This window comes from Oceanobacillus timonensis (assembly GCF_900166635.1).
GTDB classification, from domain to species: domain Bacteria; phylum Bacillota; class Bacilli; order Bacillales; family Amphibacillaceae; genus Oceanobacillus; species Oceanobacillus timonensis.
This window is the reverse complement of sequence record NZ_LT800497.1, coordinates 1-115,343: the sequence shown is the minus strand read 5'-3', so window position 1 is coordinate 115,343 and position 115,343 is coordinate 1. Positions and strand designations below refer to the sequence as shown.

The 115,343-nt window shown below is 40.0% G+C and carries 106 protein-coding genes, 3 tRNA genes, 1 rRNA gene, 1 other RNA gene and 2 other annotated features (1 of these 113 running past the window's edge); of the genes, 85 read left to right on the top strand and 26 right to left on the bottom strand.

Going from position 1 to position 115,343, the window contains the following annotated elements:
* The 4 genes from lpdA to B7E05_RS01020 form a co-directional block, all read left to right on the top strand.
* Nucleotides 1-168, top strand: partial view of a dihydrolipoyl dehydrogenase gene (gene lpdA, locus B7E05_RS01035; RefSeq protein WP_080871894.1) — the end only. It extends 1,179 nt beyond the left edge of the window; only the last 168 of its 1,347 coding nucleotides appear in the window; its start codon lies beyond the left edge, outside the window; the stop codon is at nt 166-168.
* A 104-nt stretch (nt 169-272) separates the two neighbouring features.
* Nucleotides 273-1,220, top strand: coding sequence for a thiamine pyrophosphate-dependent dehydrogenase E1 component subunit alpha (locus B7E05_RS01030; RefSeq protein WP_080871893.1), 948 nt, complete (start codon nt 273-275; stop codon nt 1,218-1,220).
* A gap of 33 nt (nt 1,221-1,253) precedes the next feature.
* A complete protein-coding gene (locus tag B7E05_RS01025; protein ID WP_080871892.1) occupies nt 1,254-2,294 on the top strand; it encodes an alpha-ketoacid dehydrogenase subunit beta in 1,041 nt (346 codons plus the stop codon).
* 16 nt (nt 2,295-2,310) lie between these two features.
* Nucleotides 2,311-3,576 carry a dihydrolipoamide acetyltransferase family protein gene (locus B7E05_RS01020; protein ID WP_080871891.1) on the top strand — a complete coding sequence of 422 codons (1,266 nt, stop codon included), beginning with the start codon at nt 2,311-2,313 and terminating at the stop codon, nt 3,574-3,576.
* A 191-nt stretch (nt 3,577-3,767) separates the two neighbouring features.
* Here the strand turns inward: B7E05_RS01020 and B7E05_RS01015 are convergent, their stop codons facing one another.
* From B7E05_RS01015 to rpmH, 14 genes are all read right to left on the bottom strand, one after another.
* On the bottom strand, nt 3,768-4,655 hold the full coding sequence (locus B7E05_RS01015; protein WP_080871890.1) for a metal ABC transporter permease: 888 nt from the start codon (nt 4,653-4,655) through the stop codon (nt 3,768-3,770).
* Nucleotides 4,652-5,572: a metal ABC transporter permease gene (locus B7E05_RS01010; RefSeq protein WP_080871889.1), complete on the bottom strand. Its 921-nt coding sequence runs from the start codon at nt 5,570-5,572 to the stop codon at nt 4,652-4,654. The genes B7E05_RS01015 and B7E05_RS01010 overlap by 4 nt, the downstream gene beginning before the upstream one ends.
* Entirely contained in the window at nt 5,547-6,320 is a 774-nt protein-coding gene (locus B7E05_RS01005; protein WP_080871888.1) for a metal ABC transporter ATP-binding protein, read from the bottom strand. The genes B7E05_RS01010 and B7E05_RS01005 overlap by 26 nt, the downstream gene beginning before the upstream one ends.
* Entirely contained in the window at nt 6,313-7,284 is a 972-nt protein-coding gene (locus tag B7E05_RS01000; protein WP_080871887.1) for a metal ABC transporter solute-binding protein, Zn/Mn family, read from the bottom strand. Before B7E05_RS01000 ends, B7E05_RS01005 begins: the two co-directional genes overlap by 8 nt.
* Before the next feature lie 266 nt (nt 7,285-7,550).
* On the bottom strand, nt 7,551-8,390 hold the full coding sequence (locus B7E05_RS00995) for a ParB/RepB/Spo0J family partition protein (protein ID WP_080871886.1): 840 nt from the start codon (nt 8,388-8,390) through the stop codon (nt 7,551-7,553).
* Nucleotides 8,371-9,144, bottom strand: coding sequence for a ParA family protein (locus B7E05_RS00990; RefSeq protein WP_080871885.1), 774 nt, complete (start codon nt 9,142-9,144; stop codon nt 8,371-8,373). The genes B7E05_RS00995 and B7E05_RS00990 overlap by 20 nt, the downstream gene beginning before the upstream one ends.
* A 273-nt stretch (nt 9,145-9,417) precedes the next feature.
* Nucleotides 9,418-10,275: a nucleoid occlusion protein gene (noc, locus tag B7E05_RS00985; RefSeq protein ID WP_080871884.1), complete on the bottom strand. Its 858-nt coding sequence runs from the start codon at nt 10,273-10,275 to the stop codon at nt 9,418-9,420.
* A gap of 420 nt (nt 10,276-10,695) precedes the next feature.
* A complete protein-coding gene (gene rsmG / locus B7E05_RS00980) occupies nt 10,696-11,412 on the bottom strand; it encodes a 16S rRNA (guanine(527)-N(7))-methyltransferase RsmG (protein WP_080871883.1) in 717 nt (238 codons plus the stop codon).
* A gap of 118 nt (nt 11,413-11,530) precedes the next feature.
* Nucleotides 11,531-13,414, bottom strand: a complete 1,884-nt coding sequence (gene mnmG / locus B7E05_RS00975; RefSeq protein ID WP_080871882.1) for a tRNA uridine-5-carboxymethylaminomethyl(34) synthesis enzyme MnmG — start codon at nt 13,412-13,414, stop codon at nt 11,531-11,533.
* A gap of 75 nt (nt 13,415-13,489) precedes the next feature.
* Complete coding sequence (gene mnmE, locus B7E05_RS00970; protein ID WP_080876173.1) at nt 13,490-14,866, bottom strand: tRNA uridine-5-carboxymethylaminomethyl(34) synthesis GTPase MnmE; 1,377 nt, start codon at nt 14,864-14,866, stop codon at nt 13,490-13,492.
* A 366-nt stretch (nt 14,867-15,232) separates the two neighbouring features.
* Entirely contained in the window at nt 15,233-15,844 is a 612-nt protein-coding gene (gene jag, locus B7E05_RS00965) for an RNA-binding cell elongation regulator Jag/EloR (protein ID WP_080871881.1), read from the bottom strand.
* A gap of 93 nt (nt 15,845-15,937) precedes the next feature.
* Nucleotides 15,938-16,696: a membrane protein insertase YidC gene (gene yidC, locus B7E05_RS00960; protein WP_080871880.1), complete on the bottom strand. Its 759-nt coding sequence runs from the start codon at nt 16,694-16,696 to the stop codon at nt 15,938-15,940.
* Between the two features lie 109 nt (nt 16,697-16,805).
* The gene (rnpA, locus tag B7E05_RS00955; protein ID WP_080871879.1) at nt 16,806-17,153 is read right to left on the bottom strand and encodes a ribonuclease P protein component; all 348 of its coding nucleotides are present in this window, start codon (nt 17,151-17,153) and stop codon (nt 16,806-16,808) included.
* A gap of 186 nt (nt 17,154-17,339) precedes the next feature.
* The gene (rpmH, locus tag B7E05_RS00950) at nt 17,340-17,474 is read right to left on the bottom strand and encodes a 50S ribosomal protein L34 (protein ID WP_080871878.1); all 135 of its coding nucleotides are present in this window, start codon (nt 17,472-17,474) and stop codon (nt 17,340-17,342) included.
* Between the two features lie 987 nt (nt 17,475-18,461).
* On the opposite strand from rpmH, the gene dnaA reads away from it, so the two are divergent.
* The 7 genes from dnaA (at nt 18,462) to gyrA (ending at nt 28,110) form a co-directional block, all read left to right on the top strand.
* A complete protein-coding gene (dnaA, locus tag B7E05_RS00945) occupies nt 18,462-19,805 on the top strand; it encodes a chromosomal replication initiator protein DnaA (RefSeq protein ID WP_080871877.1) in 1,344 nt (447 codons plus the stop codon).
* A 295-nt stretch (nt 19,806-20,100) separates the two neighbouring features.
* Complete coding sequence (dnaN, locus tag B7E05_RS00940; RefSeq protein ID WP_080871876.1) at nt 20,101-21,237, top strand: DNA polymerase III subunit beta; 1,137 nt, start codon at nt 20,101-20,103, stop codon at nt 21,235-21,237.
* 430 nt (nt 21,238-21,667) lie between these two features.
* Complete coding sequence (locus B7E05_RS00930) at nt 21,668-21,889, top strand: RNA-binding S4 domain-containing protein (RefSeq protein ID WP_080871874.1); 222 nt, start codon at nt 21,668-21,670, stop codon at nt 21,887-21,889.
* A gap of 3 nt (nt 21,890-21,892) precedes the next feature.
* On the top strand, nt 21,893-23,017 hold the full coding sequence (recF, locus tag B7E05_RS00925) for a DNA replication/repair protein RecF (RefSeq protein ID WP_080871873.1): 1,125 nt from the start codon (nt 21,893-21,895) through the stop codon (nt 23,015-23,017).
* Between the two features lie 68 nt (nt 23,018-23,085).
* Nucleotides 23,086-23,358 carry an extracellular matrix regulator RemB gene (gene remB / locus B7E05_RS00920; protein ID WP_080871872.1) on the top strand — a complete coding sequence of 91 codons (273 nt, stop codon included), beginning with the start codon at nt 23,086-23,088 and terminating at the stop codon, nt 23,356-23,358.
* Between the two features lie 101 nt (nt 23,359-23,459).
* Nucleotides 23,460-25,385, top strand: a complete 1,926-nt coding sequence (gyrB, locus tag B7E05_RS00915; RefSeq protein WP_080871871.1) for a DNA topoisomerase (ATP-hydrolyzing) subunit B — start codon at nt 23,460-23,462, stop codon at nt 25,383-25,385.
* Nucleotides 25,386-25,608: 223 nt separating this feature from the next.
* Nucleotides 25,609-28,110: a DNA gyrase subunit A gene (gyrA, locus tag B7E05_RS00910; RefSeq protein WP_080871870.1), complete on the top strand. Its 2,502-nt coding sequence runs from the start codon at nt 25,609-25,611 to the stop codon at nt 28,108-28,110.
* A 115-nt stretch (nt 28,111-28,225) separates the two neighbouring features.
* Here gyrA and B7E05_RS00905 read toward each other — a convergent pair whose 3' ends face one another.
* Nucleotides 28,226-29,026: a VLRF1 family aeRF1-type release factor gene (locus B7E05_RS00905; RefSeq protein ID WP_080871869.1), complete on the bottom strand. Its 801-nt coding sequence runs from the start codon at nt 29,024-29,026 to the stop codon at nt 28,226-28,228.
* Between the two features lie 327 nt (nt 29,027-29,353).
* Here B7E05_RS00905 and B7E05_RS00900 point away from each other — a divergent pair, with 327 nt between their 5' ends.
* Nucleotides 29,354-30,676: a DUF2254 domain-containing protein gene (locus B7E05_RS00900; protein ID WP_080871868.1), complete on the top strand. Its 1,323-nt coding sequence runs from the start codon at nt 29,354-29,356 to the stop codon at nt 30,674-30,676.
* 198 nt (nt 30,677-30,874) lie between these two features.
* Here B7E05_RS00900 and B7E05_RS00895 read toward each other — a convergent pair whose 3' ends face one another.
* A complete protein-coding gene (locus tag B7E05_RS00895; protein WP_080871867.1) occupies nt 30,875-31,825 on the bottom strand; it encodes a YaaC family protein in 951 nt (316 codons plus the stop codon).
* Between the two features lie 252 nt (nt 31,826-32,077).
* Between B7E05_RS00895 and guaB the strand changes: the two genes are divergently transcribed.
* From guaB to B7E05_RS00875, 4 genes are all read left to right on the top strand, one after another.
* Nucleotides 32,078-33,550, top strand: coding sequence for an IMP dehydrogenase (gene guaB, locus B7E05_RS00890; RefSeq protein ID WP_080871866.1), 1,473 nt, complete (start codon nt 32,078-32,080; stop codon nt 33,548-33,550).
* Between the two features lie 225 nt (nt 33,551-33,775).
* A complete protein-coding gene (locus tag B7E05_RS00885; protein ID WP_080871865.1) occupies nt 33,776-35,116 on the top strand; it encodes a D-alanyl-D-alanine carboxypeptidase family protein in 1,341 nt (446 codons plus the stop codon).
* A 58-nt stretch (nt 35,117-35,174) separates the two neighbouring features.
* Nucleotides 35,175-35,409: a binding site (T-box leader), on the top strand.
* A gap of 55 nt (nt 35,410-35,464) precedes the next feature.
* Nucleotides 35,465-36,742, top strand: a complete 1,278-nt coding sequence (gene serS, locus B7E05_RS00880) for a serine--tRNA ligase (RefSeq protein ID WP_080871864.1) — start codon at nt 35,465-35,467, stop codon at nt 36,740-36,742.
* A gap of 277 nt (nt 36,743-37,019) precedes the next feature.
* Nucleotides 37,020-37,112 (top strand) — tRNA-Ser (locus tag B7E05_RS00875).
* Between the two features lie 74 nt (nt 37,113-37,186).
* Here the strand turns inward: B7E05_RS00875 and B7E05_RS00870 are convergent.
* On the bottom strand, nt 37,187-37,933 hold the full coding sequence (locus B7E05_RS00870) for a GTP pyrophosphokinase (RefSeq protein WP_080871863.1): 747 nt from the start codon (nt 37,931-37,933) through the stop codon (nt 37,187-37,189).
* A 145-nt stretch (nt 37,934-38,078) separates the two neighbouring features.
* Nucleotides 38,079-38,287: a binding site (T-box leader), on the top strand.
* A 137-nt stretch (nt 38,288-38,424) separates the two neighbouring features.
* Here B7E05_RS00870 and proC point away from each other — a divergent pair.
* From proC to B7E05_RS00840, 5 genes are all read left to right on the top strand, one after another.
* Entirely contained in the window at nt 38,425-39,243 is an 819-nt protein-coding gene (gene proC, locus B7E05_RS00865; RefSeq protein ID WP_080871862.1) for a pyrroline-5-carboxylate reductase, read from the top strand.
* A gap of 26 nt (nt 39,244-39,269) precedes the next feature.
* Nucleotides 39,270-39,557 carry a TIGR04104 family putative zinc finger protein gene (locus tag B7E05_RS00860; RefSeq protein ID WP_080871861.1) on the top strand — a complete coding sequence of 96 codons (288 nt, stop codon included), beginning with the start codon at nt 39,270-39,272 and terminating at the stop codon, nt 39,555-39,557.
* A 120-nt stretch (nt 39,558-39,677) separates the two neighbouring features.
* Nucleotides 39,678-39,750, top strand: a tRNA-Arg gene (locus tag B7E05_RS00855).
* Nucleotides 39,751-40,544: 794 nt separating this feature from the next.
* Nucleotides 40,545-41,594 (top strand): DUF5105 domain-containing protein, encoded by a 1,050-nt coding sequence (locus B7E05_RS00845; protein WP_080871859.1) that lies wholly within the window; start codon nt 40,545-40,547, stop codon nt 41,592-41,594.
* Between the two features lie 18 nt (nt 41,595-41,612).
* Nucleotides 41,613-42,740: a TcaA second domain-containing protein gene (locus B7E05_RS00840; RefSeq protein ID WP_080871858.1), complete on the top strand. Its 1,128-nt coding sequence runs from the start codon at nt 41,613-41,615 to the stop codon at nt 42,738-42,740.
* Nucleotides 42,741-43,065: 325 nt separating this feature from the next.
* On the opposite strand, the gene pflA is transcribed toward B7E05_RS00840, so the two are convergent.
* Together pflA and pflB are read right to left on the bottom strand one after the other, a co-directional pair.
* Nucleotides 43,066-43,812, bottom strand: a complete 747-nt coding sequence (gene pflA / locus B7E05_RS00835) for a pyruvate formate-lyase-activating protein (RefSeq protein ID WP_080871857.1) — start codon at nt 43,810-43,812, stop codon at nt 43,066-43,068.
* 95 nt (nt 43,813-43,907) lie between these two features.
* A complete protein-coding gene (pflB, locus tag B7E05_RS00830; RefSeq protein WP_143833149.1) occupies nt 43,908-46,163 on the bottom strand; it encodes a formate C-acetyltransferase in 2,256 nt (751 codons plus the stop codon).
* A gap of 236 nt (nt 46,164-46,399) precedes the next feature.
* Between pflB and B7E05_RS00825 the strand changes: the two genes are divergently transcribed.
* Nucleotides 46,400-47,317 carry a DMT family transporter gene (locus B7E05_RS00825; RefSeq protein ID WP_143833148.1) on the top strand — a complete coding sequence of 306 codons (918 nt, stop codon included), beginning with the start codon at nt 46,400-46,402 and terminating at the stop codon, nt 47,315-47,317.
* A gap of 42 nt (nt 47,318-47,359) precedes the next feature.
* Here B7E05_RS00825 and B7E05_RS00820 read toward each other — a convergent pair whose 3' ends face one another.
* Both B7E05_RS00820 and B7E05_RS22490 read right to left on the bottom strand, forming a co-directional pair.
* Nucleotides 47,360-47,827: an ImmA/IrrE family metallo-endopeptidase gene (locus B7E05_RS00820; protein ID WP_080871856.1), complete on the bottom strand. Its 468-nt coding sequence runs from the start codon at nt 47,825-47,827 to the stop codon at nt 47,360-47,362.
* A gap of 110 nt (nt 47,828-47,937) precedes the next feature.
* Entirely contained in the window at nt 47,938-48,309 is a 372-nt protein-coding gene (locus tag B7E05_RS22490) for a helix-turn-helix domain-containing protein (RefSeq protein WP_080871855.1), read from the bottom strand.
* Nucleotides 48,310-48,460: 151 nt separating this feature from the next.
* On the opposite strand from B7E05_RS22490, the gene B7E05_RS00810 reads away from it, so the two are divergent.
* The 4 genes from B7E05_RS00810 to B7E05_RS00795 all read left to right on the top strand — a co-directional run bounded on the left by B7E05_RS00810 (nt 48,461) and on the right by B7E05_RS00795 (nt 53,123).
* Nucleotides 48,461-48,694, top strand: coding sequence for a helix-turn-helix domain-containing protein (locus B7E05_RS00810; RefSeq protein WP_080871854.1), 234 nt, complete (start codon nt 48,461-48,463; stop codon nt 48,692-48,694).
* A 518-nt stretch (nt 48,695-49,212) separates the two neighbouring features.
* On the top strand, nt 49,213-50,451 hold the full coding sequence (locus tag B7E05_RS00805; protein WP_080871853.1) for a dicarboxylate/amino acid:cation symporter: 1,239 nt from the start codon (nt 49,213-49,215) through the stop codon (nt 50,449-50,451).
* Nucleotides 50,452-50,750: 299 nt separating this feature from the next.
* Nucleotides 50,751-52,466, top strand: a complete 1,716-nt coding sequence (gene acsA, locus B7E05_RS00800; protein ID WP_080871852.1) for an acetate--CoA ligase — start codon at nt 50,751-50,753, stop codon at nt 52,464-52,466.
* Nucleotides 52,467-52,607: 141 nt separating this feature from the next.
* Entirely contained in the window at nt 52,608-53,123 is a 516-nt protein-coding gene (locus B7E05_RS00795) for a type 1 glutamine amidotransferase domain-containing protein (protein ID WP_080871851.1), read from the top strand.
* Between the two features lie 86 nt (nt 53,124-53,209).
* Here B7E05_RS00795 and B7E05_RS00790 read toward each other — a convergent pair whose 3' ends face one another.
* Both B7E05_RS00790 and B7E05_RS00785 read right to left on the bottom strand, forming a co-directional pair.
* The gene (locus tag B7E05_RS00790; protein ID WP_080871850.1) at nt 53,210-54,502 is read right to left on the bottom strand and encodes a glycoside hydrolase family 18 protein; all 1,293 of its coding nucleotides are present in this window, start codon (nt 54,500-54,502) and stop codon (nt 53,210-53,212) included.
* 67 nt (nt 54,503-54,569) lie between these two features.
* Nucleotides 54,570-55,097 carry a cysteine hydrolase family protein gene (locus tag B7E05_RS00785; protein WP_245833217.1) on the bottom strand — a complete coding sequence of 176 codons (528 nt, stop codon included), beginning with the start codon at nt 55,095-55,097 and terminating at the stop codon, nt 54,570-54,572.
* Nucleotides 55,098-55,189: 92 nt separating this feature from the next.
* On the opposite strand from B7E05_RS00785, the gene tadA reads away from it, so the two are divergent.
* The 3 genes from tadA (at nt 55,190) to B7E05_RS00770 (ending at nt 57,343) form a co-directional block, all read left to right on the top strand.
* The gene (gene tadA / locus B7E05_RS00780; RefSeq protein ID WP_080871848.1) at nt 55,190-55,693 is read left to right on the top strand and encodes a tRNA adenosine(34) deaminase TadA; all 504 of its coding nucleotides are present in this window, start codon (nt 55,190-55,192) and stop codon (nt 55,691-55,693) included.
* Nucleotides 55,694-55,758: 65 nt separating this feature from the next.
* Nucleotides 55,759-56,024: signal recognition particle sRNA large type (ffs, locus tag B7E05_RS00775), an RNA gene on the top strand.
* Between the two features lie 290 nt (nt 56,025-56,314).
* Entirely contained in the window at nt 56,315-57,343 is a 1,029-nt protein-coding gene (locus tag B7E05_RS00770) for an NADH:flavin oxidoreductase/NADH oxidase (RefSeq protein WP_080871847.1), read from the top strand.
* A 237-nt stretch (nt 57,344-57,580) separates the two neighbouring features.
* Here B7E05_RS00770 and B7E05_RS22315 read toward each other — a convergent pair whose 3' ends face one another.
* Complete coding sequence (locus B7E05_RS22315) at nt 57,581-57,670, bottom strand: putative holin-like toxin (protein WP_245832902.1); 90 nt, start codon at nt 57,668-57,670, stop codon at nt 57,581-57,583.
* 462 nt (nt 57,671-58,132) lie between these two features.
* Here B7E05_RS22315 and dnaX point away from each other — a divergent pair, with 462 nt between their 5' ends.
* From dnaX to rsmI, 17 genes are all read left to right on the top strand, one after another.
* Nucleotides 58,133-59,845, top strand: coding sequence for a DNA polymerase III subunit gamma/tau (gene dnaX / locus B7E05_RS00765; protein ID WP_080871846.1), 1,713 nt, complete (start codon nt 58,133-58,135; stop codon nt 59,843-59,845).
* Between the two features lie 27 nt (nt 59,846-59,872).
* A complete protein-coding gene (locus tag B7E05_RS00760) occupies nt 59,873-60,187 on the top strand; it encodes a YbaB/EbfC family nucleoid-associated protein (protein WP_080871845.1) in 315 nt (104 codons plus the stop codon).
* Nucleotides 60,188-60,285: 98 nt separating this feature from the next.
* Nucleotides 60,286-60,882, top strand: a complete 597-nt coding sequence (gene recR / locus B7E05_RS00755) for a recombination mediator RecR (protein WP_080871844.1) — start codon at nt 60,286-60,288, stop codon at nt 60,880-60,882.
* 64 nt (nt 60,883-60,946) lie between these two features.
* Nucleotides 60,947-61,159 (top strand): YaaL family protein, encoded by a 213-nt coding sequence (locus tag B7E05_RS00750; protein ID WP_080871843.1) that lies wholly within the window; start codon nt 60,947-60,949, stop codon nt 61,157-61,159.
* A 90-nt stretch (nt 61,160-61,249) separates the two neighbouring features.
* Nucleotides 61,250-61,768, top strand: coding sequence for a DUF1648 domain-containing protein (locus B7E05_RS00745; protein ID WP_179134425.1), 519 nt, complete (start codon nt 61,250-61,252; stop codon nt 61,766-61,768).
* A 101-nt stretch (nt 61,769-61,869) separates the two neighbouring features.
* Complete coding sequence (locus tag B7E05_RS00740; protein WP_080871841.1) at nt 61,870-62,133, top strand: pro-sigmaK processing inhibitor BofA family protein; 264 nt, start codon at nt 61,870-61,872, stop codon at nt 62,131-62,133.
* A gap of 82 nt (nt 62,134-62,215) precedes the next feature.
* The gene (locus B7E05_RS00735; RefSeq protein ID WP_080871840.1) at nt 62,216-62,410 is read left to right on the top strand and encodes a sigma factor G inhibitor Gin; all 195 of its coding nucleotides are present in this window, start codon (nt 62,216-62,218) and stop codon (nt 62,408-62,410) included.
* A 269-nt stretch (nt 62,411-62,679) separates the two neighbouring features.
* On the top strand, nt 62,680-64,104 hold the full coding sequence (locus B7E05_RS00730; protein WP_080871839.1) for an aminotransferase class I/II-fold pyridoxal phosphate-dependent enzyme: 1,425 nt from the start codon (nt 62,680-62,682) through the stop codon (nt 64,102-64,104).
* Nucleotides 64,101-64,733 carry a dTMP kinase gene (gene tmk / locus B7E05_RS00725; RefSeq protein ID WP_080871838.1) on the top strand — a complete coding sequence of 211 codons (633 nt, stop codon included), beginning with the start codon at nt 64,101-64,103 and terminating at the stop codon, nt 64,731-64,733. Before B7E05_RS00730 ends, tmk begins: the two co-directional genes overlap by 4 nt.
* A 21-nt stretch (nt 64,734-64,754) precedes the next feature.
* A complete protein-coding gene (locus B7E05_RS00720) occupies nt 64,755-65,084 on the top strand; it encodes a cyclic-di-AMP receptor (RefSeq protein WP_040977662.1) in 330 nt (109 codons plus the stop codon).
* Between the two features lie 49 nt (nt 65,085-65,133).
* Nucleotides 65,134-65,568: a YaaR family protein gene (locus B7E05_RS00715; RefSeq protein ID WP_080871837.1), complete on the top strand. Its 435-nt coding sequence runs from the start codon at nt 65,134-65,136 to the stop codon at nt 65,566-65,568.
* A gap of 86 nt (nt 65,569-65,654) precedes the next feature.
* Nucleotides 65,655-66,644, top strand: a complete 990-nt coding sequence (gene holB, locus B7E05_RS00710; protein WP_080871836.1) for a DNA polymerase III subunit delta' — start codon at nt 65,655-65,657, stop codon at nt 66,642-66,644.
* A 4-nt stretch (nt 66,645-66,648) separates the two neighbouring features.
* The gene (locus B7E05_RS00705) at nt 66,649-67,473 is read left to right on the top strand and encodes a PSP1 domain-containing protein (protein WP_080871835.1); all 825 of its coding nucleotides are present in this window, start codon (nt 66,649-66,651) and stop codon (nt 67,471-67,473) included.
* Between the two features lie 12 nt (nt 67,474-67,485).
* A complete protein-coding gene (yabA, locus tag B7E05_RS00700; RefSeq protein WP_080871834.1) occupies nt 67,486-67,845 on the top strand; it encodes a DNA replication initiation control protein YabA in 360 nt (119 codons plus the stop codon).
* Nucleotides 67,846-67,934: 89 nt separating this feature from the next.
* Nucleotides 67,935-68,675 (top strand): tRNA1(Val) (adenine(37)-N6)-methyltransferase, encoded by a 741-nt coding sequence (locus B7E05_RS00695; RefSeq protein WP_080871833.1) that lies wholly within the window; start codon nt 67,935-67,937, stop codon nt 68,673-68,675.
* Nucleotides 68,668-68,943, top strand: a complete 276-nt coding sequence (locus B7E05_RS00690; protein WP_080871832.1) for a GIY-YIG nuclease family protein — start codon at nt 68,668-68,670, stop codon at nt 68,941-68,943. The genes B7E05_RS00695 and B7E05_RS00690 overlap by 8 nt, the downstream gene beginning before the upstream one ends.
* A complete protein-coding gene (gene rsmI / locus B7E05_RS00685; RefSeq protein ID WP_080871831.1) occupies nt 68,940-69,821 on the top strand; it encodes a 16S rRNA (cytidine(1402)-2'-O)-methyltransferase in 882 nt (293 codons plus the stop codon). The genes B7E05_RS00690 and rsmI overlap by 4 nt, the downstream gene beginning before the upstream one ends.
* Nucleotides 69,822-69,915: 94 nt before the next feature.
* Here rsmI and B7E05_RS00680 read toward each other — a convergent pair whose 3' ends face one another.
* On the bottom strand, nt 69,916-70,191 hold the full coding sequence (locus B7E05_RS00680; protein WP_080871830.1) for a transition state genes transcriptional regulator AbrB: 276 nt from the start codon (nt 70,189-70,191) through the stop codon (nt 69,916-69,918).
* Between the two features lie 547 nt (nt 70,192-70,738).
* On the opposite strand from B7E05_RS00680, the gene metG reads away from it, so the two are divergent.
* The 25 genes from metG (at nt 70,739) to B7E05_RS00550 (ending at nt 97,325) form a co-directional block, all read left to right on the top strand.
* Nucleotides 70,739-72,754: a methionine--tRNA ligase gene (gene metG, locus B7E05_RS00675; protein WP_080871829.1), complete on the top strand. Its 2,016-nt coding sequence runs from the start codon at nt 70,739-70,741 to the stop codon at nt 72,752-72,754.
* Between the two features lie 429 nt (nt 72,755-73,183).
* The gene (locus tag B7E05_RS00670) at nt 73,184-73,951 is read left to right on the top strand and encodes a TatD family hydrolase (protein WP_080871828.1); all 768 of its coding nucleotides are present in this window, start codon (nt 73,184-73,186) and stop codon (nt 73,949-73,951) included.
* Nucleotides 73,952-73,988: 37 nt separating this feature from the next.
* Nucleotides 73,989-74,555, top strand: coding sequence for a ribonuclease M5 (gene rnmV / locus B7E05_RS00665; protein WP_080871827.1), 567 nt, complete (start codon nt 73,989-73,991; stop codon nt 74,553-74,555).
* Nucleotides 74,548-75,456 (top strand): 16S rRNA (adenine(1518)-N(6)/adenine(1519)-N(6))-dimethyltransferase RsmA, encoded by a 909-nt coding sequence (gene rsmA, locus B7E05_RS00660; RefSeq protein WP_080871826.1) that lies wholly within the window; start codon nt 74,548-74,550, stop codon nt 75,454-75,456. The genes rnmV and rsmA overlap by 8 nt, the downstream gene beginning before the upstream one ends.
* Nucleotides 75,457-75,963: 507 nt before the next feature.
* Nucleotides 75,964-77,868: an OmpA family protein gene (locus B7E05_RS00650; protein ID WP_080871824.1), complete on the top strand. Its 1,905-nt coding sequence runs from the start codon at nt 75,964-75,966 to the stop codon at nt 77,866-77,868.
* Between the two features lie 369 nt (nt 77,869-78,237).
* A complete protein-coding gene (gene yabG / locus B7E05_RS00645; RefSeq protein WP_080871823.1) occupies nt 78,238-79,113 on the top strand; it encodes a sporulation peptidase YabG in 876 nt (291 codons plus the stop codon).
* A 292-nt stretch (nt 79,114-79,405) separates the two neighbouring features.
* Nucleotides 79,406-79,669, top strand: a complete 264-nt coding sequence (gene veg, locus B7E05_RS00640; RefSeq protein ID WP_080871822.1) for a biofilm formation stimulator Veg — start codon at nt 79,406-79,408, stop codon at nt 79,667-79,669.
* Nucleotides 79,670-79,879: 210 nt separating this feature from the next.
* The gene (locus B7E05_RS00635; protein WP_080871821.1) at nt 79,880-80,056 is read left to right on the top strand and encodes a small, acid-soluble spore protein, alpha/beta type; all 177 of its coding nucleotides are present in this window, start codon (nt 79,880-79,882) and stop codon (nt 80,054-80,056) included.
* Nucleotides 80,057-80,281: 225 nt separating this feature from the next.
* Nucleotides 80,282-81,133, top strand: coding sequence for a 4-(cytidine 5'-diphospho)-2-C-methyl-D-erythritol kinase (ispE, locus tag B7E05_RS00630; RefSeq protein ID WP_080871820.1), 852 nt, complete (start codon nt 80,282-80,284; stop codon nt 81,131-81,133).
* A gap of 65 nt (nt 81,134-81,198) precedes the next feature.
* Nucleotides 81,199-82,017 (top strand): pur operon repressor, encoded by an 819-nt coding sequence (purR, locus tag B7E05_RS00625; RefSeq protein WP_080871819.1) that lies wholly within the window; start codon nt 81,199-81,201, stop codon nt 82,015-82,017.
* Between the two features lie 258 nt (nt 82,018-82,275).
* Entirely contained in the window at nt 82,276-82,575 is a 300-nt protein-coding gene (gene spoVG, locus B7E05_RS00620) for a septation regulator SpoVG (protein WP_080871818.1), read from the top strand.
* A 307-nt stretch (nt 82,576-82,882) separates the two neighbouring features.
* Nucleotides 82,883-84,250 (top strand): bifunctional UDP-N-acetylglucosamine diphosphorylase/glucosamine-1-phosphate N-acetyltransferase GlmU, encoded by a 1,368-nt coding sequence (glmU, locus tag B7E05_RS00615; protein WP_080871817.1) that lies wholly within the window; start codon nt 82,883-82,885, stop codon nt 84,248-84,250.
* 29 nt (nt 84,251-84,279) lie between these two features.
* Complete coding sequence (locus B7E05_RS00610) at nt 84,280-85,233, top strand: ribose-phosphate diphosphokinase (RefSeq protein WP_080871816.1); 954 nt, start codon at nt 84,280-84,282, stop codon at nt 85,231-85,233.
* A 186-nt stretch (nt 85,234-85,419) separates the two neighbouring features.
* Nucleotides 85,420-86,052 (top strand): 50S ribosomal protein L25/general stress protein Ctc, encoded by a 633-nt coding sequence (locus B7E05_RS00605; protein ID WP_080871815.1) that lies wholly within the window; start codon nt 85,420-85,422, stop codon nt 86,050-86,052.
* A 232-nt stretch (nt 86,053-86,284) separates the two neighbouring features.
* The gene (gene pth, locus B7E05_RS00600; RefSeq protein ID WP_080871814.1) at nt 86,285-86,848 is read left to right on the top strand and encodes an aminoacyl-tRNA hydrolase; all 564 of its coding nucleotides are present in this window, start codon (nt 86,285-86,287) and stop codon (nt 86,846-86,848) included.
* A 150-nt stretch (nt 86,849-86,998) separates the two neighbouring features.
* On the top strand, nt 86,999-87,229 hold the full coding sequence (fin, locus tag B7E05_RS00595) for an anti-sigma-F factor Fin (RefSeq protein WP_080871813.1): 231 nt from the start codon (nt 86,999-87,001) through the stop codon (nt 87,227-87,229).
* 96 nt (nt 87,230-87,325) lie between these two features.
* On the top strand, nt 87,326-90,844 hold the full coding sequence (gene mfd / locus B7E05_RS00590; RefSeq protein ID WP_080871812.1) for a transcription-repair coupling factor: 3,519 nt from the start codon (nt 87,326-87,328) through the stop codon (nt 90,842-90,844).
* A gap of 574 nt (nt 90,845-91,418) precedes the next feature.
* Entirely contained in the window at nt 91,419-91,952 is a 534-nt protein-coding gene (gene spoVT, locus B7E05_RS00585; RefSeq protein ID WP_080871811.1) for a stage V sporulation protein T, read from the top strand.
* Nucleotides 91,953-92,133: 181 nt separating this feature from the next.
* Nucleotides 92,134-93,744 (top strand): putative polysaccharide biosynthesis protein, encoded by a 1,611-nt coding sequence (locus B7E05_RS00580; RefSeq protein WP_080871810.1) that lies wholly within the window; start codon nt 92,134-92,136, stop codon nt 93,742-93,744.
* A complete protein-coding gene (yabN, locus tag B7E05_RS00575) occupies nt 93,741-95,195 on the top strand; it encodes a bifunctional methyltransferase/pyrophosphohydrolase YabN (RefSeq protein ID WP_080871809.1) in 1,455 nt (484 codons plus the stop codon). The genes B7E05_RS00580 and yabN overlap by 4 nt, the downstream gene beginning before the upstream one ends.
* A 13-nt stretch (nt 95,196-95,208) precedes the next feature.
* Nucleotides 95,209-95,469: an RNA-binding S4 domain-containing protein gene (locus B7E05_RS00570; protein WP_080871808.1), complete on the top strand. Its 261-nt coding sequence runs from the start codon at nt 95,209-95,211 to the stop codon at nt 95,467-95,469.
* A 61-nt stretch (nt 95,470-95,530) separates the two neighbouring features.
* The gene (gene yabP / locus B7E05_RS00565) at nt 95,531-95,833 is read left to right on the top strand and encodes a sporulation protein YabP (RefSeq protein WP_040977629.1); all 303 of its coding nucleotides are present in this window, start codon (nt 95,531-95,533) and stop codon (nt 95,831-95,833) included.
* Nucleotides 95,830-96,420, top strand: a complete 591-nt coding sequence (yabQ, locus tag B7E05_RS00560) for a spore cortex biosynthesis protein YabQ (RefSeq protein WP_080871807.1) — start codon at nt 95,830-95,832, stop codon at nt 96,418-96,420. Before yabP ends, yabQ begins: the two co-directional genes overlap by 4 nt.
* Before the next feature lie 67 nt (nt 96,421-96,487).
* The gene (locus B7E05_RS00555) at nt 96,488-96,868 is read left to right on the top strand and encodes an FtsB family cell division protein (protein WP_080871806.1); all 381 of its coding nucleotides are present in this window, start codon (nt 96,488-96,490) and stop codon (nt 96,866-96,868) included.
* Between the two features lie 70 nt (nt 96,869-96,938).
* A complete protein-coding gene (locus tag B7E05_RS00550) occupies nt 96,939-97,325 on the top strand; it encodes a S1 domain-containing RNA-binding protein (RefSeq protein ID WP_080871805.1) in 387 nt (128 codons plus the stop codon).
* Nucleotides 97,326-97,454: 129 nt separating this feature from the next.
* Here B7E05_RS00550 and B7E05_RS00545 read toward each other — a convergent pair.
* Nucleotides 97,455-97,528: transfer RNA gene (locus tag B7E05_RS00545), tRNA-Met, on the bottom strand.
* Nucleotides 97,529-97,950: 422 nt separating this feature from the next.
* Here B7E05_RS00545 and spoIIE point away from each other — a divergent pair.
* The 14 genes from spoIIE to B7E05_RS00470 all read left to right on the top strand — a co-directional run bounded on the left by spoIIE (nt 97,951) and on the right by B7E05_RS00470 (nt 115,335).
* Nucleotides 97,951-100,413 carry a stage II sporulation protein E gene (spoIIE, locus tag B7E05_RS00540; RefSeq protein ID WP_080871804.1) on the top strand — a complete coding sequence of 821 codons (2,463 nt, stop codon included), beginning with the start codon at nt 97,951-97,953 and terminating at the stop codon, nt 100,411-100,413.
* A gap of 122 nt (nt 100,414-100,535) precedes the next feature.
* Nucleotides 100,536-101,273, top strand: a complete 738-nt coding sequence (locus B7E05_RS00535; RefSeq protein WP_080871803.1) for a vWA domain-containing protein — start codon at nt 100,536-100,538, stop codon at nt 101,271-101,273.
* A complete protein-coding gene (locus tag B7E05_RS00530; RefSeq protein ID WP_080871802.1) occupies nt 101,236-102,177 on the top strand; it encodes a serine/threonine protein kinase in 942 nt (313 codons plus the stop codon). The genes B7E05_RS00535 and B7E05_RS00530 overlap by 38 nt, the downstream gene beginning before the upstream one ends.
* 146 nt (nt 102,178-102,323) lie before the next feature.
* Nucleotides 102,324-103,712, top strand: coding sequence for a tRNA lysidine(34) synthetase TilS (gene tilS, locus B7E05_RS00525; RefSeq protein ID WP_080871801.1), 1,389 nt, complete (start codon nt 102,324-102,326; stop codon nt 103,710-103,712).
* A gap of 11 nt (nt 103,713-103,723) precedes the next feature.
* On the top strand, nt 103,724-104,278 hold the full coding sequence (gene hpt / locus B7E05_RS00520; protein WP_080871800.1) for a hypoxanthine phosphoribosyltransferase: 555 nt from the start codon (nt 103,724-103,726) through the stop codon (nt 104,276-104,278).
* Nucleotides 104,279-104,585: 307 nt separating this feature from the next.
* On the top strand, nt 104,586-106,649 hold the full coding sequence (gene ftsH, locus B7E05_RS00515; protein WP_080871799.1) for an ATP-dependent zinc metalloprotease FtsH: 2,064 nt from the start codon (nt 104,586-104,588) through the stop codon (nt 106,647-106,649).
* A gap of 358 nt (nt 106,650-107,007) precedes the next feature.
* Nucleotides 107,008-107,778, top strand: a complete 771-nt coding sequence (locus B7E05_RS00505) for a type III pantothenate kinase (protein ID WP_080871797.1) — start codon at nt 107,008-107,010, stop codon at nt 107,776-107,778.
* A 55-nt stretch (nt 107,779-107,833) separates the two neighbouring features.
* On the top strand, nt 107,834-108,706 hold the full coding sequence (gene hslO, locus B7E05_RS00500) for an Hsp33 family molecular chaperone HslO (protein ID WP_080876170.1): 873 nt from the start codon (nt 107,834-107,836) through the stop codon (nt 108,704-108,706).
* Nucleotides 108,707-108,912: 206 nt separating this feature from the next.
* Nucleotides 108,913-109,842 (top strand): cysteine synthase A, encoded by a 930-nt coding sequence (gene cysK / locus B7E05_RS00495; protein WP_080871796.1) that lies wholly within the window; start codon nt 108,913-108,915, stop codon nt 109,840-109,842.
* 144 nt (nt 109,843-109,986) lie between these two features.
* Nucleotides 109,987-110,799 carry a dihydropteroate synthase gene (gene folP, locus B7E05_RS00490; protein ID WP_080876169.1) on the top strand — a complete coding sequence of 271 codons (813 nt, stop codon included), beginning with the start codon at nt 109,987-109,989 and terminating at the stop codon, nt 110,797-110,799.
* A 50-nt stretch (nt 110,800-110,849) separates the two neighbouring features.
* Nucleotides 110,850-111,215, top strand: coding sequence for a dihydroneopterin aldolase (gene folB, locus B7E05_RS00485; protein ID WP_080871795.1), 366 nt, complete (start codon nt 110,850-110,852; stop codon nt 111,213-111,215).
* Entirely contained in the window at nt 111,212-111,712 is a 501-nt protein-coding gene (folK, locus tag B7E05_RS00480; RefSeq protein WP_080871794.1) for a 2-amino-4-hydroxy-6-hydroxymethyldihydropteridine diphosphokinase, read from the top strand. The genes folB and folK overlap by 4 nt, the downstream gene beginning before the upstream one ends.
* Nucleotides 111,713-111,812: 100 nt before the next feature.
* A complete protein-coding gene (gene lysS / locus B7E05_RS00475; RefSeq protein ID WP_080871793.1) occupies nt 111,813-113,294 on the top strand; it encodes a lysine--tRNA ligase in 1,482 nt (493 codons plus the stop codon).
* A gap of 476 nt (nt 113,295-113,770) precedes the next feature.
* A 16S ribosomal RNA gene (locus tag B7E05_RS00470) occupies nt 113,771-115,335 on the top strand.
* The last annotated feature ends 8 nt before the right edge of the window (nt 115,336-115,343 follow it).

The window sequence follows — 115,343 nt, the reverse complement described above, 5'->3', positions numbered from 1 at the left end:
TTTATCGTTGGACCAAACGCTACAGAGTTAATCGGAGAATTATTAGGCGTGAAAGCATCTGAAGGAACCATGCATGAACTTGCCGATATTGTGCAGCCCCACCCTGCCCTATCCGAAGTTATCGGAGAAAGTGCGCATGCATTATTTGAGCGGGCTGTTCATATGTGATTTTAAAAAACTTGGTTGTTACCAAACCTTTGGACAACCATCGTAACACTTATGCAGTAAGAAAGGTTACTTTCAAAGCTGCCAAATAAAAGGAGGAACGCGTCATGGAAAAACAAGATGCACGCTGGATTTATCAGACAATGAATGAAATCCGTGCTTTTGAAGATGAAGTCCACCGGATTTTCGGTACAGGAAAGATTCCCGGATTTGTTCACTTGTACGCAGGAGAAGAGGCAATCGCTTCTGGGGTAATGGCTCAACTTGAAGATGACGACTATATTACCAGTACACATCGCGGGCATGGTCACGCCATTGCAAAAGGGTGTGATATGAACCGGATGATGGCAGAAATCATGGGTAGAAAAGATGGGCTTGGCCGCGGTAAGGGCGGCTCCATGCATGTAGCTGATGTGGAAAAAGGAATGCTCGGAGCAAATGGTATTGTCGGCGGTGGTTTTGGTTTAGCAAATGGTGCTGGAATTTCTATTCGCAATATGGGGAAAGAGAATGTTGCTGTTTGTTTCTTCGGTGATGGTGCTGCCAATGAAGGTACTTTCCACGAAGGGCTGAACCTCGCTTCCATTCTTAATTTACCGGTTGTTTTTGTTTGTGAAAACAACCAATTTGGTGAAGGAACCGCCCATAAATACGCCAGTGCATCCGAAACCATCGCAGAACGTGCCTCTGCCTATAATATGCCTGGTGAATTTGTAGACGGTGCAGATGTGAAAGCTGTCTATAAAACTTTTAAAAAAGCGATGCAGCGTGCCAAATCCGGAGAAGGCCCTACATTGATTGAATGCAGTACGTACCGGAATTACGGTCATTTTGAAGGGGATGAACAAAAATATAAATCACCCGATGATGTAAATACAGGCCGAGATCCTATCCCCGAATTCCGGGAAAAAGCATTGGAAAAAGAATGGCTGACAGAAAAAGAAGCTGACCAAATGGAAGCAGATGCAAAACAAAAAGTAAAAGAAGCGGTGGAATTTGCGGAAAACAGTCCACTGCCTGATATTGACTCATTATATGAAGATGTTTTTGCTTAAAGAGAAGGTTTAAATCAACAAGGAGGGATTAAGATGGGTAACAAACGAACAATGACATTTATGGGAGCGATCCAAGAAGCGATGGACATGTCCTTGGAAAATGATGATAATGTCATTTTGATTGGAACGGATGTAGCAGGCGGAGCGGAAGTGGATCATTTACAGAATGATGAATCATTTGGCGGTGTTTTCGGTGTATCCAAGGGACTCGCAGCCAAATATGGGCGAAATCGTATTATTGACACGCCGATTGCAGAACACGGATACTTCAGTGCAGCTGTTGGTGCTGCAGCTACCGGGCTTCGTCCCATCGCAGAATTAATGTTTAATGATTTTATCGGATTTGCCCTCGACCCTATCCTGAACCAGGGAGCGAAAATGCGTTATATGTTCGGCGGCTATGCAAAAATTCCTTTGACCGTCCGGACTGTTCACGGAGCCGGAGCAGGCGCCGCTGCACAACATTCGCAGACACTTTATGGCATGTTCGGCGCTATTCCCGGTGTCAAAGTTGTCGTACCATCCAACCCTTATGATGCAAAAGGGCTGTTTCTCGCAGCAATGGAAGATGATAACCTCGTTGTTTTCTCTGAGGATAAGACATCATATGGGATGGAAGGAGAGGTTCCTGAAGATTATTATACCGTTGATATTGGAAAGGCAAACGTCGTAAGAGAAGGTTCGGATTTAACAATTGTTGCTATTGGTAAAATGGTGCAGGTGGTGGAAGAAGTAGCCGAGCAGCTTGATGCGTCCCATGTTTCAACAGAAGTAATCGATCTTCGGACAATTTCCCCGTGGGATGAAGAAACGGTACTGGAATCCGTCAAAAAGACTGGCAGACTGGTTGTTGTAGATGAATCCAACCCGCATAACAATACAGCTACCGATGTTGCCTCGGTCATCAGTGATATCGGTTTTGATTATTTGGATGGGCCGATTAAAACGGTTTGTGCACCGGATACGCCGGTTCCTTTTGCTCATAATCTGGAACAAGCTTATATACCGGATGCAGATAAAGTGCTGCGTGTAGCAGATGAATTAGTTGCAGATTTAAAAGCAGTCAAAGCATGAACAGGAGGTGAAAACAATGAGTGAAAATATTGTCATGCCAAAATTGGGAATGACCATGAAGCAAGGCACCATTGAAGAATGGCATAAACAAGTCGGAGACACGGTGGAAGAAGGAGAAAGCCTTGCAACCATCAGTTCTGAAAAGCTGACGCAGGATATTGAAGCACTGTCCGGCGGCGAACTGCTGGAAATCAAAATAGAGGCAGGCGGAACAGCCAAAGTAGGTGACGTGCTTGGCATACTTGGTTCTCCTGGAGAGAAAACGTCCAAGGAAGATGACTCTTCTCAAGGAGAAGCGGACCAAAATGAATCTGAAACAGCTGTCAATGAACAAAAACAAGCGAAGGAACAAACAACAGCAGTAAGTCGCGATCACAGTACAAAACAAGATTCCGGAGAGCGTATATTCATCTCCCCTCTCGCAAGAAAATTAGCAAAAGAACATGACTTACCGATCGAACAAATTAACGGTACCGGTGGAAATGGCAGAATTACTAGATTAGACATTAACCGTGTGCTGGAACATGGACTGGATGAAGCGGGTGAAATACAATACAGCTCCGATGAAGCAGCAGTGACACTGGAGCAGGAAGCTATTGGAGAGGGTCTGGATTCCATGCGAAAAGCAATTGCTCAAAACATGCGACAAAGCTTGCAGCAGACTGCCCAGCTCACATTACACCGCAAGGCAAATGCGGATAAACTCATTGCTTTTCAGAAAACGCTGCGCAACGAAGCGGAAGCAGCTGATAGGCATGTGAAACTCAGCTTAACTGCATTGATTGCCAGGGCAGTTGTCCTTGCACTAAAAGATTACCAAAAGATGAATGCACGCTATGACAACCAAGAATTATCCGAATTTGATGAAGTCCATTTAGGTATCGCTACTTCCTTAGATAACGGCTTGGTTGTACCTGTCGTTAAAAATGCCGAACAAAAAACCATCGGCAGCTTAGCGAAGGACATTAGGGACGTTTCCACGAAAGCCCGTGATGGTGAAGCAGATGAATCCATTTTATCCGGTTCTACATTTACCATTACGAATATGGGCGGAAGCGGTGTCGAGTACTTTACGCCTATTTTGAACCTCCATGAAGCAGGTATACTCGGTGTTGGTGCATTACAGGATGAACTCGCACTGGAAAACGGCGAAGTCATACAGATTCAAAAATTGCCGTTCAGTTTAACATTTGACCATCAGATTCTAGACGGTGCCGATGCGGGAGAATTTTTCTCCATTCTTGTAAATTATATTGAAAATCCTTATTTGCTGGTACTGTAGAGGCTAAAGTCCCTAAATTAATAAGGGGGCAGAAAATACCTTTTATCAGATAGAAAGAAGAAAAACGATGGATTCGTTGGAGGATAAATGAACCCGTCGTTTTTCTTATAGTCCGTACTTTAGAATGTTTACAGTGCAAAAAAGAAATTTCATATCTTACTGCAGATACAAAATTCCTTTTTAAAAAATCTTTATGCTTCTTGCTCTTCTCTGACCTCTGCTGGTCGAATCCACCTTGAAACCAACCCATGCTTCGGAGATAATAAAAAGCTTATAAAAAAGATACAACCTGTCATAAGCGCCATGGATCCGGAAATAGAAGTATTCAGCCATGTTGCTACCCAATATCCTGCAACAGCAGAAACAACGCCGAAACCACCGCTGAGAAACAGCATGATAATTAACTTATCTGTCCATAAATAAGCTGCGGCCGCTGGTGTAATCAGCATAGCCACCACAAGTATCGCACCGACTGCATCGAACGAAGCAACCGTAGTAACAGATACAAGGGTCATAAATAAGTAGTGAAAGAACATTACCGGAATACCGATGCTTGCTGCCAACGCCGGGTCAAATGAAGTAATTTTCCATTCTTTATAAAAAGCAATGATAAAGAAAATGACTACTACCAAGACAAGCGCAAGCAATGCAGTCGCTGTTGGAACTGATCCAACTATTGGGAAATCCGTTGTTGCAAACGGAACAAACGTAATCTCTCCCATCAATGCGTGCTGCACATCCAAATGCACATTCCCGACCGAGGTAGATATCAAAATAACACCAATGGCAAACAATGTAGTGAAAACAATTCCCAACGAAGCATCATGCTGCACTTTTAAGTTATTAAGCGATTGAACAAGAAATGCTGTTAGAATACCAGCAAAAATACCGCCTACAAGCATCGCTGTCCCTGATACCTGTTGGGTTACCATATACGCCAACACAATCCCGAGCAACACCGTATGACTAATTGCATCCGCCATCATTGCCTGTTTTTTCAGGATAAGATAAACACCGATTAAGCCGCAGGAAAGACCCACAAGAGATGCCGTTAAAATAATCCACATCGTATAAGTCATTGTGATCCTCCTTTTTCAGCTGCTAATGGATGCTTTTTTTGAGACGCTCGCTGTTGCATTTTAAACTGGACGAAATTGATAACAATTCCTTTTTCCTTTCCAAACAATAAGGAAATGATAAAAACAGCAGAGGAAGTCAGGACGATAAATGGCCCCGTCGGCAATCCGCTTCCTGTGGAGCTTACCCATGTACCAAATGCACCAGCTAAGCCTCCTATCGCAGAAGAAAGCAAAATCATCATTTTAAAGGAATGCGTCCAGTACCTTGCACTTACAGCCGGGATAATTAACATGGCAGCCATTAAAATAACACCAACTGCTTGAATGCCAATAACAATGGTTGTCACCAGCACGAGGGTATACAGCACGTTCATACCGCGGATAGACATTCCGACGCCTTTTGCAAAATGAGGATCGAATAAAAATAGTTTCCATTCCTTAAAAGCAACGAATATAATCAAAATAACAATCGATGCCAGTACTATCATCGTAATAACATCGGAACGAACCATTGCCGCTGCCTGCCCATATATAAAGTTATTTAATCCGCTCTGATTACCTCCAGGAGCACGGTTAGCAATTGCCAAAAGCATAATACCTACACCGTAAAAAACGGATAATGTCATTCCCATAGCTGTATCTTCCGTAATTCGTGAGGCATTTGTAAACCATTGAATGAAAAATGCTCCTAAAAGCGCACTCAGTGCTGCACCAATGACAAGCAGCAGCAAGTTTTTTTCCTGTATAACCAAGAAAGCTACAACAACTCCAGGAAGCGCTGCATGGGATAAAGCGTCACTCATCAGATTTTGTCTTTTCCAATAAGCCAAGCATCCGATTCCGCCTGCAGCAATGCCTAAAATCATGGTACTTGCCATCACCCATACCGTATTAATGTGAAGTAGATTGGATAACATATTGATCTCCCTTTCCAACCCATTGCATATCTCCACCATACGTTGTTGCTATATTGTCTGTTGTGAACACTTCTTCTGTTTGTCCATGAGCGTATACCGTTTTATTTAAAAATAAGACATGATCAAAATATTCAGGGACGGTTTGCAGGTCATGATGGACGACCAACACCGTCTTCCCCTTGCTTTTTAACTCTTTCAAAATCGTCATAATCGCTTTTTCCGTAGATGCATCTACTCCTGCCAATGGTTCATCCATAAAGTATAGTTCAGCATCTTGAGCAAGCGCACGCGCTAAGAATACACGCTGTTGCTGTCCTCCTGATAGCTGACTGATTTGACGATGCGCGTAAGCCTCCATGCCCATTTTCGTTAAAGCATCCATCGCTTTTTGTTTATCTTTTTTAGAAGGAATTCGAAACCAGCCAATCTTTCCATACAGCCCCATCGTTACTACATCCAGTGCATCCGTTGGGAAATCCCAATCAACCGATCCCCGTTGAGGGACATAACCGATTTTTTTCTTTGCCGTTTTAAAAGGACTGCCCCAAAAGCTGACATTTCCTGTCAGCTGGGGGTGAAGTCCTAACATGGTCTTAATTAATGTCGATTTACCGGCACCGTTCGGACCGACAATCGCTGTAATCGTACCTTCATTCACTTCAAAACTTACATCATTCAATACTTTATTTTTTTGGTAAGAAGCTGATAAATCATCTACGCGTATTACAGATGATGTCACCTTACTCATCTCCTCCAGTTAATGCTTCATAGATTGTGTCTATATTATGCTTATACATGCCAATGTATGTGCCTTCTTCTGTACCTTCTTCACCCATTGCATCAGAGAACAATTCTCCGCCGATTTCTACTTCCATTCCGTTATCGGCAGCACCTTCAATAACCGCGTTAATCGTGTCCTGATTCACACTGCTTTCCACAAATATAGCCGGAACTTCATGTTCTTCAATGATAGAAATCGTATCATTCACATCAGACACGCCAGCTTCACTTTCTGTACTGATTCCCTGCAAACCAACTACTTCCATATTGTGTAACTGACCAAAATAATTAAATGCGTCATGCGCTGTTACAAGCACGCGCTGCTCCTCAGGGATATCTTGTAATTTCGATGCTTCTTCATCCAATTCTTCTAACTGTGCAAAATACTCCTGTTTCCCTTCTTCCAATTCATCTGCATGTTCCGGAGCATACTCTTTTAATTCTTCTACTGCAGCATCTAATGCATCCTGCCATAAATTATAGTCAAACCATATGTGTGGATCTGGAGCTCCCGGCTCTTCTTCATCTTCTAAAAGAGCATCCTCAGGCAAGGTTTCTCCAATGGCTAATACAGGCTTTTCTGAGCTGATTGATTCCAGCGGCTCTTCCATATTTGCTTCCAAATGCAATCCAGAATATAGAACGACATCCGCCTCATCCAACGTAGCAATATCGCCTTGTGTCGGATCATATAAATGCGGGTCCACAGATGGCCCCATTAATGTTTCCACATTGACAAGATCACCGCCGATTTCAGATATCGGCTCTCCGATTTGTGCAATTGTTGTGACAATTTCAATTGGCTCATCGGCTTCTGCGCCTTCCTCGTCTCCGTTTTCATTTCCTTCCTCATTACTTGAGCCGCAAGCTGCTAAAAATAGTACTCCCATTAGTATAGCAAAACCCAGTATTTTCTTCCAAGCTTTCTCCATTTTTCTTCCTCCCTTGTTTTTTGCATAAGGCAAACTTTTTATCTATTCCCTACTTTATGCACTACTTTTCATTTTGTCAAGTAAATTTTAGAAAGTCTATTATTTTTCCTTGAGGAAACTTTTATACATTTATTCTACGTAATCGCTTACAACATTTATGTATAAACGTTTTGTAGTCATACTAAAACAGCAAGCAGGCAGGCATTTTTTTCATAAAAAAACCGATGTATTCTATGAAAAATCATCAAGAATACATCGGCTTATGGTTATTTTTCCAGATATTCGAGGATACGATTTAAATCTTCATCATTGTAAAATTCAATCTCAATCTTCCCTTTTCGTTTCCCTTTATTGATATGAACGGCTGTTCCAAGTGTATCCCGAAGTACTGTTTCTCTTTCCTGGATAAAAACATCTTTCTTCGGTGATTTCTTTGGTTTTTTTGTTTGCTTTTCGTTCATTTCAATAATCAGTTTTTCCACTTGCCTCACATTTAGCTTTTCTTTTTGTATTTTATCCGCTAACGCAAGGATGGTATCATGATCCTTCAGGCTGAGAAGCGCCCGGCCATGCCCCATGGACAAATCGCCACGATTGATATACGCCATGACATCATCAGGTAACGATAATAAACGAATCGTATTGGCAATGTGCGAGCGGCTTTTTCCTAACCTTTCAGATAATATATGCTGCGTAATATTCAGCTTTTCCATTAGATTTGCGTAGGCTTGTGCTTCTTCAATCGGAGTCAGGTTCTCACGTTGTAAGTTCTCTAATAATGCAACTTCCATCATGCGTTCATCTGTTAATTCACGAATAATCGCAGGAATTGTCTCCAGCCCTGCTTCTTTTGCTGCACGGTATCTTCTTTCACCGACAACAATTTCATAACCTTTGAGACTTTTTCGTATAATAATTGGCTGAATAACACCATATTCTTTAATGGAATCCTTCAGCTCTTCAATCGAATCGGCTTGAAAGCTCTTCCTTGGCTGATAAGGATTGGGACGGCAATCAGATAATTTCACCTCTTGTATATTATCTTTACTGTCCTTTTCTGCTTCTGGAAATAGCGCATTAATACCTTTACCTAACCCTCTCGCCATTTGTCATCACTTCCTTCGCTAAATCAAGATATACTTCTGCACCGCGGGATTTGGGGTCATAAGCAATAATTGGTTTGCCGTGACTTGGTGCTTCCCCTAAGCGGACATTTCTTGGAATAATGGTTTCAAATACTTTATCCTGAAAATACTTTTTCACTTCTTCAATCACTTGAATTCCAAGATTCGTACGCGCATCAAGCATTGTCAGCAAAACACCTTCTATCATTAATTCCGTGTTTAAATGCTTTTGCACTAATCGTATGGTATTCAGCAATTGACTCAAACCCTCAAGTGCATAATACTCACATTGCACCGGAATCATAACCGTATCCGATGCAGTGAGAGCATTAATGGTCAGTAAACCTAGCGACGGCGGACAATCAATCACAATGTAATCGTATTGATCTTTTATCTCGCTTAATGCCGCTTTTAAACGAATTTCTCTTGATATAATGGGAACAAGTTCAATTTCCGATCCTGCCAGCTGAATCGTTGCAGGAATAATATCTAAGTTCTCTAAACTGGAGGAGACAATGACATCTGCTGCTGGAGTATCCTCTACCAATATATTGTAAATACATTGACTGACATCTGCTTTATTTACGCCAACCCCGCTTGTTGCATTCCCTTGAGGATCTGTATCAACAAGTAATACCTTATTTCCCAACGATGCTAAACAAGCGCAGACATTCACAGATGATGTTGTTTTTCCAACGCCTCCTTTTTGATTTGCGATGGATATAATTTTTCCCATGTTGTTGACACCTACCTTACTCGGAGGTTGTTCAAATCTTTTCTGATTCAATCAATACTTTTTGTTCTTTTATCAAAAAAATTTGAGCAATCACATCTCTATTAACTATCATAGCATTTATTTTTTATTTACGAAGGATTCTAGCATATTGTAATTTTATTTTAATATAGAATCGCTTAAAGTACCAGCCTGTTATTTCTTTTCAAATGAAATACCCATCTCATAAAAGATGGGCAAATAAACGCTCTGTAAAAGGATAAAGCAATCATTTTATTATTTCTGTTTAGGTATTTTTATCGTTATTTGATAGTAATCATCGAGTTCTTGTTCATCTGATTCTACATCAACGCCCGTATCGGATACCATATTGAGTGACTGTCTGATTGTGTTCATCGCAATCCGGACATCTTTATTAACCCCTTTTAATTTAGGCTTTGGTTTCTTTTTTTCTTCTTTCGGGGCATTCATTTTCGTAATTCGTTCTTCTGTTTGTTTCACGTTTAATTCTTTCTCAAGAATTTCTTTTAATAATTGAAGCTGCTGCTCCTCTTCCTTTACCTTAATCAAGGCGCGAGCATGTCTTTCAGTAATTAATTTATCTAACACAGCATCCTGAACCTCTTGCGGCAGTTTTAACAACCGCAGTTTATTTGCTATAGTAGACTGGTTTTTACCAAGACGTTGTGCTAATGCTTCCTGTGTCAAATCATGCAATTCAAGCAGCTTATTATACGCAATCGCTTCTTCAATAACCGTCAATTCTTCACGCTGGAGATTTTCAATCAGGGCTACAGAAGCTGTTTCTGTATCATTCATTTCCCGGATGATGGCAGCTACTTGTTTCCATCCCAAATGCTGAACCGCTCTCCATCTTCTCTCCCCAGCTATTAATTCAAAGGAATCATCATCTAATTTACGAACGACAATTGGCTGAATCATTCCATGTGTGTGTATGGTTTGCGCTAATTCTTTTATCTTTTCTTCCTGAAAAATCGTTCGTGGCTGGTAGCGATTGGCCTGAATTTTATCGATATCGATTTGAACCACTTCATCGGAAGAATAGGTAACTTTCTCCGTATCAATTGGTTCCTTATCGCTTTTTCCAAATATACGATTAAAAGGACTCACCACTTGCTGACACCACCTTCTAAAATTAACAAACTATTCATTATCAAATCTATCAACATAAAAGCTCAAAGGCTGTATAGGTTCCAACAGGATATATTTACTTCTATTTCCGTCTCGCTGTCACGGACGATATGAAGGAGAAGTTTCTTGTCCTGGTAGATAATTATATCTTTACTTCTTCATGAAAAGATAATGTTTCACGTGAAACATTATTTCCAATTCATCTTTTGTATAACTGCTTATCCACGTGCATAACATTCATATATTAGCATCTATAGTTTATAAAATACAACAACAATCCGCCGATATGTACAGTTATTATTTTACCATACCTGCCGCTGAAAAAATATAAAATGCTTTTAAATTATATAAAGGATATCATTTTTCCCTCATGAAAAACTTTTTCGATTACTTGAAAAACTACTATTCAATCGGTTCTTTATTCGGTAATCCTGCTTTTCTGGGGTATTTTTTTGGTGTCTTCCGCTTCTTGGCAATTTGGACAATCGAACGTTCTCCTGCCTCTTCGGAAAGTGTAAACGTATCTATGGATTCTACCTCTCCCCCAAGTAATGCAACCGCTGCTTCTCCTGCTTTGAGTTCTGTTTCTGCTTGTGAACCTTTCATCGCAACAAAATAACCGCCTATTTTTACAAATGGAAGACATAATTCACTTAGTACGGACATTCTGGCAACAGCTCTGGCCGTTACTAAATCAAACTGTTCGCGAAAATCTTCTTTTTTGCCTGCATTTTCCGCACGATCATGATAAAAAGCCACATCTGTCAGTTCCAGTTTATTTGCTAAATGGTTCAAGAACGAAATTCGCTTCTTCAATGAATCAATAATCGTTACTTTTAAATGGGGAAAGCATATTTTTAATGGAATACTTGGAAAACCTGCCCCTGCCCCAATATCACAAATAGATAATTCCTGTGTCATGTCTGTATAAAAAGCTGCTGTAATGCAGTCATAGAAGTGTTTTTCGTATACCTCTTCTTCTTCTGTAATCGCTGTTAAATTAATTTTTTCATTCCATTCGACAAGCTCTTTGAAATAAATAGCAAAAGCTTGCTGTTGAGATTCATTTAATGTGATCCCTTTCTCTGCCAATGCTTGCACAAATTGTTCCGGTTTCATAATCGGCTCCTTTCAAATTATAGTTTGGTGTTGGCCTTCTATTTTATGTAATGATCGCTCTTCAAAAACGATTATTTAGAAAAATAGCGACGTATCCATCACGTCGCTATTTTTTTATTTAATTTGCTACTCGGGCAATGTTTCCTTGTTCAATATAAACGAGCAAGATAGAAATGTCAGCCGGATTGACTCCGGAAATTCTGGATGCTTGGCCGACAGATAACGGACGCACTTTTTTCAATCGGTCAATTGCTTCTGTAGCAATGCCGTTAATGGCGTTATAATCAATATCTGCTGGTATTTTCTTATCTTCCATTTTCAGCATTTTTTCAACCTGCTCTGTTGCTTTTTTGATATAGCCCTCGTATTTAATTTGAATGGCTACCTGCTCTTTAACCTCTTCACTAAGGTCTGCTTTACCAATCATTTTTTCGACATAATCATACGTCAGTTCTGGACGTTTTAATAAATCATATGCTTTGACCGCTTCTTTCATCGGTACACCGCCGGCAGATTTCATGACATTTTGTACTTCTTCTGTCGGTTTTACAACGATTTTATTTAAACGTTTTTTCTCTGCTTCCACCTGTTCTTTCTTCGCAGAAAAAACAGCATATCTTTCCTCGGAAATTAAACCATAATCATAGCCAATCTCTGTCAGACGCATATCGGCATTATCGTGACGCAGCAACAAACGGTATTCCGCACGGGATGTAAGTAAACGGTAAGGTTCACTTGTTCCTTTTGTTACTAAGTCATCGATCATCACACCGATATAGGCTTGCGAACGGTCTAAGATAATGGGTTCTTTTCCGGTTACTTTTGCTGCTGCATTCATTCCAGCCATCAAGCCTTGTCCTGCTGCTTCTTCATAACCGGATGTGCCATTAATTTGACCGGCAGTAAATAATCCTGGTAACCGTTTGGTTTCTAATGTCGGCCAAAGCTGTGTCGGTACAACCGCATCGTATTCAATCGCATAACCGGCACGCATAATCTCTGCATTTTCCAGACCTGGAACAGACTTTACCATTTCATGCTGAACGGATTCCGGCAACGACGTGGACAATCCCTGTACATAAACTTCTTCTGTATTTCTTCCCTCTGGCTCCAGGAAAATCTGATGACGCGGTTTATCATTAAAACGGACAATTTTATCTTCAATAGATGGGCAATATCTTGGACCTGTGCCCCGCTTCATCCCGGAATACATCGCAGATAATGTCAGGTTCTCATTAATTACTTCATGTGTGAACTCATTCGTATAGGTTAACCAGCATGGAATTTGATCGGTAATCACTTCCGTTGTTTCATAAGAGAAGCTTTTCGGATTTTCGTCTCCCGGCTGGATTTCTGTTTGGGAATAGTCAATCGTATGACTGTTCACACGAGGCGGTGTTCCCGTTTTAAAACGGGTTAATTTAAAACCTAATTCTTCCAGATTCTCGGATAACTTAACCGATACACGCTGGTTATTTGGGCCGCTTTCGTATTCCAAATCACCCATCAGCACTTTTCCGCGCATAAATGTTCCGGTAGTTACAATAACGGATTCAGCATAATAGGCTGCTTTGCTCTCCGTGATAACACCTTTACAGATGCCATCCTCTACAATCAGCGAATTGACCATTCCCTGCCGAACAGTCAAGTTTTCTTCATTTTCGACCATACTTTTTACTTCCTGCATATATACCGGTTTATCAGCTTGTGCACGCAATGCTTGTACAGCTGGACCTTTTCTCGTATTCAACATCCGCATTTGTATATAGCTTTTATCAATAATTTTGCCCATGATACCGCCAAGTGCATCAACTTCGCGTACAACAATTCCTTTTGCAGGTCCGCCGATAGACGGATTACAAGGCATAAATGCAATCATATCTAAATTCAATGTCAGCATTAATGTTTTTGCGCCCATCCGTGCAGAAGCATACGCTGCTTCTACCCCGGCATGACCAGCTCCAACAACAATGACATCATAATTTCCTGCATTGTAAGTCATTTTTTTCTTCCTTTCCTTTATCTAAAGTGAAACTTCCATCGCTTTGAATTTTACAGTCTACTTTACTGCAATCCATTATTTCCCTAAGCAGAACTGAGAAAATAATTGGTCAATCAAGCCATCACTTGCTGTGTCCCCAATGATTTCTCCCATAAACTCCCACGATCGTGTCACATCAATTTGTACAATATCCATTGGCATACCAAGTTCAATGGCTTTACTGGCATCATCCAATGCCTGTTTTGCCTGCTTGAGCAGCTGAATATGACGAACATTGGATACATACGTTAAATCTGCTGTATCTACTTCGCCGGAAAAAAAGGTATTGGCAATGGCCTGCTCCAACTGATCAACGCCCTGCTCTTCAATTAAAGATGTTGTGACAACAGGTTTTCCATCAGCCAGTGCCCGTACCTCTTCTAAATCTAATTGCTGCTCTAAGTCTGTCTTATTGATGATAACAATATACTCTAAACCTTGAACGGCTTCAAATAATTTTTTATCTTCTTCGCTCAACGCTTCATTATAGTTTAATATAAATAAGATTAAATCTGATTCCTTCAATACTTGTCTGGAACGATCGACACCGATTCGTTCCACAATATCTTCTGTTTCCCGGATGCCTGCTGTATCGACTAATCGTAAAGGAACACCACGCACATTCACGTATTCTTCAATCACATCTCTTGTTGTACCGGGAACTTCTGTCACAATAGCTTTATTTTCCTGTACCAGCGTATTCATTAAGGAAGACTTACCAACATTCGGGCGGCCGATAATTGCCGTTGACAAACCTTCACGCAGAATTTTCCCTTGTCCGGCAACTTCCAGCAGTTTGTTTATTTCTGCTCCTACCTCTTCCGTCTTTTCCTTCATTAAGGTATGCGACATTTCTTCTACATCATCATACTCCGGATAATCGATATTCACTTCCACATGGGCTACCGTCTCTAACAGTTCCTGTCTTAACGTCCGAATAAGCTTGGACAGACGCCCGTCCATTTGCTTTAATGCCACATTCATTGCTTTATCTGTCTTTGCACGAATTAAATCCATCACTGCTTCCGCCTGTGATAAATCAATGCGGCCGTTTAAAAAGGCACGTTTTGTAAATTCACCTGGTTCAGCCAGACGTGCTCCTTTTGCCAGCACAATCTCTAACACACGATTTACAGAAACGAGCCCGCCATGACAGTTAATCTCAACAATATCTTCACGCGTAAATGTTTTTGGCGCACGCATGACAGAAACCATGACTTCTTCCGCCAGCTCTTCCGTTGCCGGATCAATCACTTTCCCATAATGCATTGTATGGGAATGAATATCTTGCAATTGCTTCCCTTCAAACACATCGGCTGCTAATTGTATTGCTTCTGGCCCGCTCAGTCGCACAATGGCAATAGCCCCCTCGCCAACTGGCGTAGATATCGCTGCAATTGTATCTGTGTCCATCTTATTCACCTGCCTTTCCTTCCTTTATATATCTATCATAAATGGCAAATTATTTTATTGTCACTAACAATCAAGAATAGCACAGATTTCGAAAAAAAGAAACTTATCCACACGAATGATTTAGACAAATGATGTTATATATTATCCACATGTGCATAACATTTTCTTTTCCCCTATCTTTTCTTATCCTTTTCAAACGTGTGGAAAATAAATCTGTGAAAACGATAGAGCTTCCATAAGCAATAAAAAATGTGTACGCACAAAATAATGTTTTGCGAACACACACTTTTTAATTCTTCCTGACGCCTATGTACCTCTCTCTAAGACAAATAAAACCCGGGAAGAATAGCTTCCCGGGTTTTATTTCTATGGCTTAATCACAACATGACGATGGGGTTCGTTACCGTCCGAATAAGTAGAAACTTGCTTATTCTGCAGGACACTGTGAATAATTTTACGTTCAAATGCCGGCATCGGATCCAGCACAACTTTTTTCTTTGTTTTCTGCGCTTTATCTCCCATTTTTAATGCAAGAGACTCCAACGTTTCTTTTCTCCGAGCACGGTATCCTTCCGCATCCAGTGTTACCGTATAATACGTATCATTATGTTTATTCAAGACCAAGTGAACTAAATATTGCAGCGCATTTAACGTTTGCCCGCGTTTGCCGATTAACTTTGCAATATTTTCATGGTGCATCGTATAGGTTACATGGTTTTCATTTACCTCTGTATCAACCTTTACAGAGAGATTCATGTTTCCGGTAACTTCTTTGATAAATGCAGCTGTTTCTTCAATCGGGTTCTTAGCGACAGTTACTTTAACATAAGCACGCTTGGATCCAAAGATGCCAAATACACCTTTTTTACCTTCATCAATAACCTCTACATCCACTTGATTCTCTTCTGTTCCAAGTTGCTCCAGAGCGGATTGGATTGCTTCTTCAACGGTTTGACCACTTGCAGTTACTTCTCTCAAAAGTCTCCCCTCCATTTTTCATAAAAATGTAAACTGTTTTACTATTTTTCTTATGAAATATGGGGGAAGTACTTCCCCCATAAATGATACATATTAATTTTTTGCCATCATCGGCTTATTAATAAGAAGTGTTTGGAATACCATAAAGATATTACCTGTCACCCAGTACAATGCTAATGCTGATGGGAAGAAGAATGCCATAACACCAATCATGATCGGCATCACATATAGCATAATCTGCAATTGTAAACGCATTTGCGGATTGCTGTTTGCAGATGAGTTTGTTGACATCATTAATTTCTGCTGTAAGAAAGTAAATAATGCTGTCAGAATCGGTAAAATATAATCCGGTGTTCCTAGCTGGAACCAAAGAAAATCATGCGTTGCAATTGCTTCCGTACGTCTAATCGCATGATACATCGCAATAAAAATCGGCATCTGCACCAGAATCGGTAAACAGCCCGCTAATGGATTAACTCCGTTCTTTTGGAATAATTCCATCGTTTCCTGCTGTAATTTCTGCTGTGTATTTGCATCTTTAGATGAATACTTTTGTTGAATTTCCTGTAATTTCGGCTGAACTTCCTGCATTGCTCTTGTACTTTTAATTTGTTTTACGTTCAACGGCACTAACAGTAAACGGATAACTACCGTTACTAAAATAATAGCCAAACCATAGTTTTCATTCAAAAATTCCGCAATCTTAGTGATAATCCAAGATAATGGATAAACAAAGATTGTATTCCAAAACCCTTCACTTTCGGGTGTAATCGGTTCATCAACTTGGGTACAACCCGCTAAAAAAACCGCTAACACGAGAAAAGTGATTAAAATCCCGTATTTTTTGCGCAAAGTGTTTCCTCCTTAATATTCCCAATGCTTCTACTAGCTATTTTAGCTTATTTATATCGTGAATTCTATCTTAAACTTGCCAGATAAAAAAGTATACATATTTTGTTTTTTATTTGGAATACTTCAATAACTTTTCTTTATACAATAAATGCGAGAGGCTTTTTTTCATCATTGTGTAATCCATCGTCTTTGCCGGATTTCTAGCAATGATGACAATATCATAACAAGGTTTGATATCTTGTTCCAATGCTTGAAAAGACGCACGCAATAATCTTTTTATTCGATTTCTGACAACGGCATTTCCTATTTTCTTTCCGACAGATAAACCAATCCGGAAATGATCCTGTTCTTCTTTCTTCCTATAATAAATAACCAGCTGTCTATTTGCGAATGATTTTCCTTGCTTAAAAACAGCTTGGAATTCTTCATTTTTTTTAATTCGAAATTGTTTTTTCACCGTTATCACCTTTTTGCGCTGTAACGCTCACTGCATGAAGTTATGCTTCTATTTAGCCCATATCCAATTCCTTAATTCCTTCTATTCACCATGTCATTAAAAGCTTGTCCATTTTTCATGTGCTTTAAAATATGTAATCGTCATTGTAAAGAATACAGAAAAAAACCACTGATAGTTGTCAGTGGCTTATGCAGATAAAACTTTACGTCCTTTACGACGACGACGAGCCAATACATGACGTCCATTTTTTGTGCTCATGCGCGCGCGAAAGCCGTGAACTTTTTTACGTTTGCGATTATTTGGTTGAAATGTTCTTTTCATGATTTTGCACCTCCCTGGAAAAACCCAGTTTCATATTTAAACTAAAATAGCTTATAACTAATCCTTTAGACAGTCCTTGATATTATACGAAAAAAAACGCCACTTTGTCAACCAGCTATCAAATAAAATTCCAATTTGGTTTCTTTCTCACACATTTTCGGAGGATTATTTTGTTGTAAATCCTGTTTCTTCATTCATTTCTAACAAAAATATTTCTGCCTCTTTTCACTTCCTTGCTATTATCCATCGTCCTTTTGCATATCCTATTCCTTACCCAATCTTTTTTTGCATTTCAGCTATGCGCTCAAAAAAATATACTTTCTATTTTTAATAATAATCCGACCGGCTAATCCCTGGCAGCTTTTCACCAGATTTCTTATCACCAAAATAGTACAGCCATTGATACAGATAAGCAGGAATTTCTGTTTTAGAAATCGCGTTTCATTATCCACAGACGTTATCTGGGTATTTTCACTTCTTTTTTTCTATCCACACAAAATAATAAACAAGTTAAGCACAAAATACAGCCTTGTTTATAAGCAAAACACACAAGCTGTAGAATATGTGGATAACTAGTTGAAAGTCATTGATTTCTTCCGTTTTATTTGGTATTATATTTATGTTTTAGTTTGTGGAAATGAGCTATGGGAATAAAACTTATTCACAGATTGTGGATATGTTGTGGATATTCTTTCCACTGGTTTTTGATAAAGTTTTCTACAGATCTGTGGATAGCGTTTATAGATTCTTTATTTCTTTATATTTATCTTTTCTTATTCCCTATTCCTTCATCTTTTTAATTATCCACAGTCTTTTTTTAATTTGATACGTTCGCCTTTCCATCTATAACCATTTGCGATAGATTGAGAGAGGCTTTTTTCTTCTGATGAAATTTTCATAAAAAAAGAATCTATGCTGTCAGCACCTTTTTATATGATTTGCGATTATCTTCAGCCACAAAATGATTCGAAAGGAGTGAAAGTAACTTTGGAAAATATCGAAGAACTGTGGGACGCAACACTGGATATTATTAAGGAAAAATTGAGTAAACCCAGTTTTGACACTTGGCTAAAAAATACAAAAGCTCTTCACTTAGAGAAAAATACAATGGTTATCTCGGCTCCGAATGAATTTACAAAGGACTGGTTAGAAACACAGTATACGGACCTGATCACACAAACTTTAGAAAAAGTGACAGGAACAAATTTACAAGCCAAATTTATTATTCCAGATTCTGTAGAAGAACCATCCGACCAAAAACCAATGCCAAAACCGAATATGGATGCCAAGGCAGCAGACTCCCCCAAATCAATGCTCAATGATAAATATACATTTGATACATTTGTTATCGGTGCGGGAAACCGCTTTGCACACGCAGCTTCCTTAGCTGTTGCCGAAGCTCCTGCAAAAGCCTATAATCCGCTATTTATCTATGGTGGCGTTGGGTTAGGAAAAACACATTTAATGCATGCGATTGGCCATTATGTAAGAGAACATGATAAAGATGCAAAAGTCGTTTATCTCACTTCCGAGAAGTTTACGAACGAATTTATCAATGCCATTATGGAAAACAAATCCAATCATTTTCGTAATAAATACCGCAATATCGATGTTCTTCTTATTGATGATATTCAATTTATTGCTGGAAAAGAATCAACACAGGAAGAATTTTTCCATACATTTAATGCACTGCATGAGGAAAGTAAGCAAATTATTATTTCCAGTGATCGGCCGCCGAAAGAAATTCCTACATTGGAGGATCGTTTACGTTCCCGTTTTGAATGGGGATTGATTACGGATATTACACCTCCTGATTTGGAAACAAGAATTGCTATTTTAAATAAAAAAGCAAAAGCAGAAGGATTAGATATTCCGAATGAGGTTATGTTATATATCGCTAACCAAATTAATACAAATATCCGCGAGCTGGAAGGCGCATTAATACGTGTTGTTGCTTATTCTTCTTTAGTCAATCAGGATATTGATGCTTCTTTGGCAGCAAATGCATTAAAGGATATTATTCCTAGCAATAAACCAAAAGAAATTACGATTCCTGCTATACAAGAAGTCGTTGCAGACCGGTATCATATCCGTCTGGAAGATTTTCCTGCCAAAAAACGTACTAAATCCATTGCTTTCCCGCGGCAGATTGCCATGTATCTATCAAGGGAGATGACTGATGCATCGCTGCCTAAAATTGGCCAGGAATTTGGCGGCAGAGACCATACAACCGTTATTCACGCACATGAAAAAATCTCAAAAATGCTTGAAACGGATACAGAACTGGATCGGGATATTGAAGAATTAAAAGAAAAGCTAAAATCATTATAAAAAAATATGCGAGAGAACCAAGCTGATAAAACATCCGCTTTAATTTTTCTTTATATATATAAATAAGGGCTTGTGTACGATGTGAAAAAAGCAAACCACATATAAACAGGTTATACACATGTGGAAAACTTTGATTTTTTGACTTTGAATTCACTTATCCACAGTAACCACAGCCCTTATTACTGTTATTACTGTTTTTTATATTATAATTAATAAATATATAGAACCGTTTTTATAAATTTAAGGGAAAAAGTTTGCAGCCAAATGAACTTTTTACATGAAGGAGGATATACAAATGCGTTTTACCATACAAAGGGATAAACTCATTACTGGTGTACAAGACGTAATGAAAGCTATCTCTTCCAAAACGGTTGTACCAATATTAACTGGAATGAAAATGGAAGTAAGACAACATGGCGTAACGCTTACCGGCAGTGATTCTGATATTTCAATTGAATCTTATATTCCGGCAGAAGATGAAGGGAAAGTAAATGTTGAAAATATTGAAGAAGGAACGATTGTATTACAGGCTAAATATTTCCCTGAAATCGTTCGTAAACTCCCTGAATCGCAAGTAGACATTGTCGTTGATGAACAGTTTAATGTGAAAATTACTTCTGGCAAATCAGAGTTTAATTTAAATGGGCAAAATGCGGATGAGTATCCATTACTTCCGCAAGTAGAAACCGAAAACAGTTTTGAAATGCCGATTGATTTATTAAAAAATATGATTAAGCAGACCGTTTTTGCAGTATCCACAATGGAAACCAGACCAATTTTAACCGGGGTAAATATTAAATTAGAAAATCAAAAACTGATATTTACAGCGACGGACAGCCATCGCCTGGCAAAAAGAGAAATTCCGGTATCGGATGCGAATATGACCATTGAGCAAGTTGTTGTTCCGGGAAAAAGTTTAAGTGAACTCTCTAAAATTTTAAATGACTCAGAGGAAACAGTTGAAATTAGTGTTACGAATAACCAAATTCTTTTCCGAACGAAACATTTGAATTTCCTGTCACGGTTATTGGATGGCAATTATCCGGAAACATCAAGATTAATTCCTGAGCACAGCAAAACAACGATTCAAATTAAAACGACACCACTTTTAAGATCGATTGAACGTGCTTCTTTATTAGCGAAAGAAGAAAGAAATAATGTCGTTAAATTTACTAATAATGATAATGGATTAATTGAGATTTCAAGTAATTCTCCAGAGATCGGAAACGTAGAGGAAGAAGTAACAGCAGATAAAGTGGACGGAGAGAATTTAAAAATATCCTTCAGTTCAAAGTATATGATCGACGCCTTAAAAGCAATTGAGTATGATGAAGTTATTATTGAATTCACAGGAGCAATGCGTCCATTTATCATTCGTCCGATAGAAGATGACTCGATTTTACAATTGATTCTGCCGGTAAGAACCTATTGATTTTAATGCGTAACGCTTTAAAAATTACCGGGGATAAGTAAAAGTTATACCAAGAGAAACGAAAGTCCTTTCTTAACGGAATAGGGCTTTTTCGTTTCTTTGAAAGAAAAATCTATGTGGTAAAAAATCGACAAAAATGGACACGAGGAAATGGAATTCCCTTAATCGCTTCATCGCTTCCTTGTCTTTTTGAGCTTTTCTTTTAGAAAACAACAGAAAATACGTTATAAGAAGAGAATAGGAAAAGAAGAATTCCCCCATTCAAAAAGCCCCTAAAACGCTGTAACGTATCTTTTTGTATTTATTTGAGGCCTATTCTTCCTTTTTTAATCAATCTTTAGTAAAATGGGTAATAGACGAAAACATAAACGTGTCTCCTTTAGAAAAAATGAAGGCAAATAAAACAAGTAGAAAGTATTTGGTGATAGCCATGCATGAGCAGATAAAAATAGATACGGAATATATTACGCTTGGACAATGTGTCAAGCTGCTTAATTTTTTGGAGTCTGGTGGAATGGTCAAAGCATATATCCAAGATATAGGAGCAGTGGTAAATGGGGAACGTGAACATCGCCGCGGCAGGAAACTATATCCGGAAGATGTCCTTGAAATTGATGAGATAGGATCATTTATCATTCTTAAAGAGGAATAAAGCATGCATATTGAACAGTTAAAATTAACCAATTACCGCAATTATGAAACGTTGGATATTACATTTGATGATAAGGTGAACGTCATCATCGGTGAAAATGCCCAGGGGAAAACCAATTTGATGGAAGCTATTTATGTGCTCTCTTTTACCCGTTCGCATCGGACAATGCGGGAAAAAGAGCTCATACGCTGGGATTCAGATTATGCTATAATAGAGGGAAGGATTACAAGAAGAAATCAATCTGTACCTCTGCAGGTCTCCATTTCATCCAAAGGAAAAAAAGCAAAAATCAATCATTTAGAACAGCATCGACTGAGTGACTATATTGGTACGGTGAATGTTGTGATGTTTGCACCGGAGGATTTAACCATTGTAAAAGGATCTCCGCAGATTCGCCGCCGTTTTATGGATATGGAGCTGGGGCAAATCCAGCCGACCTATATATACCATTTATCTCAATATCAAAAAATACTGAAGCAAAGAAACCATTTATTAAAACAGCTGCAACGCAGAAGCAGTGTGGACGAAACGATGTTGGATGTATTAACAGACCAACTGGTTGAGCATGCTTCTTTTTTGTTGGAGAGGCGGTTTGTTTATCTGGATTTGCTGCGGAAATGGGCAGGGCCTATTCATGAAGGTATCAGCCGTCAACTGGAAAACCTAGAAATTCAATATGATGCGACAATAAAGGTATCAGAAGAGGCAGATAAGGAGAAAATAACTAGTATCTACCAGGATTCCTTTAAGGATGTGCGCGGGAAAGAAATCGATCGCGGTACAACGTTGGTTGGTCCGCACCGGGATGACCTTCTTTTTTTTGTTAACGGCAAAAATGTACAAACGTATGGCTCACAAGGACAGCAGCGGACTACGGCATTGTCCATTAAGCTGGCTGAAATTGAATTAATTTATCAAGAAGTGGGGGAATATCCCATCCTCTTACTGGATGATGTGTTAAGTGAACTGGATGACTATCGTCAGTCCCACTTATTGAACACGATTCAAGGAAAGGTACAGACATTTGTTTCCACAACAAATATTGATGGCATTCACCATGAAACACTGAAAAATGCCGAGTTGTTTTATGTCAGCCAGGGAGTCGCGACGAATTCAGAAGAGCAATAAAGCAACCCTTCTTTACTATTTGCGAAAAGAAAAGAGTCTGGTTGCACGAAGAAAGGAAGCGGTGGATTATGTTCATTCATATTGGCAATGACAATGTTATCCGGTCCCGGGAAGTCATTTCGATTATTAATTATGATTTATATACAAATACATCAGGAATGTATCAATTGATACAGGAATGGAAGAAGAAAAATAAAGTTTCCGGACCTGAAGAAGAAGCAAAATCCATTATGATTACAGAAGATCATATTTATTTCAGTTCCTTATCTGTAGCAACCTTAAGAAAGCGTACAGGTATATTAACAACCATCAGTAATTTAGAAGATTATTATGAAGAATAATTCTGAACAAAATCAAGAGGTTGCTGCTCAGAAATAAGCAGCAATTCTCTTTTAAATATAGATTGATGTATTGTAATTCATATAGAAATGAGTGTGAGAAGATGTCGATGGAAGACAAAGTTACAGAAAACCAGGCCTATGATGCTGATCAGATACAAGTTCTTGAAGGTCTTGAAGCCGTTCGTAAGAGACCGGGAATGTACATTGGTTCTACCAGTGAAAAAGGATTGCACCATCTTGTATGGGAAATTGTCGATAACAGTATCGATGAAGCGTTGGCAGGTTATTGTGACCATATTGAAATCGCAATTGAAGAAGATAACAGTATTACCGTGACGGATAATGGACGCGGGATTCCTGTTGATATACAAAAGAAAACAGGACGTCCGGCTCTTGAGGTTATTATGACCGTACTTCATGCCGGCGGTAAATTCGGCGGTGGCGGATACAAGGTTTCCGGTGGACTTCATGGTGTGGGTGCATCCGTTGTTAACGCGCTTTCCAGCAGCTTAGAGGTTTATGTTCACCGCGATGGGAAAATTTATTATCTTTCGTTTAAAAAAGGGGTTCCTCAAGGGGAAATAACGGTTATCGGTGATACGGATATCACAGGAACCGTAACCCACTTTATTCCAGATAATGAAATTTTCACAGAAACGGTCGAATATAATTACGATACATTGGAACAGCGCTTAAGAGAGCTTGCTTTTCTAAACAAAGGATTACGTATTTCCATTGAAGATAAGCGCTCTGATAAAGAGACAGCAACCTATTATTATGAGGGCGGCATCAGCTCTTATGTTGAATTTATTAATAAAAATAAAGAGGTATTGCATGAACCGTTTTTTGCAGAAGGTGAAGACCAGGGAATCGCTGTAGAGGTCGCTATCCAGTATAACGACGGTTTTACAACCAATTTATATTCCTTTGCCAATAATATTCACACGTATGAGGGCGGTACACATGAAGTTGGATTTCGTTCCGGCCTGACACGTGCTATCAATGATTATGCGAAAAAGAACAGTTTGTTAAAAGACAGTGAATCCAATTTATCCGGGGAAGATGTCCGGGAAGGATTAACAGCTATTGTTTCCATCAAGCATCCAGACCCGCAATTTGAGGGACAGACAAAAACAAAGTTAGGAAACACAGAAGTACGTACCATTACAGACGGTGTATTTTCAGAGTCCTTCTCTAAATTCCTTTATGAAAATCCAACCACTGCAAAAATTATTGTGGAAAAAGGATTAATGGCCTCCAGAGCACGTTTGGCTGCTAAAAAGGCCAGAGAACTGACACGTCGTAAAAGTGCATTAGATGTAACCAGTCTGCCTGGGAAGTTAGCTGACTGTTCTTCCAAAGATGCCTCTAAAAGTGAGTTGTACATTGTAGAGGGAGACTCTGCCGGAGGTTCTGCCAAATCTGGAAGAGACCGTCATTATCAGGCCATTCTTCCTTTACGCGGAAAAATCTTAAATGTCGAAAAAGCACGCTTGGACCGGATTTTATCGAATAATGAAGTACGGGCTATGATTACAGCATTAGGAACAGGTATCGGCGAAGAGTTTGATATTACCAAGGCACGGTATCATAAAGTTGTTATCATGACAGATGCCGACGTTGATGGAGCGCATATCAGAACATTATTATTAACCTTTTTCTACCGGTATATGCGTCCGCTACTGGAATATGGCTATATTTATATTGCGCAGCCGCCGCTTTACCAGATTAAGCAGGGCAAGGCAGTGCATTACGTTTATTCCGATAAAGAACTGGATGCCCTTTTAGAAGAGATTCCAAAGGCACCAAAACCAGGTATCCAACGATACAAAGGACTTGGAGAAATGAACGCAGACCAGCTTTGGGATACAACGATGAATCCGGAATCACGTACCCTGCTGCAAGTAGAGCTGAGCGATGCTATTGATGCGGATCTGGTTTTTGATATGTTAATGGGAGATAAAGTAGAGCCACGCCGCAACTTTATCGAGGAAAATGCCCAATACGTTCAAAACCTGGATATTTAACATTATATTTTATTGATAAAAAGCGGATAGAAAACCTCTATCCCTTTCTTGTCAGGTTCTAGAACAGCAATAGCTGTATAAGTTGGATGATTCTGTCTGTTCGCAAACAAGCATGGCAGCAGCTGAGCGTGCATTTAAAAGCACCAGTGTAATTATTCACTTTATCCAAAAGAAAGATTCAAGGAAATCACTGACATTATAGTGATTGGGAGGTTATCAGACTATGGCAGAGGAAAATCGTCCGAGTGTCCAAGAAATAAATATTAGTAAGGAGATGCGTACATCCTTCTTAGATTATGCAATGAGTGTTATTGTATCCCGGGCATTACCTGATGTGCGGGATGGCATGAAGCCTGTACATCGTCGAATTCTATATGCAATGAATGATTTGGGAATGCACTCAGACAAAGCATTTAAAAAATCAGCACGTATTGTAGGAGAGGTTATCGGGAAATACCATCCGCATGGCGATTCAGCTGTGTATGAAACCATGGTAAGAATGGCACAGGATTTCAGTTATCGCTATATGCTCGTAGACGGGCATGGAAACTTTGGATCTGTCGACGGTGATTCTGCAGCAGCAATGCGTTATACAGAAGCACGTATGTCCAAGATTTCCATGGAGCTTCTGCGTGATATTAACAAAGATACAATAGATTATCAGGATAACTATGACGGCGCCGAGCGGGAACCAATCGTATTCCCGGCCCGTTTCCCTAACCTTCTTGTGAATGGGACATCAGGGATTGCTGTCGGGATGGCGACCAATATCCCGCCGCATCATTTAGGTGAAACAATTGATGCTGTATTAGCAGTAAGTAAAAATCCGGATATCACCATAGATGAGATTATGGAGAACCATCTCCCTGGTCCTGACTTTCCTACTGCAGGACAGATATTGGGAAGAAGCGGCATTCGTAAAGCGTATGAAACGGGGAAAGGTTCTATTACCGTTCGTGCCAAACTTGATATCGAGCAAGGGAAAAATGATAAAGAAACCATTATAGTAACAGAGCTTCCTTATCAGGTGAACAAAGCCAGATTGATTGAAAAAATAGCGGAACTTGTCCGCGACAAAAAAATTGATGGCATCACAGACCTTCGTGATGAAACAGATCGTAACGGTATGCGGGTTGTGATTGAACTGAGAAGGGATGCCAATGCAAATGTTGTTTTAAATAATCTATATAAACATACGGCTTTGCAAACAACATTTGGTATCAATATGCTTGCATTGGTGGATGGACGTCCCCAAGTATTAACCGTGAAACAGTGTCTGGAGTATTATTTAGAACATCAAAAAGTCATTATCAAGCGCCGGACAGCCTTTGAATTAAAGAAAGCGGAAGCACGGGCGCATATTCTGGAAGGTTTGCGCGTTGCACTGGATCATTTGGACGAGGTTATTTCCTTAATCCGTAACTCCAAAACAGCAGATATAGCCAGAGATGGATTAATCGAACGCTTCGAACTATCGGAGAAACAGGCACAAGCTATTCTGGATATGCGTCTCCAGCGTTTAACAGGTTTAGAGCGTGAAAAGATTGAAGAAGAATATAAAGAGCTTCAAGAATTAATTGCTGAATTAAAAGCCATTTTAGCGGATGAAGAAAAAGTATTGGAAATCATCCGGGAAGAACTTACAGAGATTAAAGAGAAGTTTCATGATGAACGCCGTACAGAAATTGTTGCCGGCGGGGCTGGTTTCCTTGAGGATGAAGACTTGATTCCAGAAGAAAATATTGTGATTACCCTGACGCACCAAGGTTACATTAAACGATTACCAGCGTCTACGTACCGTACACAACGCCGTGGCGGAAGAGGTATTCAAGGTATGGGGACCAATGAAAATGACTTTGTGGAACATCTTGTGTCCACCTCAACGCATGATACGGTTCTTTTCTTTACAAACAAAGGGAAGGTATATAAAACAAAAGGATATGAGGTTCCGGAGTTTAACCGTACGGCAAAAGGTATTCCAATGATTAACCTGCTGCAGGTGGAAAAAGGAGAATGGGTCAATGCTGTCATCTCTGTATCTGAATTTGATGAGGATTACTACCTGTTCTTTACAACCAAGCACGGTATTGCGAAGCGTACGCCTCTTGAGAAATTTAAAAACATCCGTAAAGGCGGTCTGATTGCTGTTAACTTGCGGGAAGAGGATGAATTAATTTCTGTCCGCATGACCAATGGTGAAAAAGAAATGATGATTGCTACGAGAAACGGTTACTTAATCCGTTTTGAAGAAGAACAAATGCGGCCAATGGGAAGAACAGCGGCAGGCGTCAAAGGTATTTCTTTACGTGAGGACGATGAGGTTATTTCCATGGAAATACTGGAAGAAGGTTCTAAAATACTTCATGTAACCAGTAAAGGTTTTGGGAAGCAGACACCGGAAAATGAATATCGTCGTATTAACCGGGGCGGTAAAGGAGTATTCACTTGTAAACTGGATGACAAGACAGGACATGTTGTGGATGTCAAGGCAATTCAGGGTGATGAAGATTTAATGCTTATCACGATTGCTGGCGTTCTGATTCGCATCCAAGTATCCGATATTTCACAAACAGGCAGAAACACCAAAGGGGTACACCTGATTCGCCTGCAGGATGAAGAAGAAGTGGCAACAGTCGCACGGATTGAGAAAGAAGAAGAGGAAGAAATAGAAGAAGTTTCTGAATCTGAAGCGGATAACAAAACAGACGATAACAACGAAGAATAAATATGTGTTAACATGGCTCTGTTACTAGAAGACGTTATATAAATAGAAGAACCTCCTGTACACTTGTCTCCAGACAAATGTACAGGAGGTTTTTCATTAGGATGTGCACTTCAGATTAGTCATCCAGTACATCAGCCAAAATTTTATCTGCATCACTGTTTAACAAGTTACGGGGAACGGTTTTATCGATGTTTTTATTAAAGTAAGATTTCAATGGTTCGACTTCATTTTTTTCACCGACAAGATAAATTTGTTCCCAGTCTCTTTGACCGGCTCTTTTTTCTAACTTCGCAACGAGTGCTTTGAACCAGCGTTGTTGATGTTCTTTTACGCGTTCTTTGAATTCATCTTTTTTCGCCCCGCCTTGTCTAACATCATTACCTTGGGGACCTTCGTGTTGGCGCCAGTCATTGGTATTTAAGTCCAAAGTATAATGGGACTGGTCTACCAGTGTTCCCAATTCTGTTTCCAGAACAGTAACCTCGTCTTGTTGAATGACAATGACGCCGGTATAAGGGTATTCTTTTTCTAATTGTTTCAATTGGTCGAGAACCGGCTCAGTTTCCCAATGAAATTCCGTTTTAACAGGGACGTGCAGGGCTTGTGAAAACCACAGATCCTCATCTGCTGTACCGAAGAGAACTAAACCTCTGTATAAACCTTTTTCCGCTTCTCTTTCGTTGACTTCATTCTCTACCTTTTGACGAATTGTCTTGGATTGATTTTTTTCTTCATGAGAGCTGCTTTCCTGGGTTGCATCCGCCAGTTCTTTCAGCCCATTTTTTAATTCAATTCTCCATGCTCCGCCCTGTTGTTCAGGATCACGGTGGTCTGTGTTCAGATACATGGAAAGCACCTTTTGCGGTTCCTCATAACTGATTTGTTTCAATCTCTTGATTTTATCTTGTAAGAGCATACGTGTCACTCTCCTTCTTCAATATTTTTAATCGTATGATTGTTTTCTTTCTTTGTTCGCAGAGCATTACCAGCCAAAAGTCTTCTTCATGGAAAGAAGACTTGCTTAACTGTTTTCCCCTCTGACTGTAAGATTTAAACATGAAAGGAAGACCCTATTTCTGTGATAAAAACAAGGAATGGTTTGTATTTTATCCAGTTGGGGAATTTAAAATAAAATCAAAGGTTGTTACTTAAGTAACGATTTATATCTTTGAAAAAGAAAAGACCCTGGACAGTTTTTTAGATATATCATCAGGTTTTTAACGGCTTAGAAAAGAGGGTTAGAATGAATAAAACGAAATTCCGGATATCCGTTCGTGACAGCTTCTGGTTTCTCCCGATTGTATACGGTTTATGCTCAATGGGAGCAGCAGGGGCTGTGACAGCATTGGATGTTTGGCTGGTCCCCAGCGTATCCAGCAGCATACCGGATATTTTTCTTACCGGTCAAAGTATAGCAAAACAGCTTTATGCTGCCTTGATTACAGCAATGCTGACAATGACAACGGTAAGTTTCTCAACAATTATGGTGATGCTGACAACATATTCTTCCCAGTTTTCCCCTCGCGCTTTGGAAGACTTTATGCAGAGTAAAATCACCCAACACGTTTTAGGTGTCTATACATTTGGTTTTATTTTTGTAGTGATTAATTTATGGTTATTGACAGAAACAAACCAACAAGATTTGTTGAGTCCTTTCTTCACTGTGATTATAACGATTATTACGCTTGCATTTTTTATTTTGTTTATCCATTTTTCCGCACGTTGGGCACAAGTGAATTTTCTGATCGGCGTCATACGAAACAAAACGTTGGAATTAATAAAAGAAACCTTTGCAGAAAGAACATATGGACAACATCAGCATTGGGATCATTCACAAGTTCAAAACATTAGAGAAAAGGATAGGAAGACGATTCATGCGAGGCATTCTGGCTACGTGCAGCAAGTGAATTATAACTATCTGATCAAATGGGCCAGCGCTAATAATATGGTGTTAGAAGCAACGTTTCAAGTTGGCGATTATGTCCCTGAAGGATTACCGGTTTTTTATTTTTGGGATGTAGGGGACAGAAAAGATAATGTAGCGAAACACGACGATTTTTTAGTTATCGGCGGGGAACGGACTGATCTTCAAGATATTGGATTTTCCATTCAAAAATTAGTGGAGATAGCCGTGAAAGCTCTGTCCACTGGTATGAACGATCCGAACACAGCAATTAATTGTATACACCGCATTGGCAGTTTACTGTCGGAGTTAGCAGGTAATTATTATCCTGTTACCTATTTTTCAGATAATCATGGCGATTTGCGGTTAATGATGGAACAAAAGAATTTTCGGGATTACTTATTTAAAAGTTTTTACCAGATTAAACATTATGGAAAAGATGATATCTCCGTTATATATAGCATTATAGACACGTTATATAAGGTTACTGTCGTTAGTGAGGCGTCGATTCAAAAAGAAGTATGGAATTTCGCAAAATATATTTTAGAAGCGGTAGATATAGAAAATCTGTCGTCACTGGATTATCAGCATCTGAAAAGTATAACAGAAAAATTTGCTGATTTTTGCGGAGAAGAATTAGATTGGGAATATTCGAAAGGATGATAGCCTGACATCGACATCTTATGCTTTGTAGGCGAAGCAGTGTAATGGAGCTGTTTGACAGCAGGGAATCCAAAAGGGATTTTAACAGCAATCCTTATAAGCTTGGATAGCACGTTATAAGTTATAAGCAGGAACCACCGGAAAACGATGATAAGGATAACCGGTGGTTCCTTTTTTTCACAGAGAAGCGTCCGTTATTTATTGCTTGAAATCAATGTTTTCCAATAAACGCTCTCCAATCAGCGCCGGCGTTTTTTTACGGGTTATTTTTAAAAAACGCTCGATAAAAGGATATTCTTTATCCGTCTTCATTTGTATCAGTTCCCCCCACCACTCTGTTTCATAACGGCAAATCATGCTTAGGTGAAACAAAAGAAGATAATGGGCCAGAATTTCCGAATAAGGAAAATAGTTTGCTCGATTAGCTGGAAAATACAACAATTCATTATCCAGGTGATATCGGAAAGGGCCGTTCCAATCCTGGATTGGTTCTGTCAGATAAATCTGCAATGATTTGTTAGTTTGTTGAATAGCCTTAATTGGAGGCAAAAATAAACGGATCCGCTCGACAAAGGTTTCTTCTTTTAAATGAAAACCATCTAGAATCCGGTTCGGAAAACAAAGCTGGCTACTGTTTTTTTCTCCGACTACGACCATGGATTCTTCCTGGTGGAGCTGCCATAGATTGCTTAATTCCGGGATAGAACAGAATAATAGTCGCATGGAAACACGGTTTAACGGGAAAGGATGAAGGGAAAATAAATAACGAGTGACATACGGAAACAATCCTTTTTGCTGCATTTTGACTTCATCCTCCATAAAACGGTAATCTTTCCGTTTTCTTTTTCGGGCAGTCAGGCCATGCGCAAGGACTGCTGTTGTTTCAGGGTAATCCGGTCGTTTGGTCAGGAGCCATCCTTTTAAAAAGTGCGTCATCCCATAAAATGACAGGACTGGCTGTACCAGAATATTGCTCTGTCTGCTTGATTCCATAAAAATCATACCGTTATTGATATAATGCATAAAAGCAGCACTGTTTTGATAGCTTTTTGTTGCAGCTTCATCTAAAAATGAATAGCTTTTTTTTAGATAACGTTGTGCATTTTCTTCTGCAGTTAAAAAAGAAAATACCTCTTCATGATGAATCATTACCCCAGCTCCGTTACTATTGAAATATTTTGAATCTATCCTCTTTTTTCTCATCTATATTGAGTGCTTGAAAAAGCAAACAAGATAGAGTAATGTAAATAAAAATAGATATTTGCTACTACTTTTACGAGGTTGGTACTTTTTAGCAGTTTTGCCGTTATTATATACGGATATACTTGAAAAACGGTATCTTAAAGAGCCAAATGAAGTGAAAGTATATAATCAATTCAATGATTGGAGGATGAGCTAGCAATGAGAGAAGACAAATTTGCAAAAGAAGGTTTAACATTTGATGATGTATTACTTCTTCCGGCAGAATCGGAGGTTTTACCCAACCAGGTGGATTTAAGTGTAGATTTAACGTCAAACTTAAAATTAAAATCACCATTTATCAGTGCTGGAATGGATACCGTAACAGAAGCGGAAATGGCAATTTCCATGGCGCGTCAAGGCGGTTTTGGAGTAATTCATAAAAATATGTCCATCGAACAGCAAGCTGAAGAAGTAGATCGTGTAAAACGCTCTGAAAGTGGTGTTATCACAAACCCGTTCTTCTTAACTCCTGAGCATCAGGTATATGACGCAGAACATTTAATGGGAAAATATCGCATTTCAGGAGTTCCAATTGTCAATAATACCCTCGAACAACAGCTCGTCGGTATTTTAACCAATCGTGATTTACGTTTTATCGAGGATTATTCGATTCTGATTTCTGAAGTGATGACAACAGAGGAACTGGTAACAGCACCGGTGGGAACCACGTTGGACGAAGCGGAAAAACTGCTACAGAAATATAAAATTGAAAAGCTGCCGCTTGTGGACGATCAAAGGGTTTTAAAAGGATTAATTACGATTAAAGATATCGAAAAGGTCATTGAATTTCCTAACGCAGCAAAAGACGGGCAAGGACGGTTGATTGCAGCAGCTGCAGTCGGTGTGACAGGCGATGCAATGACACGGATTGAAAAATTAGTGGAGGCCGGTGTCGATGCAATTGTAATTGATACAGCACATGGTCATTCTAAAGGCGTTCTGGAACAACTTAAACGGATTCGCGAGGCTTATCCTGATTTGGTGATTATTGCAGGGAATGTAGCTACAGAAGAAGGAACAAGAGCTTTAATTGAAGCAGGTGCATCAGTTGTAAAGGTCGGTATTGGACCAGGATCCATCTGTACAACGCGCGTGGTTTCCGGTGTGGGCGTACCGCAGATCACAGCAGTTTATGATTGTGCATTGGCAGCGAAAGAATACGGGGTACCTGTTATTGCGGACGGCGGAGTAAAATATTCCGGCGACATTGTGAAAGCTTTAGCATCAGGTGCTCACGCTGTCATGCTGGGAAGTATTTTTGCAGGTACAACGGAAAGCCCTGGAGATACAGAAATTTTCCAAGGGCGCCAATATAAAGTATATCGCGGCATGGGGTCGGTCGGAGCAATGCAAGCGGGCTCCAAAGATCGTTATTTCCAAAGTGAATCAGATAACAAAAAACTTGTTCCTGAGGGAATTGAAGGGCGTATTGCTTATAAAGGATCATTAGAAGATACTTTCCATCAGCTGGTAGGCGGTTTACGTTCCGGTATGGGTTATTGCGGAACTAAAAACTTAGAAAGCTTACGAAATGATGCCCGGTTCATCCGCATTACAGGGGCCGGATTAAGAGAAAGCCATCCGCATGATGTGCAAATTACGAAAGAATCACCGAACTATTTTATGCAATAATTTCGTAGCCTTCAAGTCGGATTTCGGCGATTTTTAATGGTTTTTGTGAGCGTGTAATCAGGCAGTTTATATTGATGACAAAATTGTGTCATACGGTCATAAAAAATTTAGATGGAGCATGTTGCTTCATCTATTTTTTTATAAATTTTTATGGTAAAATGTGAATCATGCTTAGCAGAATACATATATGCAGACGGCTATATTATTAAACGGAGGTACGAAATTGTGAGAAAGTCTATAAACAAATTATTTCTTTTGATGGTTGCAGCAGCGCTTGTTTTTACATCTTTTGTTATACCATCCATGTCTGTTCACGCAGAAGAATTGGATCTTGAGGCAGAATCGGCTATTTTAGTGGATGCAGAAACGGGGAAAGTTTTATATGCGAAAGACCCGGATGTGGCTTTACCTCCTGCTAGCATGACGAAAATAATGACAGAATACCTTGTTTGGGAAGCAGTTGAAAACGGAGATATTTCGTGGGATACAACAACTCAAATCAGTGACTATGCATATGAAATATCTAGTAATGTTGACTCTTCGGGAATTGGATTAACCCAGCAGCAGGATTACACTGTAGAAGATTTATATGCAGCAATGGCGATTAATTCAGATAACGGGGCAACCATTGCCTTGGCAGAGTTAATTGCAGGGTCTGAAGGCGAATTTGTTGAGATGATGAATGCAAAGGGAGAAGAATTAGGTCTTCCCGAATATAAATTTGTGAATGCAACAGGATTGGATAACGAGAGTTTAGGGGATAACTATCCTGAAGGAACAAGCCAGAATGACACGAACCTGTTATCAGCACGTTCCTCAGCTATGTTAGGAGCGGCTCTGGTAAATGATTATCCGGAAGCGTTGGAAATCTCCAGTATGCCAAGTACGGAATTTGACGGCAAAACCGTTGAGAACTGGAATTATATGCTTGATCATGATTCCGTGAATTTGGATCAATACTTTTATGAGGGCGTGGATGGCTTGAAAACTGGCCATACCGAGCTTGCCGGTTTTGCCTTCACTGGGACAGCAGAACGTGATGGACAACGTCTTATTACCGTTGTGATGAAAACCGATAGTATTGAAAAGCGCTTTGAAGAAACAGCAAAACTGTTAGATTATGGTTTTGATGAATTTGATACACAAGAATTATTTCCTGCAGGATATCAGGAAGAAGGAGAAGAAACAGCTCCTGTAGCAAGAGGAAAAGAGAGAGAAGTAAATATTGGTATTAATGAAGCAATTCATGTCCCTGTAAAATCAGGGGAGGAAGAGTTATATCATTTAGAGTATGTCATAGATGAAGACAGACTGAATGACGATGGCGAGTTAGAAGCCCCTGTTGAAGCAGACGAAGTAATTGGTACAGTTAACGTTGTCTATGACGGGGACGCAGAAGATTATGGCTATATTTCGGATGAAACAAGCCAGGAAAGCTACGATTTAGTAGCAATGGATGATGTGGAACAATCAAATTGGTTTATGCTGACGTTACAATCGATTGGTGACTTTTTTGTTAATATGTTCCAAGGTGCTTTTAATTGGGTGAAAGGGCTTTTTAGCTAATTTCTATAAGAACTCTTGCAACCTGAAGGAAAATAGCTTATGATTATTTACAATCATGAATGATGTGTTGATAGGAACTAGTAACTGACTAATTCTATTTGGCAGAGAGCTGATGGTTGGTGCAAATCAGCGTTAGAATGCAGTGAATCCATCCTGGAGCATGCTTATAGAAGTGGGCGGACGCTCATGAAATAAGCACGGAGATACGACGTTATTCGTATGTAAAGCCGGAAGAATCCATGTTGATTCTTTAATCAGGGTGGCAACGCGGGAAATACACTCTCGTCCCTTTCTATATAAGGGACGGGAGTTTTTTAATGGTAAAAAAATACAGGAGGTAATGTAGTTATGTTAGATATGAAATATGTTCGCAATAACTTTGAAGAAGTTAAGAGAAAACTTGCACATCGCGGGGAAGACCTGGGCGAATTAGATCGTTTTGGCGAACTGGATGTGAAAAGACGGGAGTTAATTGCAGAAACGGAGAAATTAAAAGCCAAGCGTAATGAGGTATCCAAAGAGATTTCCGTTTTAAAACGAGAGAAGAAAGATGCGGAAGAAGCGATTGCCTCTATGCGTAAAGTTGGCGACCAGATAGCAAATTTTGATAAAGAATTAAAAGAAATTGAGGAAAACTTAGAGCAAATTATGCTTTCTATTCCTAATTTGCCACATGAAAGTGTGCCTGTCGGAGAAGATGAAGATGATAACGTGGAAGCACGCAGCTGGGGTACGGTGCCGGAATTTTCATTTGAAGCACAGCCGCACTGGGATGTTGCGACTTATTTAGATATTTTGGATTTTGAACGGGCAGCAAAAGTGACAGGAAGCCGTTTTGTTTTCTATAAAGGGTTAGGTGCAAGACTCGAGCGTGCATTATTAAACTTTATGATGGATCTGCATGCAGATAAGCATAGCTATCAGGAAATGCTTCCTCCTTATATTGTGAACCGGATGAGCATGACAGGTACAGGACAGCTTCCTAAATTTGAAGAGGACGCCTTTAAGCTGGAAGACTGGGATTATTTTCTGGTGCCGACAGCAGAAGTTCCTGTAACCAACTATCACCGTGATGAAATTTTAACAATTGCTGATTTACCGAAGAAATATGTTGCCTTCAGTGCCAGTTTCCGTTCTGAAGCTGGATCTGCCGGAAGGGATACACGCGGTTTGATTCGCCAGCATCAATTTAATAAAGTGGAGCTTGTGAATTTTGTGAAACCGGAAGATTCTTATGAAAGACTGGAAGAACTGACTAATGAAGCGGAAACGGTGTTGCAGTTGTTAGAACTTCCTTATCGTGTCATGAGCATGTGTACAGGCGATCTAGGTTTCACAGCAGCGAAAAAATACGATATTGAAGTTTGGATTCCAAGCCAGAATACGTATCGTGAAATTTCTTCTTGTTCTAACTTTGAAGATTTCCAAGCCCGTCGTGCCGGAATTCGTTTTCGCCGCGAAGCAAATGGAAAACCGGAGTTTGTTCATACGCTAAACGGTTCTGGTCTAGCCTTGGGACGTACCGTAGCAGCTATTTTGGAGAATTGCCAACAGGAGGACGGCAGTGTCGTTGTACCGGAAGTATTGCGTCCGTACATGGGCGGCGTAGAGGTGATTGACAAGTAATATGGAGCATAAGAGGCTTTCCTTTTTTGGAGGGTCTCTTCTTTTTTTTACACTTTAAGAAAGTATAAAGAATTCAAGGAATAAAGTATAAGTGCAATGATTTTCCATGAGGCGAGTAATTGCAAATGTCTCCGGTGGGACGCGTAAGCGCAGTCCCAGTCCCAACGAAGGCATTGGCGAATGCTAAGTTTTCTTTATAAAATATGTTGACAAGCCATATTCCTGGATGGTATAGTATATTTTGTTCGCTAAAGAGAGAGAACTTTTATCAGTACACGGAGGTATACCCAAGTCTGGCTGAAGGGGTCGGTCTTGAAAACCGAGAGGCGGGTCAAACCGCGCGGGGGTTCGAATCCCTCTACCTCCTCCATTTAAAACAATCCTAATGATGAATAGATAAAACCCGCAGTTATTGAACTGCGGGTTTTTTAATACCTTTTATACTTATTCTTTATCTCTTTTTTCCATTAACGATTCCAACAACTGCTTTGGCAGCGGGAAGCGTTTATTATCCAATGGCAGAAAATCAAGATCGCTATCTGCATGTTTATCGGTTTTTTCTCCGTTGACTTCTGTATGAAGGAACTCCATTTTCTCATCTAATTGATTGGCAATATTGGCGCTGGTAGTCAACTCTTCGACAAGATGCGCCGGTACTTCGCCATCATATTTATAATAAATTTTATGCTCCAGGCTTGCCCAGAAATCCATAGCAACCGTGCGAATTTGAATTTCGATAAACACTTCCTCCTGACGATCCGAGAAAAAGACAGGAATCGCTAAAATCAAATGCAGGCTTTTATAGCCATTTGGTTTTGGATTTTTAATATAATCTTTGATTTCTATCACTTTGATATCCTGCTGTCCTTGAATGATTTCACTGATTTTATAAATATCAGAGATGAAAGAGCAGACAATTCGGATTCCAGCAATATCCTTGATATAGTCCTTGATAGATTCTTGTGTAATCGATATATTTTTACGCTGGCATTTTCGTAAAATACTTTCCGGTGATTTCATACGGGATTTTAAATGTTCAATTGGATTATAGTCATGAATATGCTCAAATTCTTCCTGAAGGATGTTTAGCTTTGTGTTGATTTCATCCAGTCCGAATTTATAGCTGAGCATAAAACGCGTCAGCTCTTGTCGTACCATTTTTAACTGGTTTAATTGTTTTGATTCATCCATTGATAAAATTCCTTTCTGACATGCATTCATGTACAATAATAAGTATAGCAAAGATTATTTTATATGGCAGATATAAAAGCGCTGGAATCATACTGCCTTGACAAAAGTGTGGCAAGGTTTTATAGTACAATGCAATATAGGAATAAAAAATACGTAGAACGGACCAGTAATTGATGTGTATTTACCGAAGAGAGGAAATCCGGCGGCTGTGAGATTTCTGTAAATACCTTAATGAACCTATCCGGGAGTAAGTCAGCATCAGCTGACTGCAGTACGGCTGCATTATCAATAAGAGTGGATATACTTTGATCAAAAAAGGTGGTACCGCGGAACAATGCTGATTCCGTCCTTTGCATAGGATGTGTAATCAGTTTTTTTTATGGTTATTGAAAATGCTGCTGGAGAAATAAAACGAAACTTCGCTCAGTGGAAGTTTTACGGGCAGTTCTCCGTAATAATAAGGGAAAAGAAGAAAAACAGGAGGAAAATACATGGATAAGACAATTGCATTTTTTGGTGCAGGAAATTTAGCAGAGGCGATTATTGCCGGAATTACACGAAAGCATGTCGTTACCAAAGAGCAGGTGCTGGTAACCAATCGCAGTGATCAAGCACGATTAGATTTGATTGCCGAAAAATATGGTGTGATATGCAACCGGAATAAAGAAGAAATGATTCAGGAAGCAGATATTATTATCTTAGCAATGAAACCTAAGGATGCAGGAGACTATTTAAACTGGCTTAAAGAGCATATAAAGCCGTATCACATGGTTATTTCTGTGATTGCAGGGTTATCAATCGAACAGATGGAAAAAACGCTGGGAGAGGGCGTTCCTGTCATTCGGACCATGCCCAATACATCGGCATTGATCGGCCAATCCGCTACAGCTATTTCGAAAGGAACCAATGTCGAGCTGAGTCAGCTTTATTTTGCAGAGGAACTATTCCAGACAGTAGGTACAACCAAAATTGTCGATGAAGAGCAGATGCATACCATTACAGCCATTGCTGGAAGCGGCCCGGCGTTTTTCTATTATATGGTGGAATCGATGGAAAAAGCGGCTATCGAAGCAGGACTGGACCGGGATACAGCATTGGAACTGTTAACGCAGACCGTCATCGGCGCAGGGAAAATGCTGGAATCTTCCGGGGAAGATCCGGAACAACTTCGCGTTAATATTACCAGTCCATCCGGAACAACAGAGGCCGGCTTAAATCAATTAATGGCGGGTGGATTCGATGAAATCATCAAAGCATGTATAGATGGTGCCAGAGAAAGGTCTATCAACATTACAAAAGCACAGAAATAACTTTCAAAAAGAAGAGGGGGAAGCAGATGCATACACCGGACTGCAGCTATTGCGGGAAGAGATGGAGCTACGGACAGACTTTTAAACAGGTATTTAAGATTAAAATGATTTGTCCGCACTGTGGGAAAGAAAATTATTATCAAGCCAGTAAAAAAAACGCCTGGATTCCGTTATTAGCCATCCCTGTTTTTTTAGTGCTGGTTCTTCTACTCAAGCTGTCCTCCATGGGAATTATTCTGCTTGGATGTCTGTTAATGGTTCTACACGTTTTCACGATTCCTTATCGGACAAGATTACAAAAAGCAGGATCATAAAGTGAAACACGATGCTTTGCAAAATGGGTCAGTTTTAGTATAATACGATTGTTCGCTTGTTTTTCAAAAGGCGGATAATGAAATATAGTGAAGCGTATATTACTGCTTCATTATGTTCGAGCCCCCGTAGCTCAGGGGATAGAGCATCGGTTTCCTAAACCGTGTGCCGCAGGTTCGAATCCTGCCGGGGGCGTAAATAGCCGTTAAGTTGACTGTTTCAAGGCTTTTTAGTCTTACTGTTGCTTAACAAGGATACACGGTTTAAAACTCAATTTTAAGGTAGACCAAAGGAACACTTCTTACGTTTTTCTTGTCTGTATCGGATAAGAAAATGTAAGAAGTGTTTTTAATGTTTTTCTTTTTGTTTATTAATAGAGCTTATTCAACTTTCGCACCTAAGAATAAGCATATAAATCTTGCTGCTCCAGGATGAACATGATCGCTATATCATGCTTGCTTTTCGTTCAATCATCCTTCTATTTTTGAACAGGATAGGCTGTATAGCAACCGCTCCGGCCAACCACTCCGCTTTCCGACGTACAAATGTTTTCGATGGGACGAGTAAGCGCAAAAGCTCTTCGGTGGGGCGAGTAATCGCAGCCCCAGTCCCAACCCCAGGAGTCACGGTTTTAGCCTGCAAACCTCTTAGGAGTCTGCGTGGTTGGCCTACGCTCTAATAGAATTCTACAGCACATGGAAGAAATAACATTCTGATGAAGAGAGATGAAAAAAACGCTTATCTGCTTTTTTACCAAGATGGTAGATAAATCATGAGTGGATATTTACTCACAGTATTAGGTATAATAACCTATTACTAATCTCGGTTTATTCAAAGGCCATACGACAATTTTACCGAAAATAAAGAAAACAATCCACAAGATATTGACGAAGGGTTTTTAATTGGCTATTATTTAATGGCGAGAAGAGAACATGGGTTTAAAATGAAGATGAGATTGGATTTAGCAGTCTTGTAGATGGAGGGAAAACATGGGGAAAAAATATGGAATTATTTCTTTGTTCTTACTTTTATTTTTAGGATTACTTGGATGTAGCTCAGACGATAGTTCTAGCGGTGGTGAAAAGGGAGATGTCGCTGTTGAAATTGAAAATGCATCCTATATTTTAGCAGACGAGGGCGGGACTGCCAGTAACGAGGATACAGGCATGCTTGCTGTTGAATTTGCAGTCACCAATAATAATGAATATCCTATTACTATCTCACCGTTTGATGGCGTAAAATTAGATGACGAAGGGGAACAAAAAAACCCGCAAACGGATTTGATTAATCCAAAAGTTGATCTGGAAAGCACGTTTACAGGAGATATTGGAGCTGAAAAAATGGCAAAAATAACTTCTATTTTTTATGTTGAAAAAGATAAAGCGTATGAAGTTAGAATAAGTCCTTTTTCAACCAATGCTGATGCTGATATTGAAGATGTAACAGTTGCATTAGATACAGCAGAGTACTCTGACAGTTTTGATACGCTTCAAGAACCAGAAGAGGCATTGTTAGCATATATCGATACAATCTATCTAGATCAGGAAAACGATGATTATGAAAGGTTAGTTTCAGCAGATAAAGAAGCTTTACAAGATGAAGCAAAAAATTTATTTGCAGATAAAATGGAATCAGCGTTTACAAATAGTGTACCAGAAGAGGAAATTGACAAAAATTACGAAACATATAAATCATTGCTGACGGATGAAGTAGAAATCACAGCAGAGACTATTGCCAATGCAAACAATAAAGCAATTGTCAATGTAGACTATTCAACACTTCCATTGGACTTATATGAACCAGTAAGTGATTACTCGGATGAATATAGAGAAAATGCAGATGATTTCGATTACGATAGAGAGGCGATGGAAGAATATGCTTTATCGAAGTTTGATAAAATTTTAAATGATATTGAACCAAAATCAGGACGTGAAACACTGGAGATTTTAATGGTTAAAGAAGACGGTAAATGGTCTGTTGATACATCTGACTGGAATAGTGAGCGATTAGCTGAAGCTTTTTCAGAAGGATCCTTATAATAGGGAGATGATGAGATAGTGAAGAGAAAATGGCTGTATATTCTAATTGCTTCGCTAGCTTGCGTTGTTATAGCTATCCTTATTACTCTCCAACAACTTAGTAAGCCTGATAAAGTCGTTCAAGCACTAGATGAAGCGATTGCGGAGGAAAACGCTGAATCGTTAGATGGTTTGCTTGTTGCAGATGATCATGATGCAGAAGTCAGTAACGGTTCCATTCAGCCCTTGCTTGCATATCTTAAGAAAAATAATAATAGCTATCAAGTGATTCAAGATGGGTTAAATGAACAAATTGAAAAAGATGATTTTTCTGCAACAAGTCAACAAATCAGTTTAGTAGAGGACGGAAAAAAATGGGGTATTTATCCCGATTATAAATTATATGTAAATACGGCGTTTATTAAAGTAAGTGGACAAAATGACAACGATGAGGTAAATCTTCAAATAGAAGGTCTGGAACATGCAGTTGAGGAAAATGATGATGGCGTTTATGGACCGTTTTTACCAGGTGACTATCAGATTGCTCTTACGATTCAGAATAATTTAGGGACCATTAAAGATGAGCGTCAAATGGATATTTGGGGAAATGATCAAGTCAGTTTAATTATTGATACAGATAAACTGGTGAAGGAAAATGAAACGGTACAGCGAGATGTTATGGAGGCTCTTGATACATTTAATAGTGATATGTCAAAATGGATGACATCCGAATTTGATTTATCGACATTTACAAATGTAGAGGGAATGATTGGAAGCGAGCAAATGCTGGTGGACAACGAATTTGATACGATTAGGGAGCATATCGATGAAATTCAGTCACAGTATGAGGGTGCCATTGTAAACTTAGATGATTTTGATATCAGCCATTTTAATGGTGATTGGAGTGCGGAAGTAACTGCATTTGTATCCTATAATGAAAAAATAAAGTTGATAGAAGAAGATACGGTTGAAGACGCTTCTTTTCACTCTGTTCGTTTTTACAAATTGACGTATGATGAAGATGAAAAGGAATGGCTTATTTCAGATTTCGAGGATACGCTGGCAACGGATAAGGAACATCAAGATTGGGAAAATACACAGGATATGATGATAGAAGACCCACCCGTATTAAAATGGAATCGAACAGATAAAGGCACTACTATCTGATTATAGCGTCACTAAATGAAGATGTTTATAACATAGTGGTACGATGAAATAAAAATATCCCCTTATTATATGCATGGTGTATAAGGGGATATTTTTAATGGAAGAAGTAACAGGTTGCTACATAATAAATGAATGAGAGCTACGGTAACAGCGCTTGAATATAACGAATGCATTCGAATTTAGAAAAACTATAAATCTCTTTGATCAGATTATTCATATGGTAGACTGCAATCATTTATGAAAAAGTAGCTACAATAAGAGCCGCTCCCAGAAAAGAAGCGGCTCTTTACATATATATAAAGGATAGTACATACCAATCGATTTCCTATTGATATATCACTTTCACCCGATTCAAAATATCCTCTGCATTCTTCACCCGATCCTCAGTAGGTGGTTCCACACCTGCGAGCGGATAGTCCAAACCGAGATTTTCCCATTTATAGACGCCTAATTTATGATAAGGCAAGACTTCTATTTTTTCGACATGATGCAACGTCGCAATAAAGTCGGAGAGCTGCTGCAAGTATACATCATTATCACTGCCGCCGGGAACGAGCACATGCCGGATCCAGACAGGCACCTGTTTTTCATCTAAATAGCGGGCCATATCGATAATGTGTTCATTGGAGAGTCCGGTGAGCTCCTTATGCTCGCTGGGATTAATATGCTTTAAATCCAGTAATACCAAATCCGCTAATTCCAATACTTTATCCAAATGTTTTATAAAGTGAGGAGAGCGGTTAAAGCATCCGGCAGAAGTATCGATAGTGGTGTGTACGCCCAGTTTTTTCAACTCGGTAAATAAATCGAGTAAAAATTCTACCTGAAGCAGAGGCTCTCCACCGCTGACAGTTACGCCTCCATTCGTAGACTGAAAGAATGGAAGATAATCTTTAATGTCTTTCACCAGTTCTTGGACAGACATTTTCTTTCCTGCTCCCATATCCCATGTATCAGGATTGTGACAAAATTTGCAACGTAATAGACAACCCTGGGTAAAGATAACATAACGCAGCCCGGGTCCGTCGACGGTTCCACATGTTTCAATGGAATGAATTCTTCCTTCTTTCATGATGCTCTCCCCCTTATTTCCGATGCTGAAAATCATTTAGCAGCAAGCGCCCAGATGATTTGTTGAGCGCCTGCTATTGTCTTCGCTCACGAACCTTACAGGCTTTCGTGGAAGGTCCGGTTAATCACGTCTATTTGCTGTTCCCTTGTCAGTTTAATAAAATTGACCGCATATCCAGAGACTCGGATTGTCAGCTGCGGATATTCTTCCGGATGTTCCATCGCGTCTAATAAGGTATCACGGTCGAGCACATTGATATTCAAATGATGCCCGTGTTTGGCAGTATAACCATCCAGTATGCCCGCTAAGTTGCTTGTTCTGGTATCTTCATCTTTCCCCAGCGCTTTCGGTACGATGGAGAAAGTATTGGAAATGCCATCCAATGCGTATTGATATGGCAGCTTGGCAACGGAACTTAAAGAAGCCAGGGAGCCGTTTTTATCGCGGCCGTGCAATGGGTTTGCCCCTGGAGCAAATGGCTCTCCTGCTTTACGTCCATCCGGGGTATTCCCTGTTTTCTTTCCGTAAACAACATTCGAAGTAATCGTCAAAATAGACTGTGTTGGTATGGCATCGCGATACATCGGATGTTTCTTGATTTTATTCATAAAGTCTTTGACGAGATTGACAGCAATCTCATCTGCACGATCATCGTTATTACCGTATTTCGGATAGTCGCCTTCGATGTCATAATCAACGACTAGCCCATCTTCATCGCGTATTGTTTTTACTTTCGCATATTTAATAGCACTTAAAGAATCGACAATGACGGATAATCCTGCTACACCACAAGCCATGGTCCGTAATACATCACGATCATGCAGCGCCATCTCCAGACGCTCATAGCTGTATTTATCATGCATATAATGGATAATGTTTAGTGCATTGACATATAATCCGGATAACCAATCCAAGAGGTTATCATATTTTTCGACCACTTCGTCGTAATCCAGATATTCTGACGTAATCGGCGCATAGTTTGGAGCGACCTGCATTTTCAAGTTCTCATCTACGCCGCCATTAATCGCATACAACAGTGCTTTTGCCAAGTTGGCGCGTGCACCGAAGAATTGCATTTGTTTCCCGATGCGCATGGCAGATACACAGCAGGCAATGCCATAGTCATCGCCATAAATCGGACGCATAATGTCATCATTTTCATATTGGATGGAACTTGATTTAATTGACATCTTTGCACAATATTTTTTATAGTTTTCCGGCAGTTTGGCAGACCAAAGTACAGTTAAGTTTGGTTCTGGTGCTGGACCTAAGTTATCTAATGTGTGCAGAAAACGGTAAGAACTCTTTGTAACAAGCGGACGTCCATCTTCTGCGATACCTGCTAATGATTCTGTCACCCAAGTCGGGTCTCCGCTGAATAATTCGTTGTAATCCGGTGTTCTGGCGAATTTTACGAGACGCAACTTCATGACAAAATGATCAACAAGCTCTTGCGCTTCTTCTTCTGTTATAACCCCATTTTTAATATCTCTCTCTATATAAATATCTAAGAATGTAGAAACACGCCCCAGACTCATGGCAGCACCGTTCTGTTCTTTGATTGCAGCCAAATATGCTAAATAGAGCCATTGGAAGGCTTCCTGTGCTGTTTGTGCCGGTCTGGCAAGGTCAAATCCATACGTTTCTCCAAGCTTTTTCAAATCTTTTAGAGAACGAATTTGATCGGAGGTTTCTTCCCGTTCACGGATAATGTCATCGGTCATGGTGCCGTTACCGATGAGGGAAAAATCTTTTTTCTTTGCTTGTATTAAATCATCCACTCCGTATAGGGCAACACGCCGGTAATCTCCAATAATACGTCCGCGCCCATAAGCATCGGGGAGGCCTGTGATAATACCTGCTTTTCGAGCTTTCAAGATTTCGGGTGTATAGGCATCAAAGACACCTTGATTATGCGTTTTTCGGTGTTCCGTAAAGGTTTGAACAACATTATCATCGACATGATAGCCATAGGATTCTGCAGCAGCCACAGCCATGCGGATACCGCCAAATGGCATTAAAGCACGTTTAAAAGGCTCATCTGTCTGTACGCCGACAATTTTTTCTAATGATGGATTCAAATAACCTGCGCCATGGGAGGTAATCGTGGAGACAACCTTTGTGTCTACATCATAGACGCCGCCATTTTCACGCTCTTCTTTGGTTAACTGCATGACTTGTTTCCATAGCTCTTCTGTTGCTTTCGTAGGTCCTGCTAAAAAATCTTCCTTTCCTTCATACAAATGATAATTTTGTAAGATAAAATCACGAACATCGATTTCTTTTTGCCAGTTACCCTCAACGAAACCGTCCCAAGGAACTTTTCTCACTAAGTCTTCTGCCACTTTCATAATAAAATCCCTCCTCTTGGTTATTGTGAAATATTTCACAATAATCCCTATCTTTATTATAACGGTTTCAAAATAAAAAACAAGTGAAATACTTCACAATTCATGAAAGTTCAAAAAATATTCATTTTTTAAGTTTGTACGAAAATGGGGCGTGATGATTGTTTTCTATGATATCTTTGCTAAAATAAAGATATTGGCTATTTTTAACATCCTTTTGCAGAAAGAAGGTTTCATCGTTGTATATATTAATTCTCGTGGGAATGATTGCAGGTATGATGGTTCCAATGCAGACAGCGGTCAATAATCGGCTGACTCTATTTACCAAAGCTGTTTTACCGACATCTTTTTATTCCTTTTTAACAGGCACGATTATTTTATTTATCATTAATCTGATGATGAACCTCGATAAATTTACGCTAACGTTTTTTGAATCACAATCTTATTCGTATGTCTGGTTTGCCGGCGGGGTACTGGGTGTTATTTTTCTGACAGGAAATATTATCTTGTTACCTAGAATTGGTGCGGCTGTGACAGTGATTGCAACAGTCACAGGACAAATGGTTATCGGCTTATTTATTGATACATTCGGGTGGTTTGATGCAGATGTAAAACCATTGCATGTGATGCATATTGTTGGTGTACTTCTGTTGATTGCCGGCATTATATATATGAATGCGAAAAAACAGGCAGGTGCTGCGAAGAACCATTCCCGTCTTTGGATTTTAGTCGGATTAGCTACAGGAATGATGCCGCCGATGCAAACAGCTATCAACAGCAGTTTGCGGTATGAGGTAGATTCTTTTATTTATGCGGCTTTCATATCATTCGTCGTAGGAACTGTCGTGTTATTTATCATGGCAATGCTTGTGAATAAGGGAATCAAAATAACCCGTACTTCCGGAGATATAACATTAAAGCCACGGCATTTCGCCGGGGGTGCGCTCGGTGCGGCATATATCGCTTCCAATATTATACTAATGCCTTATCTTGGTGTGACGCTGACGTTGATGTCTACTATCCTGGGGCAAATTGTTATGGGACTTATCATTGACCACTTTGGCATGTTTAACTTACCTAAATATCCGATTGACCAAAGAAGAATCATTGCTGTGTTGATGATTATCGGCGGTATTGCATTATTAAATTTCTTTTAAAAATAGAGCGGCTTTTCTATCGATTAGAAAGCTGCTCTATTTTTACACGGCGAGGTAGTAAACAGGCTTTTCGTATAATGTGAAATGTGTATTTTGATACATCTGCAGCCTGTGAAGGGCAAAGGAAAATTCAACTGGAAAATACTGCAGGATATCATCGACACGTTGTACTTGCAGCTGTTGCAGCATAAATGTCGGGATACAGAAATGATACGCAAAATGGTTGGCTTGATGTTCTTGTAAGTCAACAAAAAGAGAATGCATAAAACGCTGATCTCCTTCATGGAAAAAATAGTGGCATAGTTCATGTCCGAAGATTTGCCACCTATTTTGAAGCGTCGAGCAGGGAAGGACAATAAAGTTATCTATCCGCATGCTGATGGACTCCGAATAAATAATTTCAATGTTTAAAGCGTCTGCAATAGCAGAAATGGAAAGTTCCTCCGGGTCTTGAATATCCAGCTGCTTGTATAATGCTTCAACAAACTTTTCTACATCTGAATAACACATCCGATTTCCCTCCTTTAATTGAGAATATACGTTCGGTTTAACGTGCTAAAAAAAGGAGTAGTACCTACACCTTTTTAGCTTCTTTATTATGAAAATGATACATCCTATTCTTACTGATTGGCATTCCCGTTATCTGTGTTTTTTCGGTATAAAATATAGTGTATCACATTTAATGCCTCTTGTTTTTCTTCCTCTGTCATGCGCTTCCAATTACGAAACATTACCGTATCTTGTTCAGACATTGGTTCGGGCAGGGAAGTATCTTTTTTTGAGGGAGATGTCGTCGATTTACCTAAAAGCCAATCTACAGAAACACCATATAACTCCGCCATTTTATGTAGACTGTCCGTATCTGGGTCACGATATTCTCTTTCATAGCCAGATAAAGTACCGTTTGAGATGCCAAGAAGCTTTGATGCCTCAATTTGTTTTAGTCCCGCTTTTTCTCGCGCTTCTCTTAATCTTTGGGAAAGAATTTTCATAGTATCCACCTCAATATAGAGATAATACCATTTTTAATAAAAACATTATTATTTTTAAGCGAAATGCAAATTTTATTATATTAATATATTGACTTACGCAAAACGCTTAATTATACTTTAAGTAGAAAAAAATAATGGATGGAGTGATTTAGTGGAAATTCATGAGAAAATTGAGTTTATCAGACAGCAAAAACAGGTAACAAAAACACAAATTGCGAAAAAATGTTCCAAAACGCCTGCATGGTATACCAATATTTCCAAAGGGAAGACAAAAATTGATGTAGATATGCTGGAAAAAATAGCAGAAGCATTAGAAATCGATGTAAAAATGTTATTTGACAAGGAACTGAATGATGCATTAAATAAATGCAAAGAGCTTTTATAAAATAAAAACAAGAGATTTTAAACACCTTAGAAAAATGACGCCTCAACGAGCTTGCATGATAGTGATATTGTGAAGAGCGCCACATAGATATTTCCTCATAGAAAATCTCTCAATCTGAAAAATTTTATCCTGTTATAATTTGTAATTTAGGTTCTATCTCCTCGTTAAAGAAGGAGGTAGTTTTTTATTAGCTAAAAAAAGATGTGTTTTATTCTATAAAAAAAAGGGTAAAGTTTGTAAATTCTTCAAGAAGTTCTGTGAAAGATTATATGTATGAAAAGCGTCTTTCTTAATGCCTGGCTTTTGCATTACGATCTATCTTTCTTACTTTGCAATTAGAAATAATCCCTGTAAAACGTGTAGGTACCTCAACAGCAGAGAAAATCCAAGAAGTCTATGTTTTTATCTCCGAATAAATAGTGAATCATTATCGAGTGCAGCATAAAAAGCTCCATCAATTTGTAGCTTTTCCAACATATATTTTCATGCTCAAAAACGTAACGAAAGGACGAGCAAATATGGATTCGAAAAAATTAACGAAACGAATATTGATCGCCTTGATTGCAGGTGCCATTGTTGGTGTGGCGCTGACATTTGCTCCTGAAAGTTTTTTTGGACCTCTGGATAAATACATATTAGATCCTATTGGCCAAATTTTTATCAATCTCATTATGATGTTAGTTGTTCCGCTTGTATTTGTATCCATCGCGTTAGGAACAGCTGGACTTGGAGACCCGAAAAAATTAGGGAAAATTGGTATATCTGCAGTTGCCTTCTTCTTAACCACAACAGCCATTGCCATCTCTTTGGGATTAGGTCTGGGTTATTTGGTTAAGCCGGGGTCTACGGGAGTTTTTGATACATCAGATGCTGATTATACACCGGATGAAACCCCGCCAATTATGGATACACTGATTAATATTATTCCGGAGAACCCAATGGAAGCGCTGGCATCCGGAGAAATGTTACAGATTATTGCATTTGCTATTTTTATCGGGGTTGCTTTGGCCTTTTTAAGTAATAAGACAAAAGGAATTTATCAACTATTTGAACAGGCAAACGAAATATTAAACTGGTTAATTACGGTAATCATGCGATTTGCTCCGTATGGGGCGTTTGCTCTGATTGCTTCAGCTATCGGTGATGCCGGACTGGATGCAATTGGTTCCATGCTGAGCTATATGTTAACTGTTATTGCAGGGTTGCTACTTCATGCTTTCATTGTGTATTCTCTTGCTGTCTGGTTAATAGGGCGTGGAAACCCCATTAAATTTTTCCGGGTATTTTTCCCGGCAATGGTGGTCGGATTTAGTACATCCAGCTCTAATGCAGCACTTCCTGTTGCGATGAAGACAGCCCAGGAAAAGCTTGGTGTAAAGAAAGCTGTCAGCAGTTTCGTCCAGCCGCTTGGCGCGACGATTAATATGGATGGTACAGCCATTATGCAGGCTGTTGCCACAGTGTTTATTTCTCAGGTCTATGATATCCCGCTCGGATTGACCGATTTATTAATTGTTGTTCTGATTGCGACATTGGCAAGTATTGGTACAGCTGGAGTGCCTGGTGTCGGATTAGTTATGCTGGCAATGGTGCTTGGTCAAATTGGCCTTCCTGTTGAAGGGATTGCCTTAATTATTGGTATTGACCGTCTCCTCGATATGTTAAGAACCTCTCTAAATATTGCTGGAGATGCTGCTTGTGCATATATTATATCTGAACGTGGCGATTGGAATGACGACAAAACAGAAAATGCATAAATGATGATAAATTTAAAGTAAAATTATTTTTTAACAAAGCGAAATCCGAACGAATATCAATGCTGATGGAAGAATTGGATAATGGTTTGGATTTCGCTATTTTTTTTATAAAAATTGCTGTGACACGTTACCAGCCAAGCTTTTTTCCTTGAAAATATCTCCTAATTCTGTAAAATTAGAAACTAACCCTTTAAAAATGTCACAGAATGTTCTAAAATAGAAATAGTTAACAAAATATTTTAATCCTTTTTTTAATTCTATTTGTAATCGTTTCCAATTAAGATGAATGAGGTGATTAGATGGATATGCAAGCAATACCGGCACGTGAAGGGAATCATAATTTAAAAAACTACGAGGATTTTCGAAACACTTTTTCTTGGGAAAGTGTGGAGAAGAATTTTTCCTGGCATGAAACAGGAAAAGTGAATATGGCTTATGAAGCAATTGATAAACATGCAGATAATCCGGATAAGAAGGATAAAATCGCATTACTATATTCAGATCCTGATCGTGAAGAAAAAGTTACTTTTGATGAACTCCGTTTGCAAAGTAATCAGTTTGCAAATGTGCTAAAGAAATATGACGTACAAAAAGGAGATCGTGTTTTTCTTTTTATGCCAAGAAGTCCAGAATTTTATCAAGCCTTTTTTGGCATTTTAAAAATTGGTGCTATTGCAGGACCGCTGTTTGAAGCATTTATGGAGCAAGCGGTAGGGGATCGTTTAGAAAATAGTGAGGCACGTGTATTAATAACAACACCTGATTTACTCTATCGTATTCCTCAAGATAGACTGCCGCATTTAGAGAAGATTGTTTTAGTAGGGGAGCATGAAGAGCAAGAGGATCAGTATATTGATTATCATTCCGAAATGAAGCAGGCATCTACCGATTTTGATATGGTGTGGATGGATAGAGAAGATGGCATGCTGCTGCACTATACATCCGGTTCAACTGGGAAACCAAAAGGCATTCTGCATGTGCATAATGCAATGATACAACATTATGCAACCGGAGAATGGGTATTGGATTTAAAAGAGAACGATGTCTATTGGTGTACAGCAGATCCTGGCTGGGTAACAGGAACAAGCTATGGTATTTTTGCACCTTGGCTGCATGGCGTGACAAATGTGATTCGCGGTGGACGTTTTTCTCCGGATGACTGGTATCAAACATTACAAGATAATAAAGTTACCGTTTGGTATACAGCGCCAACCGCTCTACGGATGCTTGTAAGTCATGGCGAGGAGAAGGTCAGGGAGTATGACTTGTCTGCGCTGCGTCATATCTTGAGTGTTGGTGAACCATTAAATCCCGAAGTAATTACATGGGGATTAAAAGCATTTGATTTGCGTATCCATGATACGTGGTGGATGACAGAAACTGGTGCACAGGTCATTGTCAATATCCCGACGTTGGAAATCAGACCAGGATCCATGGGAAAACCGATTCCTGGTGTAGAGGCTTCCATTGTGGACAATGAAGGAAATGAAATTCCTCCGAACCAAATGGGAAATTTAGCAATTAAATCCGGCTGGCCATCTATGATGCGCGCAGTTTGGAATAATAAAGGAAAATATGAAAGTTATTTTATTAACGGATGGTATGTCTCCGGAGACAGTGCCTATCGGGATGAAGATGGTTATTTCTGGTTCCAGGGCCGTCTGGATGATGTGATTAATACATCCGGTGAACGGGTTGGACCATTTGAGGTAGAGAGCAAACTGATTGAACACGAAGCTGTTGCAGAAGCAGGGGTTATCGGTAAGCCGGACCCGAAACGCGGAGAAATTATTAAAGCGTTTATTACCTTAAATCCAGGATACGAAAACAGCGATGAGCTGCTGGAAAGTATCCGGCAATTTGTGAAACAGGAACTCAGTGCACACGCTGCGCCGAGAGAAATTGAAGTGAAAGACTCTATTCCTAAGACACGGAGTGGTAAAATTATGCGCCGCCTGTTAAAATCATGGGAACTAGGACTACCAACAGGCGATACATCTACATTAGAAGAATAAAAAAGCTAAAGAGACCCGAATTTTCGGGTCTCTTTTATAAGGGTTTTGAACATCTTCATAAAAATAAAAATTTGTATGTTTGAAATAAACATTGTATGGGAAGATATATTATGTAGCCATTATTAAAGGAGGTTATTATTCATGGGTAAAAAAATTGCAACAGTTATTACAGACTTATTTGAGGACGTAGAATATACGGATCCGAAAAAAGCATTTGAAGATGCTGGCCATGAACTTGTTACCATTGAAAAAGAACAAGGAAATACCGTAACCGGTAAATCAGATGGTACAAAAGTAACCATTGATAAAGGCATTGATGATGTAAAACCAGAAGACTTTGATGCATTGTTTATTCCTGGCGGTTTCTCCCCTGATATGCTGCGTGCAGACGATCGCTTTGTTTCATTTGCAAAACATTTTATGGATGAGAAAAAGCCGGTTATGGCCATTTGCCATGGTCCACAACTTCTTATTAATGCAAAAACACTTGATGGACGAGCAGCAACTGGTTTCAAATCCATTCAAGTAGACCTGGTAAACGCAGGTGCAAAATTCCAGGATAAAGAAGTTGTTGTTTGTCAAAATCAATTAGTAACCAGCCGTACACCGGATGACATCCCGGCATTTAACCGTGAATCCGTGAAAGTACTTGGTTAATGAATCCACTAATATAATAAAGGAGCGCTTTGATATCATTTCAAAGCGCTCCTTTCATGTATAAAGAATTCAAAAAGGTATGCCCATTATGCATCCAATTTTCGAATTTCAAATTCATTATTTAAAAGCAGCCAATTTTGCGGGAAAGCAAGCCCTAATTTCCAATAAGTAATACCTAAAAGCTGAAACTCCCGGATTAAATCGAATTTGGCCTGAATGGAACGGGCATCTTCAAACCATACCTCATGTTCCTGTCCGGAAGCATCAACATACATAAAATAAGGTGCTTGAGCTGTGTTATCAAATTGGATGGCGGCATTATTCTCCCAGGCAATTTCCACAGCATGTAATGGACTAACAGCTGTGGCAGCTTCTCCACCTTCCACAAAGGGCAGTGTCCAATCATAACCATACAAATTCTGACCAAGTAATATTTTTTCTGATGGAATCTCTGAGACGGCATACTCCACCACATCCCGCACGGCATTCAGCGGAGACACAGCCATCGGTGGACCATAGCTATAGCCCCATTCATAAGTCATTAACACGACAAAATCAACAATTTCCCCATGTGTCCGGTAATCATGAGCTTCATACCATTGTCCTGTCTGCTCGGCACTTGTTTTAGGAGCGAGTGCGGTAGAAATCTGCAGACCAGCTTGGGTGAAACGTTCTTTTGCTGTACGTAAAAAGGTATTATAAGCTTCCCGGTCTTCCGGTAACAGAAATTCAAAATCAAAGTGCACATCACGAAAGCCTTGTTCTGTTGCAATATTAACAATTTCATCCAATAGTTGGTTTTGAACAGCCTGCACCGTTAAGATAATATGTCCAACCTCGGAGCTGAAGGAACCTTCTTCCAAATTGGTAATGACCATTGCAATCGAGGCATTGTTTTCTTTCGCAGAAGAAATCAGATTTCCCGCTGGCGGGGCTGTGAGCGTGCCATCCCGGTTCACACGATAACTGAATAGACTAAGATAAGTTAAAAAAGGCGAATAGGTGCTTACTGCTGTTTCTAGTGTTTGTGAAACCTCTTCTCCCATTGGTTCAACATAAGCGTTTGCTGTAATTGGTTCTTTCTGTGCCGGCGGAATATACAAACGTAATCCAGGATAAATCATCTGATTTGCATTTAATCCATTTATTGCAGCCAGTTCATCTGTGGAGAGGTTAAATTGAGCTGCAACAGAAGAAAGTGTATCACCAGCCTGCACAAAGTAAAATTGCCCGACAATGGGAATAACAAGCGCTTGCCCAATAACTAATTGATTGGGTGCATCTAATTCATTCGCGTTAACAATATCTTGAACAGAGGATCCGTATGTATCGGCAATTTGTTCTATCGTATCACCTTGTTTAACAACGTATATTTGCAAAATAAAAACCCCCTTCAGAGTGCTTCTTACTCACTTTATGAAAGGGGCGGTACTTTTATGCTAACTTCTAAATGGGGGAAACATCTGCATCCATCACAGATTCCATCAAATAAAGCGCGTAATTATTATTATCTATTCCTTCTGAAGCAATGCTGTTGTTAGGAATAGAAAGACTGAATTTATACATATAGGCATCCTTTGCCGTAAACAGGATACAAATATCACCGGCAATACCTGCCAAAATAAGATGCGTACGCTTCATGTCGGTTAAAAGTGCATGTAAGGGTACTTGAAAGAAAGCCGAATGTTGTGGTTTAATGAGAAAATAATCCTTATTATCCGGCTTGATTTTATCGATAATCTCTTTACTTTTTTCATTTCTGCAATGATTGATAATTTCCCGGAAGTCTGCTTGCCATAAACCATAATGGTCATTAACATAGATAATAGGAATCGATTTTTCTTTAGCGAACTCCCGCAATTTGATTAAGTTTGGCAAGATGTCTTTTGTATTGGCAAGCAGGTCATCGCCGCCATCAAAATTAAAATCGTTGATGACATCGATGAAAATAAGTGCTGTGTTCTCTGGTGTAATATTCATGAAGTGTCTCCTTTTTTAAAGAAATAAGTTTATGTAGTATTCCCGCTCCACAATTATTAAAACGAAAATAAAGTGATGTGATATAAATGACGGAAGAAATATCTGTAAGTCAAGATGAAAAGTATATGGCAGCAGCCCTGCAAGAGGCACGCAGAGCTTGGCTTTTAAATGAAGTTCCGATTGGTGCCGTCGTTGTAAAGGATGGAGAAATTATTGGCAGAGGTTTTAATCTGCGGGAATCGATACAAACCACGTTAACCCATGCAGAGCTGCTTGCCATTCAGGATGCGAATCAGGAAGTCGGCAGCTGGAGGTTAGAGAATTGTACGTTGTACGTTACATTGGAACCGTGTCCCATGTGTGCCGGAGCCATTGTCCAATCAAGGATCAAACGTGTGGTTTACGGGGCAAGTGACCCCAAGGCTGGCTGTGCCGGAACACTGATGAATTTATTGGAGGAGCCGCGTTTTAATCACCAGGTTGAAGTAACATCCGGTGTCCTGGAACCACAGTGCAGTACAGTTTTAAAGAATTTTTTTAAAGAACTGCGGCAGAAAAATAATGATAACGATTCGGAATCAAAAGAATAGAGAGCGTATTGAAAAAGATACATTTTTTATTGCATTTTTGGGACGAGAAAGCTATAATGATAATTACGTGCTAAGCGGGGAGGTAGCGGTGCCCTGTACTCGCAATCCGCTATAGCGAGGCTGAATTCCTGCTCGAGGTGGGATGACTGTATGGTCAGACGTAAGGAATTGGTGTTGACGTCCGGGTCCTGCGCAACAGGAACCCATGAACCCTGTCAGGTCCGGAAGGAAGCAGCAGTAAGTGGTCATTCTTGTGTGCCGCAGGGAAGCCTGGGCTGAGCCATGAACTTACGTAGCGCATATGGTCACTCCATCGAAAGCAGGTGCACGTTACATAATAATAAGCGGAAAATGCCTGCTATTTGGCGCTTCTGCTGAACATATCGAAAAAGAGAACTGTGAAAGCAGTTCTTTTTTTATGCAAAAATTCCGTTACATGAGAATGGGTTTCCCGATTTTTTTATTACTTAAATAATAGGAAGTATGGAAACATCTGAATATACTAATAAGATAGAGATATGCTGATTATCGCCATGTTAAACAGATTATTTGCACAAAAGCAGAAGAAAGCATATGCTATGAACTACTTAGAAATATATAAGTGAGGTGCTAAAATTTAAAATGGCTCATTTAACACAACCTTTTACATTAAAAAACCTGAAGTTAAAAAATAAAATTGTTATGGCACCAATGTGTCAATATTCCGTTGATGCGGAGGATGGCATTCCAAATGACTGGCATTTTGTCCACTATACGTCGCGTGCAGTCGGCGGCGCCGGTTTAATCTTGATTGAGATGACAGATGTCGATCCGGATGGCCGTATTACAAATAACGATCTTGGTTTGTGGTCAGATGCACATACACCAGCTTATAAAAAAATTGTTGATGCTGTTCATAAACAGGGCGCCAAAATCGGTATTCAAATTGCTCATGCAGGCAGAAAGGCAGAGGATGCAAATCCGCCGGTCGCTCCATCCGCAATCCCTGTTACAGAAGATAGTAAAATGCCGCGCGCGTTAACAACAGAAGAAGTCCGGGAAACCATCCAACAATTTCAAGATGCAGCAAAACGGGCTGTTGAAGCTGGGTTTGATACGATTGAACTACATGGTGCGCATGGTTATTTAATTCATCAATTCCATTCGCCGTTAATCAATCAGCGGGAGGATGAATATCAGGAATTATCTTATTTCGGGGTACAAATTATCCGTGCGATAAAAGATGTGATTCCTGCAGATATGCCACTGCTTATGCGTATTTCAGCTGTTGAGTATATGGATGACGGCTATGATATCTACCATGCCTTAGAAATTGCGAAAAAATATCAGGCAGCCGGTGTTGATATGTTTCATATTTCCAGCGGTGGAGAGGCGCCTCCAGGAAAACACAAACCGGCAACCAATCCGGGTTACCAGATTCCTTTTGCACGTAAGTTTAAAGAAGAACTGGATATACCGGTGATTGCTGTCGGGATTTTAGAAGATCCTTTACTGGCTGAATCTGTTATCGGAAATGGGGATGCTGATTTAGTTGCGATTGGCCGCGGGATGTTGAAAAATCCTTATTGGGCGATTTGTGCCAGCGAGCAGCTGGGAGATACAATAGAACCAGCAAGACAATATAAGCGTGCTTACCCGAAAAAACGATGATGCCTGAAGGGGAGTAGAAGCATCATTTATCGTAACTTTTTCACAGGTGAAATTGTACTAGAAACAAGGTATATGATATAATTCTGTTAGATAAGCATAATATATAAAAAAGGGCAGTATGCATCCACATACTGCCTGAAAAATACACACAGTTATTTCTCTCTAACAGAGAGGGAAGGCTGTATTAAAGTGACGATTGAAGCCACCCTGTTTGCCGGCAAGCGAAGGGAGGCTTTTTTACTTTTGGTCTTTATCATGAAAGCTCAGAATAGCTATAATCAGCAGGCCGAAACTGATCATTAAAGACAGGACATCGAAAGTAGCCACAGGCATCACCTCCTTTCAGATAGGAGATGGCACCTTCCACCGTTAAACATCTTACTGTGCGTATTTTAGTGTATTATAACATAACAGGAACATGAGTTCTATGTTTTTGGATAAACCTTTTATAAAACATTTAAATTTTTATAAAATAATTTAAAGTCAACATTAAAATCAATGGGTGATATGACGCCATAAATAAGTTCATGAAACGAATTAGCGACGGTTTTTGACGGGACGAGTAAGCGCAAAAGCTCTGTGATTGGGCGAGTAAGCGTAGTCCCAGTCCCAGGAGAAAACACGGCTATCCCTATGGGAAAGCAAAGCGATAAGACCCAGCTAGAAAAAATTCATTTCACAATCATTTTCTGTAAACATAAATTACGCTCAGATAATACATTCTAAGGTTTTCATCCAAGCCTGTAATCGGGTATAATAAAAAGGAGACAAATAAGGGGAATCGAAATCATGAGTTATCAAGCTTTATACCGCGTCTGGCGCCCAAGAACATTTGAAGATGTTGTAGGGCAGGAACATATCACGAGAACGTTACAAAATGCCATTACCCAAGATAAATTTTCGCATGCTTATCTATTCTCTGGTCCAAGAGGAACAGGGAAAACAAGCGCTGCAAAGATTTTTGCGCAAACGATTAATTGTGAGCATGCACCTGTGAAAGAGCCGTGTAATGAATGTGCGGCATGCAGAGGGATTCAGGATGGTTCTATTTCTGATGTCATTGAAATTGATGCGGCATCGAATACAAGTGTCGATGATATTCGTGATATCCGGGATAAAGTAAAATATGCACCGAGCGCTGTACCTTACAAAGTGTATATTATTGATGAAGTGCATATGATTTCTGTTAATGCATTTAATGCGCTTCTGAAAACGTTGGAGGAACCACCGAAGCATGTTGTATTTATTCTGGCAACGACAGAGCCGCATAAAATCCCATTAACGATTATTTCCCGTTGCCAGCGTTTTGATTTTAAACCGATTTCCAACCAGGCTATTGTGGAGAGATTACAGAAAATCATGCAAGCGGAAGGTGTTTCTGTTACAAATGAAGCTTTAGAATCTGTTGCATTGGCAGCAGAAGGCGGTATGCGGGACGCACTCAGTATATTGGACCAGGCTATTTCCTACAGTGAAGATCAGGTAGAGCTGGAAGATGTGCTCGCCGTAACAGGCGGCGTGTCCCAAGAAGTATTAACGAATATCATCCGTGCCATGATTGGGCAGGATGTACAGACCGTTCTCCATGGGCTGGATCAGATGATTCAAACCGGAAAAGATCCTGGCAAGTTTGTACAGGATTTAATCTACTTTTTGCGTGATTTGCTTTTATATAAAAGCTCGTCCGGATTGGCGGATTTATTAGAACGCGCGGTAGCAAATGAATCGTTTGAAGCACTGGCCGGTCAGGTTGAAAACAGCTGGATTCAGCAGGCAATTATTGCATTGAATCAATGCCAGCAAGAAATGAAATGGTCCAACAGCCCGAAAATCTTTATTGAGGTAGCGCTGTTGTCCATCACGGATCAGTTTGGGAAAACGCAAGCGTCCGGTCAAACACACCCGGAAGCGGCGGACCAGTCTGCAGTTGTCGGTCAGCTTCAACAGAAACTGCAGACGATGGAGCAAGATATTGCAAAATTAAAAGAAGCACCACCACAGCAGCAGGACGCTGGAAATACCGCCCCTGCACCGGAAAGACGCCGATCCAGTTCCAGAAATTCACGAAACACATATAAGATTCCTTTTGATCGGATTCGTGATACACTGGGGAAGGCAGAGAAAAAAGAATTAAAAGACGTGCATGCCCAATGGGCAAACTTCTTAAATCAATTAAAGACGACCAATGCCCCGGCGCATGCGACCATTCAGGACAGCAAACCTGCCGCAGCTTCAGCAGATACATTGATTGTTGCGTTTAAATATGAAATTCATTGTTCGCTATTTCTTGATCACCGGGAAATGGTCGAATCCATATTAGGAAATCTGGATAAACACCGCACAATTATTCCTATTCCGGAAAAAGAATGGAATGAATTGCGCAGCGAATATGTTCAAAAGCAGGAAAAACCCGATGAACAGAAGGAAGAGCAGGGAGGAGACCCTCTGGTAGATGAGGCTCGTAAGCTCTTTGGAGATGACCTTTTAGAAATTCATGATTAATATATATACTTAAAGGAGGTATTTTCCATGAAGGGAAATATGAATAACATGATGAAGCAAATGCAAAAAATGCAGAAGAAAATGATGAAAGCACAGGAAGAATTACATGAAATGACTTTTGAAGCTTCTGCAGGCGGCGGTATGGTGACTGTTCATGCAAATGGTAAAAAAGAGATTACAGATATCGAGATAAAAGAAGAAGTCGTTGATCCGGATGACATCGAAATGCTGCAGGATTTGATTTTAACGGCCACAAATGATGTTATAACGCAAATTGATGACAAAACAAATGCTACAATGGGACAATTCACACAAGGAATGAATATGCCAGGAATGTTCTAATTCCACTTTCAATTGAAAATAAGACGTCTGGCTTCTGTGCCCAGGCGTCTTATTTTCTAAAGAGGCAGCTTGTTTGTTCAAGAGGGGGTAAGAAAAATATGTATTATCCAGAGCCGATAACGAAGCTGATGGACAGTTTCTCCAAATTACCGGGAATCGGTCCAAAAACAGCAGCACGTCTGGCTTTCTTTGTTTTAGATATGAAAGACGATGATGTTATGAATTTTGCCAATGCATTAGTTAATGCGAAACGGGAGCTGACCCATTGTTCGGTTTGTGGAAATATTACGGACCAGGATCCATGTGCAATTTGCCAGGATACCAGCCGGGACGGATCTATCATTTGTGTGGTACAGGATCCGAAAGACGTGATTGCGATGGAAAAAATGAAAGAATTTCGCGGCAAATACCATGTGCTGCATGGGGCCATTTCACCGATGGACGGGATTGGACCAGAGGATATTAATGTGCCGGATTTAATCAATCGCTTGAAGGATGAAGAAGTCGAAGAGTTGATTTTGGCAACAAATCCAAATATTGAAGGGGAAGCAACAGCGATGTATATTTCCCGATTAGTTAAACCTTCCGGAATCCGTACAACGCGAATTGCTCATGGATTGCCGGTTGGCGGCGATTTAGAATATGCGGATGAAGTCACGTTGTCCAAAGCATTGGAAGGAAGAAGAGACGTCTAATTTTATTTCTAGTAATCATCTCCAGGGATGAAAATTCATTTAATAACGGGGTTTGGTGGGAAATATGGCAAAGAAATTAAAGAAACAAGATATGGACCAAGCGCTTCTGAATGCTTTATATCAGGTAGAAGATGAATGGAGGCAGCTTCAGGATTATGCCCGGAAAAGCATTGACCCCTCGCAAAACGGGGAGAGAGAGGTTTCGTTGGCACGATCGAAATATATGATGTTATTAAAAGAAGCACGAATCCGTCATGTGAAGGCAACGCGGTTTTAAAAATAAAAGAATATGTTTTTGCAAAAGAATCAAGTATGTGGAAGCTGCCTGGTTCTTTTTGTTTTGAGCAGAGAGGAGGTACGATATGCCATGGAAAATAATCCGCCTGTTCTAAAATTAAAAATGACTTTTATTGAAAAGTTGTTGAATGTTGTAGGAATACTGAGTTTTTCAGGTGTCATGATGTATATGATTTATACATGGAATGCGGTTCCCAATCTGGTCCCGGGTCATTATAATGTATCCGGTGAAGTGACACGATGGGGAGGGAGAGAAGAGTTATTTATTCTCTTGGCTGTTGGGGTGCTCCTATGGATCGGGATGACTGTTCTAGAACGATTTCCACACGTACATAATTATAAAAACCTTACTGAAGCAAATATAAAAGGACAATATATCAATTCCCGAATGATGATGAATGTCTTGAAAAATGAGATAGCGATTCTTTTTCCTTTTATTATCTGGAATGATATTCGGGTTGCGAGAGGTTTTTCTTCTTATATGAATACATGGTCTCTCATTATCATCGTTCTTATTCTAACAGGAACGCTCGTTTTCTTTATTGTTCGGTCTAATCGCCAGAAAAGGAAAGCGGCGAATACATCTTAGAAAACTCCTGTATTCATTCCTCTGTACTTAAATTCTGTTCTATTTGCTGCAGCACAATCATAGAAATAAGGTAAAGCAATGGATGGAAAGTGGGGAGAGGGATGAGTTCAACACTATTTATTAGCATTATTATTGGATTGATTATTCTATTATTTATCGTAGGGGCACCGGTAAAACCAATGAAATATGTGGGAAAAGCAACGATAAGACTGGGGATAGGTGCATTGCTGCTGTTTTTCTTGAATGTGTTGGGAGGGGCAATCGGCTTGCATATTCCAATTAATCTATTTACAGTTCTGGTATCCGGATTTCTTGGTATATTTGGTGTTGGATCTCTGGCAGCAATTCATTTATTCGTTCTTTGAGTTATGGATTATTAAAAATAATTCAATGTATGTATAACCTCCGTTAGATTAGGAGATACTAGTTTTTAACGGAGGTGGAGAGATGAAACAGCAAAAAATACAAGGATATGAGTATTGTGGAATTTGTGAGGAACCAAAGGAGAACGGTATTCATTTATATTCCATGTTTCTATGTTCCGAGTGTGAGCATAATATGATTCATACAGAGCCACGGGAAGAAAAATACCAATACTATCTTTCAAAATTAAAAAATATTAAACAATCAACATTACATTAAAATCATATTCCCCCTTTTTCTAAGTCTTTGCATGCAAAGGCTTTTTTGTTTTGTTTAAAATCTGAAAAAGGGGGTGTTTGCCAGGTATGAGTGATTCTAGCAGCGAAAATAAATAGAGAACAAATAGCTGCATCTTTATCATTTCATTTGTTATTTTTCTACACATGTTTTTGTTCCGCTGTCCCTGCTTGTTATAATAGAAGCAGTTCAAGATAATCAAATTAATTTCTATGCATTGGTTTGGTTATTTAAAGAAATGAGGAAAGCAAATGGACCAACAGCGTATGCCATTAGCAGAGCATTTACAGGCATTCACCAAAAACAATCCGATCTCTTTTCATGTTCCTGGACATAAGCATGGACAGATTTTCTCTTCTGCGTACCAAGAAGAATTTCAGCACATGCTGCGCTGGGATGTAACAGAAATAACAGGGATGGATGATTTACACGCACCTGCAGGCATTATCGCGGAAGCGGAAAATCTGGCTGCTGCTTTTTTTCAGACGAAGCGTACACATTTTTTGGTTGGCGGTTCGACAGCTGGTAATCTGGCGATGATACTTGCCACATGTCAGCCTGGAGATAAGGTGTTGATTCAGCGTAATTGTCATAAATCGGTGATGAACGGCGTAGAATTAGCTGGAGCAACTCCTGTTTTACTGGCGCCGGAGTGGGATGATAACGTCAAAAGGTTTACGAGTCCAAGTTACGAAACAGTAACAGCAGCAATACTACAGCATCCGGATGCCAAAGCGTTGTTTCTTACCTATCCGGATTATTTTGGACAGACCTATCATCTGAAAGCAATGATTGAGAAAGCACATCAATCTCATATCCCGGTTCTGGTGGATGAAGCGCATGGTGTGCATTTTGCTTTGGGAGACCCATTCCCTGCTTCAGCAATAGAACTGGGGGCGGATGCTGTCGTTCACTCTGCGCATAAAATGGCTCCGGCAATGACAATGGCTTCTTATTTACATATTGTAACGGACCGAATACATCAAGCTCAAATTGCCCATTATTTACAAATCATTCAATCAAGCAGTCCATCTTACGTGCTTATGGCTTCATTAGATATGGCAAGACATTTTTTAGCCCATTTTTCAGATGAAGAACGAATAAAAACGATAAAAAGTGTCGAACATGTGAAGACTTTGTTGACATCTTTTCCTTTTTGGAAAATGGTGCCTTCAGCGGATCCATTAAAGTTAACGTTTCACGTGAAACATTCTTTTTCGACAAAGTCCGTTATGAGCGCACTCGAAAAAGCAGGTATTTTTCCGGAACTTGCTACAGATGAGCAAATATTATTTGTTCACGGATTAGCTTCCTTTACACAAATAAATTCGTTGAAAAAAAGGTTGAAAACGATGGAGCATCCATTAAAAAAATCAGTAAATCGTGCTACAATAGAGGAGACAAACTTTTTCCCGAATAAGATTCAGGAATTGGATTTGTCTTATCAAAAAATGAATAGCGAAACAACGTATCTGGTCCCAATGAAGGAAAGTATAGGAGACATAGCTGCTGAGGCGGTTATACCTTATCCGCCTGGCATCCCGCTCCTTTTAAAAGGAGAAAAAATCAAAGCAGTGCATATCGCGCGCTTGGAGAAATTAATGGAACAGGGCGTCCGGATACAGCATAGGGACGCGGGGATACGCATATATAAAAATGAAGGGGAACGAAGATGACAAAGGGTTTGTTTATTACATTTGAAGGTGGCGATGGAGCCGGCAAGACCACCATTCTAAATCAGATTTATGAAGAACTGACAGCACGAGGAATAGAAGTTATCAAGACGAGAGAGCCGGGAGGAATTCGAATCTCTGAGAAGATTAGAGATATTATTCATAATCCGCTCCATCTTGAAATGGAAGAACGAACAGAAGCATTGTTATATGCAGCAGCAAGAAGGCAGCACCTTGTAGAAAAGGTTTTCCCGGCTTTAGAAGCAGGCAAAGTCGTATTATGCGACCGTTTTGTGGACAGCAGTCTCGTTTATCAGGGATATGCAAGAGGCATTGGCATCGATGAGGTGTATGCTATTAATAAATTTGTCATTCAAAACTGTATGCCGGACGTAACGCTTTATTTCGATATTACTCCCAGGAAAGGGCTGGAGCGTATTGCAGCAAATGCTGACCGAGAAAAAAATCGCCTGGATTTAGAAACGGTTGAATTTCATGAGAAAGTCTATCAGGGCTACCAGTTAATCCGATCCCGTTTCCCGGAGCGTTTTCAAACAGTCGATGCAGAACGTTCGCTTGAAGCAGTATATCAAGATGTATTTAAAAGAATAACTGCTTTGTTAAATAAATAAGCTAAAAGGGGCTGGTCAATGATGAAGTTAATTATAACGGTTATTCAAGACAAAGATTCCAATCGTTTGGTGAACGCATTAGGTGAAAATAAATTTCAAACAACAAAATTAGCAACAACAGGCGGGTTCTTAAAAGAAGGGAATACAACGCTGATGATTGGTTGCGAAGATGAATATGTGAATGATGCGCTTGAAATTATTCGCGATAATTGCTCACATCGTGAACAGATGGTAGCACCAATTTCACCGATGGGCGGAAATGCGGATTCTTATATTCCGAAACCAGTGAAGGTCGAAGTTGGCGGTGCGACTGTATTTATCCTGCCTATCGAATCTTTTTACCAATTCTAAGAAAGAAGTTTTTAAATGTATGATTTAACCTGTCAGGAGGGAGAGAACAATGAAAATTTCCAGTGATATAGCAGCGCCAAGAGAGGGTAATTTGCAGCGTTCTACGCAGCCAAATAATGCCTCTTCTTTTCAAAAATTTGTTCAATCCCAATCGGAACAGCTTAAAACACAGGAATTCACACAGATGGTTAAGCAGATTGCGGAACAGGGTAATAAACTGAGCCGCTATCGTTCCTTTCGTGAGCTGGTTAAATTTAAACGAATGGTAAAAGGGTTCCTGGAAAAGGCAACGTCAGAAGGGTATCTTTTAGAGAAAAAGCACAGCTTCGGTATGCAAGGGAGCAGGCAATTGTCTACGATAAAGGTAATTGATGAAAAAATTGCCCAATTGGCAGAAGACGTGATGGATGAAGAAAAGAAAACCATTGATATTCTCGGGTTAATTGGAGAAATTAAGGGTTTATTGATTAATATTTATACATGAGTGCAGCGCTTCATGAAATTGGCAGAATAAGCAGTAAATGAAAACATAAATGATAAGTAAGCTTATGTTTAAAGGTGGAAGTAATCATGCAGACATGGGAAGAAATCGAAAAAATACAGCCTGTAGCAACTCGGACGATCATGAACAGTATCCATAAAAATCGTATCTCCCATGCTTATCTGTTCCAAGGAGACAGAGGTACCGGAAAACAGGAAATGGCACTAATCTTGGCAAAATATTTATTCTGTCAAAATCGGCAGGGGGCAGACCCTTGCAACAACTGTATTAACTGTCAGCGAATTGATTCCGGAAACCATCCGGATATGCATTGGATTGAGCCGGAGGGCGCTTCTATCAAAATAGAACAGGTACGTAATCTGCAGAAGGAGTTTACGTATTCTGGAATGGAATCAAATCGGAAAGTTTATATCATAAAGGATGCAGATACATTAACAGTTAATGCAGCTAACCGTTTGTTGAAATTCTTAGAGGAGCCCAGTGTGCAAACAACTGCCATGATGCTTACAGAGAATGGCCATGCCATGCTTTCCACTATCCGGTCACGCTGTCAGATTATAGATTTGCAGCCGCTTCCGCCGGGTGTTTTGCAGGAAAGGTTGCAACAGGAAGGTTTAAGCGAGCCGGATGCCAAACTCTTAAGTACACTGACAAACAGTATGACAGAGGCGCTTGAACTGGCTCAAGATGATTGGTTTGCAGGGGCTCGAAAAATAGTGATACAATGGGTAGAAATGTATACTACACAACCTGAGGATATCTACACATTTGTTCATCAAAATTGGATACCTCATTTTAAAGATAGAGAAGGCCATGAACGAGGACTCGACTTATTAATACTAGGTTTTAAAGATATTTTAAATCAGCACATATATACAGACGCCAATACGATACTATTACCTAATGATCCATCTAAGTCAGAAAAGAGACTTATTACTTTTTCGCAAGCTCAATTATTGACTATCTTACATCAGATACTCATGGCGAAAAGAAATTTAAAGGCAAATGTTCAGCCCACATTGGTTATTGAACAACTAGCGCTTCAAATACAGAGGTGAAAAAATGTTAGAAGTTATTGGCGTACGTTTTAAAAAAGCGGGTAAAATCTACTATTTTGACCCGGATTCTTATCCGGTAACTACAGGCAGTTATGTGATTGTAGAGACGGTGAGAGGAATAGAATTTGGGAAAGTAGTTATTACAGAAAAGCAAGTAGATGAAGAAGATGTCGTTTTACCCTTAAAGAAAGTCATCCGGGTCGCAAATGAGAAGGATAAGCGGACGGTTGTAGAAAATCAGGACCAGGCACAAAAAGCCTTTGACATATGTACAGATAAAATTACGCAACATAAGCTGGATATGAATCTGGTAGATGTAGAATATACGTTTGACCGCAATAAAATCATTTTCTATTTTACAGCGGACGGAAGAGTTGATTTCAGAAATCTTGTAAAAGACTTGGCATCCATGTTTAAGACACGCATTGAACTGAGACAAATCGGAGTCAGGGATGAAGCGAAAATGTTGGGCGGCATTGGCCCATGTGGCCGCATGCTCTGCTGTTCCACATTTTTAGGTGATTTTGAACCGGTATCCATAAAAATGGCAAAGGATCAAAACCTTTCTTTAAACCCGGCGAAGATTTCCGGTTTATGCGGAAGATTGATGTGCTGCTTAAAATATGAAAATGACGCGTATGAAACAGCAAAAAGAGATTTATCTGATATTGGAGAGACCATGCCGACACCACTTGGAAAAGGGAAGGTTGTAGGTTTAAATATATTAGAAAAAATGATTCAAATTGAACTCCTGGATAAAGAACGCGTTGTGGAGTATACATTGGATGAATTGATTGAAGAAGGAATTGTAGCTCAAGTCACAGAATAGAGGTGATTCGTCGTGGGAAACAGGGAAATATTTGATCAAGTTTCCGATATGGAGAAGCAAATTGGTGAATTATATGAGCAATTAGGTAATTTAAAAGGAAAGCTAAGTGATTTGCTTGAAGAAAATCACCGATTAGCCCATGAAAATCACCATTTGCGCAATCACCTGGATAGTTTTACAGAAGAATCTGTGGAAAAACAACGAGAAAAAAGCGGCTCTAAACAACAAAAGGGAACATTTCCTGGAGAAGGTTATGATAATTTAGCCCGTCTTTACGAAGAAGGATTCCATATTTGCAGTTTGGAATTTGGCAGTCCGAGAAGAAATGAAGATTGTATTTTCTGTTTGGATTTCTTTGATAAAACGAAATAAACGTATGGTATCGTATTGGATAGCTGTCTTCCTGTGGAGGCAGCTCTTTTTATGGTAAGGTATAGAGAGAACAAGGATGTGAATGACCAATGGTGGAACTTTATGACGATGAGCGTATGGACTATTTATCAGCGGATGAAACAATGAAAATTATCCAAAGTCCAACAGCCTTTGCTTTTTCAATCGATGCTGTATTGTTAGCTCATTTTAGTTCAATTCCTAAAAAAAGAGGAAAGATTCTTGATTTATGTACGGGAAATGGGGTTATTCCTTTATTACTGTCAAAAAAATCACATGCAAAAATAGTTGGTGTCGAGATTCAAGAACGTATTTTTCAAATGGCAGAAAGAAATATCACTTTAAATGGTTTACATCACCAGCTGCAGATGATTCATGGGGATTTAAAAGAAATGCAGCCCATCCTGGAACAGAGCTCATTTGACACGGTAACTTGTAATCCGCCCTATTTTAAAACACCTTCTGTAACGGAACATAATCACAATGAATATTTGACCATTGCGAGGCATGAGGTACATTGTACATTAGAAGATGTCGTAAAAGCCTGCAAACGGTATGTCAAACCTGGCGGAAAAGTAGCGATGGTACATCGTCCAGGGCGGTTCGTCGATATCGTGGAGCAGTTTAGAAAGTACCGTATTGAGCCGAAGCGTGTGCAATTTATTTATCCGAAACAGGGAAAAGAAGCAAATATGCTCTTGATTGAAGGGATTCGTGACGGGAAAGCAGATGTGAAAATATTGCCGCCGTTCTATATTTATGAACAAGATGGTTCTTATACAAAACAGGCAGAGGAAGTTATCTATGGCTAGCGGAGAACACGTGGTATATATTTTAAAATGCCAGGACGAAACACTGTATACGGGATATACAAATGATTTAGAATCCCGGATACGTATGCATGAAGCGGGAAAAGGGGCAAAATATACCAGAGGCAGAGGACCCTTTGAAATTATGTATACCTGTGCATTTGAAACGAAATCAGCTGCGTTGCGTGCAGAATATAAAATGAAAAGGTTAACCCGAAAAGAGAAGCTGGCCATAATTCAAGCCCATAAGAAAGGAACGTGCGATGAATGAATATTCAAAATAGCTACCGTCCGCAGGAACATGCTGCCTTATATGTAGTACCGACACCAATCGGAAATTTGGAGGATATGACTTTTCGGGCTATCCGGATATTAAAGGAATGTGCATTAATTGCTGCAGAAGACACGAGAAATACGAAAAAATTGCTTCATTATTTTGAGATTCATACACCTCTCATCAGCTATCATGAACATAATCATCAAGACCGGGAAAAACAGCTTTTGGATAAGATTCGTTATGGTGAATCCATAGCTGTTGTCAGTGATGCAGGAATGCCAGCGATTTCTGATCCAGGTTCAGAGCTGGTACAAGCTGCTGTCCGAGAAGGGCTGGATGTGATTGTTTTACCAGGTGCCAATGCAGCATTAGTGGCACTGGTTGGTTCAGGTTTAACAGCACAACCTTTTACATTTTACGGTTTTCTTCCCAGGAAGAAAAAAGATAAGAAAGAAACATTGGAAAAATTAAAACTTTTAAATGCTACTTTAATTTTTTATGAGTCTCCTTATCGTATCAAGGACACACTGGAAGCTATGGAAGAGGTACTAGGGGACAGGCAAGCGGCAATAGGGAGGGAAATCTCTAAGAAATTTGAAGAATTTGTTAGAGGTTCCATTCAAGAACTTTTTTCTTGGAGTAAGAAAAATGAGATGCGAGGCGAGTTTGTTCTTGTTATTGAAGGGCAAAATGAAGCTGCTTCGGCATATGTTGAGCAGGAATGGGAATGGTGGCAGGATTTATCCGTGAAAGAGCATGTAGAGGTACTCATGAACAAGGAACATTTATCAAGCAAAGAAGCCATTAAGAAAGCAGCGGTGGAAAGAAAATTACCAAAAAGGGAAGTTTATCAAAGTTATCATATTGATTAATTGTTTTTCGTTCATTTGTATACAAGAATCGATACAAAAAAGGGATGACCTCTTCGATTTTCAGAGGTCATCCCTTTTTGCTGTTTAAGTATGTTTATTGAAAACGGTTTTGAATTTCTTCCATTAAAATTTTTGCACCCTCAGGGCTTAAAATCAAGTTGCCGTCAGCCAGGGTTTGATTGTCATCTGTCAGCTCTCCAGTTATTTGACAAGTCATGTTTGGACGATATTTCTTCAATACAATGCGGTCATTATCTACGTAGATTTCCATTGTATCTTTTTCTTTAATATCAAGCGTGCGACGTAATTCAATCGGAATAACTACACGACCAAGCTCATCAACTTTACGTACAATACCGGTAGATTTCATCTTAGCACTCCTCCAATAATAGATTAATAGAATTTTCTGAATGAATAAACCTAGCTATTTCATTCAGATAATGTGATAAATTGAAAAAAATGTCGTTACTCGTCGTTACTAATAATCTTAGAATAGCAACAATATTTGGTATTGTCAATACAATTTTACTGTAAAAGGAAAAGTATTATCGCTTTTTTATAAATATTCAGCTTTTTAACGACATTTTATCGTTCCAGAGAAAGGAGTTATCACTTTTTTTCGTAAATTTATTCTAAAATGGAAGATAAAGTACACAGCGAATAGGTACACAATTTGGCAAATTACGTTATAATAGCTACAATAGAAGTTGTTCTTTTATATTTTCAGTGTGATATGATAAAAAATAGTATGAAATATTCAATTCTAAAAGTTAATTTTGAATCTTTTTCGAAGGAGATGGCAATGCTTGTTGCATAACAGCTGTCAATTTGTATGGATGGATAAAATACACATCTGTGCGATCATTCGGGATAAGATTTTTTAAATAGCAAGAAACAATCTAGGAGGAATGAAACGGATGGGAAGCAAAGATACTTTTTACATTACAACGCCAATATATTATCCGAGCGGGAAATTACATATTGGTAATGCGTATACAACGATAGCTTGTGATACGATGGCAAGGTATAAGCGTATGCTTGGATTTGACGTGTTCTACTTAACAGGAAGTGATGAACATGGTCAGAAAATCGAGCAGAAGGCAGTTGAAAAAAATGTATCCCCTCAAAACTATGTTGATGAAATGGCTGCCGGAATGCAAGATTTATGGAAAACACTTGAAATAAGCTACGATAAATTTATTCGTACAACAGATAGTCAGCATCAAAAAGTCGTAGCGGATATTTTTGAGCGTTTCTTGAAGCAGGGTGACATTTATCTGGATGAATATGAAGGCTGGTATTCTGTACCTGATGAAACATTTTATACAGAGACTCAGCTTGTAGAGATTGAAAAAGATGATGATGGGAATATTATTGGCGGTAAATCACCGGACAGCGGGCATCCTGTTGAGCTGATCAAAGAGGAATCTTATTTCTTCCGGATGAGTAAATATGCAGATCAATTACTACAATACTACAAAGACCATCCTGATTTTATCCAGCCGGAATCCCGAAAAAATGAAATGATTAATAACTTCATTAAACCTGGTTTGGAGGATTTGGCCGTATCCCGTACAACTTTCAGCTGGGGTGTTAAAGTTCCGAGCAATCCGAAGCATGTTATTTATGTATGGATTGATGCTTTGGCGAACTATATTACAGCATTAGGGTACGGTACAGATAATGATGCAGACTTCCAAAAATACTGGCCGGCAGATGTACACATGGTTGGGAAGGAAATTGTCCGTTTCCATACCATTTATTGGCCAATTATGTTAATTGCTTTGGATCTGCCGCTTCCTAAAAAAGTATTCGGGCATGGCTGGTTATTGATGAAAGATGGAAAAATGTCGAAATCTAAAGGGAATGTTGTCTATCCGGAAATGCTGGTAGAACGTTATGGTTTAGATGCCGTGCGCTATTATTTAATGAGAGAAGTTGCTTTTGGCAGCGATGGTATTTTTACGCCGGAAGATTTTATTTCCAGAGTAAATTATGATTTAGCAAATGACTTAGGAAACTTATTGAATCGTACCGTAGCGATGATTAATAAATATTTTGATGGAAATGTGCCGACTGTAAATGGAGTTGTAAATAAAGAAGATGCTGATTTGCAAGAGACAGCAGCCACTGTGATTCAAGATTATCAAGAATCGATGAATCAAATGGAATTCAGTAATGCATTGAAAAAAGTATGGACGCTGATTTCCCGTGCGAATAAATATATTGATGAAACCGAGCCATGGATTCTTGCAAAAGATGAAGCAAAACATACAGAATTGGCAAGCGTGATGGCGCATCTGGCCGAAACATTACGTGTGGCTGCTACGCTGCTGCAACCTTGTTTGACCCATGCTCCGAAGAAAATCATTGAACAGCTTGGTTTAGATGAAGCGAGCGGATTATCTTGGGAAAATATCCAGTTTGGCAATTTCCCGGAAGGTATCACAGTTGTGAAAAAAGGAAAACCGATCTTTCCACGGTTGGATGCAGAAGAGGAAGTAGCATACATCCGTTCACAAATGGGTGGCGCTCCTGCAGCTGAGGAAGAGGAAGAAGCAACTTGGGATCCGAATGAAACGAAGCTTGTTTCCGAAAAAGAAACACAAATCAAATATGATGTGTTTGATAAAGTGGAGCTGAAAGTAGCGGAAGTGAAAGATTGCAGTAAAGTTGAAGGGGCGGATAAATTATTGAAATTCCGCTTAGATGCCGGTGATAAAGCAGATCGGCAAATTTTATCCGGCATTGCGGAATATTATCCGGAACCGGAGAAATTGATTGGTAAAAAGGTTGTTATTGTAGCGAACCTTAAACCGCGTAAAATGCGAGGGGAAATCAGTCAGGGAATGATTCTTTCCGCAGAGAAGGACGGTAAATTAGAAATTGTTCCTGCACCGGAAAGCGTACCAAACGGCGCGCCGATTTCTTAAACGATAGTAAATGGAAGGGGAGCTGTCATCATGTCAGCTCCTTCCTTTTCGATATAAGAGGATGTTCAAAAAGTCCAATAAAAATAACACGGCGAATTTCTGCGTTGACTAGCAAATTCCAATACTCACGTATCATAGGGCATAGAAGAACTTCTACTAAGAACGCCCACGTCCTGTGGGCAATGTAGAAGTCATCACAACACGCACAAGTCCGTTTGGAATTTACTAGTCGCCTTGAACTTTCGACGCACAAATGTTTCCGGTGGGGCGAGTAATCGCAGTCCCAGGACGTGCTAGTGTCGGCGTTGCGACAACGCTTTTCGATGGGGTGAGTAATCGCAACCCCAGGACGTCGCGAACTTAGCCGACTTGGTCCTATTTATCGGACTTTTTGAACACGCACTATAAGAGTGAAAAAGGATGGTTAAAATGTTATTTGACACACATGTTCATTTAAATGCGAGACAATTTGCTGAAGATAGAGAAGAGACGATTCAGCGGGCAAGAGATGCAGGTGTGGAGTACATGGTCGTGGTTGGGTTTGATCACGAGACGATTCCGCTTGCGATTGAAATTGCGGAAGAGAACGAGAATATTTATGCAGCGGTTGGATGGCATCCGGTTGATGCGATTGATATGACAGAAAAAGAGCTGGAATGGATTGAGACGTTAAGCGCTCATCCAAAAGTGGTAGCAATCGGAGAAATGGGCTTGGATTATCACTGGGACAAATCGCCGAAAGATGTACAGAAGAAAGTGTTCCGCCAGCAAATTGCGCTTGCTAAAAAAGTAAATATGCCGGTTATTATTCATAATCGGGAAGCAACAGAAGATATTATTGAAATTTTGCAAGAGGAACAGGCGTCAGAAGTCGGCGGTATTATGCATTGTTATAATGATTCTGTCGATTATGTACAGACATGCCTGGATATGAATTTTTATATCTCCTTAGGCGGTCCTGTAACTTTTAAAAATGCTCCATTACCAAAAGAAGTAGCAAAACAGGTTCCTTTAGACCGCTTGCTGGTTGAAACGGATGCTCCATTTTTAGCACCACACCCATATCGCGGAAAACGAAATGAGCCTGCGTATGTTGCTCGTGTAGCAGAAGATATTGCGGCATTACGTGAGATGGATGTGACGGAACTCGGAAACATCACAACGGAGAATGCGAAACGGTTTTTTAAGATTAACTGACTTTTCAAGGACAACAGAATAAAGTGGAGGAAAACGATTGAAAATAAAAGAAATGATTGTAGTAGAAGGCCGGGATGATACGACACGGATTCAGCTGGCTGTAGATGCAGATACGATTGAAACAAATGGTTCTGCAGTGAATAGAGGGACGCTCGATAAAATTCGTCATGCCAAGGAAAAACGTGGCGTGATTGTTTTTACCGATCCGGATTATCCGGGTGAACGGATCCGCCATTTGATTAATCAGGCTGTTCCCGGCTGCAAGCATGCTTTTTTGCGAAGAGACCAAGCTAAAGCAAAGCATTCCGGGAATAAAAGCTTAGGGATTGAACATGCTTCGGTGGAGGATATTCAAAAAGCACTTGCCGATGTCTATGAACTGGCTGATTTTTCGGATAGTGATATTACCAGAGAGGACCTGGTCCATCATGGATTCATTGGCGGTAAGAAAGCTTCTGGGCGAAGAAAACGGCTTGGAGAATTGTTGCATATTGGTCACACGAACGGAAAGCAGCTGTTAAAACGCCTTACTCAATTTCAAATTTCCAGGAAACAATTTGAAGAAGCGGTGGAACGGATAGAGCAGGAGGAACAGGATGTCTAAAAAATATATAGCAACACCGTCGAGAACCAAAGAACTATTGGACAAATATGGTTTTGCATTTAAGAAAAGCTTAGGACAAAACTTTTTAATTGATGTGAATGTATTAGAAAATATTATTCAACAAGCGGGAATTACAAAAGAAACAGGTGCGATTGAAGTTGGTCCAGGCATGGGCGCTTTAACAGAACAGCTCGCGATTCATGCTGATAAGGTGGTTGCTTTTGAAATTGATCAGCGCCTGCTCCCTATTTTAAAAGAGACGTTAACAGATTATGCAAATGTAGAAGTGATTCATCATGACATTTTAGAGGCGAATGTAGAAGAAGTGATTAGAACACATTTCCGGGAAAATCAGGATATTCATATTGTTGCCAATCTCCCGTATTATATTACAACACCTATTCTGATGAAACTTATTCGTGATCGGCTTCCTGTAACGAGTCTGACTGTGATGATTCAAAAGGAAGTAGCAGATCGAATGGCTGCCGTGCCAAATACGAAAAGCTACGGCTCGCTGAGTATTGCCGTACAATACTATACCGAAGCCAGCGTGGTATTAAATGTGCCGAAGCAGGTATTTATGCCGCAGCCTAATGTTGATTCCAGTGTTTTAAAACTTGTGATGCGAAAAGAACCGCCAGTTCAGGTAGATAATGAAGACTTTTTCTTTGAACTGATCCAGGCAAGCTTTGCCCAAAGAAGAAAAACACTGCGAAATAATTTGAACAGGTTTTTGCAGGATAAATTAGAAAAGCAACAAATCGAAGCACTCCTTGAAAAAGCTGCAATCGATGGCACACGACGCGGAGAAACATTGACTATGGAGGAATTTGCTTCGTTAGCGAATGTTATTTATCGCAGTGTAACTGGCTGTGAGAATCCCGCTTCAAGAAATGAATGAACATTTTATTTCTAAGTGGGGCCAGTAACGGCCTGATTTGTTCCGGCCTGCAGGATGTAGGTTACAAAGGCTCCTGAGACACGATGTTGCGAACTTAGCCTTTGTTCTTTATACAGAACTCCAGGAAAGCTGATTAGAAGAGATACTCTTTTGATCAGCTTTTTAATATCTAAATATATTTGAATGATGCACATACCGAAAACCTCCCCAGAATCTATGCATAACAAATGAGGTACTTTGATTTAACTATTGAATCCCGCTATAATTTACGATACAGTAGCTATTGTAAGCGATTTCCTTTGGCTGTTCAGTAGTTTTATTAACCTTGTTAGGGGGGCGTTATTATTTAGAAGACAGGTGATTATAGGTTATAAAGCTTTTTATTAATAACAGATTTTTCAGTCTAATCTAATTAAACCATTTTTCCAAGTTGTATTAATAACAAAAGGAGAGACACCTTAATCGGCGCTTTACATAATGATTTGAAAAAGTGTTTGGGGGGATAGAATGAAAAAAATATGGCTCGTTTTATTTAGCGTATCGTTATTAGCAGCCTGTAATAATGAAGAAGCAGAGGACGAACCACCAGAGCAAACACAGAAAACAGAAGTGTCAGAAACGGAAGATAAAGATGTAGAAGAAAATATTGAAGAGCAACAGGAGCAAGCAGCATCAGAAGAAACACTAGAAGATACAGACCCGGTGATGATAGAACATGACATGTGGCACTTTAAAGATGAAACAGCTTACGATATCCATGCGGAAGTGGGACCGATTATTCGAGAAGGAGAATATGCCATTCTTCCTTTTATGCTTGATTCCAACAGTGATATAGAAGTTACTTTTAAAGATTTATTCGATGGGGGGCTCAGTACTGGAGAAGGAATTGCTTCAGAGCAAGGATATGATATTCGTTTGCTTGATTCGCAAGAAAATACAGCATCTCATATAGCTGTACAGCAGCTTGAGGATTCGAATGATGCGGCCTTACAGACATTTATAGGAGAAGGAAGCGGCAACCAGCAGATGACGATAGGAAAGGAGCATGAACCAACCCGGTATTTTGCAGTGTTCGCCGCTCCGGAATCAGATGTCGTTCATGCGATGTTTACGGGAGAGGTCGGCATAGTTGAGGATATTCCTGTCATCGATCGCAAAGATGAGGATATGTCTACGTTGCAGGAATATGATGCGATTTTGGAACAACATGAAGACAATGAAGAAGAGATGTTGAAAGAAGAAAATATAGAAGAAGTCGTTCCAACCGTACAGGAGATTATAGAGAAAGAATTGGTTAGCAGTCAGCAAGATCAATTAACTGGTGATTTGGAAGGAATTGACGCAAGAGTGGAGCCTTTTGAAAGCTACCGTGAAAGTGTGGAAACAACGGTCAGTCGTATTGACGAAATAGAACATTCGACACTTATTTTGTCCAGTGATGTCTTGTTTGATTCAGATTCCTCCGATTTAACAGAGGAAGCAGATAAAGAGTTGGAAGCAGCGATTGAGGAGTTAGCCGGCGCAGACGGTGGAGAACTAAACATCGTTGGACACACAGATGACGAGAATACGGAAGATTATAACCAGACGCTTTCAGAAGAACGAGCTGAATCGGTGTATGAGCAGTTAGAAGAATTAACAGATTTAGAAGGATTTGATGAGGTTACTACGGAAGGAGAATCTTTTCGGGAGCCAATTGCCGATAATAATACGGAAGAGGGGCAAGCACAAAATCGTCGAGTAGAATTACACTTTACGCCCCCTGCAGAAGAAATTATGATTGAATCAGAAGAGGAACTTCCAGAAGCTTTAGGGGAAGAAGCGGATTATCCGGAAACCGTGCAAACACGTTATGGAGAAATTGAAATACAAAGTATTCGCAGGGTGAATGATTTGTTCATTGGAAGAGTACGTGTACGGCCGAATGACGAGGGCGATAGTGATTATGATGCATTAACGCAGACTGCAGGAATTGGCGCACGCGGCTGGCATGCGGATGATGCGGGCAACTATAATCAATGGAGTGTATACCCGGTGACGTTAATTCACGGAAATCAGCGTTATTATCCAATTGACTACTATTTAACGCCGTTAGAAGGAAGCTTTGTGGATGAGAAAATAGAAGATGCCGAAGATGATGTCAATTTTATTGTCCCATTAGCTGACCGAAATATTACGGACGCAGGCCGTTTAGGAGAAGATGGATTTTACACAGCTACCATTGTGTGGCCGGCATTCGATGCAGAAGAAGTAACAGTCGATTTGCCACATAGTGACGTATTTAGTGATCATGAAGGTGCTATCGAAATAACAGCTCCTTGGAGAATCATGAATGTGCCAGTGGAAGAATCCGCCGATGAAGATGACCTTGATCATGATTCAAAAGAAGCAGCGGGCGGAGAAGGTTCGTGAAAGGAAACATATAAGCAGGTCTGTCCATTTTGGGCAGGCCTTTTATTTTGTAACAAATGGATAAATGATATAAAAACAGCCTTGTGTTACATTGCATGAATTAGTTTCATTCTTGCATACCAAACAAAGCCATTGTACATAAAAAAGTATATATGTGCATCAGATGAACGATAGGTATGCATGCTGTTCATTTTTTTGTTCTAAGAGTTGGGTAGTGGAACAGTGCTGTACTTTTACTCATACAATAAGAGAGAGAAATGCAGAGTTATACAGGTGATTCAAAACACTTAATCCCATATGGCTGTTTTAGGGGAGTATCGGTTCCTTCCTACGACAGCTAAATTGCGATAAAAGGTGAGAGGTGCAGTGATGGATATACAGAATGGTGCGTTAGTAACAAGGAAGTCCTATAATCATGATTTATTATTCCGTGTGGCAGAAATAAAAAAAGGGATGGCTATTCTTCATGGGGAAGAACTCCGCTTAAAAGCAGATGCAGACCTGTCTGATTTAAGGCTGGTGGATCAAAGAGAGCATAAAAAAAGAAAAGCGGAGGATAGAGAAAAACAAGAATCGTCCTACCGCTTATTTCGTCAGGACTATCAGATGATGAAAGAAAAAAGAAACTACGAAGCAACGGAAGGGTATACAGATTCCGTGAGCTATTTTCAACTGCCGGCAAAAGTGCTTCATATAGATGGTGACCCGTCTTATTTAAGAAAATGCATCCAATTATATCAACGAATTGGGCTGCAGGTGCATGGTGTTCATTCTGCAGAGACAGAGATGTCATTTCAAATACAAGATTTACTTCAAAAAATTCAACCCGACATTATGGTCATTACTGGCCATGATGCTTATTCCCATCATAAAGGGATGAAGAATGATTTAAGTGCCTATCGTCATTCAAAATACTTTGTAGAAGCCGTTCGGGAGGCAAGAAGCATTTATCCTAATCTGGATGAGCTTGTCATTTTTGCAGGTGCTTGCCAATCTCATTTTGAGTCCTTAATCCGTGCAGGAGCAAACTTTGCCAGTTCCCCATCCCGGGTCAATATTCATGCATTGGATCCGGTTTATATCGCCGCGAAAGTAGCATATACCTCATTTATGGAAAGTGTATCTGTGTGGGAAGCACTCCGTAATACATTAACTGGAGAAAAAGGTTTGGGAGGTATACAGACAAGAGGATTATTGCGAACAGGTATGCCTTACTTAGCTAGTGAAGATGAAGGGGACATATAAGAGAAAATCATGTTTGCAAACGAGAATGGTTGAGGTTACGAATCTGCTCCTGCTCCTCCTCTTTTTTAATTTAAATGACATCCTGATTAGAGCAAAATAATTGCTATGAAATCAACTTATTATGTAATTTTTTGTGACAATTCATGCATAAAATGAGGGATACGACAAATAATAACAGAAATAGTCATAATTAATAGTTGACAACCAAAAACATATGCTGATATAATTGTATATTTTATTTGACTAACCATCGGCATATATGTTAAAATGTGTATATGTGAGGTGGAGTGTAGTGGGCAAAACGTTGATCGAAATTAAGCAAGGTCTAGACGGTCAGGTAGGTAAACGGTTAAGGCTCAGAGCGAATGGCGGAAGACGGAAAACCATTGAGAGATGTGGTATTCTAGCGGAGACATATCCCTCTGTTTTCATTGTTGAGCTTGACCAGGACGAGAATGCATTCGAACGTGTTTCATACAGCTATACAGACATATTGACAGAAACGGTGGAGCTGAATTTTGTAGAAGGAAGTTCAGCGATAATTTTAAAACAGTAGACAAGCATTTGTCTGCTGTTTTGCTATAAGGACGCGTTTAAAAGGGAAATGAAAGTTGCTGTGGCTTTTTTACAAGCTTTTGGCATTTCCGATGGATGCGCGTAAGAAATGGTTCTCCTGGTTAATTCTTCTCCGAGTGAATACAGGCAAAGTACATAAGCTATCCTTACCGGTCGAGAAATATATTCATTCGTAAAGGGGAGCTTTTATATGAGCAGACGCGGGATGATGTCTACGCAAATGAAAGAAGAAATAGCGAAAGAATTAGGTTTTTACGATACGGTACAGCAGGAAGGCTGGGGAGGAATCAAATCCCGTGATGCCGGTAATATGGTGAAACGGGCAATTGAAATGGCAGAAGAAAGCATGAAAAAGAGCGAGTCCTAAAACAGGGCTTGCTCTTTTTCACTACAAACCAGTTTAATCATCGTATTAATGGCTGCTCCGACAAATACATTTACATTTTTCAATTTGCGTAATCGGAGCTTTTATATATTTGTACAAAATTAGCCTCCGTGTTTTGATTATGATACAATAAAACATATTTTCTGGACGCAGGTATAATTTCAAATAGATGAACGAATTTCCAACGCTTTGAGGATGTGATTGAAGATGCTTGTCATGGAAAAGGCGCCTGCTAAGATAAATTTGTCATTAGATGTATTAAATAAGCGGGAAGATGGCTATCATGATGTTGAAATGGTAATGACGACAATCGACTTAGCGGATCGTTTGGAATTCCGGGAGTTGTCAGCAGATAAAATTCAATTATCTTTGGAAAGCCGTTACGTTCCTAGTGACGAAAGAAATTTAGCATATAAAGCAGCGGCCTTATTTAAGGAAACATATAAAATAAACAAAGGTGTTCACATCCGGATTGATAAATCTATTCCTGTTTCAGCCGGACTGGCTGGCGGCAGTGCGGACGCAGCGGCCGTTTTACGAGGGCTTAACCGGCTATGGCAAATGGATATTTCATTAACGGAATTAGCTGACCTGGGAGCACAATTAGGAGCGGATATTGCTTTTTGTGTTTACAGTAAAACAGCGATAGCAAAAGGGTATGGCGAGTTGATTGAATTCTTGCCGGCACCGCCTGCTTGCTGGGTTGTTATCGCAAGACCTGATATCGGTGTATCCTCTTATACCGTATTCGATCAAATTAATCTCCCCGAATTAGAGCACCCGGATACAAAAGAGGTATTAGAAGCTTTAAACGAAGGAAACTTCTCGAAATTGTGTAACCATTTGGGAAATGCACTGGAGCCGATTACTTTTTCTATGCATCCTGAGGTTGCAAAGTTAAAAGAGGCTATGCGCCTTGCGGGAGCAGAAGGTGTGATGATGAGCGGCAGTGGACCGACCGTGTTTGGACTGATGAAGCACCATCGAAAAGCATTGCGAATCTACAATAGCATGCGAGGCTTTTGTAAGGACGTACAATTAATCCGGATGTTGGGTTAGGCATTGCTAAAATGCATATGAAAATGCTATATTATATAAAGAACATTCGGATTTGAGGTGTGATTTTGAAAAGAAGTAATCGATTGGTTGTGTTAACGGAATATTTTTTGGAAAACCCGAGAAAGCATATTCAATTGCCTTACTTTGTAGAGCTTTGTGATACAACAAAGTCATCGATAAGTGAGGATTTAGATATTATACATGAAGTGTTTCAAAATAAAGGATTAGGATATTTGGAGAGAACAACCGGTGCTGGCGGCGGAGTGAAATATATTGCTACCAGTTCTGCAGCAGCTGGTGAAAACTTTATATTCACGCTTCAAAAGAAATTGGAAGACCCTGTACGGATTCTCCCGGGAGGATACTTATATATGAGCGATATCCTTGGCGATCCTTCCATGGTCCGGGAAATTGGGCGTGTTTTTGCTTCCTGCTTTGCTCACTTGGAAATTGACGCTATTGTAACAGTTGCCACAAAAGGAATCCCTCTTGCCTACGCAACAGCTTCCTTTTTAAATGTTCCCGTTATTATAGCACGTAGAGACCCAAAAGTAACAGAAGGATCATCCGTAAGTATTAATTATGTTTCCGGGTCATCCAGAAAAATTCAAACGATGGTGTTGCCAAAACGCAGTTTACCGGATGGTTCCAATGTGTGTATCATAGATGATTTTATGAAAGCTGGAGGAACCATTACAGGGATAAAGAGCCTCTTAGGGGAATTCTCAGCAACCGTACAAGCTGTTGGCGTACTGGCAGAAGCAGATGATGAAGAAGACGAAAGAGTAGTTACGGATTATACTTCTCTATTAAAAATTTCTCCTGTTGACATACAGAATCATCACGTTTCCATACAGCCTGGAAATTACCAAATGGGTTCGTAATCCAACATGTTAACTAGCATACAGATCTTAGTCTATATACAGATTAAGGTCTTTTTTTATGAAAAATATAACTGGAAGAAAAAGGTAGACAATGATACCTAAAAATGTCGAAACCAATCGAATTTTTAGGTATAGAGGATAATGAATTTAAAATATTTTATTTTATTGGTATTTATAAGAAGGATTTTTGTAATTTATGTTGAAGTAATATAAGTATAAAGGATGATTTTTGAATTAGGAAAAAGGTGGTGAAACATCATGGAAGTGACTGACGTTAGATTACGCCGCGTGAAAACAGATGGAAGGATGCAGGCCATTGCTTCCATTACTTTAGACGATGAGTTTGTTGTACATGATATCCGTGTTATTGATGGAAATAGCGGATTGTTCGTTGCAATGCCTTCAAAGCGGACGCCGGACGGAGAGTTCAGGGATATTGCCCATCCTATTAACTCTGGGACACGCTCAAAGATTCAGGAAGCTGTCTTAGGGGAGTATCATCGTGAACGCAGAAATGAAGAAGGATTGGGTTATAAAGAAGAAGCTGGTGTTTCCTGACAGATAATTAAAAACCGAATGGATAGGAAGGCAGAAATCTGAACGAAGATTTGCCTTCTTTTTTGTTTTGTATGCAATCTTTTTTTAGGAACTGCGATTACGCTTCCTATCGAAAACTTTCGCTCCTATATTGGTGTATCCGAATACAGGAGCGAAAGTTTTTTTGTGCATTTACGTAAAGCAATGCAATAAAAAATGAAAATATGATAACATAGAAAATAGAAATTAAACCTTTCATTTAATTGAAATAAAGGTTTTTTTACGATATATTTTTAAATGGATATTTAGAGATGATGGAGGTTTCCTAATGGCGAATCGATTTGCTGTTATTTTAGCAGCAGGACAAGGAACAAGGATGAAATCAAAATTATACAAAGTACTTCATCCTGTAGTTGGCAAACCGATGGTACAGCATGTTGCGGATCAATTGCAAGAGACGCAACTGGATCAATTAGTTACCATTGTCGGATTTGGAGCAGAGCAAGTAAGAGCGCAGCTTGGAGAAACCAGTGATTTTGTTGTACAGGAAGAACAGCTGGGGACAGGACATGCTGTGATGCAGGCCGGGGAATTGTTGCAGGATAAAGAAGGTGTAACAATTGTAGCTTGTGGGGACACCCCTTTGATTCGAGCAGAAACATTCCAGAAGTTGTTTGAACACCATGAACAAACAGGTGCTAAAGCAAGTGTATTGACAGCTCTTGCAGATAATCCATCCGGGTATGGCCGGGTTATACGAGATAATGCAGGAGAAGTTGAAAAAATTGTTGAACATAAAGACGCCAATGAAGCAGAATTAGATGTAAAAGAAATAAATACAGGAACCTATTGTTTTGACAATAAAGCGCTATTTAAAGCTTTAAAATCCGTTTCCAATGACAATGCACAAGGAGAGTATTACTTGCCTGATGTCATCAAAATATTAGCGGATCAAGAAGAGCGTATCAGTGCTTATGTAGCACCTGAATTTAATGAAACAATCGGAATTAATGATCGTGTGGCTTTAAGTGAAGCAGAAAAAATTATGAAAAAACGTATTAATGAGCTACATATGCGCAACGGTGTAACCATTGAAGATCCGGATCACACGTATATCGGACCTGATGTAAAAATTGCTGCAGATGTAAACCTTTATCCGGGGACCGTCTTAAAAGGGGAGACGTCTATAGCTACTGGATCAGAAATTGGCCCGCATACAGAAATCACAGATTGTGAAGTCGGAGAAGATGCATCGATTCGGTTTAGTGTCGCTCTGGACAGCCGCATTGGTAACCGAGTAAAGATTGGACCGTACGCACATATTCGTCCTGCCTCAAATGTAGGAAATGATACGAAAATCGGTAACTTTGTTGAGTTGAAGAAAACAGAACTGGGTGATAACAGTAAAGTTTCACATCTTAGCTATGTTGGAGATGCCAGTGTAGGAGAGCGTGTAAATGTTGGTTGTGGTACAATTACAGTAAACTATGACGGGAAAAATAAATTCCTGACAACCATTGAAGATGATTCATTTATTGGATGTAACTCCAATTTAATTGCGCCGGTTACAGTGGGCAAAGGGGCATATGTGGCAGCCGGATCAACGATTACAAACGATGTGCCGGATGATGCATTGTCCATTGCGAGATCCAAGCAGTCAAATAAAGAAGGATATGCAAAGAAGTTTAAAAAATAGATTACAACAAATTCATGGAGGTTAGAGGAATGTCATCCAACTATAAGGACGCGTCGCTGAAAGTTTTTTCATTAAACTCAAATCCAGCATTAGCAGAAAAAATAGCAGCTCAAATCGGGACGGAATTAGGGAAATGTACCGTAACACAATTTAGTGACGGAGAAATTCAAATTAATATAGATGAAAGCGTACGGGGATCTGATGTGTATGTTATTCAATCTACATCTTCCCCGGTTAATCAGCATATTATGGAATTGCTTATTATGGTTGATGCGTTGAAGCGGGCTTCTGCCAAATCCATTAACATTGTGATGCCTTACTACGGGTATGCACGCCAGGATCGTAAAGCAAGAGCGCGTGAACCAATTACAGCAAAATTAGTAGCAGATTTATTTGAAAAAGCAGGAGCAAACCGGATGATTACACTTGATTTGCACGCTCCGCAAATTCAAGGTTTCTTCGATATTCCAATTGATCACTTACAAGGTGTGCCTATTTTGGCTGATTATTTTGAGGAAAAGAATTTAGACGATGTGATTGTTGTTTCCCCTGACCACGGTGGTGTTGTCCGGGCAAGGAAATTAGCCGACCGTTTAAAAGCACCGATTGGTATTATTGACAAACGCCGTCCGAGACCAAATGTTTCAGAGGTAATGAATATCATTGGTAATATTGAAGGCAAGACAGCCATTCTAATTGATGATTTAATCGATACGGCAGGTACCATTACATTAGCAGCAAACGCATTAATTGAAAGTGGCGCCAAAGAAGTATATGCTTGTTGTACACACCCAGTTCTATCTGGTCCGGCGATGGAGCGTATCGATAATTCAAAAATTAAAGAACTTGTTGTTGCAGATACGATTCCTTTACCGGAAGAAAAAAGAATTGGAAAGGTTACGGAATTATCCATTGCTTCCCTGATTGGAGAAGCTATTATCCGTGTTCACGAAATGCAATCTGTAAGTATTTTGTTTGATTAATATATAAAAATAATTTTTAGCCTTTCTTTAAGGGTGCTTTCCGTTTTTTTAAATTTAAAGGTTTAACTTGTTCCATTTTAGGGTAAGTATTATATTGACCGTTTATTTTATTGAGAGACATGTAATACATCACAATAAATGACGATGTTTTATCATATTTTTTAATCAACTTGGAGGGTGATACGAATGGCAGTAAAATTGAACGCACAAAAAAGAGAAGATCTTACAAAATCAGTAACAAGTGAAATCAGAAAAAGTGGTAGAATCCCAGCAGTTGTTTATGGGAAAGATAAAGAATCCAAGACCATTTCTGTGGATAGTGTAGATTTAGTGAAAACAGTACGGGATGAAGGCAGAAACGCCATCATTTCATTGCAAGTCGAAGGTGGTAACGCAGTAGATGTGATGCTTCACGACTATCAAATAGATCCGCTAAAAGATGACGTGCTTCATGCTGATTTCTATATCGTCAATATGGCTGAAGAAATGGACGTCGACGTTTCTGTTCGCCTGGAAGGTGAATCAAAAGGCGAAAAAGAAGGCGGCGTACTGCAGCAGCCATTTTATGAAATTCTGATACGTGCAAAACCGAAAGATATTCCTGAAGAAATCGTGGTAGATGTTTCTGACCTCGATGTAAACGACAGCTTATCTATTTCTGATTTGAACGTAACCGGAAACTTTGAATTCCTGGCTGAACCGGACACAACCATTGCTTCCGTTGTTCCTCCAACTACTGAAGAAGATTTAGATACTGGAGAAGATGAAAGTGGAGAACCGGAAGTTATCAAGGAAAAATCTGATTCAGAGGAATCCTAATGATTAAATGAACAAGAAGTAATAGTGTGTGTTCAAAAAAGGACAACACCGGCACAGCAAAGATTTGAAGATCTGGGTGATTCGAGCAGAAGCATTTCCAGGTGCGTCCGGGTAATGGGACTTTTTTGGACACCCTCTAATACCTCCCTTCTTTACGTACATTGTATAGGTGTGCGCAAAGAAGGGTTGTTGTGTTTGGAAAAATGTGGTTTGGAAAAGTGAGGGTATGATAATGAAGTTAATTGTGGGACTGGGAAACCCTGGTAGAAAATATAAAAAGACGCGTCATAATATTGGCTTCTCCACCATTGATGCATTATTGGAACGACATGGCTGGAAATTAAACAATTCCAAATTTCATGGGGATTATGCCATCGAACATTTCAATGGAGAAAAGATTGTGTTATTACAACCGCAAACCTATATGAATTTATCAGGGGAATCCATTCGTCCATTGATGGATTATTATCATATAGACACGGACGATGTGGTCGTTATTTATGATGACTTGGATTTGCCAACCGGAAAAATCAGGTTACGGCAAAAAGGCGGCCATGGCGGTCACAATGGTGTTCGTTCGACGATTCAACATTTAGGTACAAAAGAATTTAAGCGTGTCCGTTTAGGTGTGGGACGCCCGGTAAACGCAACCCCTGTCATAGATTATGTATTAGGGAAGTTTCCAAAAGAGGAAAAAGAGGCTGTTGAAAAAAGTATTCAAGATGCAGCGGATGCTATAGAATCATGGGCAGAAGGAAAACCATTTATTGAAGTGATGAATGATTTTAATCAATAAAACATATCTTTCTACTTAAACACAAAATAGAAGGAAGGTATATTCTTATCAAGCCCGGTTAAAACTAAGAAAAGGTGCAGATATTCTCTTTTATGATGAAGAAAAGAAACTGTGCTTTAAATCTTTGTATCTTAAATCGGGGTGAATGAGATGGTTATTTACTATGGTTGCCGGCATTGCGGGAATGACTTGGGCGTGTTGCACGATACAGAAATGGATGTGTCCATGCGCTTTTTTGATCTTTTGAAAGAACAGGATATGGCAGAAATGCTGACGTCTGAAAAAGACGGATCATTCCGCTTGGAAGTTATTTGTGAATATTGCCAGCAGGCACTTGACGCACATCCTGATTATCATGAACTCGACTATTTCTTACAATAGGTGAAAAGGTTTTAAACGGATAATCATTTTCCAGATAGATATAATAGGATATATAGCATTTTGAAAAATACTTTATTAATTTAGAGGGGAATACGAATGAAAGCAATTCATAATTATTTAAAATCACAGGAAGACATTCAGTCGATCATGGATGGATTGCTTGCAGGAATGAAAGAGCAGATGGTTGCCGGCTTGAGCGGTTCTGCCAGAAGCCTGCTCCTGTCCACCGTCCATCAATCCATGAATCGTCCTTTATTAATTGTGACACATCAACTGGCTCAAGCACAGCAGCTCTATGATGATTTGGCAGAGCTGACAAATGGGGAAGGTGTGTATCTTTATCCTGTCAACGAGTTAATCGCTTCTGAAATGGCTGTCGCCAGTCCGGAACTGCGTGCTCAGCGGATTGATGCATTAACGGCTTGGACGGAGAGAGATAAAGGAATATTAATAGCACCTGTTGCGGCATTAAAAAGAATATTGCCGCCAAAAGCATATTGGAATAAATATCAGCTTCTATTTCAAGTTGGCAAGGACATTGAGGTGGAGGCTTACTTGCGTTCCTTGGTAGAAATGGGATATGAAAGCGCCTCAATGGTTTCAGCTCCCGGAGAGTTCAGCCAGCGTGGCGGAATTATTGATATCTATCCTATTACGGAGCAGAATCCAATCAGAATTGAGTTATTTGATGAAGAGGTAGATTCTATCCGTTATTTTGATGCGGCATCTCAGCGCTCTCTGGATAAATTAGAAGAGGCAACAATCAACCCTGCAACGGAATTACTGATTGATAAACAGGAAATGGTGAAAGTAGCAGAGCGGGTTGAAGATGCACTTTCTGATACATTGAAAAAAATGAACAATGCTGCTGATAAGGAAGAACTTACGGAGATAGTCGGAGAGGATATTGAACAATTTAAACAATTCAACCGGTTCCCGGGTATGTATAAATATATTGGCTACTTATACGATGAACCAGCTAGTTTATTAGACTATTTGCCGGGAAATGGCGTTATCTTTTTTGATGAAATGAGCCGTATTCATGAAACAGCAACCAACTTGGATCACGAAGAACTAGAATGGTACACGGGACTGCTGGAAGGTAATAAAATGGTCCGTGACAGCCAGTTTTCTTTCGGATGGAATATGCTGATAGAGGGTATTTCGCATCCACGTGTCTATATGTCTGTGTTTATGCGGCATATCCCAAATACCACTCCGCAAAATGTTATTAATCTATCGACAAGATCCATGCAGGAATTCCATGGACAGATGCCTTTATTTAAAAATGAGTTGAAACGATGGGAAAAGGGCGATTTTTCTGTTGTTATTCTAACGCCCAATGAACAGCGTGCAGAGAAAGTACATTCTATTTTAGAAGATTACGATATCGAAACGCAGGTAGAAAAACAATTAACGCTGCCTGTCCAAAAGCCGACTATCATTGTTGGTAATTTGCATTCCGGTATTGAGTTTCCGATGCACAAACTGGCGATCATTACGGAAAATGAATTATTTAAGCAGCGAATAAAGCGTCCGAGAAAGCAGCCTAAAATTACAAATGCCGAACGGATTAAAAGTTATCAAGAACTGAAAGTCGGCGACTATGTCGTCCATGCGAACCACGGTGTCGGGAAGTATATCGGGATTGAAACCCTAGAGGTGAATAAGCTGCATAAGGATTATATGCTGATTCAATATTCCGGGGACGATAAACTGTTTGTACCGATTGATCAAATCGACTTAGTTCAAAAATTTGTCGGCTCAGAAGGAAAAGAGCCCAAATTATATAAATTAGGCGGTTCGGAATGGACAAAAGTGAAGCGAAAAGTCCAGCGTTCTGTGGAGGATATTGCAGATGATTTAATCAAGTTGTATTCAGAGCGCGAAGCCCGGCAAGGATATGCTTTTTCTCCGGATTCAGAATTACAGCGTGATTTCGAAGCTTCTTTCGCTTATCAGGAAACAGAAGATCAGTTACGTTGTATCGCAGAAATTAAAGAGGATATGGAAAAAGTAAAACCAATGGACCGCTTGCTCTGCGGAGATGTAGGTTACGGGAAAACAGAGGTAGCTATTCGTGCTGCTTTTAAAGCAGTGGCTGATGGAAAACAGGTCGCTATTCTGGTACCGACGACGATTCTGGCACAACAGCATTATGAGACCATCCGGGAAAGATTCCAGGATTATCCGGTAAATATTGGGTTATTAAGTCGTTTCCGCACACGTAAACAATCCAATGAAACGGTAAAAGGCCTGGAAGATGGAAACATGGATATTGTCGTAGGAACGCACCGTCTGTTATCAAAAGATGTGAAGTATAAGGATTTAGGTTTGCTCGTTGTCGATGAAGAACAACGTTTTGGTGTGAAGCACAAGGAAAAAATTAAACAGTTAAAAACCAATGTGGATGTATTAACGTTAACAGCAACCCCTATACCGAGGACATTACATATGTCCATGCTCGGTGTCAGGGATTTATCTGTTATTGAAACGCCGCCGGAAAACAGATTTCCTATTCAAACATACGTGATGGAATATAATCCGTCCTTCATCCGGGAAGCCATTGATCGGGAAATGTCCAGAGGCGGACAGGTTTTCTTCTTGCATAACCGGGTGGAAAGTATAGAAAAAACAGCCCGCGATATTGGTATGCTGGTGCCAAATGCAAGAGTTGGTATCGCACATGGGCAAATGAATGAATCAGAATTAGAGAATGTTATTTTCGGGTTTATAGAAGGAGAATTTGACATCTTAGTCAGTACGACCATTATTGAGACAGGTGTGGACATTCCGAATGTCAATACTTTAATTGTCAATCATGCAGACCATATGGGGCTCAGTCAGCTTTACCAGTTAAGAGGACGTGTCGGACGTTCGAACCGGGTCGCCTATGCTTATTTCACCTATCAGCGTGATAAAGTGTTAACAGAGGTTGCTGAGAAAAGGCTGCAGGCCATTAAAGACTTTACCGAACTTGGTTCCGGATTTAAGATTGCAATGCGTGACTTATCTATTCGCGGTACCGGAAATCTGCTCGGAGCACAGCAGCATGGCTTTATCGATTCCGTCGGCTTTGATATGTACTCTCAAATGCTGAAAGATGCCATTGATGCACGTAAAGAAGGAAAAGACGTGGAAGATATCCAGCCGTTTGAACCAGAGATTTCATTGAAAATCGATGCGTATATTCCGGATGAGTACCTGGATGATGAGAAACAGAAAATTGAAATGTATAAACAATTCCAAAACCTCGATAGTCCGGAAGCAGTCCAGGATCTGAGAGATGAATTAATTGACCGTTTTGGAGATTATCCTGCAGAAGTAGAAAATTTATTCACAGTAAGTATTATGCGAATGCATGCTAAAAAACAACGTGTCCAATCCATTACGGAAGCGCCGAAAAAAATAACAATGCTGGTTGATGAAGCGAGAAGCCAGGAAATAGATGGGTCTAAGTTATTTGAAGTGGCGAATCAATTTGACCGTCAAATCAGCTTGGGAACAGAAAATCAAAATTTAAAAGCAGGTCTTAAATGGCGTAATGACAAAGCTTATAAACGTCATGATCTCGTGATAGAATTTATAAAAAAATTAAATGATGTCAATCGCTAAATAGGGCTGAACCAGTGAAAAGCTGCTTTCTTTCTGTAAGAGAGCAGCTTTTTTAATGTATGAACTCGACTTTCCCCCTTTTAAAAAGTAACTTCCTTTCCATCGGAACAGGGGTTGATTGTTTCTTCCATAAAGCTGTTGATAAAGATGAGAAGGTAAGGTGTAAGGCGACCGCTGTGGCGGAAAACGTAGTGTTTGGCCGGAGCGGTTGCTATACAGCCTATCCTGTTCAAAAAATAAAAGGATGATTTAACGGAAAGCAAGCATGATAATAGCGGTCGTGTTTATCTTGGAACAGCAAGGTTTGTATACTTATTCTTAGTGCAATAGTTGAGACAGGAAGAAAGCGTAAAATTTGATGAAGAAGAATTCGCACAGGAGTAATGTTTAGGTACCAAGTAGAAATGTAATGGTTTTCTTTAAAGGCAAATAAAGACTCGTCCCCCAATAAAATTACAAAAATTTCATTTGGCATGTATAGTTATTTCTGGTTGATTCATACTATAACAACAATCGGTGATGAAAAGTTGTCTATGTAAGTCGGAATCGTCACTTAGAAAGGGAGGATACTTAGATGAAAGCAACTGGAATAGTACGTCGTATCGACGATTTAGGAAGAGTAGTGGTACCGAAAGAAATCAGAAGAACGTTACGGATTCGTGAAGGAGATCCCCTCGAAATTTTTGTCGATCGAGAAGGAGAGGTCATTTTAAAAAAATATTCACCAATTAGTGAGCTGGGCCATTTTGCGAAAGAATATGCGGAGGCATTATTTCAATCTTTACAAGCACCAATCGTTATTACAGATAGGGATGAAATCATTGCTATTGCGGGAGAGTCCAAAAAAGAATATTTAAATAAGCCGCTCAGCAGTCGTATTACAGATATTATTGAAGGACGTTCCCCTGTTTACGAAGGAGATAAAACGCAAGTAGAAATTGTAGATGGAAAGGAACAAGAGCTGCACTCTTATACGATTCATCCGATTATTGCCAATGGAGATCCAATTGGTTGCGTAATGATTTTTTCCGGGGATGATAAGTTGAACAAAGTAGAGCAGAAAGCAGCAGAAACAGCTTCTGTTTTCCTGGCAAAACAAATGGAATAGGAACAGTATGTTAGAATAAGATTGCAAGAAGAAGCTTTCTCTGGGTTACCTCCAATCTAGAGCATAGGCTTCTTTTTATTATATATCGATAGGAAAAGCAAACAGCACTAAATGATAACGTATGCTTCTCCTTGATATGATATACTTAAGAGAAATTTATTTGGAAAAGGAAAAATACGTCATGTCAGATAACGAAACAAGCCGGCTGATTAAAGGTGCGCTATTACTGAGTATCGCCGGTTTGATAAGTAAAATATTTAGTGCTGTTTATCGCATTGTCTTGCAAAACTTAACTGGAGATATCGGATTTTATATGTATCAGCAGCTCTATCCATTGTTAGGTATTGCGATGATGCTGGCATTGTATGGATTTCCCTCCGCCATTTCTTCGTTAACAGCAACGGAAATAGAAAAAGGAAAAACGTTGTCTTGGGAAGGATTTTATCGTCCAATTCTTCTTATACTTGGAGGCTTTCACATCCTGCTTATAGCAATCATCTATTTTACGGCGCCTTTATTAGCTCATTTGGCTGGTGATGCGCGTTTTACAGGGTTATATCAGCTGACCGCCGTATTATTTCTTATCGTTCCTGTTCTGGCGTTATTTCGCGGCATACAGCAGGGAAGGTATGAAATGGCTCCTACTGCGCTTTCACAAATTGGTGAACAGTTTATCCGTGTCGGTACGATTGTTGCAGGGGCCTGGCTGGTCAGTCAGGGTATTTTTCAAATATATGCGATTGGAACGACCGCAGTGCTTGCGTCCTTGTTGGGAAGTTTCAGTGCGCTTGCTATTCTGTTATTTTACTACTATCAGCATCGCAATGACGCACAAGCAGTCACACAAGTTCCTTCCCAGGGAGAAGTTGTCCCATGGAAAAAGTATATGAAAACGTTGCTGTTATTCGGAATAGCTGCTGCGATGAATCATATGACGCTTTTGTTAATGCAGTTAGCAGATGCCTTCACATTTGTTCCGACATTAATCGCGGAGGGGACAGGAGAAATTGCTGCGAAAGAAATGAAGGGTGTGTTTGACCGGGGACAACCGTTGATTCAGGTTGTAACCATTATTGGTTCATCGATTGCTTTAGCGATTATACCGGCTATCAGTTATCAGAAGCTAAAAGAACAAAGAACACAAGTGATGAACTATATTCAAACAGCGCTGCATATTGGCATATTTATTGCGGTCGGGGCTGTTATCGGATTATTTATTATATTCCCTGAGGTGAATCAATTACTTTATAAAAATATACAAGGAACGAGTGCGTTAAGATTATTAATCGTTGCGATGGCGATGTCTACTGTCTCTATTATTGGTGCCTCGATTCTGCAAAGTTTAGGGATGATTGTGCGCACGGCTGTATTTATCGGCATTTCATTTATCGTAAAGGTATGCAGTAATCTGATTCTTATTCCGCTTTATGGCATGCATGGAGCAAGCATCGCAACCGTTGTCAGTCTTACCGTGTTATTATTACTGGTAGTTATAGAGCTTTATCGGAAGCTGCCAAATATGCTGTTATTCCGTTCTGTATCATGGAAAAGCTTAACGATTGCAAGTGCGGTCATGGTTGTCTATCTTTTAATCATGCAAGCTGTCTTTTCCGGTTTGGTGATGGACATAAGATGGCTCTTGCTTATATATGTGCTGTTTATTTCCATATTAGGAGCCGTCCTGTTTTTGTTTGTATTGTTGAAAACTGGTGGATTGACCGAAGCACAGATTCGTATTTTACCCAAATCAGTGTACTTATTACGTATTTATAAAGGGAGGAAAAAGCCTTGAAGCAAATAGAGGTTATCGGACTGGGCGCAGGAGATTTGGAACAGCTGCCGCTCGGGATATATCGAAAATTAAAGCAAATAAAACAACCCATTTATGCAAGAACATCCGATCATCCAGTTGTTCAGGAGCTGGAAGCGGAAGGGGTTTCTTTTACTTCCTTTGATCATCTTTACGAAGAGGAAGCACAGTTTGAAAAAGTGTATGAACGTATTACCGAAAAATTGATAGGAACGGCGAAAACAAGTGATGAACCGCTGGTTTACGCCGTTCCTGGTCACCCAATGCTCGCAGAAAAAACGGTACAGCTTCTGTTAGAGCAACAAGAAGTGGACATATCGATTGCTGGTGGGCAAAGCTATTTGGATGACTTATTTACAGCGATGCAGATTGATCCGATTGAGGGCTTTCAATTTGTGGATGGGACAGACTTCCAACGCAGTCAACTGCAATTACAGCAACATTTATTTGTGTGCCAAGTATATGATGCCTTTATTGCATCCGAGGTCAAACTGACTCTATTAGAAGACTTGCCGCCTGATTATGACATTTATATCGTGGATGCAGCTGGGAGCAGTGCCGAAAAGATTAAAAAAATCCCATTAGAGGAATTGGATCACAGGATGGAAATTAGTAATTTAACCACACTTTACATTCCGCCGGTTCCTGAAAAAAATCTGCATCATACATTCCCTTTTTTACGGGAGGTAATGGCAGTGTTGCGCGGACCGGACGGCTGTCCCTGGGATAAGAAGCAGACCCATGAATCGTTGCGTTATCATACAATTGAAGAGGTCTATGAGCTGATTGAAGCCATTGATGAGGAAGACGATGACCATATTGTTGAGGAGCTTGGCGATTTGCTGATGCATGTTTTATTGCATAGTCAAATCGGCGAGGACAATGGTTACTTCACGATAGATGATGTGATTCAGTCGATTTCTGATAAAATGATTTATCGTCATCCGCATGTATTCCAGTCCGCTGTAGCAGATACAGAGGAAGCTGTGCTGGAAAACTGGGAAGAGCTTAAAAAACAGGAAAAGGGAAAAGACAGGGAATCGGTGCTGGATGGTGTCCCGACTTATCTGCCTGCGTTGACCAAGGCATATAAGCTCACCTCAAAAGCAGGTCGTGTCGGATTTGAATGGGAGCATGTCGGAGAGGTCTGGGATAAATTGAAGGAAGAAATAGAGGAAGTCATCGAAGCAGTTCAGGAAAAAGATAAGACGGATGTAGAAGAAGAACTGGGAGATGTATTATTTGTCTTAGCGAATATTTCCAGATACTATAAAGTACATCCTGAGGTCGCATTGGAACGTGCTAATCGAAAATTCAGCAGCAGGTTTCAATATATAGAGAAAAAACTGCTGGAAAACAATCAAACACCACAAACCGTTTCTCTGCAGGAAATGGATGCTTACTGGGAAGAAGCGAAAAAAGCAAAGTTATGAGAGGAGAAGGAAGATGAGACTAGATAAATTTTTAAAAATATCTCGCATCATTAAACGCCGTACCATGGCAAAAGAAGTTGCAGAGCAAGGAAGAATTACCGTGAACGGGAATCAGGCGAAAGCTTCCACTGTCCTTTCTGAAGGGGATGAGCTCGTGATTCGGTTTGGACAAAAGCGGGTTACGTTAAAAGTAAACTCCTTGCGGGAAAATGTCCGTAAAGAGGAAACAGACACATTATACACCATTGTGAAAGAAGAGAAATTAGAGCAGTAGAAATCTAGTTCTATACTTGTCCCTCCCGTCATAAACTATTCATGACAGGGAGGGTTTTTATATGAATTATTATGAGAATAGAGATGTAAGAAATCATACGGAACCAGAACATACGGTAAAAGTAGACAAACGAAAAAACCTTGAAATTACTGGCGTTAAAGAAGTGGACAGTTTTGATAATGAAGCATTCCTTTTAGAAACGGTCATGGGATATTTAATTATTCGCGGACAGAATTTGCAATTGAAAAATTTAGATGTAACAGAAGGCGTTGTCTCCATTAAAGGAAAAATATATGAGCTTTCCTATGTAGATGATCAACAGCAGGAGAAAGCTAAAGGGTTCTTTAGCAAGATATTCCGATGACATTATCCACCCAATTTTTAACACTTCTCACGATGATTTTAAGTGGGTTTTATTTAGGCGTTATTCAAGAAACCTTCCGTCGCTTCACAATATATTGGAAGGGGCGGCTATTTTTAACTTATTTTTTAGAAATATTTTTTTGGATGACGCAGGCTGGCATTTTATTTTATATATTATACCAAGTGAACCAAGGAGAGCTCAGAGTCTATATTGTATTAGCATGTCTCCTTGGTTTTTCTGTTTATCAGGCTTTGGCAAAGCCTGCATACAAAAAGTTATTAGAATATGTTATTCAGGTTTTTAAAATGATTTACCGGGGTATAGAAAGATTAATCAATTTACTGCTTATTTCCCCTTTGCGGTGGATATTGTTGACGTTCTATCGTATGATAAAAACAATCCTGTTTGGCGTTTTCAAAACAATGGCATGGTTGTGCCTGTTTTTATTTACTCCTTTCCGATGGGCAGGAAAAGGGATTTTTCAGCTTTGTCCTTCATCTGTTCAAAATTTCTTTCTGCACATAGCAGGATTTTATAGTAAAATGAAGAATATAATTGATAAATACGTGTTTAAAAAAGAAGACTAAAAAGGATGTATTTATTGGACTTTTTAAACACACCCTGGATGCAGTCTTATTGAAGGAGGTAAAAGCTGTGGAGGAAAGAAAAAAGAAAGTAACCAAGCTTCCATCTAAATCCGTGCACCAGTACGATGCGTACATAGAGAGACAGAACAGAAAAAAACAGCGCCTTACCAGAAGGCTGATACTGTATGCAATCGTCGTAGCTTTGATTGTGGGAAGTATGTCTATTTACCATTTTAATCAGCGGGCTTTGAAAGCAGATAAGTTGGAAGAGTACGAACAGTTGGAGCAGCAACTTGCAGATTTAAATCAGGAAGAGACGGATTTAAATAATGAAATTGAGAATTTGCAAGATGAAGAGTATGTTCTTGAAATTGCCAGAACGAATTATTTCTTTTCCAATGAGGGAGAATTAATATTTAAATTACCAGATGAAGACCCATCATATTGACACTTTTTATTTTGATTAATATACTATATATTGAAGAACATTTAATCTTTTAAGGAGGAGCATTTCTTTTATGTCAATTGAAGTAGGCAGCAAGCTGCAAGGAAAAGTAACCGGAATCACTAATTTTGGAGCTTTTGTGGAGTTGGAAGAAGGAAAAACAGGTCTCGTTCACATTAGTGAGGTTGCTGACAATTATGTAAAAGATATTAATGAACATTTAACGGTAGGTGATGAAGTAACCGTTAAAGTTATTAATGTTGAAAAGGATGGCAAAATAGGCCTGTCCATTAGAAAGGCGAAAGACCGCCCGAAAGTACGTCAAAAGAGTCAAAAAGAACGCACAGAGAACTTCGAGTCCAAAATGAATCGTTTCCTTAAGGATTCCGAGGATCGCTTAGCCTCTTTGAAAAAGCATACCGAATCAAAGCGTGGTGGACGGGGTGCAAGAAGAGGATAGCAGTTGCTGTCTATGAATAATGCTCTATGATAGATAAAAAAGCAGGGACGTGGGTTCCTGCTTCTTTTGTGCCGCTCGCAAAAAAAGCTCATTTCCAAAATTGGAAATGAGCTTTTTTCGTATGTAAGATAGCGGCGGAGGGGATCGAACCCCCGACCTCACGGGTATGAACCGTACGCTCTCGCCAGCTGAGCTACACCGCCATGTAAAAACCGACAAGAAAAATCATACAACAGACTATATAAAGTGTCAATACTTTCTTTTTATATTTTTATGTTAAAAAGCCTGCTGTTTTTCGTTAAAAGGATTCAAAAAGGTCTCTCATCTTGTCGAGTGCATGAAAAAGAACCGCTTTTCCAATCATTTTTTCTACAAATGCTGTAAGAATATCTAAAAAGCTGCGAAGTGGAAAAAACGAAAATAAGTCGCAATTTATAATAGAAAAAGCATGATCCCCCTGTATTACAGTTGGAAACAGGTGGATGTTTTCACCCACACCCTTTTTGCAAAAACAATGTTAACGGACCAAAATTACGTCGAACGATTTTTTGAAATGACTATGTTTTTTTGACAAAAAAAGAAAGCGGCTTGTGTTTTACTAGTTGGAAAGATAGGAGTGGATAAAATGATAGGTTCAATTCCAAGGGTGGAGTCAGGAAGCATTGCAATCGAGAAAGCAGGAAAAAAGAAAAAATGGAGAGAGCAGATTACGTCAAAGGTGAATCATATTTTAATCGCGCAAGGCTGGTTATTTTATATTACCGGTTTCTTATTAGGACGAGCTGTGATTTTACAGACCGTCTCTCCGTTTGCAGTAGCGTTCATTGCCAGCATGTGGCTTGTCCACCGGGAAAAATCATTCCGGTCGATGATTGCCGTGATTTTAGGGGCTGTCACCTATTCAATGCAGCATGTGGTTTATATTTTTCTTGCTTTTATCTTATTTATCTTTATATCGGCAGCAGTAAAGTCTATCAAAAACCAGCAATGGATGCTGCCTGTTACTGTCTTTTTGGCGACGAGTCTGCCGAGAATGTTTCTATATTCTATTCAAGGTCCGATATCATCCTTTGAGTGGATGATGTTAGCAGTTGAAGGAATACTTGGAGCTATTCTTGTACTTATATTTATGCAAAGCATTCCGTTATTATCACCAAAACGTTATAAACCTGCGCTGAAAAGTGAAGAAATCGTCTGTTTGATTATTCTTATTGCTTCGGTATTAACCGGGTTCATCGGCTGGGAGGTATACGGTGCGTCCTTAGAGCAGGTTTTTTCCAGATACTTTGTCTTAGTGTTTGCATTTATTGGTGGAGCGGCAATCGGATCGACAGTGGGGGTTGTGGCAGGGATGATTTTATCACTGGCCAACGTTGCCAATCTTTATCAAATGAGCTTATTGGCTTTTTCAGGGGTGCTTGGTGGATTATTGAAGGAAGGCAAGAAGCCGGGGACGGCGGTGGGGCTCTTAATTGGGACAGGCCTGATTGGTGTATATGGAGAAAGTGTGGCACTATTACCATCGTTAACGGAATCCCTGATGGCCGTTGTTTTATTTTTGTTAACACCTGCGTCCTGGTTTGAACAGATTGCCCGTTATATTCCGGGAACAGAAGCATATACCAATGAGCAGGAGCAGTATTCGCAAAAGGTCCGTAATGTTACAGCCAAACGTGTGGAACAATTTTCAAGTGTCTTCGAGGCGCTGTCCAAAAGCTTTGCGGTGACAGACCGGACGATGAGTGATGAAAAATGGGAGGAGAAGCGGGATACCGATTACTTTTTAAGTCAGGTGACGGAAAAAACATGCCAAGGGTGTTTTTTAAAGAGTAAATGCTGGCAGAAGGATTTTGATAAAACCTATTCGCTGATGGAGGCGATGAAAGAGAATATAACTGCCGGAGAGGAACCGCACCGGAATATCGTGAAGCAGTTTGAAAATCATTGTGTGAAGCCGCGTCAGGTGATGGAGGCCATGCATTCGGAAATGAGCTTTTATGAGGCCAATCAGCAGCTTAGGCAACAGGTGACAGAAAGTAAGCGCTTAGTTTCCGATCAGCTCCAGGGAGTATCTGACGTGATGAATGACTTTGCTAAAGAAATATTAAAAGAACGGCAGCATCATGAATTGCAGGAGTCGCAAATTGTTCATGCCCTTAAAGAGATGGGTATTGAACTGGTTCGTCTAGATATCTACCATTTGGAAAAAGGGAATGTAGATATTGAATTGACAACAAGTTTTTATGAATACCATGGGGAAGCGGAAAAATTGATTGCGCCCATTCTTTCCGAACTGCTCGATGAAATGATTGTTGTCAAGAACGAAGATATTTCTGCCTTTCCTTATGGTTACAGTCACTTTGTCTTTAGTTCAGCCAGGGATTTCACAGTAGAAACAGGGGCGGCAAATGCAGCAAAAGGAGGAGGAATTGTATCCGGTGATAGTTTTACAACGATTGAACTGGGCGCTGGAAAAGTTGCCATGGCTATCAGTGATGGCATGGGGAATGGAAAGCGCGCAAAAGAGGAAAGTACAGAGACATTACGCTTACTGCAGCAAATTTTACAGACGGGAATACGGGAAAAAGTTGCCATTAAAACGATTAATTCGATCCTTGCCTTACGTACGACAGATGAGATGTTTGCAACGCTTGATTTAGCCGTTGTTGATTTGCATAATGCGTCTGCCGAGTTTTTAAAGATTGGCTCGACACCAAGCTTTGTCCGCAGGGGGAACAACATGATAAAAATAGAGGCAAGTAATTTGCCAATGGGAATTATAAAAGAGTTTGATGTTGATATTGTCAGTGAGCAATTAAAGCCGGATGATTTATTAATTATGATGAGTGATGGTATTTTTGATGGGCCGAAAAATGTAGAAAATATCGATATTTGGATAAAGCGGAAGGTTAAAGAAATGGATACGGAAAATCCACAGGAAATTGCTGATTTATTATTGGAAGAGGTGATCCGGACCCGGTCGGGTGAGATTCATGATGATATGACGGTATTGGTTACCAAAGTAAAGAAAAACACACCAAAATGGGCGAATGTACCTGTCCACAAAGGAAAGGTGGTGATGATGTAGTGCAGCAGATTGATACCGGATGATAAGTTTATACCCTTCTCGTTATGAAATCATCAAATAGATGTATATACAAAACGCAATTTGGTGATGATGGTAATGGAAGTTGAGGAGGTATAAATGAAATGAAGGCGGGAACATTAAAACAAATTTTGCTGTTAACAGATGGTTGCTCCAACAAAGGTGAGGACCCTGCAATCGTAGCTAATTTAGCGCATCAGCAAGGGATTACGGTAAATGTCATTGGTATTTTAGATGACGATCAGACAGAACATCCGGAAGGCCTCGAGGAAGTAGAGGATATTGCAGTATCCGGTGGCGGGATTAGCCAGATTGTCTATAGTGAGCGCTTATCTCAAACGGTACAGATGGTAACACAACAGGCAATGACGCAAACACTGCAGGGATTTGTTAATAAAGAGCTGCGCAGTATTTTAGGAAAAGGGCAGTCCATGGAGGAATTGGAGCCTGATAAGCGCGGTGAAATTATGGAAGTCGTTGAAGATTTAGGCGAGACCAGTGATCTCGAGGTAGTTGTCCTTGTTGACAGCAGCGCAAGTATGCGTGATAACTTAGAAACGGTGAAAGAAGCTCTATTTGATTTATCCATGAGTTTAAATGCTCGTGTCGGGAAAAACCGTTTTTGCATTTACCGGTTTCCAGGAAGACGGAGTGATATTGAGCTTGTGCTTGATTGGGCGCCGAGACTGGATGGGATTTCAAAAGTCTTTCCCAAATTAACAAGCGGCGGAATAACGCCGACCGGGCCAGCATTACGTGCAGCGATGTACCAATTTAGCAAAAAGCAGCTACGGAGGAATTCGGATGAGGAACCATTCGACGTGGAAGAAACCGGCTATTAGTTTACATGCCCAGCAGAAGGTAACCGGAAAGTGGCATCAAAAAACGTACACCATTATTCGGAAAATTGGTGAAGGTGCGGTTGGCAGCGTGTATCTCTGCACGTACCAGGGGCATCCTGTTGCCCTGAAAGTAAGTGAACAGGATACAGCTGTAACGGTAGAAGTTAATGTGCTCAAAGCGTTGAAAAAGGTTCAAGGATATCGCCTTGGGCCTTCTTTATTGGATGTGGATGATTGGACAGCACCAAACGGAAGCGTATATTCATTTTATGTCATGGAATATATGGAGGGGCAAACGTTAGGTGACTTTATTCAGTTGAAAGGAAAAAAGTGGCTGGGACCTTTGATGATGCAGCTGCTGGAAGATTTAGAACAGCTTCATCAGGCTGGCTGGATCTTTGGAGACTTAAAAACGGATAATATTCTTGTAGAATCGAATCCGCCGAGAATCCGTTTGGTGGATGTAGGCGGTACAACGAGAATGGGGCGTTCGATAAAAGAGTATACCGCTTTTTTCGACCGTGGATATTGGGGGCTGGGGACGCGTAAAGCGGAGCCGGGGTATGATTTATTTGCGGTTGCGATGGTATTTCTGCATATTTACTATCCACGGCGGTTTGATCGTATGGCAGGAGAGTCTTCTGAAAAGCTGCTGGAGAAAAAGTTATATCGTGCAAGAGATTTACAAGTACTGTATCCTGTTCTGAAAAAAGCATTAAAAGGAAAGTATACGACAGCAGGTGAAATGAAAAAGGATGTTATTGGTAAGATCAAACAGGTGCAAAATAAGCGCAGTCAATATCGTCAAAAGACGCAGCGCAAGAAGCGTTATCCTGTCAAAGAATCATTTAGTATTTCTGTCGTGGCTTCGGTTTTTTGGATTATTTCTATGCTGTTACCCTGACATCAAAAAAGATACTTGGTTTTAACGCCCTCTTTTTTGAACCGTCTCTGAAAAAAGAGTATGATAGAAGCGTAGACAAAATAAGGATTTTTCTAATTAAGAATGACCGTAAGACAGGCAGGAAATCTGGATGGAGGAAGAATGTGATGGAGAAGGAAGTATGTGCTTTTATTGAAAAGCATCAATTAATTCCACAACATGCTACCGTTCTTATCGGCGTTTCAGGAGGACCGGATTCGATTGCACTCTTACATTTCCTGCACAAACGACAGTCTGAGTGGGGATTGGACTTGGCGGCTGTAACGATAGACCATCAATTACGTGAAGATTCGAGAGCCGATTGCCGTTTTGTGACGGACATCTGCCGGGAGTGGAATATTCCTTGCGTTGTAAAAACAGTAGATGTCAGGCAATACCAAAAAAAAATGGGTGTCAGTGAAGAGGTTGCTGCGCGTGAATTACGTTACAGTGTGTATGAGGAGCTGATGCGCGAAAAACAAGCAGATGTTTTGGCTCTTGGCCATCATGCGGATGATCAAATTGAAACGATGATGATGCGGATGGTAAGAATAGCAGCTTCGAATGCGCTCAAGGGAATTCCTGTGCGGCGTCATTTCGCTGGCGGTGAAATCATCCGTCCTTTATTAGGTACGACAAAACATAGCATCCTTACGTATTTGGAGAAGTATCTATTGCGTTACCGGACAGATAAAACGAATACAGATGATTCGTATACGAGAAATTATTATCGTAAAAATATTGTTCCGTTACTGAAAGAGAAAAATCCAAATATTGCAGAGACGATTCAGACGCTTAGTGAGACATTATCTCAGGATGAAAACTATTTGCAGGAGCAGGCAAAAGAAATGGTGGAAAAAGTGGTGGAATTTCGCGGGAAGAAGCGGGAAGTTTGTTTTGCTGCAGAAGCTTTTTCAGAGTTTCCTCAGGCTTTACAAAGACGTGCCTTTCATCTAATATTAAATTATCTGTATGGAACCTTACCTAAAGACCTATCTTATATCCACGAAGTAAACTTTTTTGACCTGTTAAGGCGCCGGAATGGAAGCTTGAGTATGGATTTTCCTTTAAGGCTCCGTATGACAAATACATATGGGCAAATATATCTGCAATTTGGCCATCAACCATCCACGAAGCCGGCTCATTCTTTCCAATTGACAGTTCCAGGCGAAGTACAGCTTTCAGATGGAACCAAGGTCGAGGCAATCATGGTGAAAGAAGCCCCGAAAGAGGATGAAGCTACTTTTATTTTTCCGTTAGATTCTGTTTCATTACCACTACATATCCGAGTAAGAAAAGCAGGAGATCGTATGTCTGTAAGAGGATTAAATGGGTCAAAAAAGCTGAAGGATATTTTTATAGATGCCAAAATACCAAAAAATCTACGGGATAATTGGCCGATTATTACGGATGATAAAGGGGACATTCTTTGGATTGCCGGTGTAAAAAAAGCGGAGATTGCACAAAATGGTAAAGGAATGCATGTGAAGCTAACGTTTAGCCCGATTCGAAATTAGGAGGAGAAAAAATGGTGCAAGGAACAATTCATCACGGGATTGAAAAAATTTTAGTCAGCGAGGAAGAAATTCAGAACAAGTGTAAGGAACTTGGCGCTATATTAACCGAAGAATATGAGGGCAGGTTTCCTTTGGCAATTGGTGTGTTAAAAGGCGCATTGCCATTTATGTCTGATATTCTCCGCCGCACAGAAACACATTTAGAAATGGATTTTATGGATGTGTCCAGTTATGATGGCGGTACATCTTCCACTGGGGAAGTAAAAATTATTAAAGATTTGAATACAAAAGTCGAAGGACGCGATATTATCATTGTGGAGGATATCATCGACAGCGGGCTTACTTTAAGTTACTTAGTGGACTTGTTTAAATATCGCAAGGCAAATTCAATCAAGATCGTCACACTTCTTGATAAACCAGCCGGGAGAACAGCGAATATCAAAGCTGATTTAATTGGTTTTGAAGTTCCGGATGAATTTGTTGTCGGCTATGGTTTAGATTATGCCGAAAAATATCGAAATCTTTCTTACATCGGCGTTCTCAAACCAGAAGTTTACGGTGGATGATAAGAAAAGTGACAATAAAGCAGCCTCTGGGGAGATGGACACGCTGTAAATGGCGTTGCAGAAAAAGACAGTTTTTTCTTTTCGTGAATAGCGTGTAAATTTGATAAAATAGTCCGGAGGGCATCCATGAGCATTTTGCAATATTTTATTTCATAAAAACGTGGGTTGACAGAAGACAATTGCTTTTTGGAGCTTCTGAAACACCCTAAAAAAATAATTCGTCAAAAATGGTTAAATTATTTGTATAAAGCGAATTTACTATGATACGATTTACTATAGTTTTTCCCCATTTGGGAGGAGGTAAGCAATGAATCAGATATTTCGCAAGGTCTTTGTTTGGATACTCTTGTTTATTATCATTATTGGTGTAATTGGAGTATTTAATAATCCAAGCGAAGATCAGGAGCAGTATGATGTACAGCAATTTATGAATGCTTTAAATAATGGTGAGATTCAGGAACTGACCTTTCAGCCATCACATGGAATCATTCGTTTAACAGGTACGTTAATGGATGATGATACGGAATTTGTGGCTCAAGTACCGGATAACGATGAACTTGTTTCGCAAATTACAGAGACAGCAAGCAGTCAAAGTGAGTTGACGGTTGAAGAAGAAGAACAGCCAAGCCCTTGGCTTACATTCTTAACTGGAATTATTCCATTCCTATTGATTGGTCTATTCTTACTATTTATTCTTAGTCAGGCACAAGGCGGCGGTGGCGGCGGCCGTGTTATGAATTTCGGTAAGAGTAAAGCAAAAATGTACTCTGAAGATAAGAAAAAAGTCCGCTTTAAAGATGTCGCGGGTGCTGACGAAGAAAAACAAGAACTTGTTGAGGTTGTGGAATTCTTAAAAGATCCGCGTAAATTCTCGCAAGTGGGTGCACGTATTCCAAAAGGTGTCCTTCTTGTCGGACCTCCAGGAACAGGTAAAACATTATTAGCGAAAGCAGTAGCTGGTGAAGCAGGAACACCATTCTTCTCCATCAGTGGTTCAGACTTCGTAGAGATGTTTGTCGGGGTCGGTGCATCCCGTGTACGTGATTTGTTTGAAAACGCGAAGAAAAACGCACCATGTATCATCTTTATTGATGAGATTGATGCCGTTGGCCGTCAGCGTGGAGCCGGTCTTGGCGGTGGACATGATGAACGTGAGCAAACATTAAACCAACTGTTGGTTGAAATGGACGGATTTGGAGCGAATGAAGGAATTATTATGATCGCTGCAACAAACCGTGCTGACATTCTTGACCCTGCCTTACTGCGTCCAGGACGTTTTGACAGACAAATCATGGTAGACCGTCCGGATGTAAAAGGACGTGAAGCTGTTCTTGGCGTACATGCAAGAAATAAACCAATGGAAGATTCTGTTGATTTAAGAACAATTGCTATGCGTACACCTGGATTCTCTGGTGCAGACTTAGAGAACTTGCTTAACGAAGCGGCATTAGTTGCAGCAAGAGCTGACCGCAGTAAAATCAGCCAGCTGGACATTGACGAAGCAATTGACCGTGTTATTGCGGGACCAGCGAAGAAAAGCAGGGTAATTTCTGAAAAAGAAAGAAATATTGTTGCCCACCATGAAAGTGGTCATACCATTATCGGTATGGTGCTTGATGATGCGGACGTAGTTCACAAAGTTACGATTGTTCCTCGTGGCCAGGCAGGCGGGTATGCTGTCATGCTTCCAAGAGAAGATCGTTACTTCATGACAAAGCCGGAGCTATTTGATAAAATCACTGGTTTACTTGGTGGACGTGTTGCGGAAGAAATCATGTTTGGCGAAGTAAGTACAGGCGCTTCCAATGATTTTCAGCGTGCAACAAGCATTGCGCATAAAATGATTACCGAGTTTGGTATGAGTGATAAGATTGGCCCGCTTCAATTCAGCAGTGGCGGCGGCGGAAATGTATTCCTTGGCCGTGACATTCAGAATGAACAAACCTATTCCGATGCCATTGCACAAGATATTGACCAGGAAATGCAGAATTTCATTAACTATTGTTATGATCGTGCCAAAACAATTCTAACAGAGCATAAAGAGCAGCTGGAATTGCTTGCACAGACATTATTAGAAGTGGAAACATTAGATGCAAAACAAATTAAGTCCCTGTTTGACAATGGAACACTTCCAGAACCGGAAGAAGATTCGGATGATTTGAAGGTAAGTATTCAATCTAAAGAAGATGATGACGACGATAAAAAAGGTCTCTCTTTTGAAGAAGCAAAAGAAAAAGCGGAAAAGAAATCCGACGCTTACATCAATGATCCGATTATGAATAACGATTCTGATGAACAAGATACATCTGATTCCGATGAAAATAACAAGGAAGATTCAGATTCAAATCCAGATTCAGATCGTAAAAACTAAGCATTTGGAAAAGCTATATAAAAGGAGCAGCCAGGGAATAGAAAGGCTGCTTCTTTTTTTCGCAGTATCCACGCTTTTGTTTTTCCGGGAAAAAAGTATGTTATATGACAAGCCGGGAAGCAAGAAAAATCCCGATTCCATGTGGCAAAGGTCCGTTCAACCTTTCTAATGACAGGCCTGATTACAATGGGAAAAAGGATGATGTATTTGATAATCCGGGCCCCGGTTTTTAATAAAACATGCGGCAAAAAGTTTAATTCCAAAGTAAAGCGGGATTTGAAGAGAGGAAAATGTGCTTTCAAGGTTCCTTTAATAAATACCAGGTTTTCCAAAGAAACGAAGGAAGGTATGATGATAGATGTTATTTGTGCTTGATGTAGGGAATACCAATACTGTTCTGGGTGTTTTTGATAATGATCAATTGATGCATCATTGGCGTATAAAAACAGACCGCTATAAGACGGAAGATGAATTTGGCATGCTTATTCATTCTTTATTTGAATATAAAGGGATACAGTTTGAAGATATTAAAGGCGTTATTATCTCTTCTGTTGTACCGCCAATTATGTTTGCTTTAGAAAAAATGAGCCGGGATTATTTTAATATCGAGGCGGTAGTGATTGGGAAAACGTCTTATGACAGACTGTTAAAAATGAATTATCCCAACCCATCTGAGGTTGGAGCGGACCGGATTGTTAATGCCATAGCAGGTATCGAAAAATACGGGGCGCCTTTAATTATTATTGATTTTGGTACAGCGACAACATATTGCTATATAGATGAAGAAGCGAGGTACGCTGGTGGAATTATTACTCCCGGTGTGAATATTTCGATGGAGGCCTTAAATACAAGGGCTTCGAAGCTTCCAAAAATTGAGATTCAAAAACCGCAGCATGTGATTGGTTCTTCTACTGTCGAGGCAATGACATCCGGTGTGTTCTATGGCTATATTGGACAGATTGACGGACTGGTAAAACGAATGAAACAGGAAAAAGGGACAAATCCTACTGTTATTGCTACAGGAGGTTTGTCAAAATTGATTGCGCATGAGTCGGAAACGATAGATGCTGTTGAATCCTATTTAACGTTAAATGGGCTGCACCTTATTTATAACAAGTATAAAAGCTGATGGATGTGTCAGAAGCCTGTTTATTACATGAAATGAAAATGGAGGATTGATGATTGTGAAGGATTATTTAATCAAAGCAACAACGTATAACGATATGATCCGCGCATATGCGATTACATCGACAGATACTGTAGAAGAAGCCCGCAGAAGACAGGACACATGGGCAACAGCCTCCGCTGCACTTGGCCGAACAATCACCGTGACGGCCATGATGGGAGCAATGTTGAAAGGGGACGACACGGTTACAGTAAAAGTAATGGGGGATGGACCGGTCGGACCAATTATTGCAGATGGGAATGCAAAAGGTCATGTACGTGGATATCTGACCAATCCACATGTCGATTTTGATTTGAATGAAATTGGTAAGCTGGATGTGGCCAAAGCAGTAGGAACAGAAGGAAATATCAGCGTTATCAAGGATTTGGGGATGAAAGACTATTTCACGGGGGAAACGCCGATTGTTTCCGGTGAAATAGGAGAGGATTTCACGTATTATTTCGCAACTTCTGAGCAGGTTCCATCAGCAGTAGGTGCAGGAGTACTTGTGAACCCGGATTTGAGTATTTTAGCTGCAGGCGGTTTTATTGTACAAGTAATGCCTGGAGCAGACGAAGCGGTTATTGAACGGTTAGAAGACCGTATACAATCTTTCCCTGCTATTTCTACCCTTATCCGGGAAGGAAAGTCACCTGAAGAAATCTTATATTCTTTGTTTGATGAAGATAATGTAAATATATTAGAGAAAATGCCTATTGAATTTCAATGTAAATGTTCCAAAGAGAGACTGGCCAATGCTATTATTGGATTAGGTGATGATGAAATACAGCAAATGATTGATGAAGATCACGGGGCAGAAGCAACCTGCCATTTCTGTAATGAGCATTATACTTTTACAGAACAAGAATTAGAAGAACTCAAACAATCATAAGGAAAGAATATAAACAGCAATCATGTAATACAGATAAAAAGTACAAAGGATTACTTTTTGCATAAACAAAATCAGATGTTATAAACATCTGATTTTGTGGAATAGAAAAATAGGCGTTTTTTTCGGCTTTAGGATTGACATTTTACCCATAAAGAAATACATTATATATAAATCTTATAAAAATACTTGGTTTTAGGAGGGGTTATATGACAGTCGTAGATAATATTTCAGGTTTAATTGGTGGAACACCTATTGTAAAGCTCCGTAATATTACGGATGAGAATAGTGCAGATGTATATGTAAAGTTAGAATTTATGAACCCGGGAAGTTCGGTAAAAGACCGTATTGCAGCAGCAATGGTTGAAGCTGCGGAAGAATCAGGAGACTTAAAGCCTGGTGACACTATTATTGAACCAACCAGCGGTAATACTGGTATTGGTTTAGCGATGGTTGCAACGGCAAAAGGGTATCAGACAATTCTTGTTATGCCGGATACAATGAGTAAGGAACGTCGTAATTTATTAAAAGCTTATGGAGCGAAATTGGTTTTAACGCCAGGAGCTGAAGGCATGAAGGGCGCGATTTCGAAAGCTGGTGAATTACAAAAAGAAAATGGTTATTTTATGCCACAGCAATTTAACAATCCTGCAAACCCGGACATTCATGAAAAAACAACAGGGAAAGAAATTGTTGAACAGATGCCGGATGGATTGGATGCTTTTATTTCCGGAATCGGAACAGGCGGAACAATCACAGGTGCAGGGAAAGTACTTAAAAAACATTACGATGATGTAAAAATTTATGCTGTAGAGCCAGAGGATTCACCTGTACTTTCAGGAGGAAATCCTGGCCCGCATAAAATCCAGGGAATTGGGGCAGGCTTTACGCCGCAAGTACTGGACACAGCTATTTATGATGGCGTTCTTCCGATTGGTAACGAAGAATCCTTTGAAGCAGCACGTAAAGTGGCTACAACAAATGGGATTTTGGGAGGTATTTCTTCCGGGGCAGCAGTTGCAGCAGCAGTGAAGGTAGCGAAAGATTTAGGTAAAGGCAAGAAAGTTCTTGCAATCCTGCCTGATAATGGGGAACGTTACCTTTCTACAGCACTTTACCAATTTGAGGACGATGAATAAAAAAGAACGGAAAGAAATCAGCTAAAGATGGCTGGTTTCTTTTTTTATATTCCTTTTTTTAACCAGCGCTTTTTTTCTGTGACTTCTTAAGGTAGGATGTAGAATAGATGTATTTTTAATAGGAAAGAGGCGGAAAAAAGAGTGATGCATGCAAAAAAATTTCAATTAGATTTAAATAAGCGGACACATATGATGGGAATATTAAATGTCACCCCGGATTCCTTCTCGGATGGTGGACAATATACAGATATTGAAAAGGCAATTGCTGGAGCGAAGAAAATGGAGGAAGAAGGAGCGGATATTATTGATATTGGGGGAGAATCCACTCGTCCGGGCCATACTCCTGTAAGTGCGGAAGAAGAGATCCAGAGAATTATTCCGGTTATAGAGGGTTTAAAAGATTCTTTACAGATACCTATATCCGTAGACACGTTTAAAGCAACTGTAGCGGAACAAGCTGTTAAAGCTGGCGCTTCAATGATAAATGACATCTGGGGCGCGAAAAAGGAGCCTGAAATTGCAGAGATTGCTGCACGTTACCAGGTGCCGATTATTCTGATGCATAATCGGACAGATATGGACTACGGTGACTTTATAACGAATGTGAAAGCAGATTTACAAGAAAGTATTTCCATTGCAAAAAAAGCTGGTGTAGAGGATGATCAGATTATTCTTGACCCGGGTATCGGCTTTGCAAAAACAATGGAACAGAATCAGTATATGGTTAAAGAACTGCAAGAGCTGAAAGCATTTGGATATCCGCTGCTTCTGGCGACATCTCGAAAAAGATTCATCGGTGATATTTTAGATGCGCCGGCAGCTGAAAGAGATATTGGAACAGCAGCAACAACAGTCATAGGGATTGCTAAAGGTGCGCAAATCGTCCGTGTCCATGATGTGAAAACAAACCTGGAAGCGGCAAAAGTAGCAGATGCAATTCACCGGACAAAGCTATAGATAACATTTAGATAGAATAGAATATGTTTTAGCAGGAAGGAAGGGCAGCAATGGACAAAATTATTTTAAAACAGATGCAGTTTTATGGTTACCATGGGCTTTTGCCGGAAGAAAACACATTGGGACAACGTTTTAATGTGGACGCCACCCTTTATCTGCCGCTCGAAAAAGCGGGTAAATCAGATGCGATGGAGGATTCAATACATTATGGAGAAGCATATGAAAAAATCAAGCACATTGTGGAAAATAGACGCTTTCATCTGATAGAAGCAGTGGCAGAGACAATTGCAGAGGAGCTTTTTGCTTCTTTTGGGTCACTGGAAGCATGTTCTGTTCTTGTGACAAAACCAGATCCGCCGATTCCAGGTCATTATGATTCGGTATCTGTAGAAATTTATAGGGAGAGAACAGTATGAATCAAGCATTTATCGCACTCGGTACAAATATTGAACCAAGAGAGACGTATGTAAAGCAGGCATTAGACTTATTAGAAGCAAACAAGGAGATAACAATTCAAAAAAAGTCCTCTGTATATGAAACGGCTCCGGTTGGGTATCAGGATCAGGCAGACTTTTTAAACATGGTAATAGAGCTGCAAACAAGTTTGTTATCCATGGATTTGCTAGATGTTTGTCAGCAGATTGAAAAGGAACTCGGAAGAAAACGCAATATCCGATTTGGACCACGAACCATTGACCTTGACATTTTGACATTTAATGATGAAAATAGTAAAGTAGAAAGATTGATTATACCGCATCCTCGCATGCACGAACGGGCCTTTGTATTGATTCCGCTGGCGGAAATTGCCCCAGCTTTTATTATACCTGTACATGGGAAGTCAGCAGAAGATTATTTAAAAGAACTTCCAGAGCAGGATCAAGCAGATGTCCGGTTTTGGAAGGAAGAGATATAAAAAGCAGCGGAGGTTCGTCTTCGTAAAGATAAAGCAGTTACTGTTTTAATAATCTGGTCAGGAAATCGTTTATTAATTATTTGGAAGTGGAGTGGTAGAAGTGTCAGAAGAATTAAATGACCATATGCAGGTAAGACGCGATAAGCTAACAGAGTATATTGAAAAAGGATTGGATCCATTTGGCGGGAAATTCGAACGCTCGCATTTATCAAAAGATTTAATTGAAAAGTACGATTCGTTTTCCAAAGAAGAGTTGGAAGAAATGACAGATGAGGTAACCGTTGCCGGACGCTTGATGACAAAGCGCGGAAAAGGAAAAGCCGGATTTGCGCATATGCAGGATGTAAGCGGCCAGATCCAATTGTATGTCCGTAAAGATGCTATTGGTGAAGAAGCGTATGAGGTATTTAAATCAGCAGACTTAGGTGACATTGTTGGTGTTACTGGTGTTATGTTTAAAACAAAGGTCGGAGAACTATCTGTTAAAGCAAAGGAATTTCATTTATTAACAAAATCCTTGCGTCCTTTACCAGAAAAGTATCATGGATTAAAAGATATTGAGCAACGTTATCGTCAACGTTACCTGGATTTAATTACAAATCCGGAAAGCAGAGATACATTTGTGGCTCGTAGTAAAATTATTCAATCCATGCGGGAATATTTAAACGCTCAAGGGTATTTGGAAGTAGAAACACCAATGCTGCATAGTATCCCTGGCGGAGCGTCTGCACGTCCGTTTATTACCCATCATAATGCGCTGGACAGAGAATTGTATATGCGTATTGCGATTGAATTACACTTAAAACGTCTTATTGTCGGCGGATTAGAAAAAGTGTATGAAATTGGCCGTGTATTCCGTAATGAAGGGGTATCAACAAGGCATAATCCTGAATTTACAATGATTGAGTTATACGAGGCATACGCAGACTACCATGATATTATGGACCTTACAGAAAGTCTGATTGCACATATTGCAAAAGAAGTATTCGGAAAAACAACGATTCAATATGGTGATCACGAAGTAAATATGGAACCTCAATGGACAAGGATGCATATTGTTGACGCCATCAAACAAGAGACAGGTGTAGACTTTTGGCAGCACCTATCTGATGAAGAAGCGCGTGATTTAGCAAAAGAACATAACGTTGAAATTACAGATGCAATGACATTTGGTCATATTGTAAATGAATTTTTTGAGCAGAAGGTAGAAGAAACACTGATTCAACCGACATTTATATTCGGACACCCTGTAGAGATATCTCCTCTTGCTAAAAAGAATAAAGAGGATGAGCGTTTTACAGATCGTTTCGAGTTATTTATTGTAGGAAGAGAGCACGCGAATGCCTTTAGTGAATTGAATGATCCGATTGACCAGCGTCAGCGTTTTGAAGCACAAGTAAAAGAAAGAGATCAAGGAAATGATGAAGCACATTATATGGATGAAGATTTCCTGGAAGCATTAGAATATGGTATGCCTCCAACTGGCGGATTAGGAATTGGAGTAGACCGCCTGGTAATGCTGTTAACGAATTCTCCGTCCATCCGGGATGTATTATTATTCCCGCAAATGAAAGATCGTTAATACATTATTGTATAATGTGAGATAGTATAAAAAGCGCCGGCTAAAGAGAAATCATCAGTCGGCGCTTTTGTGTGTATAAGGATGAGAAAGCCTGGAAATCTTTATAAAAACTGGTTTGTAAAGGTTTTGTAAAGCTGCTTCAATAAAATGAATTATAGAAATATTTACCTTATGTAATTTTATTTTAAAAAATGCTTGCTTTCCGTTTGGAATCATGATAAATTTATTATCGTTGCATAACGCAATGCGCATCATACAAACGATTCGACAAGTTAACAATAAAATAAATTAAAAAAAGTTGTTGACAAAGAATTTCAGATATGATATATTAATAAAGTCGCCGATTTGAGACGACGACATACAAATTGCTCTTTGAAAACTGAACAAAACAACCAGTACGAAAGAAGAAAGACAACCTCGTTTTTCTTAAAAAATAAGTCAGAAGTTGACTTCTGAAAGCTAACGTTTCAAACACTTTTATGGAGAGTTTGATCTTGGCTCAGGACGAACGCTGGCGGCGTGCCTAATACATGCAAGTCGAGCGCGGGAAGCGAACGGAACTCTTCGGAGGGAAGTTCGTGGAACGAGCGGCGGACGGGTGAGTAACACGTAGGCAACCTGCCTGTAAGACTGGGATAACTCGCGGAAACGCGAGCTAATACCGGATAACACTTCCCATCACCTGATGAGGAGTTAAAAGACGGCTTTTGCTGTCACTTACAGATGGGCCTGCGGCGCATTAGCTAGTTGGTAAGGTAATGGCTTACCAAGGCGACGATGCGTAGCCGACCTGAGAGGGTGATCGGCCACACTGGGACTGAGACACGGCCCAGACTCCTACGGGAGGCAGCAGTAGGGAATCTTCCGCAATGGACGAAAGTCTGACGGAGCAACGCCGCGTGAGTGATGAAGGTTTTCGGATCGTAAAACTCTGTTGTCGGGGAAGAACAAGTACGATAGTAACTGATCGTACCTTGACGGTACCCGACCAGAAAGCCACGGCTAACTACGTGCCAGCAGCCGCGGTAATACGTAGGTGGCAAGCGTTGTCCGGAATTATTGGGCGTAAAGCGCTCGCAGGCGGTTTTTTAAGTCTGATGTGAAATCTTGCAGCTCAACTGCAAACGTGCATTGGAAACTGGAGGACTTGAGTGCAGAAGAGGAGAGTGGAATTCCACGTGTAGCGGTGAAATGCGTAGAGATGTGGAGGAACACCAGTGGCGAAGGCGACTCTCTGGTCTGTAACTGACGCTGAGGAGCGAAAGCGTGGGGAGCGAACAGGATTAGATACCCTGGTAGTCCACGCCGTAAACGATGAGTGCTAGGTGTTAGGGGGTTTCCGCCCCTTAGTGCTGAAGTTAACGCATTAAGCACTCCGCCTGGGGAGTACGGCCGCAAGGCTGAAACTCAAAAGAATTGACGGGGACCCGCACAAGCGGTGGAGCATGTGGTTTAATTCGAAGCAACGCGAAGAACCTTACCAGGTCTTGACATCCTTTGACCGCTCTAGAGATAGAGTTTTCCCTTCGGGGACAAAGTGACAGGTGGTGCATGGTTGTCGTCAGCTCGTGTCGTGAGATGTTGGGTTAAGTCCCGCAACGAGCGCAACCCTTAATCTTAGTTGCCAGCATTTAGTTGGGCACTCTAAGGTGACTGCCGGTGACAAACCGGAGGAAGGTGGGGATGACGTCAAATCATCATGCCCCTTATGACCTGGGCTACACACGTGCTACAATGGACGGAACAAAGGGAAGCGAAGCGGTGACGTTTTAGCAAATCCCAGAAAACCGTTCTCAGTTCGGATTGCAGGCTGCAACTCGCCTGCATGAAGCCGGAATCGCTAGTAATCGCGGATCAGCATGCCGCGGTGAATACGTTCCCGGGTCTTGTACACACCGCCCGTCACACCACGAGAGTTCGTAACACCCGAAGTCGGTGGGGTAACCTTTTTAAGAGCCAGCCGCCGAAGGTGGGACGAATGATTGGGGTGAAGTCGTAACAAGGTAGCCGTATCGGAAGGTGCGGCTGGATCACCTCCTTTCTAAGGAT

Coding starts and splice junctions, on each gene's coding strand:
- B7E05_RS01030 (WP_080871893.1), top strand. CDS start 273: ATGGAAAAACAAGATGCACGCTGGATTTATCAGACAATGAATGAAATC.
- B7E05_RS01025 (WP_080871892.1), top strand. CDS start 1,254: ATGGGTAACAAACGAACAATGACATTTATGGGAGCGATCCAAGAAGCG.
- B7E05_RS01020 (WP_080871891.1), top strand. CDS start 2,311: ATGAGTGAAAATATTGTCATGCCAAAATTGGGAATGACCATGAAGCAA.
- B7E05_RS01015 (WP_080871890.1), bottom strand. CDS start 4,655: ATGACTTATACGATGTGGATTATTTTAACGGCATCTCTTGTGGGTCTT.
- B7E05_RS01010 (WP_080871889.1), bottom strand. CDS start 5,572: ATGTTATCCAATCTACTTCACATTAATACGGTATGGGTGATGGCAAGT.
- B7E05_RS01005 (WP_080871888.1), bottom strand. CDS start 6,320: ATGAGTAAGGTGACATCATCTGTAATACGCGTAGATGATTTATCAGCT.
- B7E05_RS01000 (WP_080871887.1), bottom strand. CDS start 7,284: ATGGAGAAAGCTTGGAAGAAAATACTGGGTTTTGCTATACTAATGGGA.
- B7E05_RS00995 (WP_080871886.1), bottom strand. CDS start 8,390: ATGGCGAGAGGGTTAGGTAAAGGTATTAATGCGCTATTTCCAGAAGCA.
- B7E05_RS00990 (WP_080871885.1), bottom strand. CDS start 9,144: ATGGGAAAAATTATATCCATCGCAAATCAAAAAGGAGGCGTTGGAAAA.
- rsmG (WP_080871883.1), bottom strand. CDS start 11,412: ATGAAACCGGAACAATTTGTGCAAGCATTGGCAGAGAAAGGGATCACA.
- mnmG (WP_080871882.1), bottom strand. CDS start 13,414: ATGACTTACAATGCAGGAAATTATGATGTCATTGTTGTTGGAGCTGGT.
- mnmE (WP_080876173.1), bottom strand. CDS start 14,866: ATGGACACAGATACAATTGCAGCGATATCTACGCCAGTTGGCGAGGGG.
- rpmH (WP_080871878.1), bottom strand. CDS start 17,474: ATGAAAAGAACATTTCAACCAAATAATCGCAAACGTAAAAAAGTTCAC.
- dnaN (WP_080871876.1), top strand. CDS start 20,101: ATGCGTTTTACCATACAAAGGGATAAACTCATTACTGGTGTACAAGAC.
- B7E05_RS00930 (WP_080871874.1), top strand. CDS start 21,668: ATGCATGAGCAGATAAAAATAGATACGGAATATATTACGCTTGGACAA.
- recF (WP_080871873.1), top strand. CDS start 21,893: ATGCATATTGAACAGTTAAAATTAACCAATTACCGCAATTATGAAACG.
- remB (WP_080871872.1), top strand. CDS start 23,086: ATGTTCATTCATATTGGCAATGACAATGTTATCCGGTCCCGGGAAGTC.
- gyrB (WP_080871871.1), top strand. CDS start 23,460: ATGTCGATGGAAGACAAAGTTACAGAAAACCAGGCCTATGATGCTGAT.
- gyrA (WP_080871870.1), top strand. CDS start 25,609: ATGGCAGAGGAAAATCGTCCGAGTGTCCAAGAAATAAATATTAGTAAG.
- B7E05_RS00905 (WP_080871869.1), bottom strand. CDS start 29,026: ATGCTCTTACAAGATAAAATCAAGAGATTGAAACAAATCAGTTATGAG.
- B7E05_RS00900 (WP_080871868.1), top strand. CDS start 29,354: ATGAATAAAACGAAATTCCGGATATCCGTTCGTGACAGCTTCTGGTTT.
- B7E05_RS00895 (WP_080871867.1), bottom strand. CDS start 31,825: ATGATTCATCATGAAGAGGTATTTTCTTTTTTAACTGCAGAAGAAAAT.
- guaB (WP_080871866.1), top strand. CDS start 32,078: ATGAGAGAAGACAAATTTGCAAAAGAAGGTTTAACATTTGATGATGTA.
- serS (WP_080871864.1), top strand. CDS start 35,465: ATGTTAGATATGAAATATGTTCGCAATAACTTTGAAGAAGTTAAGAGA.
- B7E05_RS00870 (WP_080871863.1), bottom strand. CDS start 37,933: ATGGATGAATCAAAACAATTAAACCAGTTAAAAATGGTACGACAAGAG.
- proC (WP_080871862.1), top strand. CDS start 38,425: ATGGATAAGACAATTGCATTTTTTGGTGCAGGAAATTTAGCAGAGGCG.
- B7E05_RS00860 (WP_080871861.1), top strand. CDS start 39,270: ATGCATACACCGGACTGCAGCTATTGCGGGAAGAGATGGAGCTACGGA.
- B7E05_RS00845 (WP_080871859.1), top strand. CDS start 40,545: ATGGGGAAAAAATATGGAATTATTTCTTTGTTCTTACTTTTATTTTTA.
- pflA (WP_080871857.1), bottom strand. CDS start 43,812: ATGAAAGAAGGAAGAATTCATTCCATTGAAACATGTGGAACCGTCGAC.
- pflB (WP_143833149.1), bottom strand. CDS start 46,163: ATGAAAGTGGCAGAAGACTTAGTGAGAAAAGTTCCTTGGGACGGTTTC.
- B7E05_RS00820 (WP_080871856.1), bottom strand. CDS start 47,827: ATGTGTTATTCAGATGTAGAAAAGTTTGTTGAAGCATTATACAAGCAG.
- B7E05_RS22490 (WP_080871855.1), bottom strand. CDS start 48,309: ATGAAAATTCTTTCCCAAAGATTAAGAGAAGCGCGAGAAAAAGCGGGA.
- B7E05_RS00805 (WP_080871853.1), top strand. CDS start 49,213: ATGGATTCGAAAAAATTAACGAAACGAATATTGATCGCCTTGATTGCA.
- acsA (WP_080871852.1), top strand. CDS start 50,751: ATGGATATGCAAGCAATACCGGCACGTGAAGGGAATCATAATTTAAAA.
- B7E05_RS00795 (WP_080871851.1), top strand. CDS start 52,608: ATGGGTAAAAAAATTGCAACAGTTATTACAGACTTATTTGAGGACGTA.
- tadA (WP_080871848.1), top strand. CDS start 55,190: ATGACGGAAGAAATATCTGTAAGTCAAGATGAAAAGTATATGGCAGCA.
- B7E05_RS00770 (WP_080871847.1), top strand. CDS start 56,315: ATGGCTCATTTAACACAACCTTTTACATTAAAAAACCTGAAGTTAAAA.
- dnaX (WP_080871846.1), top strand. CDS start 58,133: ATGAGTTATCAAGCTTTATACCGCGTCTGGCGCCCAAGAACATTTGAA.
- B7E05_RS00760 (WP_080871845.1), top strand. CDS start 59,873: ATGAAGGGAAATATGAATAACATGATGAAGCAAATGCAAAAAATGCAG.
- recR (WP_080871844.1), top strand. CDS start 60,286: ATGTATTATCCAGAGCCGATAACGAAGCTGATGGACAGTTTCTCCAAA.
- B7E05_RS00750 (WP_080871843.1), top strand. CDS start 60,947: ATGGCAAAGAAATTAAAGAAACAAGATATGGACCAAGCGCTTCTGAAT.
- B7E05_RS00745 (WP_179134425.1), top strand. CDS start 61,250: ATGGAAAATAATCCGCCTGTTCTAAAATTAAAAATGACTTTTATTGAA.
- B7E05_RS00740 (WP_080871841.1), top strand. CDS start 61,870: ATGAGTTCAACACTATTTATTAGCATTATTATTGGATTGATTATTCTA.
- B7E05_RS00735 (WP_080871840.1), top strand. CDS start 62,216: ATGAAACAGCAAAAAATACAAGGATATGAGTATTGTGGAATTTGTGAG.
- B7E05_RS00730 (WP_080871839.1), top strand. CDS start 62,680: ATGGACCAACAGCGTATGCCATTAGCAGAGCATTTACAGGCATTCACC.
- tmk (WP_080871838.1), top strand. CDS start 64,101: ATGACAAAGGGTTTGTTTATTACATTTGAAGGTGGCGATGGAGCCGGC.
- B7E05_RS00720 (WP_040977662.1), top strand. CDS start 64,755: ATGAAGTTAATTATAACGGTTATTCAAGACAAAGATTCCAATCGTTTG.
- B7E05_RS00715 (WP_080871837.1), top strand. CDS start 65,134: ATGAAAATTTCCAGTGATATAGCAGCGCCAAGAGAGGGTAATTTGCAG.
- holB (WP_080871836.1), top strand. CDS start 65,655: ATGCAGACATGGGAAGAAATCGAAAAAATACAGCCTGTAGCAACTCGG.
- B7E05_RS00705 (WP_080871835.1), top strand. CDS start 66,649: ATGTTAGAAGTTATTGGCGTACGTTTTAAAAAAGCGGGTAAAATCTAC.
- B7E05_RS00695 (WP_080871833.1), top strand. CDS start 67,935: ATGGTGGAACTTTATGACGATGAGCGTATGGACTATTTATCAGCGGAT.
- B7E05_RS00690 (WP_080871832.1), top strand. CDS start 68,668: ATGGCTAGCGGAGAACACGTGGTATATATTTTAAAATGCCAGGACGAA.
- rsmI (WP_080871831.1), top strand. CDS start 68,940: ATGAATATTCAAAATAGCTACCGTCCGCAGGAACATGCTGCCTTATAT.
- B7E05_RS00680 (WP_080871830.1), bottom strand. CDS start 70,191: ATGAAATCTACCGGTATTGTACGTAAAGTTGATGAGCTTGGTCGTGTA.
- metG (WP_080871829.1), top strand. CDS start 70,739: ATGGGAAGCAAAGATACTTTTTACATTACAACGCCAATATATTATCCG.
- B7E05_RS00670 (WP_080871828.1), top strand. CDS start 73,184: ATGTTATTTGACACACATGTTCATTTAAATGCGAGACAATTTGCTGAA.
- rsmA (WP_080871826.1), top strand. CDS start 74,548: ATGTCTAAAAAATATATAGCAACACCGTCGAGAACCAAAGAACTATTG.
- B7E05_RS00650 (WP_080871824.1), top strand. CDS start 75,964: ATGAAAAAAATATGGCTCGTTTTATTTAGCGTATCGTTATTAGCAGCC.
- yabG (WP_080871823.1), top strand. CDS start 78,238: ATGGATATACAGAATGGTGCGTTAGTAACAAGGAAGTCCTATAATCAT.
- B7E05_RS00635 (WP_080871821.1), top strand. CDS start 79,880: ATGAGCAGACGCGGGATGATGTCTACGCAAATGAAAGAAGAAATAGCG.
- ispE (WP_080871820.1), top strand. CDS start 80,282: ATGCTTGTCATGGAAAAGGCGCCTGCTAAGATAAATTTGTCATTAGAT.
- spoVG (WP_080871818.1), top strand. CDS start 82,276: ATGGAAGTGACTGACGTTAGATTACGCCGCGTGAAAACAGATGGAAGG.
- glmU (WP_080871817.1), top strand. CDS start 82,883: ATGGCGAATCGATTTGCTGTTATTTTAGCAGCAGGACAAGGAACAAGG.
- B7E05_RS00610 (WP_080871816.1), top strand. CDS start 84,280: ATGTCATCCAACTATAAGGACGCGTCGCTGAAAGTTTTTTCATTAAAC.
- B7E05_RS00605 (WP_080871815.1), top strand. CDS start 85,420: ATGGCAGTAAAATTGAACGCACAAAAAAGAGAAGATCTTACAAAATCA.
- pth (WP_080871814.1), top strand. CDS start 86,285: ATGAAGTTAATTGTGGGACTGGGAAACCCTGGTAGAAAATATAAAAAG.
- fin (WP_080871813.1), top strand. CDS start 86,999: ATGGTTATTTACTATGGTTGCCGGCATTGCGGGAATGACTTGGGCGTG.
- mfd (WP_080871812.1), top strand. CDS start 87,326: ATGAAAGCAATTCATAATTATTTAAAATCACAGGAAGACATTCAGTCG.
- spoVT (WP_080871811.1), top strand. CDS start 91,419: ATGAAAGCAACTGGAATAGTACGTCGTATCGACGATTTAGGAAGAGTA.
- B7E05_RS00580 (WP_080871810.1), top strand. CDS start 92,134: ATGTCAGATAACGAAACAAGCCGGCTGATTAAAGGTGCGCTATTACTG.
- B7E05_RS00570 (WP_080871808.1), top strand. CDS start 95,209: ATGAGACTAGATAAATTTTTAAAAATATCTCGCATCATTAAACGCCGT.
- yabP (WP_040977629.1), top strand. CDS start 95,531: ATGAATTATTATGAGAATAGAGATGTAAGAAATCATACGGAACCAGAA.
- yabQ (WP_080871807.1), top strand. CDS start 95,830: ATGACATTATCCACCCAATTTTTAACACTTCTCACGATGATTTTAAGT.
- B7E05_RS00550 (WP_080871805.1), top strand. CDS start 96,939: ATGTCAATTGAAGTAGGCAGCAAGCTGCAAGGAAAAGTAACCGGAATC.
- spoIIE (WP_080871804.1), top strand. CDS start 97,951: ATGATAGGTTCAATTCCAAGGGTGGAGTCAGGAAGCATTGCAATCGAG.
- B7E05_RS00535 (WP_080871803.1), top strand. CDS start 100,536: ATGAAGGCGGGAACATTAAAACAAATTTTGCTGTTAACAGATGGTTGC.
- B7E05_RS00530 (WP_080871802.1), top strand. CDS start 101,236: ATGAGGAACCATTCGACGTGGAAGAAACCGGCTATTAGTTTACATGCC.
- tilS (WP_080871801.1), top strand. CDS start 102,324: ATGGAGAAGGAAGTATGTGCTTTTATTGAAAAGCATCAATTAATTCCA.
- hpt (WP_080871800.1), top strand. CDS start 103,724: ATGGTGCAAGGAACAATTCATCACGGGATTGAAAAAATTTTAGTCAGC.
- ftsH (WP_080871799.1), top strand. CDS start 104,586: ATGAATCAGATATTTCGCAAGGTCTTTGTTTGGATACTCTTGTTTATT.
- B7E05_RS00505 (WP_080871797.1), top strand. CDS start 107,008: ATGTTATTTGTGCTTGATGTAGGGAATACCAATACTGTTCTGGGTGTT.
- cysK (WP_080871796.1), top strand. CDS start 108,913: ATGACAGTCGTAGATAATATTTCAGGTTTAATTGGTGGAACACCTATT.
- folP (WP_080876169.1), top strand. CDS start 109,987: ATGCATGCAAAAAAATTTCAATTAGATTTAAATAAGCGGACACATATG.
- folB (WP_080871795.1), top strand. CDS start 110,850: ATGGACAAAATTATTTTAAAACAGATGCAGTTTTATGGTTACCATGGG.
- folK (WP_080871794.1), top strand. CDS start 111,212: ATGAATCAAGCATTTATCGCACTCGGTACAAATATTGAACCAAGAGAG.